Below are 115,343 nucleotides of genomic sequence, written 5' to 3'. Positions count from 1 at the left end.
TTAAAAAAGCGAATAAGGTTAATTTGGGCTGGATATTGCTTGTTTTTTCAACATACAAATTTTATTGATAAAAAAACCGTTGACTCATTTACTATCTAACCGTATTATCTGCGCCGCAATTGAGTAGCGCTTATTTAAACATAATCGTAACTTATTGATTTTGCATATTAATGCGGAGTGGTAGTTCAGTTGGTTAGAATACCGGCCTGTCACGCCGGGGGTCGCGGGTTCGAGTCCCGTCCACTCCGCCATTTATTATGCACTAAACCGTTAAAGCGGAGTGGTAGTTCAGTTGGTTAGAATACCGGCCTGTCACGCCGGGGGTCGCGGGTTCGAGTCCCGTCCACTCCGCCATTTAATACATAGGTGTTAAAGCGGTTAATCCAGTAAGTTTCATTGCATCATACCACTGCGGAGTGGTAGTTCAGTTGGTTAGAATACCGGCCTGTCACGCCGGGGGTCGCGGGTTCGAGTCCCGTCCACTCCGCCATTTCTACGTTAAAAGTCCAAAATATCTATTTCTTTCCTGCGTGTTGGATTGAATGCACGTGCAGTGTACACTTAGATAAAAATGCCTTTATTTATGACCTCAAACACTTTATTGCATGCTCAAAATATTTCTAAAACATTTAAAGACGGTGAGCACAGCCTATCTATTTTAAATGATGTTTCATTACACCTAGAAAAAGCAAGTACCTTGGCCATTGTAGGGGCCTCCGGTTCTGGCAAGAGCACACTTCTACATATACTCGGAACACTAGAGCATGCTGATTCGGGCACAGTTGAATGTGACGGCAAACTACTAAATACATTATCAAAATCAGAACAAGCTTCTTTTAGAAACAAGTCTCTTGGTTTTGTTTACCAATTCCATCATTTGTTACCAGAGTTTAGTGCCTTAGAAAATATAGCAATGCCACTTTTAATTGCGGGTGTAGCTAAAAGGGTAGCGCTAGAAAAATCCAGTAAACTTTTAATACGAGTTGGATTGCAAGCACGAGCAAACCATCGACCAAGTCAACTCTCGGGCGGAGAACGGCAACGTATTGCCATTGCTAGGGCGTTGGTCAATGATCCCAAATTAGTGTTGGCGGATGAGCCCACAGGCAACCTTGATGCCCAGACATCTCAAATGATTTATCAACTTATATCAGAAATAAACAAAGAGACACAAACCTCGTTTATCCTGGTTACTCATGACAACGAACTTGCTGCAAAAATGCATCACTCATACATTCTTAAAAATGGACAGTTGAGTAAACTGAATTTGGGTGAATAATGAACGTATCAAACTTGCTTTTTTCTTGGTCGGTCGCTAAACGTTTTCGAAAGGCTAAACGTTCAAATACTTTTGTTTCATTTGTATCTCATTCCTCAACGCTAGGGATAGGGCTTGGTTGTTTTGTTTTAATCTTGTTACTGTCAGTTATGAATGGATTTGAAGAGCAGTTACGCGTGTCTTTGTTAGCAAAAATACCTCACGCTGAATTGATCGATGCCCAGGGTTCGGGGATAAACGTTTCGAAACAGCAACTTGATGTATACCAAAGTGATTCGAGAGTGAAACACGTTTTTACACTGAACAAATCTTCTGGGCTGCTACAAAAATCCGGAAACATGAAGGCGATTGAGTTGTTAGGGATCGATGCTTCCTACCTAAAACATAAGTTGGTATTGGATACGCCCGATAATATCTTTAAACAGCAAGATAATGCTTTGGTGCTGTCATCAGGGATTGCAGAAAGTTTGTCATTAACAGTAGGTGATAAAGTTCAACTTCTATTGCCTAGCATCACACAGGATTTAAGCTTTAGCGCACCCAAAGTAGTCAACCTAAGTGTTGTTCAGGTTGTTTCTTTTGGTGGAGAACTTGATAACTTTTTGGGCTTAATGGACAAAAATGTGCTTGGTCAAATACTGTCATTTGATAATACATTTACAACGATTGAGTTCGTAATGCATGACCCTTTTACCGCTTACAATTTTATACGAGAAATTGGCTATGGTTTCCCTCAACCAGTGTTTATGTCAGATTGGACACGCACTCATGGGCACTTATACCAAGATATCCAACTTGTTCGAGTCGTTGTTTATATTGCTTTAGCACTTGTTATTTGTGTGGCGAGCTTCAATATTGTCTCTTCATTAGTGATGTTAGTAAAAGAAAAGCAAAGTGAAATTGCGATCTTAAAAACAATGGGCGCGAATGAAAGAACGTTGTCACTAATATTCATAATACAAGGCTTTTATAACGGAGTAGTTGGCGCAACATTAGGGTGTGGATTAGGTGTTATTTTAGCTATCTATTTATCGGACGTTATTATGGTTATTCAAGATAAAACGGGGCTGACGTTCCTTGAAGATGGTATTTATTTCGTTGATTTTCTGCCGTCAAAAATTATTTTAAGTGATGTTTTGTTCACTTTTTCCATTGCCACATCATTGAGTGTATTAGCGACGATTTATCCAGCGAGAAAGGCTGCAAATATTTCGCCTGCAAATGCACTTCACTAAAAGCGCATGTCTTAGTGAAGCGCAAATTCTTTATTAATGGCTTGTCGCCTAAGCTTTCTTATCTATATTCATATCATTGAAAACGTCTGTATCTAATTCCTTCTCGCTATTTGCAACAATACAAGCGACGGTGCAGTCGCCAGTTACATTGACAACCGTTCTGGTCATGTCTAACAGCCTATCTATCCCAATAATCAATGCTATTCCTTCAACAGGAAGGTTTACCTGTTGAAGCACCATTGCAAGCATAATTAACCCTACACCAGGCACACCTGCGGTGCCAATAGAGGCTAATGTTGCAGTTAAGACGACCATCAATAAATCAACAGTACTTAAGTCAACCATATAGACTTGAGCGATAAATACCGTCGCAATGCCCTGCATAATCGCAGTACCATCCATGTTAATTGTGGCACCTAAGGGAATTGTAAATGAAGAAACCGAACGATTCACACCTAGTTTGTTTCTTGCCGTAGACATCGTTATTGGCAATGTGGCGCTGCTGCTAGATGAGCTAAAAGCAAATATAGCGGTGTCTTTCATTTTTATTAAGAGTTTGATTGGATTTAGACCGGTAAAGACTTTTAGTAAAATAGGGTAGGTAATTAAAGCATGAGCAATTAAGACAAAAAATACTAAAAAGAAATATTTAGCAATTGCTCCGATATCCATTAAGTTGATAGTTGATGCAAGTTTTGCCATCAAGAAGTAAACACCGTATGGAGCCAGATTCATTATGATCAAAACGATTTTCATAATGACTTCATTTACATCATTAAAGAAGCTAGAGATACGTTTTCCATGTTCACCCGCCATTGAGATAGCGACACCAAATAAGACCGCAAAGACTATAATTTGGAGCATATTACCTTCGGCCATCGAGTTTATTGGGTTGGATGGGAACATATTAATAATTACTTGTGCTAGACCTGGTGACTCTTTGGCCACAAAGTCAGTTGTTGCTGGCTGAGTAAAGCCTGCCCCAGGTTGTACAATTAATGCGATGATCATGGCTGCTGAAACGGCAATGCACGTCGTTAGAACGTATAGGCCAACTGATTTTCCGCCAAGGCTACCTAACTTTGAAGGATCACTTAAACTGGAGGTGCCGCAAACTAATGAGACAAACACAAGCGGGACAACTAACATTTTTAAGCTGTTTATAAAAATTGTTCCGCCGACATTAAATATACCTTCTACAAAAATTCCATACGTAGAAACCTGCATTCCCAATAGGTTGAAAACACGATCTCCGCTATCATCAAAAATAGCTTGCAGCAATGCGCCGGTTACGATTCCGGCTAGCATGCCGATAAAGATTTTTAAAGTGAGACTGAGTTTGGTGGAATTTTGTGTCATGCGATGACCTTCTTGTTTTGTTATGTCGCTGGATACTTAAGATTAGCAAGTTAGTAGCAAAAGCTAAACAAATTATTCGATTCAATAAACAGGATGTTTATGATGCTCGATGACCGATGTTATGAGGTAAGTTATGAAAACATTTAGGCAGTTATTAATATTGATGTTCGTTAGTGTATTGCTCGCAGCTTGCGGAGGCGGTGGTTCGCTTGAACGAAACGAGACGACTACACCAACTAACCCTGACCCCGATCCAGCGCCTACCGTTTCATACACTATTTCGCTCCAAATATCTGACCAAGCTGGCAATAGCGATAACATTTTAGGTGAAACATCTCCACTTCTGGTCACGGCAACGGTTACCGATCAAGATGGCAATGCGGCTGCAGACCGATTAGTCACGTTTAGCTTTAGCGTAGCTGATTTAGCAAATTTTGATAATGACACAGGCACAGCGCTTACAAATGAACAAGGCGTGGCGTCAATTGGATTGGTGGTCGCAGAGCAATCGGGAGACGGGTTGGTAAATGCTGACGTTGAAAATGGTACACAAGCTCAAATTGGTTTCAGATCGCAAGGTATTCAACAACAGCTTAGTACACCTTCCTCTTTAAGGTTGTTTGCAAGCGCAACTCAAATTGCTTCTAGCGGCGCAGATGAAATTGAATTGATTGCAGAAGTAAAAAATGCGCAAAATATTTTATTAAGTGGTGTAGATGTTTCGTTTAGCGCAAACAGTAACGCATCACTAGAGATTATTGATGCTCAAACACGTGACGATGGCACGGCAAGAGCACTTTTAAAAACAACCAACAACCAAGAAAATAGACAAATTCTAGCCAGAGCTATCACAGAAACACTCGAGGACGAAGTTGAGGTTTCAGTTGTGGGTACTGAAGTAAACATTTCCGGTGCTTCATCAGTCATTATTTCCGATCAAGTTCCATATACGATTTTATTAGCAGACTCGAATGGTCAGGGCATATCAAATCAAGTCGTTGAGATTACATCCACTATTGGCGAGGTGGATAATGCGAGTCCTGTGACAGGCTCGACAGGGCAAGTGACCGTAAATTTTTCGTCTAGTATCTCAGGACAAGGGAGCATCACAGCAAATTCACTTAACGCAAGTGGCACGATTGAATTGGTCGTTCAAGAAGACGATTTTAGCTTTAGTCAACTGCCAACCGAGGCAATTCCTGTGGTTTCTCAATTGAGTGATGAAGGCAGTGCAATAGTCGGAGTGACCTGGTTTAAGGATGGAGACCCATTTGTAGGTGGGGCGGTAACAGTGACCAGTTCAAGAGGTGTCATTACCGTTCCAACAATGGTTACCGATGTGAACGGTAGCGCTAGCTTTGAGATTAAATCAACCACTGCGGGTCCAGCAACGCTTTCTGCGATAGGGATTGATGACAGTGGCAATGAGGTAACAAGTCGAGCCACTTTTGAATTTGTAGCGACAAGTGTTCAAGCTATTTTCATTGATGCGAGTCCCGATTTGATAGGACCTGAAGCTGAGCAGAGTAATATAAGTGCTATTGTAACAGACCCTAATGGCAATTTAGTTAAAGGCAAACTTGTAAACTTTTCTCTTGTTGATGCTTCAGGAGGCTCTATTGAACCAAATTCAGCAACAACCGACAGCAACGGTATTGCATCAGTTACGTATACTTCTAATGGAATCAGTGTTGAGGACGGGGTAATAATTAGTGCGGAATCTGATGGAGTAACCAATCAGACAGAATTAACTGTTGGCGCAAGAGCATTCGACATATCACTTGGAACAGGTAACTTGATTGAATCTCCAGATTCCAGTACTTATTTAAAAGAATTTGCAGTGTTTGTAAGTGACTCGGTTGGACGTCCAGTAGAGGACATTGAGTTAACAGCGTCGGTGACACCCATAAAATTTGCGGTAGGTGGCGTGTATCGAAAAGGAGATTGGAGTTTCAATCCCGTTACCGAAGATTGGTTTATCGACCTAGACCCTTTGGTCACAATAACATGTCCAAATGAAGACGTTAATGGCAATGGAAGTATAGATGTAGATCCCAATGACCCTTCCATTACAGAAGACACAAATGGAGATGGTGAACTAACACCGGGTATTATTGGCACTATAAATTTCAAAGACGGTATCGCTAGAACAGATGCTAATGGTCAAGCAACACTTCAGTATCGATTTCCGAGAGCTTATGGTGGTTGGTTGAACATGGAAATCGCAGTTTTTGGTCAATCTTCTGGCAGTGAGGCGCAAAGCAGCCAAGTATACAGATTAGAAGTTTCTGATGAAGATATAAGCGGCGATAACTCACCACCTGCAAGTCCTTTTGGTATTGATCCAGTTTGCCCTACAAGGTCTTAAATCTCAATTATTGAGAGATAGTTGAGCAGCTGAAGAGGGTAAAGCCTTTTACAGCTGCTCTGAGTCACACTGAGCTTGTGGTGCACTGAAACTTGCTAATGGTTTAGGCTTTCTGAAACGGATAAACAGAGCCAAGATTAAGAATTTTTGTGAGTTCGTCTAGTGCTGTCCTTGATTCGTTCAACATTTCTAACGTTGCTAGATCAGCTGCAGTTAACCTATCACGATAGTGTTTATTGACCCAATTGCAAAGCTCATCGTACTTCGATTGATTTATCAAACAAGCTTGATTTGTAGCAGCAAGCTCTTGTTCAGATAAGGCAACTCTTAATCTTAGACAAGCTGGGCCGCCTCCGTTTTGCATACTTTGCTTTACGTCAAAAAACTTAACATCAACAATAGGGTTGTCAGCTTCAATAACTGATTTCAGATAATGGTTTACACTTTCAATTTCTTGACACTCTTGAGGGGCTATGATTGTCATTTGTCCCTTGCTTAAACTGATCAATTGAGTATTAAACAAGTAACTTTTAACTGCGTCATTAACACTCACGCGGTCAGTAGGAACTTCGATAAAGTGAAACTTATCACCTTGATATTTAGCTAAAATATCCGACTTTACTTTGTTAGTGTCTAAAAACGCTTGCTGGTGATAAAACAGAACGTTTTGATTACCAACAGAGATAACGTCGTTGTGAAACACCCCTTGGTCAATTACACCTGGATTTTGTTGAGCGTATACCTGATTTTGTTGACCTAACTTGTGCAATCTCGCAACTGCTTGACTGGCCTCAAATGTATGCCTAGCTGGGAATTTTTTGGGTGCTGGTTTACTATCATTAAATGCATATTTTCCATATACAAAGAATTCGACACCAGATTCGCCATAATCATTACAAAAACGTGTGTGGTTAGCCGCACCTTCATCGCCAAAATGGTCGTTGTCAGGAAGATGGGGGTGGTGTTCAAAGTATTGCTCATCATTGAATACCGCTTTTAAAATTTTACCTGTTACTTCAGGCTCAAGTGAGCGATGGTACTTATTTGTAAGGTTGGCTGGTGTAAAGTGAACTTTATTATCTGCAGTATCTGCACTTGGTGATACTGTTGCAGCGTTTGCCGTCCACATACTTGAGGCACTGCATGCGGCTAAGTAGATATGTGGAACTTGGCTGTAAGCCGACTTCATCACTTGTTCGTCGCTGCCACTAAAGCCTAATTTGCGCATTGCCTCAACATCAGGGCGGGCTTGTGGGGCAAGTACGCCTTGTGTCATCCCCATATCTGCTAAGGCTTTCATTTTTGCTAAACCTTGTAACGCTGCTTGCTTGGGGTTACTGACAGCTTGCGCATTGTTTTTTGAGGCAACGTTTCCATAAGAAAGACCTGCATAATTATGAGTCGGCCCTACAAGGCCATCAAAATTCGCTTCTAAATATTTCATCGTTTGTTACCTCTAAGTGGAATTCGCGTCTACAGTATCTGTTGCCAAAACTTTCAATATATATAGTGCAAACATGTCGCAATTGCTCGTTTTGCGCAGTGATTATACTGACAAAAAAGTGCATGCCAATTATTAATTTAAAAACACTAATAAAAACAATGGCTTTTGCCGATATTGCATTAATAAGTATGTCGTTCAACTTGTTTTCTATTCACTTTGTCGATATATGTAAAAAAAGAAAACGCACCCGTGCTATCTTTAACTAAACGTTATGCATGGGGTAAGCAGTTGAAAATTATAAGGTTCCTTCCATAAATGGGTAAATCACTGGTCATAGTAGAGTCACCGGCGAAAGCGAAGACGATTAATAAATATTTAGGCAAAGACTTTGTTGTAAAATCAAGCGTCGGTCACGTTCGGGATCTGCCTACAAAGTCTCTAGGTCTAGTTGAGCCTAAACGACCTGCAAAAGAATTAAATAAATTATCTGACAAAGCAAAACAGGATTATCTACGTGATTTTGAATATCGCAAGTTAGTTGATCGCATGGGCGTCAACCCTAAACAGAATTGGCATGCTCATTATCAGATCTTGCAAGGAAAGGAAAAGGTCGTTTCGGAACTTAAAAAATTAGCAAAAGATGCCGACACTATCTATCTTGCGACCGATTTGGATAGAGAAGGAGAGGCAATCGCTTGGCATCTTCAGGAATTACTAGGCAGCAAAGGTAAAACATACCAGCGAGTAGTATTTAATGAAATCACAAAGACCGCTATTCAAGATGCATTTTCAGACCCTGGTGAAGTCAATATAAATCGTGTTAACGCCCAACAAGCAAGGCGTTTTCTAGATAGAGTCGTTGGTTTCATGCTTTCTCCCTTATTGTGGAAAAAAATCGCAAGAGGGTTATCTGCAGGAAGAGTTCAATCGGTTGCAGTGCGCCTTGTCGTAGAACGAGAGCGTGAAATTAAGGCCTTTGTGCCTGAAGAATTTTGGGATGTGCACGCTGATTTACTTGCGAGTAAAGAGCAAAAAATGCAGATGTTGGTGGCCAGATACAATGGGGAAGCTTTTAAACCAGTTAATAAAGATCAGGCTTATGCTGCGGTTGATACACTAAATAAGGCAGACTTTGTAGTAAAAAGTAGGGAATCAAAGCCTACTCAAAGTAAACCTTCGGCACCTTTTATCACATCGACTTTACAGCAAGCTGCTAGCACCCGTTTGGGCTTTGGTGTTAAAAAAACGATGACCATGGCGCAGCGATTATATGAAGCTGGTCACATCACTTACATGCGTACCGACAGCACAAATTTAAGTAAAGATGCGCTAGGCATGTGTAGAGATTACATTGCGGATAATTTTGGTAATAAGTATTTACCCAACTCACCTATCATGTATGGCAGTAAGGATGGCGCACAAGAGGCTCACGAAGCCATACGTCCATCCAATGTTGTGGTTAAAGCAGATAGCCTAAAAGACATGGAACGCGACGCACAAAGGCTGTATGAGCTTATTTGGCGTCAATTTGTTGCTTGCCAAATGACAAATGCTAAGTATGACGCGACTACGATACGCGTTGAGGCTGATAATTACGAGTTAACCGCAAAAGGGCGTGTACTCGTATTTGATGGCTGGACTAAGGTTCAACCGCAGATCAAACGTAAAGGCGATAACGATTTACTGTTGCCGGATGTGAAACAAGGGGACCAATTAAACCTCAAAGAATTACATCCAAAACAGCACTTTACCAAACCAATTGCCCGCTTTAATGAAGCGTCACTGGTAAAAGAACTTGAGAAGCGTGGTATTGGAAGACCTTCTACGTACGCTAGTATTATTTCTACTATTCAAGATCGTGGTTATGTTCGATTAGACAATAAACGGTTTTATGCAGAAAAAATGGGTGAGATCGTAAATGATCGCTTAGTGGAAAATTTTGAAGATTTAATTAGCTTTGATTTCACCGCTAAGATGGAACAACGACTCGATGACATTGCGCACGGTGAAAAGCAATGGAAATCTGTGCTCGACAATTTTTATGAAGAATTTCATCAGCAACTTGAAAAAGCGGATATGCCAATTGAAGAAGGCGGCATGTTACCCAATCAGGCAATTGAAATTGACATAGCCTGCAATAAGTGTGAACGACCGATGAATATTCGGACGGCGAGCACAGGGGTGTTTTTGGGTTGCTCTGGTTATAATCTGCCACCCAAAGAAAAATGCACGAATACCATGAACTTAACGCCTGGCGATGAAGTGGTTAAGGTTGATGATGAAGAAGAGTTAGAGACAGAAGCTCTGCGTGCCAAGAGGCGTTGTGAAAAGTGCGGCACAGCCATGGACAGCTACTTGGTAGATGAACAACGCAAATTGCACGTTTGTGGTAACAATCCAACTTGTGATGGTACTTTCATAGAGCAGGGTACTTTCAAGATAAAAGGCTACGACGGCCCGATCATTGAATGCGATAAATGCCAAAGCAATATGGAGCTCAAAAACGGACGTTTTGGTAAATACTTTGGTTGTACCAACGAAGCGTGCAAAAACACTCGCAAACTGCTTAGAAATGGTGAAGCAGCTCCTCCTAAAGAGGATCCTGTATTTTTACCGGAGTTAGAGTGTGAAAAATCTGACGCACATTTTGTGTTGCGAGATGGTGCTTCCGGTATCTTTTTAGCAGCTCATACCTTCCCTAAATCTCGTGAAACACGCGCGCCAAAAGTTGCGGAGTTAGCGCGTTTTAGAGACCGTATTTCTCCAAAGTTTTATTATCTAGCTGATGCCCCCGACAAAGATCCTGATGGCAACTTATCAGTCGTTAGATACAGTCGTAAGACTAAGCAACAGTACGTAATGTCAGAAGATGACAAAGCAAAAGCTACTGGTTGGTCTGCTTGGTATCAACAGGGCAAGTGGGTCATTGAAGATAAGCGTAAGAAACCTAAGAAGTAGCGAATAAAGGACGTAATAAAATGGCACTGTCGTTACAAGAGCAGCTATTAAAAACAGGCTTAGCAGATAAAGCAAAAGCGAAAAAAGCACGCCAAGAAAAACATAAAAAAGCTAAGGCTAATAAAGGTAAAAAGGCGCCTGTGTTAGACGAAGTTAAGCTAGCTGCGTTAGAAGCAGCTCAGACTAAAAAGCAAAAAGACTTAGCGCTTGCTGAAGCTCAAAAGCAACGCCGTTTAGAAAAGGAAATTAAGGCTCAGGCGATTGATTTGGTCAAAAGCAATATTCAGCCCAAAGGAAATGGCGACATTGTCCTTAACTTTACTGACAATAAAAAAGTTAAGAGAATGTACGTAAATACCGAAACACATAAGCAGGTCACTCAAGGTCGATTGGTTGTGGTATCTATTGCCGCAGACGAGTATGAATTAGTGCCTGCTCCCGTTGCTGAGAAAATTTCGCAACGACTTCCCGATATAATCATTTATCAGGCGACTGAAGATAAGCATGAGAAAGCTGCAAGCGAAGAAGATGATTGGTATGCTGATTATGAAATTCCAGATGATTTAGTCTGGTAATTTAACCTTTATATTAGGGGAATAGAAAAGCTCTGGTTGGTGTAACAAATACCCCTGGGCATAATCGATGCACAAGGCCTTAATCATTTCATATTCTTCTTTTGTTTCAACAAATTCTGCAACGGTAGACAAGTTTAAATCTTTAGATAATTGTACTATTGATTTCAAAATGGCTTGGTTATGTGCTGATTTGTCTATTTCTTTAATGAACGTTCCATCTATTTTGATAGTGTGTAGCTTCAAATCGGCTATGTAGGCGAAAGAGGACATTCCAGTTCCAAAGTCATCGAGAGATACCTTACAGCCTTTACCACGCAAATAATTCAAGTTTCTATTAGCAATATCAAAGTTTCGAATAAAATCACTCTCAGTTACTTCAAAGCCTAATCTAGTTAAATCAATACTCACTGATTTAAACAATGCTTCACAAAACGCAATAAAAGTAGAGTCGGAGAGTGTTTGTCCAGATAGATTTACAGAAAGCCGGATTTGATTATTTTGTGCTAAGAAATCAACGGTGTTTCTTAAAACATAGCGATCAATTTTGGTTATGAGATGAAAACGTTCAGCGGCTTGGAGAAATAGCCAGGGTGAAGAAATTGATCCATCAGTATTCTTAATTCTAATTAAGACTTCGTAATATTTAATTTTATTGTCTTGGATTGGATTAATCGCTTGTTTGTACAATAAGATTCTATCGTTTGCTAGTGCACTCTTTATTGCATTTACCGCTCGCATTTGTTCTTTTCTAGAAGATAGTGTTTCATCAGTGGGGCTGTACTTTAGAATTGAACTTCGTCCAGTTTCTTTGGCATGTTGCATGGTGACATGTAAAGAGTTTAGCAAGTCTTCTACTGCCTCAGTACTTGCATCGGTTATTGTATTATTTAACTCTATATAGCTAATGCAGCAACTCAATGAAGTGCTCAGCTCTTTAAAATTAAAAGGCATTTGAGCGACTTTCCTAGAGATGAGTGATAACTTATCTATATAGTCATTGGTAGAGTGTTGATTAATAATAAGGCCAAATTCATCGCCACTGAGCCTTGTAATGATGTCTGTTGGATGGCAGGTGTTTTTGAGTGATTTTGCAATTTGCGCGAGATATTCGTTTCCACCAAGGTTACCACACGTTTCATTAATTATCTTAAACTCATCGATATCTAAAACGGCTACTACACAAAGTTGGTTTTGTTTTAGGTTATCTTTAATACTATGAATAAAAACATCTCTATTCTCTAAGTGTGTGACTTTGTCCTTTAGAGTGCTGCGCAACAACTTTTGGGTTAGTCGAAGTGCAACAAAACAAAAAATCAATTGTAGAGCAACAAAACTAAAACCTAAAAATAGCTTGATATACTCCGTCTTGCTTTCAATATTTGCCCTTGCTGCATTCGTTTCATTTTTTATCGTTGCTGCGATTTTATCTAAAATTAAATCAGGCTCTCTATCGATGCCTCTAACGAGGTCATCAGCCAGTTGAGCATTAAAGTTACTTTCCTTGAATATAATTAACGAGATTTGATACTCTGCAAGCACAGCCTTGTGTTTAGCAATAAATTCGTTAATTAACGAATATGCGTAACTTTCCTCATCAATAAAACTTCTTAACTCATCTGATATAATTTGTGTTCTTTCGAAATGCTCAATGAACGAGGTGTGATACTTTTCATAGTCCTTGGCACTTTCTCCTCTCAATAGGATATTTTTCCACTCTTGAACTTGGCGTTTAAAAGAGTCCTGAGTTTGTAATGAATAATATTCAATTTTGTTTTGATGAAGCAATATATCGCTATACTGATTTATCGATTGATTATAAATGTACAAAAACAAGAGAGCAGAGCTAATGACTGTTGTTGAAAACAGTGATATTAGCCCGTAGTGCTTGAATTTTTTTGAGGTGACGTAACGCATGATTAGTTATCGGCAACTTGTATGAATTTAATATATCCGATGAATTAATTTAAAAAAAGCACGCATTAAGCGTGCTTTTTAACCTTGCTAGTTTGTTGTTTAATCCTTACTGGGATTGGTCATAGGTGCAGATGCTTTTGATTCAACGTTTGCCATAGACGTTGTTTTACCATCAAATTTATATTCAAGCCGATTTTCGTCAGACATTGCCGTTAACCTTATCTGTTGATTCGCAGATTCAACTTTTGCTGGCGTTGCCATTGGGCTACTGAAAGTTTCGAATTTGCGTGCGACAAATTTAGACTTAACGGAACTAGATTTAGCAATTATTGCATCATCTTGCGACGCTTTGAGCGATTCAGTTACTGGTGCCGCCTTTTCTTTCAATTCTTCCTCAGCTTTAGCTTTCTCAATAGGCTTGGAAGAGGGCTGTTCAGTAATTTCCAATTCACTCGGTTCTAATTCAATTTCTGCTTGTTGAGGAGCCTGTTCAGCAGTAGTTAAGTCAGCCGAACTTGTTGACGGTGACTGTTTCACTTCAACTGGTTCCAAAGGAAGCTCATCTTGATGCACTTCAACTTTAGGTTCACTTTCTTTCAAAGAAGGCTGATTTTCAACATCGTTGTTTTCAGTTTCTTCAGGTTTTTGGCGTTTGCGTTTCTGACCGGCAGCTCTCACATGGCGAGGAGAACGTCGACCACGTGTTCTTGTTGCGGTTTGTTCAGATTCATCATTCGAGTTGTTGTCAGTTTCTTCAGTGCCAATTTTTGCATCTTCAGGCTCTTGACTCTTTTGTTTGCTTTCCAAGGAATCTTCAGTTTTAGCCGAAGTTTCGACCGTAATTGAAGATGCTTCAGCTAAGGGTTTATTAAGCGTTTCAGCGTCTAAATTTTCCTCTACGGTCTTTTTGACCGTTTCCGCTTCTGCTAACGTTTCAAGTTTAGTTGCTTTAACTTGCTGTTCATCGCTGACTCTAACACTCGGTCTAGTGTCTCTGCGTTTACGTCTTTCAGCAGCTGGCTTACGGGTGCGCGTTTGCTTGCGAGGTTTTTCCTGCTTTGCAACTTCGGCGCTTTGCTCATTCGCTGCGACCTTTACCTTTTCTTGCTTATCGGAAGTCGTTTCTGCTTTCCTTGGTTTGCGGTTGGGTCGTTCGTTTCTTTCATTGCGCTCTGGGCGATCACTTCGCTCATTACGGTCTCTACCTTTACGACCATCAGCATTCCTATTACCACGACGCTTTTGATTGTTGTTTCTTTTGCGTTGCGGCTTAGCTGGTTTAACAGGCTCTGGTTCTTTTGATTCAAATAAACCGGTTAACCAAGTTGAAAGCTTACTCCACAGCGATGGCTCAGTCACTTTAGCTTCTTGCTCTACTTTTGGCGCCGCAGCTTTCGGGGCTGACATTCCTTGGAGAACGGGCTCTTCACGTTTCACAGGAGCCACACTCGTTAAATCAGCTTTTAACGTTGGCTTTTCAGCAAGTTTGACATTATAGCTGTTGTCATCAAATTTTTCGTCTGGGCGTCTGCGCAGTATTTCGTAAGTTGGTGTTTCGAAATTAGGGTTAGGTATAATGAGAATATCTACACCATGGCGTTTCTCGATGCCTTGTACGGACATTCTCTTCTCATTGAGGAGATACGTTGCAACATTAATAGGAAGTTGAGCCTCAATTTGGCCGGTATTATCTTTGATACTTTCTTCTTCAATAATACGCAACACACTTAATGCAAGCGACTCTGTTCCTCTCACAGTTCCGTGTCCATCACAACGAGGGCAAGTATGATACGCAGACTCTCCTAAAGAAGGTCTTAAACGTTGGCGCGACATTTCTAACAAACCAAAGCGCGAGATTCGCCCTAGTTGTATACGCGCTCTATCAGGCTTGACGGCATCTTTCATACGATTTTCGACTTCGCGTTGATGCTTGACTGGTGTCATATCAATAAAGTCAATAACAACTAAGCCACCTAAGTCGCGTAAACGAAGTTGGCGCGCAATTTCATCTGCTGCTTCTAGGTTGGTATTAAGTGCAGTCTCCTCGATATCACCGCCTTTTGTTGCTCTTGCAGAGTTAATATCAATTGAGGTAAGCGCTTCGGTTGGATCGATAACAATTGAGCCTCCCGATGGCAATCTGACTTCTCGTTGAAAGGCTGATTCAATTTGGCTTTCAATTTGATAATGACTAAATAATGGAACATCGCCGCGGTATAACTTTACGCGATTAACAAAGTCTGGGCGGACAAGTTCTATGTGTTTTAGCGCTTTGTCATATACTGATGTCTTATCAATGAGTATTTCGCCAATATCACGCCTTAGATAATCTCTAATCGCTCTAACGATAACATTACTTTCTTGGTGAATCAGGAAAGGGGCAGGGCGCGATTCTGCTGCATCACTGATCGCTTTCCAGTGAGTAACAAGCACACTTAAATCCCATTTTAATTCTTCGTAAGATTTTCCGACACCTGCGGTTCGCACAATGAGGCCCATACCATCAGGTAATTCTAATTTTGACAATGACTCTTTAAGGTCAGTCCTTTCGTCGCCTTCAATTCTTCTTGATATCCCACCCGCTCTTGGGTTGTTTGGCATCAGGACTAAATAACTACCTGCAAGTGAAATAAACGTAGTTAATGCAGCGCCTTTTTGTCCTCGTTCTTCTTTATCTACCTGGACGATTACCTCAGTGCCTTCCTTAATAACGTCTTTGATGCTTGGGCGGCCTTCAAAGCGGTAGCCACTTGGGAAATAGGTTTTTGCAATTTCTTTTAGAGGGAGGAAGCCATGTCTATCAGCACCATAGTCAACGAATGCTGCTTCCAAGCTTGGTTCAACTCTTGTAATGGTTCCTTTGTAGATGTTTGCTTTCTTTTGCTCATGGCCGGGGCTTTCTATATCTAGGTCATATAACTTCTGACCATCGACAAGTGCTACACGCAATTCTTCTTGCTGAGTAGCATTAATTAACATTCTTTTCATTTTTATAGACTCGTTATGAACATAACGATCGAATACAGGAACACAACAAAAGACCAAGTTTTGCAACTAGGTTTGTAGTCAAAAACATATTCCCTGTTAATGACTCGCAAAAACCTTATTAATTAGGCTCTTGCGTTCGTGAATGCTTTTGGTCCAAGACACTGACTATCAATGCATGTGTATAAAACAAATGTCTTGGTTGTTAAATTCTATTTATTCGATCTGTTACGATTCGTTTTTCAATTTCACTCTTTTTGTACTGGTTTTTCAGTACTGCTTTTACTTATTTCATTTTCAAAAGAGTGTTGTAGCTCATATGTGTTTGAGCGTGTTTGGTGACAATTTAAGTTCGCTGCCTGACAAGTAATCAATTATAAATACGAATTGAAAGTTTCACTCAGTGGTGTGATTATTTTTCACCACTTAAGTGCCTGTCAGTGCGGAATTTCACCAAGCTGAATAATGCCTGACTTGACGGTTAGTTACAATTTATATTTGAAATCACAGTGTAAAAAAAGCTATTAATCCTTAGTGTTAGTCATTTCACTACGCGTGTATACTACAATCATGAATGAAGAATTTAAAACTGTACAACTCATCGAGATTACCGATGACCATGCCCTTCAGCGCGTAGATAACTACCTAATCGCGCGACTTAAGGGTGTTCCTAAGAGCATGATTTACAGAGTTTTGCGCAAAGGTGAGGTAAGAGTAAACAAGAAAAGAGTTAAGCCAGAATACAAGCTAAGTATTGGCGACGTGCTTAGAATTCCGCCTGTCAGAGTTGCTGATAAACCTAACAATAACGTCAACTTAAATAAAGTAGCTTCTCTTGAAACTCATATTTTATATGAAGATGATCGCATTATTGTGTTTAACAAGCCATCAGGTATCGCTGTTCATGGTGGCAGTGGTGTGAATTTTGGCGTCATAGAAGGTTTAAGAGCGCTTAGACCTGATAGTCGGTTTTTAGAACTAGTGCACCGTATCGACCGAGATACCTCTGGCTGTTTGTTGATTGCGAAAAAACGCTCTGCTTTGAGGCATCTTCACGAACAATTGCGGCACAAGCAAGTCGATAAGCGTTATCATGCATTGGTTTGTGGTCAATGGCCCGAACACCGATTTAAAGTCGTAGCAGCGCTAGAAAAAAACACATTGAAAAGTGGCGAACGATTAGTATCCGTCTCGTTAAACGGTAAACCTTCTGAAACGAGATATCGAATTTTAGAGCAATTCTCAAAATCGACTCTAGTAGAGGCAAGTCCAATTACTGGGCGAACACATCAAATTCGGGTTCACTGTTTACACGCTGGGCATCCGATTGCGCAAGATTCAAAATACGGAGATTCAGTGTTTGACGCTCGACTTAAATCGATAGGTTTTAATCGTTTATTCTTGCACGCAAACAGTATTTCATTCATCCATCCATCTACCGAAAAGAAGATGAAGTTTACTGCGCCTTATGATGAGGCGCTGACTAAACTCTTAAGCGAACATGTACATGACATTTAAATATTTTATCTTCGACTGGGATGGCACAGTCATGGATTCGGCAGCAAAAATAGTAAATTGTATGCAAATTGCTGCAAAGCAATCCTCTTTGCCGGTTCCCACTGCTAAAGAAGTTGAACACATCATCGGTATCAGCCTTAAACCTGCAATTTTTAAATTGTTTGATATTGATGAACAAAAAGCTGAAGAAGTGGTTTCTCATTATAAAGAAGCGTTTTTGGCGAAAGATACTACACCTTGCCCTTTATTTGATGGCGCTTTTGAAACGTTATCGACACTTAAACAATCCGCATCATTAGCTGTCGCTACGGGTAAAGCTAGGCGTGGATTAGAGCGTGCGTGGAAGTTGACGGAGTCTAAGCACTTCTTTGACGTGTCTCGTTGCGCTGACGAAGCAGAATCTAAACCCTCATCTGATATGTTGTTACAAATACTAACACACTGGAACGTCAAAGCCGAAGAGGTCCTGATGATAGGTGACACTGTCTATGATATGCAAATGGCAGAAAACATAGATATGCCTAGAGTGGCTGTTTCATATGGCGTTCATGATAAAGAAGCCCTTGAAAAACATCGCCCAATAAAGGTGATTGATCATTTTTCAGAATTACTTTCGTTTATATAGCTAGCTGCATCGCCAGTTTATATATCTGTAACACCATATAGTCCCGTATAGAACCAAAACTATAGAAAACATTAACAATGTGTTTAATTATCATAGTTAAAAGGCAACCTCTAAATTTTAAGGCGCTAGGCCAAGGTATCAATTCCTAAGTTAAACAGAATTTGATTTAGCGTGATTAATGGTAAACCGACTAATGCATTTGGGTCCTTACCTGATAATTTAGAAAATAAAGAAATTCCCAAGGCTTCAACTTTAAAACTACCTGCACAATCTAAGGGCTTTTCTGTTTTTATATAGTGTTTGATTTGTTCATCGCTTAAGTGGCGAAATTGAACTTCGTTTACATCGCACTCTGTCATTTGTTCGCAACCGGGAGCAATGACTGATAGGCCAGTTAAAAAAAGAACTTGTTTACCGCTGCATTGTTTTAGTTGATTAAATGCGTTTATCTCGTCTAGTGGTTTGGTCAATATTGTTGAATATTGATTTTCAAGAAGTGCAACCTGATCTGAAGCGATGATGACATGATCAGGATAGTCTGATTTTAACGCTAGGGCTTTTGCTCGACTGAGCCGTATTACTAATTGTTCGGCTGACTCTCCATCTAAAGCTGATTCATCTATATCGGGTGAGGCTTGCTCAAATTGAGGTATAAGTTGTTGCAATAACTTGTATCGGTATGGCGAGGAGGATGCGAGTAAAAACTTTAAAGAGCGCGCAGGGTGCATAATGCGAGTGGGCATAAAACTATCAGCCTTAAAATACTTTGACTAAAAACAACATACACTATATCATGCGCGCGCTATGGCCAAAGTAAAACTGCCCCAATTAATAGATCCGACAAAAAGTGCAATGAAACGTTCGACTTACGTTGGCGTCTACGCATCTGATTTAATGGAACGATTAAATAGTGCAGTTGAAGCTTCTGGTGAATGGATTTCAGTGGATGTTAAGTTTGAAAAAGACGCGCAGAGTCTTACTTACTTTCACGGTAATGCAAACGCAGAAGTAGAACTACTTTGCCAAAGGTGTAACAAGGCTTATTCGGATTCGATTGCAGTCGAATTTACGTTCAGCCCCGTGCAGGGGGAAGATGAAGAAGCGGCGTTACCATCAGCTTACGAACCGGTAGAGGTCAATGACCACGGAGAAGTCGATTTGCTTCAACTAGTTGAAGATGAACTGATTTTATCACTTCCTATTGTTGCACTTCATGCAGAAGAAGATTGTAATGTGGGTCCAGATGATATGACGTTTGGCAAAATCGAACCGGAACAAGAGCGCAAAAACCCTTTTGAGGTTTTAAAAGAGCTTAAGCGAGATTAGGAGTAACCTATGGCTGTACAAAAAAGCAAAAAGGCTCGTGCAAAGCGCGGGACTCGTCGTTCACACGATGCATTGACTGGCCCAACTTTATCGGTTGACCAAACGTCTGGCGAAACTCATCGTCGTCACCATGTGACTGCTGATGGTTTCTACAAAGGCAATAAAGTCGTCGCTGATTAATTTGGCGATTGATTTTGTCTAGTGTAACGATTGCATTAGATATCATGGGGGGCGATCACGGCCCCCATGTTATTTTAGATGCTGTAAAACATTCTCTCGAAAATATACCCCACTTAACCATCATTGCATTCGGTGATAAATCCGTTTCTACTCAAAAACTAGCACTACTAACTGCCGAGTTTAAAACACGCTTTAGCTACCAACTATGCGAGCAAACTGTACAGATGTCTGACAAGCCTACCGATGCTTTGCGTAAAAAAAAGCTAAGTTCAATGCGCTTGGCATTAGAAGCAGTAGCGCGTCAAGAAGCGCAAGCCTGTGTAAGTTCAGGTAACACAGGTGCCTTAATGGCGACTGCATTCTATGTCTTGAAATGTCTCCCTGGTATTGCTCGCCCAGCATTAATCAGTGCACTTCCCACACAGAAAAAAAATAAAGTTCAGTTGCTTGACTTGGGTGCTTCGGTCAATTGTGATGCTGAAGCATTATTTCAATATGCAGTTATGGCTTCTGTGCTGGCCGAAAATTGCTATCAAATAAAACAACCTCGTATAGCCCTGCTCAACGTGGGAGAAGAAGACATAAAAGGTAGTAGCTTAGTAAAGCATGCAAACTTATTGTTGAGCAATTGCGAGGCGCTTAACTATATTGGCTACATAGAAGGTAATCGAATTTTCAGTGGTGATGCTGATGTTATTGTCACTGATGGCTTTACTGGTAACGTTACACTGAAAACAAGTGAAGGCATCGCGAAATTTGTCATTGATGAAGTTCGAAAGGCAATGTCAGAATCGTTTTATACTAAATTAGCCAGTAAATTAATCTTGCCTTACCTAAAAAAAGTCTATCGGCGCATGAACCCCGACCAGTATAACGGTGCCAGTCTGATAGGATTGCGCGGCATTGTCGTCAAGAGTCACGGTAATGCGTCTGTGGATGCATGCCATTATGCAATTTTGCAAGCAATCAACGAAGTTGAGCAGCAAGTCCCAGAAAAAATAAAAACAAAAATAGAAAACGTCTTACTGGAGCATTAAAACATGTTTTCACGAATCATAGGAACGGGAAGTTACTATCCTAGTGAAGTGCGCTCAAATGCAGATTTAGAAGTTATGGTCGACACTTCTGACGAGTGGATTACTGATCGAACGGGTATCAAAGAGAGAAGAATTATCGGTGAGCATGAAACTGCTGCAACGATGGGTGCCAGTGCAGCTGCAGAGGCACTTGATGCCGCAGGTTTAAAGGCCACTGATATTGATATGATTGTTTGTGCAACGACAAGTGGTCGTCACGCTTTGCCATCTACTGCGTGTGAAATTCAAAAAATCTTGGAAGTTGACAATATTCCAGCATTTGATGTGGCCGCCGCATGCGCAGGTTACTGTTATGCGTTAAGTGTAGCGGATCAATATATAAAATCTGGCATGGCAAAGCGTATTTTGGTTATTGGGTCTGATTGTTTAAGTCGATTAATCAACCCGGAAGATCGTAGTATGATTATTTTATTTGGTGATGCTGCGGGCGCAACAATCATAGAGGCAAGTGAAGAACCTGGTATTTTGTCAACTCATATTAATGCTGCCGGCTCCTATACTGATTTATTGAAGGTTGGAAATGTCAGGCATGGTGACGAAGTTTCTGTGCACGAAAATTGGGGCTCAATGAAAGGCAACGAAGTGTTCAAGGTGGCGGTTACCAAGCTCAGTGAAATAGTTGAAGAGACACTTGCAGCTAATAATATGAAAAAATCAGATCTAGATTGGTTAGTTCCTCACCAAGCTAACTTTAGAATCATTAAAGCGACGGCTAAAAAGCTCGATATGTCTCTGGATCAAGTCGTTATGACGCTTGAGCATTTCGGTAACACCTCTGCTGCTACTGTACCTACAGCGTTAGATACGGCAATCCGAGATGGAAGAATAAAGCGTGGTCAGAATTTATTACTAGAAGCGTTTGGTGGTGGCTTTGCATGGGCATCAGCATTAGTTAAGTACTAGTTTTAAATTTAAAAGTTAATTTTTAATATGAGTTAACGAGAAGTATGGGGTGTTGCGTTGGTGGCTTATATTAAAGTCGTCCGCAAAAAATAATCCTCAATAATAAGAAAAAAGGAAGCCTAAATGAGTGAATCGACAAATAAATCTGCTTTTGTATTTCCAGGTCAAGGGTCTCAATCTGTTGGTATGTTGAAGGACCTAGCACTTGAATATAGTAGTGTATCTCGGTGTTTTGAAAAGGCATCCGATGCTTTGGGGTACGATCTATGGAAATTGGTTCAAGAGGACGATGGTTCTAAACTCAATCAAACTCAAATTACTCAGCCCGCGTTGCTAACTGCTAGTGTTGCATGTTGGGAAGTACTACTCGAAAACGTAAAGCCGAGCGTAGACTTTTTAGCCGGTCACAGTTTAGGCGAATACTCTGCGCTGACTTGTGCAGGTGTGTTTGATTTAGCAGATGCAGTCAAACTAGTAGAAGCTCGTGGCGTTTTTATGCAAGAAGCCGTGCCAAATGGCACGGGCGCAATGTTCGCGATTATTGGTCTTGATGATGAACTTATTATTCAGTCATGTGAACAAGTCGCTAACCAAACCGGTGAAATTGTTTCAGCGGTTAATTTCAATTCGCCTGGCCAGGTGGTTATTGCCGGCAGTAAACATGCAACTGAGCTTGCCGCTAGTGCTTGCAAGGACGCGGGGGCAAAAAGAGCATTACCTTTAGCTGTTAGTGTTCCATCTCACTGCGCGTTAATGCAACCCGCTGCAGATCGTCTTTCGGCGTTGTTATCGAACACAGTGATGAATAAACCTCTTTATAATGTCGTGAACAACGTTGATGTGAGTATAGAAACAGATATAGAAAAGATTAAGGATGCTTTGCTAAGACAGCTATATATGCCAGTTAGATGGACGGAATCAGTTAGGTTATTAACTCAAAACGGCGTTTCGAGCATCATCGAAGTTGGTCCCGGAAAAGTACTTAGTGGATTAAATAAAAGAATTGATAAGACTTTGAACCTTAAAAGTGTCAGTTCGCCAAGTGACTTTAGTTAAGAACTATTCTTAGGAATGCAGTTAAAAAACAAAAGAATCAAAATAGTTTAAGGAAGCAGTATGTCAGATTTATCTGGAAAAGTAGCCCTAGTGACGGGTGCGAGTCGTGGAATCGGTAAAGCGATTGCAGAGAAATTAGCGAGCCATGGGGCGACCGTTATTGGCACTGCAACTTCAGAAAAGGGTGCGCTGGCGATTAGTGATTATCTGGGCGCTAACGGAAGCGGTATGGCTTTAAACGTAACCGAAGAGGACTCAATGAGTCACCTTTTGAATCAAATCAATGAAAAATACGGTACGATTGATATACTCATCAACAATGCAGGGATTACCCGAGATAATCTATTGATGCGGATGAAAGATGCCGAGTGGGATGACATTATTCAAACAAATTTAACCTCCGTGTTTAAATTGTCCAAAGCCGTATTGCGCGGAATGATGAAGAAAAAGCATGGCAGAATCGTTACTATTGGCTCAGTGGTTGGGTCTTCTGGAAATGCTGGGCAAGCAAATTATGCAGCTGCAAAAGCAGCAGTTATTGGTTTTAGCAAATCGATGGCGAGGGAAATAGCCTCAAGAGGCATTACGGTAAATGTGGTATCACCTGGATTTATCGATACAGATATGACAAAAAGTCTAACAGACGATCAAAAGGAAGCTATTTTTAAAGATATTCCTGCTAATCGCCTTGGAAATCCAAACGAAATTGCAGCAACTGTTGCATTTTTAGCCTCAAGTGACGCAGGATACATAACGGGCGAAACGATACATGTGAACGGTGGTATGTACATGTCTTAATGGTATCTGAAATTAATCTTTTTAATTTCAGATATTTAACAAAATAATGTTTTAATCAAGCAAGTGTTTTTTATTTGTACTGTGGACAGACCACGAGTATACTTTATGGATTAGCTTGCAAGCTGTTGAGTAGACAAATAAACTACTCACATAATTTTAAAAAAGGTACGTAAAGGAAGCCTGATATTATGAGTAACATCGAAGAACGCGTAAGAAAAATCATTGTTGAGCAACTTGGAGTTAAAGAAGAAGAAGTTAAATCTGAAGCTTCTTTCGTTGATGATTTGGGCGCAGACTCACTAGATACAGTTGAGTTGGTAATGGCTTTGGAAGAAGAATTTGATACTGAAATTCCTGACGAAGAAGCTGAAAAAATCACAACAGTTCAATCTGCTATCGACTATATTAACGCTAATAAAGACGCGTAATCGAATCTTGATGAAAAACGGCTCTTTTGAGCCGTTTTTTTGTTTGTAGGCATTTATTTGTACGGAGGCTATTGTGGCAAAACGTCGCGTAGTGGTTACAGGTATGGGTATGCTTTCCCCCCTTGGCAATACTTTCGAAGACACTTGGAAAGGTATTTTAGCTGGAAAAAGCGGCATTTCTGAAATAACTCGTTTCGATACCGACGGGTTTAACACGCGTTTTGCAGGCGAGGTAAAAGACTTCGAACCTGAACAATATATTCAGAAGAAAGAACTCAAAAAGATGGATCGCTTCATTCAGTTTGGTATTGTCGCTGGCATGCAAGCGCTCAGAGATTCAAACTATAAAATCGATGAAACAAATGCTCATCGTATTGGCGTGTCGGTTGGTTCAGGCATTGGTGGATTGGAACTGATTGAAGAGAACCATACTAAATTAACAAAAAGTGGCCCTAAGCGAGTTTCACCTTTTTTTGTTCCCTCTACGATTACTAATATGATCTCTGGCTTTCTTTCTATTATGGAAGGAATAAAAGGACCTAATCTAAATGTAGTCACGGCATGTACTACTGGTGTGCATAACATCGGAATTGCGGCGAGAACTATTGCTTATAACGATGCTGACGCAATGCTTGCGGGTGGCGCTGAATCTACAATTACACCACTTGCAATTGCGGGTTTTGGTGCCGCTAGAGCGCTTTCGACCAATAACGATAACCCACAAGGAGCAAGCCGACCTTGGGACAAAGATCGTGATGGATTTGTAATGGGAGAGGGTGCTGGTGTAGTCATGCTTGAAGAGTATGAGTCTGCAAAAGCACGGGGTGCAAAAATTTACGCTGAAGTCGTCGGTTTTGGTATGAGCGGTGATGCTTATCATATGACCTCACCACCCGCTGACGGCTCTGGGGCGGCCGCTGCAATGCAAAACGCTATCAATGATGCGGGTATATCAACCAATCAAATTGGATATATCAATGCTCATGGCACATCTACCCCAGCTGGTGATGTTGCTGAAGTTAGCGCAGTAAAAAGTGTGTTCAAAGAGCATGCTAATTCGGTAAAGGTTAGCTCTACTAAGTCGATGACTGGGCACCTTTTAGGTGCAGCTGGTTCGGTTGAAGCTATCTTTACAATATTAGCCTTAAGAGACGCTATTGCGCCGCCAACGATCAATATTGATGAACTGGGAGAAGGGTGTGATTTAGATTTTGTTGCTAACAAAGCAAGTGAATTTAATCATAGCTATGCGCTTTGCAATTCATTTGGTTTTGGTGGAACAAATGGCTCATTGCTGTTTAAGAAACCAGAATAGATAGCCAAAATTTATTGTGAGTTTTTGCAAAGGGAAGTAGTCATTATATATGCAACCATCTAAACGAGTTTTTGATCACACCCAAGTGGCGAGCTCAGACCGGTCGTTTAATTACGGCGATGGTTGCTTTACTACTATGCGCGCGAGTGCAGGAAAAATCCAATTGTTGAACACACACATTCAGCGTCTTCAAAGTGATGCAGATGTGCTCGGGATTGATTTTTCATTTAAAGATGAATTGCTCGATTATTTGACTGGTGAATCATTTACTCAGGCTTTACAACTAAAGAATGAAAGCGTTGTAAAAGTCTTAGTTTCTCGAGGTACAGGTGGTCGAGGATATATGCCCCCAACTGGTGACAAGCAAAACAGTCAGTGTTTTGTATCTGTGCACCCATTTAAATCTCAAGAGAATGCAGCCTTAAGCTTGATGTTAAGCCCCGTTTTGCTGGCTAAGCAACCTTATTTGGCTGGTGTTAAACACTGTAATAGACTCGAGCAAGTATTAGCAAAACGATCCTTATGGCAATACAATGCTGAAATTGAATCGAAATTTGATGATGTGTTAATGCTTGATAATGAACAACATGTGATTGAAAGCAGTTCCGCCAATTTTTTCGCGTTTGATGGAAAGCATTGGTTGACACCAAAACTTGATTTGTGTGGCGTAACAGGCGTCATGCGTCAATTCATAATTGACAATTCAGAAGCACTTAGTATGCAAGTGCATGAGTGTGTTATGAGCGTTGAACAACTGAGCCAGTTAAAGAGTGCTTTTGTTTGCAATGCGGTACACGGGGTTACCCCAGTTAAATCAATCTTTAATGGTGCTCAAAGCTTTTCATTTGATACCAACGTTGTCCTCGATATTGATAAAACGTTAACTTCTTTGCTGTTATCAGGTAATTAAAAAGTGAACATCCTCAAAAAATTAATGATTGGGATGCTTATTGTGTCCATCATGCTGATTGTTTCTCTGATGGTCGTTTATCAACAAGTCGTTAGCACTGATTTTAAAGTAGTTAATCATCAAGACTTTGTGATAGAAAAAGGTCAAACCTCATTCGGGTTGTTATCGGACATCCCATTTTTTGATTCGCAAAAAAATCGTTACATCGCTAGGCTTTGGTTAAAGTTAAATGAAGAAAAAACAAAGATAAAAGTTGGCCACTTTGAATTGGCTGAAAGAGAAACCTTATCTACATTTTTTAAGAAGTTAGTAAGCGGACAACAAAAACAATTTTCGGTCAGTTTGATTGAAGGACAATCGTTTGACCAGTGGTTGAAATTACTCATCAATTCAAAACATCTAATAATTGATATTACTGACGAAACAATTCTGTATGAGAAATTTGTCAGTACAAATGATTTTTGTCGAAATGATTATCAGAAATTGGAAGGATGTCTGTTGGCTGATACTTATTTGTACACGTCACAAGACACCCTTTCTAGTACTTTAAAGCGCACATACACTCAAATGAGTAATGCCCTTAATCGCTTATGGGGCGCGCGCTACCAAGATATTGCTATCAGGTCTCCATATGATGCACTGATTTTGGCATCGATTATTGAAAAAGAAACGGCAGTCGCTACAGAAAGAGGGCTTATTTCTGGTGTGTTCAATAACAGGCTCCATAAAAATATGCGCTTACAAACAGATCCAACGGTTATCTATGGCGTTAGAGATGAATATGAGGGCGATATTACTCGCAAACACCTACGTACGCCAACGCCCTACAATACTTATGTGATAAAAGGTCTACCAATAACGCCCATTGCTATGGTGGGCTTGGCTTCGCTGGAAGCGGCAACTAAGCCTGAATTAACCGATTACTTGTATTTTGTTGCTAAAGGCAATGGTACTCATCACTTTTCAGAAACACTGGCAGAACACAATAAGGCCGTAGGCTTGTATCAGCTAAACAAAGGGAAATAGACGTAATATGAAGCCTCGTTTTATCGTTTTAGAAGGCCTTGAAGGCGCTGGCAAAACATCAGTAATTCAAGTCATTGAGTCTTTTTTAAAAGAACGCGATTTATTGGTAATCAATACGAGAGAACCCGGTGGCACGCCGATGTCAGAAGCAATAAGAGGATGCGTTAAACAAAACTGGGATGAGCATGTTACACAAGAAACTGAATTGTTGTTAATGTATGCGGCAAGAAGTCAGTTAGTAAATAATGTCATTAAACCAGCTTTGCAAACAAACAGGTGGGTAATTGGAGATAGGCACAATTGGTCGTCAATCGCCTATCAAGGCGGCGGACGAGAAATCGATTTGCAAAGCTTAGAACAATTAAAGCAACTGACTTTAGGCAATTTTGAACCTGATTTTACTATTTATTTGGATGTGACTCCCGAGATTGGATTGGCGCGTGCCCGAGGGCGGGGCGAGTTAGATAGAATTGAGCAAGCTGGTATGGACTTTTTCGTAAGAGCTAGAAAAATGTTTCATTCACTTGTTGAGCAAAGCAGTAAAGCATGTTTAATCGATGCAAATCAGGATATGAATCAAGTTCATCATGATGTGTTAGAGCAACTTAGTAATTGGTTCGCAACTATTCAGGTTGGAGAATGAGCGTGCTTCCTTGGTTTAAAGAGCTTAACCAACAACTTGCTTCGCGTATTAATAACAATATTTTACATCACGCAATATTAATTAGCGGAACCATAGGTCTTGGTAAAGAGCAATATGCCTCGCATTTATCAAAGAAAATATTATGTGAAGATAAAGTCAGTATGTTGGCGTGCGGCATCTGCAAATCTTGCCAATTAATCGATGCGGGTAGTCATCCTGACAATCATGTCGTGGTTAGCGATAAAACTCAAATCGGTATAGACTTAATACGAAAAGAAATTGAAACTTTAAGTAAAACAGCCCAGTTGTCTGGAAATAAAGTGTTGACCATTGCGAATGCAGATTTAATGACTGAATCTGCAACCAATTCACTGTTAAAAACACTAGAAGAACCTACTAATAATACTTATATTATTCTCACAAGTAGTCAGTCTCAGCGCCTATTACCAACCATATTGAGTCGTTGCGAAAAACTAAATGTTAACCCCCCTGATTTTGAAAGTGCAAGGGAATGGTTGTCACAAGAATCGATAAGCCCTTTGCCGAGTAAGGATGCTTTAAGGGCTTTTAAAGGTTCACCACTAGCATATAAAAATAGCGTTGAGCAAGCATCTGGTCTTCTGTACACCGACTTTGAATTTACTATTCAAGAATTAATAGAAAGAACAACGGGTGTAAATAAAGCTTCAATACAATGGCAAAAAGACGCTGATAAGTTAGTGGTTTGGTTAGGGCAATATTTTTTAAATAGATATAAAGACTCGAATAAAGAAAGTGATTTTATTGCCTATCAAAAAACGGTTGATGCAAATAAAAAGTTAAACCATGCTGGTCTTAATAAGGTACTCATTTTACAAAGTCTTTTTTCACACGTTTAAATACGCTTAAAGACTCCATATTTTTAAGTTTTAAATAAAGAGTAATATTCTGTGTTCGTAGATTCACATTGTCATTTAGATAAATTAAAGGATGTCCCTAACGGTATCCAATCAGTTGTTAAATCAGCACAAGAGCAAAAAGTAGAGCATATGCTTTGTGTCGCAACATCTGTTAGAGAATACGAAGATATGTATGACAAGGTTAAAGGCTTTGATAATGTGTCCGTTTCTTGCGGTGTTCATCCACTTCATCAAGACGATGCTTGTGACTATGAGACGTTACTAGCCTGTGTTAGTAGACCAGAAGTGGTCGCAGTAGGAGAAACAGGCCTAGACTATCACTACAGTGCAGACACCAAGGAAGTACAAAAAGTCTCTTTTGTAGACCATATAAAGGCAGCAAATGCGCTAGATAAACCTTTAATTATTCACACTCGCAATGCACAGCAAGATACCTTAAATGCTTTAAAACAGCATAAGGCCGAATCAACCAAAGGTGTTTTACACTGTTTTACAGAGTCTCTTGAGATGGCAAACGAAGCGATGGAACTCGGTATGTATATTTCTATTTCTGGTATTGTGAGTTTTAAAAGTGCGAAGGAATTACAAGACACTGTCAAACAAATTCCTTTGGAAAAGCTACTTATTGAAACTGATTCTCCATGGTTAGCACCTGTTCCACACAGAGGAAAAGAAAATAAGCCAGAGTATGTGAGAGATGTTGCGCACTTTATTGCCGAATTAAAAAATATTTCGGTTCAAGAGCTTGCAAAAGTTACCACTGATAATTTTTATGAATTATTTTCTTTGATCAAGCGTGACAAAAACGTTTGATTCCATGCTTTTAGGAAATAGACTTTGATGCCTCAATGGAAACAAAATATACAACGTTCTCTACACCTAGGTAGAAGTAAACATGAAACTAAATACTTTCAAGTCGCCAGTATTGATGCTAACGACTTACCTGCTGTAAGAACAATGGTATTTAGAGGCTTCGATGATCAACATAATATTTATGCGGTTACTGACATTAGAAGTACAAAAATAACTGAGTTTAAAAATCGGCATGAAGCTCAAATTTGTTGGTACTTCGCAAAGACACGTGAACAATATCGCATCTCTTGCAAGGTAGAGATCTTAACCGAGGGCATACTATACAGAAGTTTTTGGGATTGCTTATCTGATACAGCTAAACTTAGTTTTGATTCACCTAAACCAAAATCGCCAATTGATTCAGATGGTCAGATTCAAACAGATTCTGCAATATCTAAGATTAGCAAAAATTACGCACTAATTCAGTTTCGCCCAAACGAATGTGACTACTTGAATCTGAAATGTAAACCACAACACAGAGAGCTTGAAGTGATGAACCCAGATTCATTTAAATGGGAGACACATCAAGTCAACGCTTAATAAACGCTAGTGGGCTGCTTTTCTTTCTGTACAGTGACGATTGTGCTGTTCATCTTTTATAAACGCTAATTTTGTTCCACTGAAACGTGCTAGATCCTTTAATTCCTTTGTTTGCAGTACATCAAATTGTTTATCAAACAAAATAGTGTGGCATGTCTTCGCGATCAATAAAGAGCGAATCACGTCGAAGTCATCTTTATTTGCAGTTGGTTTTACATTAATAGCATGAACTTTAGCTTGCTTTAATGTCTTACTGCGCGAAACATTAGCCAACCATCTTTTACGCTCTTTATATGTTTGAGCAAATAATGTGTATTGTACAAAGGACGGATTTTCAACATCATCAGTATATGGGCGATGATGTGTAAACATCTGCGTAGTGGAGCGCTTAAAACCATCATCGTGATTTGTTGAAATTTTATTTATAAAACGCAAGCTAGTTGAATGCATAACTGTCTACCTATCCAGTGTGTATGGATGTACAGTAATACTGTATAAAAAAACATGCAACTACTTTTTGAACAAATTGGTAATTTTTTTCCTTCTAGCAAATAACAACAGTGCAAAAATAAAAGCGTAAATTACAGGCTGGGGCCCAATTGTCTTAACTGCCCATAAATAATGTAAAACTCCAAGACAAACGCTTATATACACATAGTTGTGTAGCTTTTGCCAACGAGATTTTAGCCAATTTTTTGATATCCTATTTGACGTTATTAATAGCGTCGTCAACAAAAATAGAGCAATAAAACCCACGGTGATATAAGGTCGCTCGATGATTTCTGAAACTATTATTAGCCATTCAAACTGTAATTCAAAGGCTACAAATGCGTAGAAATGTGCGATTGCGTATATCGCAGAATAGATGCCAAGTGTTCGCCTAAGGGGCATCAATTGAGCAAACTTCAATTTTGAAGCGATAGGAGAAATAACAAGACTAAGTGCTAAAAGGTTCAAAGCACCAATACCGGTAAAATCTAATAAATACTGAACAGGATCACCTAACACGAGCCCAAGTAATGCTTGATAATATGCAAAACCCAAAAGCAAATTAGAAAAGCCGTGTATTGAAAGTCTTAGTGTCTGTATTTTCCAGGGTTTAATTCGAATGGGTTTCATTTATTGATACAAACTTTTCCTGAGTTGACAGTGGGTTAGTAATAGCGGGCTAAATCCATACCAGTGTACAACGACGTCACTTCTTCATAGCCGTTAAACATTTTAGTATCAATGCGTTTTTGATCTAACACGCTGGCTCCAACAATACGGCGTTCTCTTGCTTGGCTCCACCTAGGGTGAGCGACCTTTGGATTTACATTTGCGTAAAAACCATATTCGCTAGGAATCAAAATATTCCAGCTGGTAGGAGGCATCTTGTCTACTAGTTTAATTTTTACTAACGACTTTATACTTTTGAAACCATATTTCCACGGCACGGTGAGTCTTACCGGTGCACCGTTCTGAGGAGGAAGGGTTTTACCGTACATACCAACTGTCATAAGTGCAAGAGGGTGCATCGCCTCGTCCAGTCGCAATCCTTCAATGTATGGATAATCAACACCACCGCCCAAGAATCGACTTCGTTGTCCACGCATTTGTTTGGGGTCATAGACTGTTTCAAAGGCAACATATTTTGCACTGCTTAAGGGTTTAGCTTGTTTCAATAAGCGTGATAGCGAAAAGCCAATCCAGGGGATAACCATAGACCACGCCTCAACACAACGAAGTCTATATATACGTTCTTCCAGAGGAAATTTAGTTAATAAATCATCGTAGTCGAGTGTCAATGGATTTTCCACTAACCCTTCAACCTCTAGTTTCCAAGGATTTACCTTAAAGCTTTGAGCATGTTTTGCTGGATCTGATTTTGAGGTGCCAAACTCATAAAAGTTATTGTAGTTAATGGCTTGAGATTCAGGTGTTAAAGTTTGTTTAGTACTCGTATCAACATTAAAGCTAAGCTCTGATTGAACAAATTTAGGGGGGCGTTCATCTTTAAACCAATCCAATGGGTTTGCAAGCGCGCTGCCACCTAACAAAGACCCCGCGCCTAAAAAACCAAGCTTTTTAAGTACATCTCTGCGTGAATTAAATACTGTTTCATCAGTTACTTGATTTTCTGATTCATCACTACGTTTGGTTGACTTGATTAGCACCGGTGAACCCCTTTACGATGATTTGTTAATAATTAGACCGCTCAAAGGGAAAAGGATTTCGTTAACTTGGATTTTTTATTGCTAACTAGACTTATGCTAGGCTACTGAGTGATAACCCATTGTATGGCAAAAACAACTGACCATAAATTCGAGATGCGTATTCGTCTGTCATCCCAGAAATGTAATCCGCGATTATCCTTTGCCCTAGCTGAAGTTCTTCTGCTTTTTCCCACCTGTTTACAGTGTTTACGGGTAGTAGCCTCATTGGTTCAGTGCTAAAGGCTTCAAATAGCGCCATAATCATTTGTTGCCCTTTATAGCGCTGAAGTTGTAATTCAGGTTTTTTTATTACATGTTTAAAGACAAACTGTTTGAAAATAGTTAAGGCTTTAGCAAAATCAAAAGGGAATTTGGCTTGATAGTCCAATAAATCCGATTCAAATACATCTTGTTTATCAATGAAGATACAAGTAATGAAGTAATTGACTAGAGCACCAACGGCGCTTTTACGCAAAAAGCTGTCACCACTAAACAATTGGGTATTAATGGTTTGTATTTGCGTAGATAAACCTTCCAGTTGCATGCTTTCGATAGGCTTTACTACCTCATCAATAAAGTAAGACTGTGAGACCATAGATGTAGCTACTGCATCTTCTAAGTCATGGATACCATATGCAATATCATCTGCAAGCTCCATGATTGAACAATCTAAAGACTTATAATGAGTGTTATGGTGCTTTTGTTTCTTGAGTTGTACCGACATAAACTCATCTTTGTCTTTGTTAGGTATAGGTGAAAGTAACCAATCAAAGCTATCCTCGTCACATTGATAAAGACCTTTAGGAGGGTGCCACTGGTATGCTTTTACAAGCTTAGAGTTGATAGGTTTATCAACTTTCAATGAGGGATTGAGTAAATTGTCGATGTAGTTTGGGTATTTTATCAATCCTAACGCGGTTCTGCGCGCTAAGTTCATTCCATGTTTTTTGGAATAGGGCTCTAGCTTGCTTATTATTCTAAAAGTTTGTGCATTTCCTTCAAAGCCACCATGGTCTGACATCATATAATGCATTGCCACTTCACCGCCGTGCCCAAAAGGGGGATGGCCGATATCATGCGCTAAGCACAAAGACTCAATAAGATGCTCATTGAGTTGCAACTTTGCTGCTAAGTCAGGTTGTTGCTTGCATAGATGATTGACAATGCCTGTACCAATTTGCGCTGCTTCTAAAGAATGCGTTAGTCGAGTCCTGTAAAAGTCATTAATACCTATGCCCACAACTTGTGTTTTGGCTTGTAAGCGGCGAAAAGAAGCAGAGTGCATAACGCGTGCTTTGTCTCGCTGAAAAGCGTCTCTCAAGTCGCCATCGCCTTTATCGGGACGCTGATGCCTTCGTTCTGTCCAGATGCTACTGTTTGCGTGCATAATTAGTCTTGTTGACGCATGGAAATCACCACACCTTGATTGTCTTTTCCGATTGTGTAAGGGTTTACTGAAAGCTCTATTTTCTTATCGTCTAACTCAATCATTTGGTAAAACGATTTGCCCTGAGTATTCGCCAACTTAACAATCTCGTGCATATTTTCCATTTTAAACTTCAAGGATAAATCTTCAAAAGGTCGATTTAAATCAAAATCCATAATGTTGATAAAGTTGCGAATTGGACGAGTATACCTTCTGATATTTAAATCGGGATCTAGGAATAGAACCGCTAAGTCTGTTGAATTTAAAATGTTTTCTAAATCGTTATTAGTGTCAGTCAATTCTAAGATTTTTTGTTGATACTCACTGTTAACGGTATACAACTCTTCATTAACTGACTGTAATTCTTCGTTAGTGGATTGTAATTCTTTATTCGCAGCCATTAACTCTTCGTGACTCGATTTTAACTCTTCGCTGGTTGCATCTAAATCTTCAAGCGCCTCGCGGTACATGCGTTGGCATTCGACATATGCAGTCTCTAGTTCAATTATACGTTGTTGTGTTTGCTCATCAGGTGTATAAACGGAAACATTTTCATTTTTGGTTTCTGGTATTCCTTGCACGAAACTCACGGCGATTAACCTATCTGGTTCATCGTCTTCTCTGAAGGTGTAACAGTTTAGCCCCCAGAACTCCTTAGTTTTTTCGTCTACGTATACACGTTCTAAAAACACGTTTTTTTCTTCGCGAACACATTCATGTGTGCCTGATAGGACGCTACTGGAAAGTTCTTTGTTTACGATATCTGCAATATCATTGGTCACCTCACCTGGACGCAGTTTTTCGGTGAAGGGACTGGTATCACCATATGTGTAAACAACTTGAAGCTTGGTATTGAGTATAAAGGTGGGGGGTAGAAACCTTTCTTGAAGTGACATCAAACCAGGTGATTTTGACTTTGGTTTTGCCATTTTTTTGTTTATACGTTCTACAAACTGAGGAATGGATTTTAGTTCATATCCGCTTCGTCTTAATCCATGACTAGAGATTGAAGAAATAGGTATCTTTATATCTTGTACTTTTTGATAGATGCGTTTGGAAGAGTCAACGGCTGGGAAATAACTTGCGAATTTTCCTGGTGATTCAGAACTACCTAACAACATGAAGCCATTTTTTTTCAATGAAAAATGGAAAAAAGCCATTGCTTTTTGTTGTGCTGGTTGCTGAAGGTAAATTAGGCAATTGCGGCAGCTTACCATGTCCATATTTGAAAACGGTGGATCTTGAATCACATTATGAGTTGCAAACACTACAGTACTTCGTAAATCCTTCGATACTTGATACTCACCATCACTCAATTGAGTGAAATATGTACTGAGTAATTCTGATGAAACTTCGTCAGATATACTACTTGGATAAATCCCATTGCCGGCATAAGTCACTGATGTTTGGTCTATATCACTTGCAAACACTTTAACTTTTCGCGCAAGCCCTAACTCCTTTATTGTTGAATCAAATAACATTGCAATTGTGTATGCTTCTTCACCCGTCGAACAACCTGCACACCATACTCTGATTGTATCGTTAGCATCTCGGTTAGTAATCATCGGAATGACAACTTCATCTTTTAACTTATCCCAAGTTTCTCTGTCTCTGAAAAAGCGTGTAACACCAATTAATAAGTCTTGTTTAACGAGTTCAATTTCGCTCTCGTTGTTTTGCAAGTATTCCCAATATTCATTCAGTGAAACTTTGTTATTAATACTCATTCGATGCTTGATGCGACGAGATACGGTTGATTCTTTGTAGGCTTTAAAATCCAGGCCCGTTTGATCTTGTATCAGTATGAGAATTTTTCGAAGTACATCTGTGTTTTGAGATAGATGGTATTTGAATGTTTCAGATTCTGCCTTAGCTAATGGGTGAGAAACAAAGTTTTTAATATACTCTGACATATCGGCAGTCTTGAGTACAAAGTCTACTGCGCCGGTGTTGATTGCGTTTTGTGGCATACCATTAAACTGTGCTTCGGTTGGATCTTGTGCAATCACCATTGCACCGTACTCTTTGAGTGCAACGATACCGCGACATCCATCGGAGCCTGTTCCTGATAGTATTATCCCTATAACTGCGTATTCAGCGTCCTGAGCTAATTTTGAGAAGATTGCATTGATTGGAAGATTGATGCGATTTTCTTTTGGCAAATCGCTAAGAACGAGTTTTGTGTTGTTGATTCTCAATAGTTTTCCCGCAGGCACTAGATAGACCGTATTTGCTTTGATGCTCTCACCATCTTCTGCTAGAAGAACTTGCATAGAAGTATACTTTCGAAGCAATTGGTCCATCATGCTTTTAAAGTCTGAAGATAAATGCTGAGTAACCACATAGCTGCAACCTAGGTTATCATCAAGTGCATAAAAAAAATTTTCGAGAGCCTCTAGTCCTCCAGCAGACACGCCTATCGCAACAATATGGGTTGGAGCATCGTCACGATTATCGACATCAGTCGTGATGGTTTCTATTTCCATTCTATTCTTTGATCCTAGACTTTGTTTAGTGCTTCGTAGAATTTGTCAAATTTGATGGGCTTTTCGATCACTTGACTATAGCCCATATTAAAGTATTTCTTTTGATCTTCAATCATTACGTTTGCAGTTAGCGCAATGATCGGAATATTTTTATTTTCAGCCCTTATGCGTTCACAAACCTCAACTCCATTCATAATTGGCATTTGAATATCCAATATAACGATGCTTACACTAGGGGTCTTTCTATATAGTTCAATTGCACTTCTTCCGTTAATAGCAGTTAAGAGCTTTGCATTTGTTGGCCTAATTAACTGTTTGACAATATTAATGCTTGCATCATTGTCCTCGGCGTACAAAATACAGTGTTCTTTTAGATTGGGGACACTGTTTGAAAGTGACTTATTTGATGTTGAAGAAATAAACTGAGATGTCGCTGGGAGCGGGGCAGTAAACTTAAAATGGGAACCTTGATTTACTATACTATTTACTGTCAATTTCCCCCCCATAAGTTGTGTCAGCTTTTTACTGATTGCCAACCCTAATCCAGTGCCTCCAAAATTTCGAGTAGTGGTATCATCTGCTTGTTTAAAAGGTTCAAAAATCAACTCTAACTTATCGTTATCAATGCCAATACCAGTATCGATCACTTCAACACAAATTTCTTTGTCATCTCCATACAACTTGAGCGTGATTGATCCAGACGAAGTGAACTTGATTGCGTTTGATAATAAATTATTTAGCACTTGATTAAACCTGAGCGGGTCACCCAATCTGTCCATGAGTAGATTAGGGGCAATGTCACTTGTTAACGTCACTCCTTCTTGAAGCAAGTGGCTGAACTTCATCACAGCATTTTCTATTAGCTTCTCTACATCAATATCAATAGACTCTATTTCCATCTCTTGGGCATCAATTTTAGACAAATCTAATACGTCATTAATGACATTCAACAAATCATTAGAAGATTCGGTTGCCATACTGATTAATTCTTTCAATTCGTCATTAAAGTCATATGAATCCAAAATTTGCAACGTTCCCAGAATTGAGTTCATAGGCGTGCGAATTTCATGGCTTACATTTGCGATGAATCTGGCTCTTGCTTCATTTGCATCTTGTGCAATTAAGGCGTTTTTTTGCGCTATTGTTGCCTGTTCTAGTATCTTGTTGGTAGCGATTTCTTGCTCCGTAACATCAATACACGTTCCTACTACTCTAACGGTTTTATCAAAAATATCAGAATAGAATCTAGCACTTATCTTTATATATTTAAGACTGCCTAAAGGCGTCAGGATTTTTACAACAAAACTTAGGAGGTGGTCAGGAGCTTCAACTTTTAATGCTTTGTTAAATTCATCAATAAACGTTTCTTTTGAATCAGGGTGAACATGGTTTATCCATTCAGAAAACTTTAGTGCTCGATTGGGTCGATGAATCTCAAATAAGGAAAACATGGATTCATCCCAAAATAATTCATTTGAAACTACTTGATAATCCCATGTGCCAGCTTTTGTTGATGTCAACGCTAATTCAACACGTTCTTTGTAGAAATTGTTATGCTCCGAAGAGTCTATGGATAAGGTTATGTCTCGGAACACTGAAACGCGCTCGATTAACTGTTGGTCTTGTACGATAAATTCGCAACAAAACTTGACCCACTTGTCGGCACCACTTTCTGAAATGTACGGCAACTTGATTTCAAAGCTTTTGAACTCAGCTTCGCTTTTTTCTATTTTAGTTTTAATTAATCTGCGGGTATGCTCAGAAAAGATTGGAATATCCCATTCAGCACCTTCTCCAAGTGCGTTTGGTGTTAAGTTGAAAACTTGATACAGATTCTTGGTCCATATAAATTTATCTTTTGCATAACGATACCGACAGGAACCTGTATTAGTAATCTTTTCGATTAATTCGCTATGCTCTGTCTGAATGTTTAATTCTTGCATGGTCGCATTTATTATTTATCTTAGACGATTACTATATAGCAATTGAATTTGCCTTGATACCTTATTCAATTTGTTGATAATGCTCAAAAAAGTCTTTCATTTGCATTAATGCTGGTTTTAATTGTTCTTGATGAGGTAAAAACACAACTCTAAAGTAACATCCCGTGTGTAAGTTAAAAGCTGAACCATGAACAAGCAGTATTTTTTCTTCACTCAGTAAGTCGAGTACCATTTTAACATCACTTTTAATGTTAAACTTTTTAGCATCGACTTTTGCAAAGCAATACATTGCCCCCATTGGTTTTACACAGCTGATTCCATCAATCTTATTCAGTGCTTCATGCGTAATATTGCGCTGTACTAATAATCTACCATCGTGATTAATTAATTCATTTATACTTTGATAACCGCCAAGAGCCGTTTGAATAGCATGTTGACTGGGCACGTTTGAACACATGCGCATAGATGACAAAATGGTAAGGCCTTCAATGTAACCTTTTGCTCTTTTTTATTCCCGCTAACTAGCATCCAACCTGCTCTGAACCCAGCAACTCGGTAGTTTTTCGAAAGGCCACTAAACGTAACACAGAACAAATCCGGAGCAAGTGATGCAATGCAGGTATGTTTAGCCTCGTCGTATAAAATTTTGTCATAGATTTCATCACTGAAGATAATAAGATTATGCTTTCTAGCTAAATCAACTATTTGCCTGAGTATCTCTTCACTGTAGACTGCGCCCGTTGGATTATTTGGATTTATAATAACGATGGCTTTGGTTTTTGTTGTGATTTTTGATTCAATATCAATAATATCGGGAAACCACAAATTGTCTTCATCACATTTGTAATGTACGGCAGTGCCCGATGACAAGTTAACCGCTGCCGTCCATAAAGGATAATCGGGTGAAGGTAGCAGGACTTCATCCGACGTGTTTAGCAAAGCTTGCATAGCAAGCATGATCAATTCACTGACACCATTTCCGATATAGATATCTTTTACTTTGATATCTTCTATCCCTTTTTGCTGATAATACTGCATGACCGCAACTCGAGCGCTATAAATACCTTGCGCGTCAGAATAGCCTTGAGCGGTGGGTAACTGATGAATTACATCTTTTAAAATGTCATCAGGCGCTTCAAATCCAAATGGGGCAGGGTTGCCAATATTTAGCTTTAATATTCTCTCACCGGCTTCTTCCATTTGATTTGCTTTTTCTAAAATGGGGCCTCGAATATCATAGTAGACATTCGCGAGTTTATTTGAACGATTAATGCTAGACATGGTCTTTTTGTTACTTACTTTATTATTTGGTATTTCATCATAATACACGGACCAACTAGTGTTAAGTCCGTTTGAAAGATTTTGTGACATATTAAACATGCCAATTTGATACTAGTTAGATTAATCTTTTCAGATATTTAGCTTAGGAGGCTCACAATATGCCTGCACCATTATTATGGCTTGGCGCTGCAGTGGCAGGATTATACGCGACTAATAAAGCAAATGAAGGGTACTTAAAGTCGAAAAGTGTAGTGGGTTGTTTTCCTGGTGAATCAAACTTTAAAGTCACACCAATTGATGGCGCGATAGTCTGTTGTGGCATTTTTGGTGTCCTAGATCATACGGGCATTTGGGTAGATGGCAAAATAATTGAACTCAATGGAAATGGCTTGGTTCGCGCCATTTCCTCAGAGCGCTTCTTGGAAAATAGAAGTGGTGAGGAAATCTATATTGCTTGTGACGATGCGTTTAATGTGATGGCTTCTAAAAGCACCGTTGAAAGATGTATCGCCAATTTATACTCTTACAAAGAGTATGATGTCATTTCAAATAATTGCCACCGTTTCGTTGCCGAATCTGTCACGGGGAATGCGTGTGATATTACGAGTTTTAGTGACTTAAATAGATACTTATCTTTGTTTTTTAATGCCGCTATACATTGGAATAAGTTAAAAACTTTATAAAATAAGGTTAAAAATTGACCTTTTTGTTTGATTCTATGGTATGAATTGTGTACAAGTGTGAAATGCTTGTTCCATTCACCAGAGACAAGAAGGAAGATCAAATATGTCCCAGCATTTTGAAGAAACCCCTGAAACTGCTATTGGCAACAGCGGAATAGCACGTGTCATTCCTTGCAAAAAATTAGATTTTTTAGACTGTTTTAAATGGTTGCGACTTGGTATCAATGATTTTAAAAAAGCGCCTATCATAAGCCTTGGATATGGTTTAATTTTTACTGCACTACCACTTTTTATATTTTATTTGGTCCAATCTACAGGGTGGTATTTAGTCATATTTCCTGCCATGGTGTGCTTTATGCTTTTAGGGCCTTATCTCGCCGCAGGTCTATATGATGTTTCTTGGCAGTTCGAGAAAAACCATAAACCCTCTTTTCGTCACTCTCTAAAAGCGATGTCTAGAAACGCAGTGAATGAGTGGGGGTTTGCGCTAATGCTGATGGTATTAATGATTTTTTGGTTACGCGTAGCTTCTATTATTCACGCATTGTATCCCAGTTACCTAGAACCCAACTTCTTTAACTTATGGCCTTTTCTTGCACTGGGTACAGCTGTCGGTGCTGGTTTTACAGTACTTGTATTTTTCTTAAGTGCGTTTACGCAACCGATTTTACTCGAACGTCGCGTTGACCTAGCAACGGCAGTATTAACGAGTATGAATGCCGTTTGGTTGAACAAACGCGCTATGTTTTTATGGGCTTCAATTATTTTATTCACTGTGTTTCTTGGCTTCATCACTTTTTTTGCAGCCTTTATCGTGCTAATGCCCATCATTGGGTATGCGACTTGGCATGGTTATATCGATACAATAGAAACTAAAATTGAGCGAAAATACGAGTAATAGGTTCTTTGACATATATCACTACCTTGCAAATATTCATGTTTGCTTGTCATAGTGTGAAGGTTGATGAAGAATAAGAACGAACAAGAAAAAGCACATGTGCTTAAATTAACACATGTGCTTTTTTGTTTTATCTATTGCTTAACCATATTGTTTGATATGGACGAAGCGTAATCACTTCTCCAATCTCCTTATCGTTTGAGTCACTTAATAAGTCTCTCCATTCTTCTGTGCCAATCAAATTTAAATCTGATAGCACTAATTTTTTAGACTTATTAGTGATGTTTGAAACACAGAATATACTTTGTTTTCGATCTGCACTTTGACGCCAAAAGCCGAACAGTCGTTTGCCCAATTGAAGCGTAAATTGTGTCGCATTGGGGTGGAATGCTGGTTGTTGTTTTCTAATTTGAATCAAGCGATTCATCGCGGTGAGTACATTCCTATGCAAGCTTTGAGACTGCAGATTTTGCGTAAGTTCGTTAAACTCCCATCGGTGGCGATTGATTGAACGATTGTGGCCTGTATTTTCAACGCGTTCATAATCATTCGGTGTACCAAGCATAGAGTGAATATATATTCCAGGAATACCCTCTAGCCCTAGCATTATCGCGTGCGCACAAATAAAGCGTTGTAATTGAAATTTGTCTGGGCCAGAAATCGTACCCTGTAATGCGTCAATTAAACTAATATTTAACTCGTAAGGTTTTTTCTGACCATTTCCTGCCTCTCTCCATGAAACTTTGCCGCCAAAATTTTGCATACAAGAGACCAGGTTTCCTAATTCATCATCGTTCAGTAAACCTTCAGCCGGACGCAGACCTATGCCATCATGAGAAGCGATGAAATTAAAGTAGGTGGTACCGTTTTGAGCAGGTGGCATAGACATCATCCAGCCTTTTAAATGGGTACAGTCTCCGGTAACTAATGTATTCAATAGCAAAGGGGGCAGGGAAAAGTTATAAATGGCATGTGCTTCATTAGCATTCCCGAAGTAAGTTAGGTTTTCTTTGTTCGGTATATTTGTTTCAGTAATGATTATAGTGTTAGGTGCAGCATGCTCTATAAGTGTTCTGAATAACCTTACTGCCTCATGTGTTTCGTCAAGATTGATACTAGGACTGCCAACGATTTTCCATAAAAATGCAATTGCATCTAGTCTGAACATCGTTGCACCCTTATCCAGATAAAGACGAATAATTTCGCAGAAGGCTATTAGTACTTCAGGGTTTCGGAAGTCAAAATCAACTTGATCATGACTAAATGTACACCATACATACTCTTTACCATTGGTCGTTTCTACTTCTCTAAGAAGTGGGGATGTTCTTGGTCTAACAACCATTGACAAATCATCATCTGGATTAGCAGTAAAAAAGAAATCAGCCCCTTTTCCTTGTTTACTAATAAAGTTTTCAAACCAAGCGCTTCTGGCCGAACAATGGTTGATGACGATATCAAACATCAAACCAAAGTCCTTCGAGAGTGCTTCAATATCATCCCAATTACCAAGACCTTGATTTACCGTTGAGTAATCAATAACAGAAAAACCATCATCAGAGCTATAGGGAAAAAAAGGTAATATGTGGACTTTATTGATACTAGAAGAAGCATAAGTATCTAAAAATTTGTGTAGGGTTTTTAGTGGTGATTCTTCTGAGTGTTGACTGTCAAAAATGGAATCACCATAGGTAATCAAAACGATATCTTCATGAGTCCACAGGTTTTTGTGTGGTTCAGGTACAAATGCTTGTTCAGATGAACTTAATTTAAAGCTTTCTATTAACCTTTCAGGAAGTGTTGCTATGGTATCTTCATCTAGGACATCTTCATAAATAGCCGTTAGATGGTGATGTAATTTTTCGCGCAGGCTTATTGACATAGTTAGTCCTCCATGAATTCTTTATGATCAAGTTCAACAGCCTCAAGTAGTCTTTCTAAGACATTTGGTTTTGCACTGACCACTCTATTCCAAGTCGGAATAAAAGGGGTTTCCATTGGGTTTTCTAGAAAGCTTTGGCCCGCTTTCATGATGTTTAATGCAAACATTTCAACAGCCTTTTCTTCGCTATGAACATCTAGTTTCAGACCATTCATAATTGCATCGTTATTGTAGGTCTCTACAAAGTCCAACGCGATTCTAAAATAGGTCGCTTTTATTGTTCTGAAAGTTTCGGTGTTAAAAGTGGTTCCTTGAGTGGCCAGTTTCCTAAATAATGCCTTAGTAATGTCAATTGACATTTTAGACAAGCCACCTTGGTCATTATTAAGCGACAAATCTTGATGTTTGTGATCGTAAGTTTTGGCGATATCAGCTTGGCATAACCGGTTATGTGCATAATTACGGTGCATTTCAGAAAGCACACCTATTTCTAAACCCCAATCGCTGGGAATTCTGATGTCGTTAAGAACATCCCGTCTAAATGAGAATTCACCGGCAAGTGGGTATCTAAAGCTATCCATAAACTCCAAATATTCGTTAACGCCGAGCGTGGTTTTTAAAGCACGTAGTAAAGGCGTAACAAGCAATCGAGAGACTCTTCCATTGATTTTTCCATCTGCGACGCGTGCGTAAAAACCTTTGCAAAACTCATAATTAAATTGAGGATTGGCAACTGGATAGATTAACCTTGCGAGTAATGAGCGATCATAAGTTAAGATATCACAATCATGTAGCGCAACACTTTCGACCTTGTTTGAAGCTAATATATACCCCATACAGTACCAGACATTTCGCCCCTTACCCATTTCCTTAGGTGCAAGCCCAAGTGCTTGTAATTCTTCATCTAATGCCTTTAATCTAGGACCATCATTCCATAAAACTCTGTGGTGCTGAGGTAAACTTGAAAAGAATTTTAGTGCGTATTTGTATTGCGCTTCATCAGCTCGATCAAGTCCAATTACGATTTCTGACAAGTAGGGCACTTGTTTGATGTGTTCAATTGTATCGGGCAGTGCTTTTCCTTCAAGTTCGGAAAACAATGAAGGAAGAATTAACCCTAATGGTCTTTTATTGGAGAAATTGACTAACTCACTTTCTAGCTCTTCAATGGATCTATCTTCTAAATTATGAAGAGTTGTAATGATCCCATTTTGATAAAAATCTGCCATTTTAGTTTAGTCCTGTTGAATTAAATATTAATGCTTGAATACTTTGGGCCCAGCCTTCAGGGCCTTCTAAATTGGTATAAAACACATTTGATGATTTACTTATAGAAAGTTTCGGATTAACCGGCGACTTTATGCATATGCTGATATCAGCTTTTTCAAGCATACTCAAATCGTTGTTCCCATCACCCAAAGCAACACTTACTATGTTTTTATTGCTTTCGGCTTGAAGTATTTCTTTGAAATATTGCATGGCGATGGCTTTGTCTGTTTTATCTGCAAAATGAATGAATCGGCCTCCCTCTACAACATGCCCGCCCAAGTCTCTTAAAGCTTTAATAAAAGCTTGTTTTTGTTCAAGATTGTTTCCCAACCATTTAATTGGTTCGCCATATAGCCTATCTTGTGCTTTTTGTGCGGCATGCAAAGGAAGATCGGTATAAGCTGCGATCTCTTGTAATGTCATCTGGTGAAAAGCTTTAAACAATCCTGAAAATTCATTTGGAAGTTTGTTTAACAACTCAATAAAAATTTGGCGTGGACGAGCAAATGATTTGACATAAAATCCATCTTTCAAGGTGAAATGACTTTTATCCCGCAGCATGAAGGATGCGGGTACATAAATCGCAGCACCGTTTTCGACGATAAAAGGACCATTTAGTCCAATATTTTCACGTAGTTCAATAAGTTCTGAATAAGTCTTACTGGTGTTCGGAATGATACAGGCGTCTTTGTTTTTTAGTGCCTCTATTGTTGTCTTAGCAGCTTCAAAGCTATAACTGTGGTGGTCTAATAAAGTGCCATCCATATCAGTGAATATCAGTACTCTTTCAAGGTTTAAGGCAGGATTAAGCGCATACATTATTGATAGATCGCCTGTTTAATTTCTCTATTTTCATCTAGTTCAAAAACCAAATCACATTTTTCCGGAAGAAACTGTAAACAGCGTTCAGTAAGTCTTTGATAATGCTGTATGAAAGAAAAGATTTTTTCATCATTCATAAGCCCCGGGGCGTCTGGAGTCTTAATTCTTAATTTAGCCTCTTGTTCACATCGCCACTTGTAAACACAATCAAAACTAGGTGCTTTAAGCATTATCCAATAGTCAAACATAGCATAGAGGGGTTCATATTCACTCGCCAACACTTTATTGGAGTATTGTCGCCATAGCAAAAATGCATCTTGCTCTTCCTCCATTTTGTTAACCGGAGCAATAAGTGAATCTTCAGGTGCAGAAGTAACACCCCAACACCAGCCTTCAAAGAAAACGAAATCAACACCACTGTGAAGCTCCAACCATTGATTCGATGGGACTGGGTTATCAGTTGATTTATCAAATTTTGGTAAACGGCAAGACTTTCCTTTTTTTAACGCTTCTAATACTTCCCGCATTAATTGAGTATCGTGCGTTCCCGGTACTCCGCGTGTAGCAAATAACTGATGTTTTTGTTCTGCTAATTTATGCCTTGCTTCTTTGTCTAAATAAAAATCATCAAGTGACAAGGTGAGGGCTTTATATTCTGTCATTCTATTTATCAATTCGGTCAAAAGTTGACTTAATGTTGATTTACCAGAACCTTGACTCCCGTTTACGCCGATAAAAACAGGATGATTTGCATTTTTTTGGTGCAATTTGTTGTTGTTGATAATTGGAGTGAACCACTTTAGTGCGTGGAGCTTGAAGGATAGAGGTAGTTTTTCTCTATCTATAAATGCATCTAGGCATTCATCTAAATTAGCATCAATCACATTTTTCCCTATATGTAGCAAGTAAACAGCGCTTTTGCTAAATAAAGTACTAAACACCGACTACTTCAATTCGCAATACTGGGCTATGGCGTTTTGCACTTTATTCTACGTTGCATAAAACATTACTACATCAAGCTTTATGCCAACTAATTGTGCAAACCCAAGGTAACAAGTTGTGTACTTATTTATTTGCAACAAGTGTCGCGCGGAGGGGAGCTGGGTAGCCCTCAATAGTCTTAGTAGTGTCATTACTATCAAGGAAATCAGCAAGTGAATGATTCTCCATCCATAGTGTAGAACGTTGCTCACTAGTTGTTGTGTAATTAAGATCAACAAGCTTTACATTCTTAAAACCGACTCGATTCATCCATAGTGTTAAAGCTTCAACGCTTGGTAAGTACCAAACGTTTCTCATTTGAGCATAACGATCTCTCGGCATCAACACAGTATTTTCGTCTCCTTCAATGACTAATGTTTCTAAGACTAATTCACCACCTTTAGTCAACTGTGATTTTAGCTCCTGCAAAAACTTGATGGGATCTCGCCGGTGATATAAAACGCCCATTGAAAAAACGGTATCAAAACAATTTAACTCGGGTAAGTCCTCTATACCAATGGGAACAAAATGAATGTTATGCTCGGGAATGTATTGTTTAAAAACATGAAATTGATAAAAGAAAAGAGTGGTTGGGTCGATTCCTATGACTTGCTTGGCGCCTTCACCATGCATTCTAAATAAATGATAGCCACTGCCACAGCCAACATCTAAGACGCGCCTCTCCTTGAGATTGCTAATGTGTGGAAGGACTCTTTCCCATTTCCAATCTGAGCGCCACTCTGTGTCTAAATGTATATTGAAAAAGTCATAGGGTCCTTTACGCCATGGCATAAATTGACGTAAGACTTGTTTTGTAAAATCACGCTGTTTTTCAGTTATTTCTTCATCGCTTATAAAGCTGACTGAGTCTTTAAAGTTGACAAGCACCTTATCAAATTTGGGAAGGCGCTTGATTTGCTGTTTCCACTTTTCGGTATTCGAATGGACGTTCTCTAATTCCCAATCTTTAAGTTGTTTTTGTAAAGGGCCTATCCATGTTTCAAGTGGCGTTCCAATTAGCGATGCGTAAAGTGAAGATTTCCAGTTAATCATTAGTCTTTTATAGCCATAAATGAAGCAAAATTTAGTTGTTGAAACCATAAGCTTGACGAACTAAAGCCTGCTCGATGAAAACGCTGATGATGCATTTGTTGTGTATCTAGGAGCATCACCTTTTCCAACGAAGTGCGTTTTTGTGCAATTTCGAGGTCACTGTAACCATTTTTACGTTTGAAATTATGATGCATTTTAATGATGGCGTCGTTTACCCTGTCATCTTCGTGTTTAAGCTTTTCTGACACGATTAACACACCGCCCGGCACAAGTTCTTGATAAAGGCGATTAATGAGTGATTGACGCTTTTCAGGTTCAATAAATTGTAGTGTGAAATTGAGCACAATTAATGAGGCGTTTTTGCATTCAAAATGGTTAATATCACCTTCAACAATCTCCACATTTCTTGCGTAAGAATAAGCTGAGACCTTATCCCTACAACGTTTTACCATCGCATTTGAATTATCAACGCCTATGATATTGATTGGTGTCTCACTTGCTCCTTTTGCAATTGCTAAGGTCACCGCACCCAAAGAGCAGCCCAAGTCATAAACGTTGGTATCAGATTTTGCAAACATCGATGATAGTTCGGCAATACCATTTATAATTTCGTTATATCCTGGCACTGACCGCGTGATCATATCAGGAAAAACATCAACAACTCGTTGATTAAATGAGAATGACTCCACTTTATCTAGTTGATTTGCATATATATTATCAGTTTTAGTTTTGTCTTTTTCTGACATCTTTCTCTAAGTAACTTTTGATGTGGCGATTGATAGGGTATAGTTTACATGGTTGTAAGTTAATAATGCTATAACCCAATAAAAAATTAGGGAATTTTAGAAATGTTGAAGTTTTTAATAGCGGATGATCATCCGTTGTTCAGAGACGCACTAAAAGGTGCACTTCAAAGTGCGTTTAACAGCGTGAGTTTCATTGAGTCTGATTCGCTAGAAACAACAATTTCGGCTTTGCGTGACAATAGAAAGGTTTCTGTTGTGATTCTCGATTTGACCATGCCTGGCTGTGATAACTTTTACGGCCTTCTTCGTGTGCGTGAAAGCTTTCCAAATGTTCCTGTGTTGGTGCTTTCTGCAAGCGATTCTCCAGAGACAGTTTCTCAGGTGATTGCTTTTGGGGCGTCTGGTTTTGTTTCGAAGGCTTCTCCGGTCAGCGAAGTTAAGACTGCGATTGAAATTTGTCTTGGCGGTGGTGAATATATTCCCGAGGAGCTAAAAGACAAAGTATCGAATGTCGACATTGAAGCAAAAGATATCGCTAGCAAGCTAAAAGAGCTTACACCAAAGCAATTTCAAGTACTTCGCCATGTTAAAAATGGCATGATGAACAAACAAATCGCGGACACACTCAATGTGACTGAAGCAACGGTAAAAGCCCATATTGGTGTTATTTTTAAAAAGCTGAATGTTAAGACACGCACCCAAATTGTATTAGCAGTAGAGAAGCTACAATTCGATTAATAATGGTTAATGAATTACCTCATAAAGTAGGTAGTGGGCATAAAAGAAACGTCGCGATGAAGACTTGTAACAGGCGCGATTTTATTGAGTTGAGGTTTTATGTTGTTATCTAATGGTCCGTCAAATCAAATTAAAACTTCGCAAAAATTACCGTTAGTCGACCTCCATCGGCATTTAGATGGGAACATTAATGTTGCCACGATTTGCGCATTAGCAAAGCAGTTTAATGTTTCGCTGCCATCATATAATACAAATGAACTTGCAAAATACTGTCAAATTAACGATCGAACCTCTGACTTATTATCGTTTTTGGCAAAGCTTGACTATGGTGTTTCAGTTCTTGGAGATTACCATGCTTGTGAACGAATCGCGTATGAAAATGTATGTGATGCAGCAGAACAGGGTCTAGACTACGTTGAATTGAGGTTTTCTCCAAACTACATGGCGAAAGCGTTTTCTTTAGATTTGGACAAGGTTGTGGAAGCTGTTATTTTGGGTGTTAAGCGCGGCGTTAGTGAATTAAAGATTGAGGTAAATTTAATCGGGATACTGTCTCGTTCTTATGGCGTTAAAGAGTGCGAAGACGAACTAAATGCAATTTTGAGTTTTCATAAAGATATTGTTGCACTTGATCTTGCCGGTGATGAGCTTAATTATCCTGCGTCATTATTCAAACAACATTTTCAAACAGCGCGTGATAAAGGCCTATTGATAACAGTTCATGCTGGTGAAGCAGATGGCCCCAAAAGTATTTGGCAGGCAATTGACTTACTTGGCGCGCAACGAATCGGTCATGGTGTAGCTGCTGTTCAAGATAAAGCATTAATGGATTATTTAAAGGGAAATAATATTGGGGTTGAGGCCTGCCTTACTTCAAATTATCAAACGGGTACTTATATAGATACTAAGTCGCATCCAATCAACAAATTTATTGAACATGGCATTAGTGTTAGTTTAAATACTGATGATCCTGGGGTTTCAAATATTACGATAAACGATGAATATGCCCTAGCAAAATCAGTAGTAGGTTTGGATGAAACACAAATTTTATATTTAAAAAGATGTGGTTTTGAACAGGCTTTTATGAATGATGAGCAGCGATTAAAGGTATTGAGTGCGATATCTTAATTGAGCTAATTAAACTAAAAAGGGCCACTAATATTAAGTGGCCCTTTTACATTTAATTATCACGCTGCTTTAGGCGCTTTAGCCTTAGTCTTGCTTTTTGACTTTGCTTTAGCGCTAGTTGCCATCACTAACTCTTGCGGATCAAAATCATCAACGTTGATTGTACGAAGACGACCAGCCTCGGCTTCTTTCATCAAGTTGGCTTCTTTTTCAGTAATCACTTCATCAGCTAAGGCTTTTACTGCAAGTGTATCTAAGCCTGTCATAGGAAGTTTTTGCTTATAGAAACGACATATGCGTTCAAAAATTGGCTCCACTGCAATCATATTATCAAGCGTCTGCTCCAAATCCCCCATTAAACTTCCGTCGATGCGGGCCAAGTACTGTCCATCACCAAGTCTCGAACGGGTCGCACCAGGCGTTTGTAGAATGTGCGCTATTTGATGTTCTAATTCATCTGACGGTTTATTAAAACGTTTACCGAAAGGCATAACAATAGCGCGAAGCCCAAAGCCCACTGGCTTGGATGGAAAGTTAGCTAAGAAATCATCTAATGCAATTTCAAGCTTGCTCAAACAGTCTTGCATAGCCCAATGTACGAAAGGCAAGTCATCATGATTTCGGCCTTGTTCATCAAATCGCTTCAATACTGCTGAACCAAGGTACAAGTAACTCAATATATCGCCCAATCGCGCCGATAGGCGTTCGCGACGTTTTAAAGAGCCACCAAGCACCCCCATCGAAATATCGGTTAATACGGCTAGGTTAGCGCTATAACCCTGCATTGCTCGATAATATTTCGCGGTTTGATCTTTAAATGGCGCCGCGCTTAAACGGCCACCAGATAAGCTGAACCACACACTCCTAAAAGTGTTACTGAGCGCAAAACCAATATGACCAAACACAGCGTCATCAAATTTTTCAAGCTGCTCTTGTCTATCATTGATTTGCGCAGCATATATTTCTTTAAGTACAAACGGGTGGCAACGCATAGCGCCTTGACCAAAAATCATCATATTACGAGTCAGTATATTTGCACCTTCTACTGTAATTGAGATAGGCACTCCCTGGTAACCTCTACCTAAATAGTTGTTTGGTCCCAAACAAATACCTTTACCACCATGAACATCCATTGAGTCGTTGACAACGCTGCGCATTTTTTCAGTTAAATGGTACTTACAAATCGCTGAAATAACAGATGGCTTCTCCCCAAGATCGACACCTGCGGTAGAAAAACTAGTAACAGCATCCATTAGGTAAGCGTTTCCGCCTATACGGCCAAGCATTTCTTCGACGCCTTCCATCTGACCAATAGGCAGTCTAAATTGGCGACGAATACGAGAATACGCACCAGTGGCTAGTGCAATTGATTTTGCTCCTCCAGCAGCCGATGAGGGAAGGGTGATAACGCGGCCAACAGATAAGCACTCCATCAGCATGCGCCAGCCTTTTCCTGCCATTTTATCACCACCAATGATATAACTTAATGGCACAAAAATGTCTTGCCCTCTTACGGGACCATTATGGAAAGGTACGTTCAAAGGGAAATGGCGTCGTCCGACATCTAAACCTTCGGTGTCTCTTGGAATTAAAGCACAGGTGATACCTAAATCTTCTGTGTCACCTAATAGGCCATCTGGGTCATATAACTTGAATGCCAACCCAATAACAGTTGCAACAGGTGCGAGTGTTATATATCGTTTGTTGAAGGTGAGGCGCATACCCAATACCTCTTCACCTTTAAACAAACCTTTAGATACAATGCCTTGGTCAGGAATCGACCCAGCGTCTGAGCCTGCCTCAGGGCTTGTCAATGCAAAGCATGGAATTTCATCACCCACTGCTAAGCGTGGTAAATAATAATCCTGTTGTTCTTTTGTGCCGTAATGCTGAAGAAGTTCGCCTGGGCCCAAAGAGTTTGGAACCCCTACCGTGCTCGATAATACAGCACTAACACCGGCAAGTTTTTGCAATACACGAGATTGAGCATATGCTGAAAACTCAAGCCCACCAAAGCGTTTTTCAATGATCATTGCAAAAAACTTATTGTCTTTCAGGTATTGCCAAATCTCATCTGACAAGTCTGCATCAACGTGATTTATTTGCCATTCGTCTACCATTGCGCAAACTTCTTCGCAGGGGCCTTCTAAAAACGCCTTTTCTTCAGGGCTCAGTCTTGGTTGGGCAATTGCATGTAATTTGTTCCAATCTGGTTTCCCACTGAAGATATCACCATCCCACCAAACAGTACCAGCGTCGATGGCCTCTTGCTCGGTTGTTGACATTTCGGGTGAAACTTTCTTATAGAAAGCGAGTAACTTAGAAGATAAAAAATCTTTTCTAAAGGGAACGTACGTAAACGCGAATGCCAGCGCGGCAAAGGCAAGCCATCCTAGGATGCCTATTGAGCCGACAATTGAACCTATTAGCATTACCGTCGCAATCACAACTACACTCGTTTGTGCGCTCAATTGCTTGTAGCTTGTGTATCCGAAAGCGGTTAGTACAATTAAAAACCACATCAAATCTGCCATGATGACTCCTTAAGGTCTGACCAGTGTGTGTAAGGTATAGATACAAATCATAAAAATCAAGCAAGGTAAAAAAAAGAGTATATTTATCCCAATTGATTTATTTACGCAAAAGAAGTGTTTTAGTTTGAAAGTGTAAACGACGCCAATTGAATGTCGCCTTGTTCTTTATTTTCTTTAAATTGCTGCAGTCTGACAAGTGAATAATTTAACGTAGGAGCAAACCAGGCATAGGTCACGCGTTTGTTAGATTCCCTTGCAACTTTGACTTTAATAGCATTAACTGTGCCGAAGGGGAGGCTTAATTGTTCTGTCATCTGCGCGAGAATTTTGTAAGAACGCATTTCACCTCTGTAATTGATGAAGTCATAAGAAAACTCAGTATGACCTTCGGCCAATTGACGAGAAATATCTATTCTAAAAAGCTGATTATCAACATGCTCGACTATATTAACTTTTTTGTTATCACCGATTGTTGCTTTTTTGTTCAAACGATCAAATTCGATGGTTAATTCTTTGTTCGGTCCAGTGCCGGTTCGCTTGTATTCATAGGTTACTGGCGTCAAATTATTTGAATCTGTTAATTGATAAATCGTTTTTTCGTTTCGGTTGTCCGAAAAGAAAAAACGAGAAACTTCTGACTTATATTCTAACTGATAGCTTTTTTGGGGGCCTGCTGTTAACGAAAGGCTTGCAACACCAATATCACTGCCGTGTCTAAACGCGGTATATTTAGAAACAAAAGGTTTAAGCTCGAAGGAAGAGTTTTGCAGTTCTTCTGCTGAAGCTAAAAAGTGAAGAAAGAAGCAAATGACACTTAATAGCTTTAATCCTTTATGCTTTGTCCTTTTAGTCACTTGCGTATCCTTTTTCTTCTAGTCTTTTGTTGTCTAGCATTGCGAACCCGTCTTTCATTTTTAGTCTGCCAGAGCAAAACCATCCGACAACAAGTGGATATATCATGTGTTCTTGGACGACAACTCTCGCTGCAAGTTCAACTGCGTTATCATTATTAAATATCGGCACTTGTGCTCTCAGGATAATTGGACCGCCATCTAACACCGGACTAACAAAATGAACTGACGCTCCGTGCACGTCATCCCCAGCGTCAATCGCACGTTGATGTGTATTTAATCCAGGGTACTTTGGCAACAACGAAGGGTGAATATTAAGCATTTTACCTAAGTACTTATTAACAAAGTCATCGGTTAAAATACGCATAAATCCTGCGAGTACTATTAGTTCAGGAGCAGCCTCATCAATCTTTTTTGATAAGCTTGCTTCAAATTCTTCCCTGGTTTCAAAGGCTTTGTGATCGATACAAATAGCATTTATCCCTGCTTTTTCGGCCCTTTCAAGCGCTAACACATTTGGACGGTTAGAAATTACCATCGAAATTTCAGCGTTGATTTTCCCTGTAGCACAAGCATCTATTAGACTTTGAAGGTTACTGCCACCGCCAGAAACAAGCACAACTACTTTTGTTTTTTGATTCATCTACAAGCAATCCTAGACGATGGTAACGCTATCGCTTTCAGGATTAGCCTTTTCAATAACGCTCCCTAGTTCCCAAGCATGCTCACCCAGGGCATTAAAAGCGTTTACCACATCGCTTGCAATTTCGTTATCGACTGCCAACACTAGGCCAACACCGCAATTGAAGGTGCGATACATTTCATATGTCTCAACGTTACCAGTCGTTTGCAGAAAATCAAAAATCTCAGGCCAATCCCAACTATTCTTATCTATTTTTGCCGACAAGTGTTCGGGTAAAACTCTTGGAATATTTTCCCAAAAACCACCACCAGTAATGTGAGAAATTGCATTAATTTTGTACGACTCAAGTACTTTCAATACCGATTTAACATAAATTCGTGTTGGCTCTAAGAGGTGTTCAGAAATTGTCTTACCAGATAGCGGTTGATTGACATCAACATTACCAACTTCAATAATTTTTCTGATGAGTGAGAAACCATTTGAATGCGGACCAGACGAAGCCAGACCAATTAATTTATCACCTGCTTTAACGTTTGAACCGTCAATAACATCTTCAGCTTCGACTACACCTACACAAAACCCAGCGACATCATAGTCTTCACCTTCGTACATTCCCGGCATTTCGGCTGTTTCGCCGCCGATAAGTGCACAACCAGACATCTCACACCCTTTACCGATACTGCTTACGACTTCAGCGGCAACGTCAATATTTAACTTGCCCGTAGCGTAGTAATCTAAAAAGAATAATGGCTCAGCGCCTTGTACAATAAGATCATTGACACACATGGCGACCAAGTCGATACCAATTCCACTGTGTTGATTACAATCCATCGCTAATCTTAGTTTTGTTCCAACTCCGTCGGTACCTGAAACTAACAAGGGTTGATTGTATTTACTTGGTATCGAACATAACGCACCGAAACCACCTAAATTCCCTTTGACTTCTGGGCGGTGAGTTCTTTTCGTGACCGATTTAATTCGTTCTACTAATTCATTGCCAGCGTCTATATCAACGCCTGCATCTTTGTAACTCAATGAAGTTTTATTATCGGACACTCTTTTTCCTTAGAAATTAAACTGCGCGGATTTTATCAGTTCAAAGAGAAAAATGGGAATCCAATTTAAATAAATTTTAAGAATAAAATTATAAGTGCAATCACACGTGTTTTATTTAACAATATGCGTGTCTTCATTTGTCTATGGAAATTGTTTGATTTTGAGTTTTTTAAAGCACGTTTGTTTTACTTTATATGTTGTGTCAATCGTAACGGCTTCACCTATTTCAGTAGCAAACGAAATACCTCATCTCAACGTTGGGCGAGTACCGATAGACAATCAAAGTACACGCTCGCAATCCATAGCGGGTAAAACTGCATTTGAACAAGTGCTCGTAAAATTAAGCGGCAATAAAAGTATATTAGATAATGACTTAATATCTCGCTCCGCAAGAAACTACCAGCAGTATTTAGTGTCGAGTAGTTTTATTAGTCTCAACGGTAAGCTTGTGTACCAAGCGAGTTTTGCACAAGATAGAATGTTAGAGCTTTTGCAATTTGCAAATGTGCCGGTTTGGGGGAATTTGAGACCCAAAACTACGGTTTGGATCGCACAACAAAGCGAAGCAAATCAGCAAATAAATATCGTTACTCAACTCTCTGAACATCCCTTTGTAGAAAAGGTAAATGACATTGCTTTTTCTAGAGGAATTGATTTATTAATCCCGGTTGGCGATTTAGAAGATAGTGTTAACGTTAGTAAATATGATATTTGGGGATCTTTTGCTGTCAGTATCGCTAATTATTCTGCTAAGTTTGGTAATGAATACACCCTTATAGCGAGAATTTCACTTGGCTTTGATGAGATAAGCTCTGCTGAAGCCTATATTGCTGAATGGACCGTAGTAGGTGATAAGCATATTTATTCTAGTAAAAGCGCAGGTGCAACCGAAGATTTGGCGCTAGACGCGTTACTATCAGATTACACAGACCATCTAGCTTCTCGCCATGCGATTAGTTCAGAACTACTTGCAAACACCCAGCAAATACGAATTGAAGTTATTGGAATTGATACGTTGAGCAAGTATGCACAAGCCATTTCTGCGCTTGAAGGCATTGCAGTGGTTTCAAAAGTGAGTGTAAAAAAACAAACCAAAGAAAGCATGGTTTTTGAATTATCTGTCAATGCTGATACTCAAACACTGGCTTCTGTTTTAAAATTAGATGACCGATTTAGAGAATTTCAAGCTGATGATTTAAGTGTTAGTGATTCAACACGTTATGAATGGGTAGGGCGTTAAATTGCAGTTAGCTTTACCCGTTTGGTTTTCTGAAGACCAAAGTTTTGATTCATTTATCGCAGATGATAACTCGTTAGTCGTTGAATTTTTAACGAGCTTTATCAATGGAGATCAAGAAGGCCTTTCAACAAATAGTATTCCATTTTGTCTCTTACATAGCTTGCAAAGTGCTGGTAAATCACATTTGCTATACGCAAGTTGCCAATATGCGAGTGAAAACAATTCATCCCATGCATATTTTGACCTAAAAATGCTTCATCAATTTCCAGCCAGTGTCATTCTCGAAGCCCAGCAAAAAGACCTCATTTGTATTGATAACATACACGTTGTCAAAGATGATTTGACTTGGCAAATAGCTATCTTCGATTTATTAAATAAAGTAATTGAAAAGAATCAATCTATCGCCAATCCTGAGCATTATTGTAAAGTAATTATTAGTGCAACTCATTCGCCAGCATCAATTGGTTTGAGTTTGCCAGATTTGGTTTCGCGATTATCATGGGGAACAGTTTTTAAATTAGCGCCGCTCAATGATGATAAAAATAAGTTGTTTATGAGACAAAAGCTCGCGGGAAAGGGGCTGGAAGCAAGCGATGAAGTCGTCAACTTCTTAGTAACTAGGCTTAGTCGCAACATGGCAAAGCAAATTGAAATCATTAACCTACTTGACCGTAAGTCACTAGAAAGCAAAAGGAAGCTTACGGTTCCCTTTGTAAAACAGGTACTAAATATATAGCACCTGCATGGAATGAAGTGAATTATGTGTATTATGTGTATCTAATTATTGGCTTGGTAACTTGAACTCGTCTTGATGTAGACCTTGAAGCTCTTGTTCTCTAAACTCTCTAATTTGATCGCTGACTTCGATATTGTTTTGGGTACTACTTGATAAGGCAGACACTGAATTACTGTTTGATTGGCCTAGTACTAAGTTATCAAACCAAGAGAGTGAGGAATTCATTAAAACAGGCGCCGGAAGGCTAGCTTGTATTGCTTCTACATCGCCTACTTCAGGAAGCACATTTTCAACTGCAAATCTTACTCTCGCTTGGATGTCCGCATGATTAAAACGGTCTCGTTGTCCCCAAGAAACGATAAAATTTGGATTGTCTTCTCGCGTAATTAGAGCAACGTCTGCACTTGCATCCAGTCGATACTTCATCATAAAGCGTTCAAAAAGGGTTGCGAAATCTTCTCTCTCATTCAGATAAGAATAAAATGCAGGTGAGATATCTGGTTCAAAAAATGGAATCAAATCATCACCGTTATATGTTTTCTGTACATCATTGGCGTCAACACCAGCAAATCGCACGTCTGCTAACGCATGCATTTCATCAGAGCGCAAAGGAAAAGAACGATCCAAAATGTCTGAGTTTGTCCCGTTCTGCCTAAATTCTGTTAGCGGATCTGAAGACTGCGAGAAGGTATTCCACGTGTTTGGTGGGAAAAAGTCATTTGCGTGGCCCAATTCGTGATACATCAACCACGATATATCAGCCTCTAAGTCTTCAAACGTTCTCATTCCTCTCTGTTCACTTGGGTAAATACCTGCTGGATAATATTCATTGTTTTTAACGTAACGCCAAGGAATGATAAAATTCAAATCATTACCAAAATTCGCTCTAAAGTCGGGCGCTTCGTTTAGCGTATCTCGCTCATTCGGTGTCACCCAAAAGTTATCCGCGTCAAGGTAAATAGCACCAGTTGCAACCCAATAAAACGAGGGGCGCACATCATATGAAATTACAACTGCAGTTACACCTCTAAGCAAATTAAGCATGTCAGGGCCAGCTGCAGAGCTTTCAAGATATTGCTTGAACCGTTCGCCCATCCACTCATGAGACACTAAGGTTCGATCTAAGATATCTTCAATCGTAGGTGTACTGGTAGTCTGGCCTATTAATGGAAGGGTTTCAAATGTACATGTTCGATCCAAAACATTATTGTAAACACAGTCTTCTACCGCGTTTTTAAAAGGAGAATCATCATTAAAAACAAACATGTCAGTGCTAACGACCTGTTGATTATCAGGGAAATAGCCGTTTTCATTTATCACAGTATTATCAATCGTAATGAAGGAGTCATCAGATTGAACCTGTCCACTTGGTGATGTAACCGTTACTCTTATTTGGACGACTCGGTCTCGATCAACCTCAGGCACGTCAAAAAATAAATCATCTTCTTGAGGCGTAAAATCTAAAACTTCAGGGCCAGCAATTTGCTCCCAACTTATAGTGCTTTGTTCTAAATCTAGTGACGAATTAACGCGCAAAGATACGCTTCCTCGTTCCACCACTGAATGATCTAGCCTCACGTTTGCGTTCGCTTGTACAGACTCCGCTGCAGTAAACGAGTGCTCCATTGTGATAGGAGCATTTGCCCCTTCAAGCGTTACTGACGCTCGCAACATATAGTCACCAGCTTGTGGTACATCAAACCCAATTGTTTGTGAGCGATTGGATAGAATTTGTAATGACGGTCCGGAAACTTGAGTCCAGCTAATTGATGCTATTTCTGCATTATCAGCTGTAATCGCAAAGCCAACAGAATCAAAACTCGTTATCGAGCTATCACCATATAAAGATAAGCCTGATTGGCTTGTAAGGGCCTCTAATTCGGCAACATCTGGCGTGGTAACAGGCGGAGGAAGGGGATCTCTTCCTGTATTCTCGGATGAACCAGAACCGCCACATGCAGTTAAAACCATTGTGACAGGTAGTAAAAAAAAGTATTTCATAGCTTCATCCTTCAAATCGTTTTTTCTCTTCGGCCATCACCACGCTAAGTTTTTTTAGACCTATACCAAGCTCCTGCCCACGTAAACGAGCATAAACTGAACAGCCTGTAAATAGCGAAACCGCTAAAGCCAATTCAATAGAGGCGTATAGAATCTGCGATGGTTCTGCATATATGACCGTGATAGCGTGCAAAAAGTACAACAAAACAATAAAACTTGTCCATGCATGGGTGTAAGGTTTTCCTTGCACTATGCCTTTTAATGGAAAGAGAAGTGGCAATATATAAACCAAAAAAATAAAGGTCGTTGAATAATCGCGTATGTTTGACAGACCAAAATACCAAACAGCCATCCAAACGATAAGCGCAACGTGGCTAATCAATGCAAGCCAACGCATTTTTTTCACAAAAGGGCTCATGTTTTGTTTTGCACTCATATCTCAATCTCTTTGTTTGTTACTATAAAGGTTAAGCTGTCTTTTTATGATAATCATGAAGAAAAGAAAGCTGTTAATTTTTCTGGCGGTCTTGCGATTACAGCAGAGTCACCATAAACCACCAGTGGCCTCTCTAATAATTTAGGATATTCAACCAGCGCATCAAAAATTTCATCATTTGTTGATGATTTGCTCAAGCCTGCAAGTTTAAATTCGGTCTCTTTGGGACGAATCATTTCATGGGCTGAAGGAATATTCAAAAGCTCAAAAAGCTGCTTAACTGTCTCTTTGGATAAGCCTAACTTAAGGTATTCTACGACTTGAAAATTTCCTTTACTTTCTAACAAGGCTAATGCTTGTCGACTTTTGCTACATCTTGGATTGTGATAAATCTTAATTTCCGACATTATACTGTTATATCCCGTTAAACTTATTATGAGGTTGTTTCTTGAAAAAATACTTATTAATCACGTTATTGAGTATTGCTGCTATTACTGCTGGCATTTTCCTACGCCAACTTAATGCATACGATTTTACAACTCTGGATGGTTCAAAGCTACAACTCGCCGATCATAAAGGCGAATGGGTAGTCGTAAACTACTTTGCAGAATGGTGTGCACCTTGCCTTCGTGAAATTCCTGAATTAAACAAATTTCAACAACTCACTAAAAATGAATCTATAAGTTTATACGGTATTAGTTTTGATAAGTTGCAAACTCACGAGCTTTCTTTGCTAAAAGACAAATATGACATCAGATACTCACTCATAGATGAAGTCAAATCACCGTTACCTTTTGAGGCCCCACAATATTTGCCAGCCACGTTTTTGTTGCGCCCTGATGGGAGCATTGCCGGGCAGTTATTGGGTGAACAAAAAGCTGAATCACTATTGGAAGCCATTAAAAAGGAGCAATCTAAATTCACTAATTCCTAGTCAAGTTTGCCTGAGCCACTCTAAACTGTTCGATTCTGGCTTTGATTCTTTGTTTTTCCAAGTAATCCCCTTCGACTTGGTTGTAAGCAAACTGCAGTTCATTGATGGCAAGGGGGTACGCTAATATGAGCGCAAAACGTTCGGCACTTGCTTGATGCATTTCCTTTTTTTGTTGAGTCTGAGCGTAGGCATCAATCAACAACGAATAAGATAAGAAATGCTCGTTATCAACTAGTAATAAATCTCTTAAAATTGAAATAGCTTTTTCTTGTTGTTGATTATAAATCAATGCATTTGCCAAATTTAATGCCAGCACCTTGTTTTGTGGCTTTAAAGTCCAAAGAGGCGTAAGAAGCTCAACTGCTCTTCCAGGTTTATTTTGTTTAATGTAGATATCAGTCATGACGTCTAGATAAAATAAATTATCCCTATCGGCACTAAGCAAAGGGCGCAGGGCTTCCTCTGCTTGTCCATATTCTTCTAACTCAAAATAACTAATGGCAATACCATACAAAGCCGCTTGTTTAATTACTTCATTAGTACTTTTATATTGCTGATTGAAATACGCAAGGTTGTTCTCTGGGTTAGACTCGTATCTCGCTTTAATGCGTGCTTTCGCTAGTTGAAAAGGGAGGCTGGTTGGCAGGTAAACATCACGATAAGTAGCCGCTCTGGCTCTTGTTTCTGAGATTCTTGATTCTGGCAAGGGGTGAGTGCGTAAAAATGATGTTTCATTAGCTAATTGGCTCCTAGACTGAGACGCTAGCTTTCCGAAAAAAGCTGGCGCTCCTTTTGGATCAAACCCAGCTCGAGCGAGTATATTGATACCAATATTGTCAGCCTCTTGCTCCATACTTCTCGTGTAGTTGATGCTTGACTGTGCGGAGCTTGCTTGGCCTAAACTTACTGCGGCCATGCCAGCATTAGGGTCTACCATAGCCAATAAAATGCCGCCTATGAGAGAAGCGATCTGCAACGGGGCACTCCTCTGTTGAGCTTGAGCGGCTCTTGCTAAGTGACGTTGGGTAACGTGAGCGACTTCGTGCCCTAGCACAGACGCCAACTCACTTTCTGTGTCTGCCGTTGTTACTAATCCCGAATGAATACCAATATGACCACCATAAAATGCAAATGCATTAATAACTGGGTTATTGATCATAAAAAACTTAAATGGAAACTTTGCATTATCTGCTTGAGAGACAAGGCGGTTACCCAAGTCTTGGATGTACTCCTCCAATACAGGATCGTGAATAATAGGAGCTTGCCCTCGGAGCTGTTTCATCACAATTTTACCAATCTGTACTTCTCTATCTATAGTCAGTACATCTGATGCCACCACGCCTATTTCAGGTAATTGATTTCGATTGTCACTAACACTTTGACTGGTAGCTAATAAGGGGATTGTGGCGCAAATAACTACTATGGCCCACTTAGATAAATTTATTTTAAGCATGTGTTGAGAATATCACCCTAAATTGCCGATAAAACTTGTATACTGCTAATAGACAGGCAGTTTACTGCTTAGTTTCTATTATTTCTTAATATTTATAACATTTTATGTTTAATAACGCATACGAATCATTAAAAGTTTAAAAGGAGTGATGCGCAATATGTTTGGAGTTTTCGACAAGTGGTATAAACGCAAGTTTTCTGATCCTAATGCCATGATGTTGTTGCTTTTAATTCTGTTTTCATCGCTTATTTTATTGGTATGGGGGGGCATCTTAATGCCCGTCATTGTGGCCGCTGTGATTGCCTATTTGCTAGATTGGCCAGTGAGTCGTCTAGCTGCACGAGGTTTGAATAGAAGCTTGGCAACAATAATCACACTTGGTTTGTTTGTGTGCTTTTCAATTTTAACTCTAATTGGCATCGTACCCATTGTATCAAAGCAAAGTGTTAATCTTGTTCAGGAGTTACCCTTGATCTGGGATTCAGCACAAGACTGGATCGCAAGCCTTCCAACTAGATACCCTGATGTCATTGAGGTTAGTTATATTCAGAATATGATGTCAGGCGTCAATGAGCGTATCGTTGAGATTGGAGAACAACTCATCAGCGTTTCTTTTCACTCTTTGGGTACTTTAGGCGCATTGCTTATTTACAGCGTGCTAGTCCCATTAATGGTCTTTTTTATGTTGAAAGACAAAGAAATATTTTTAAAAAGTATTTCCTCAATTTTGCCCAAGGAACGCCGACTTATCACACAAGTAGGTGAAGAAATGAATTTGCAAATAGCGAACTATATTCGGGGCAAAGCAATCGAAATTTTGATTATTGGAAGCGTAACATCGCTTTCTTTCACACTAATGGATTTAAGATACTCGCTCTTGTTAGGGGTTTTAGTTGGGTTGTCAGTATTGATTCCGTATATCGGTGCAGCAGTGGTTACCATTCCGGTTGCTGTTGTCGCATTATTTCAATTTGGAGTCAGCTCTGAATTTTGGTATGTAATGCTCGTTTACGGTGTTATTCAAGCGCTCGATGGAAACTTGCTAGTGCCAATTTTGTTTTCAGAAGCAGTCAGCTTGCATCCATTATACATTATTATCGCTGTTTTATTATTTGGTGGTATGTTTGGATTTTGGGGAGTATTCTTTGCTATACCACTGGCTACTTTAGTAAAAGCAGTTATCACGGCTTGGTCTCCACCCGAAGTACCAAGCCAGTAATGTTGATAATCTAGTTTAGGAACTTAGTGCTTCTAACACAACGTTGTGGTGTTCTTTCGTTTTAAATTTATTAAGCACCTTAACTATTTTTCCATCTTCATCAATAATAAAAGTGATGCGGTGTATACCGTCATATTCCTTACCCATAAATTTCTTTAATCCCCATACGCCAAAGGCCTCCGCGACACTGTGGTCTTCATCCGATAATAGTGTGAAATTTAATGACTCTTTTTCAATAAATTTGGGTAGTCTTTTTACCGCATCGGGGCTAATACCCAAAACAACGGCATTACTTTCGTCTAATTCACTTTTGCTGTCGCGCAGACCTTGAGCCTGAATGGTACAGCCTGGTGTCATCGCTTTAGGATAAAAATATACGATTACCTTTTTGCCTTTAAAATTCGACAATTTAACGATTTCATTATCTTGATTAAGTAACTCAAAATTAGGAGCTGTATCACCAACTTTCAATGTGTTCATTTTCTTCCTTTAAATCATGATGGGTTATCTTGCCAGTTAAACATAAGGAACCCAGAAGTTCTTTTACAGCCTCATCAAATTGATTGAGATCCAAGTCTTTTGGTGCACTCAACACCATTTTACACTTTAAGTTTTCGATTCGGTCCAATTTATTTACGTATGTTTTTTGACGTAACGCGCTAACACTAACGCCTTGAGCACTTAAAAATGTAGTGACTTTTCTTAGAATTCCTGAAGCATCAACGCCCGTAAATTCGAAATGAATTAACCGGTCAAGATTTTGTTTATGATGGTCGCTTGTACGTTTCATCATAGATAGGAGATCATGTTGCATACACAGTGTGGACAAATGCATTTCAAGTTTAGAAATTGCACTTTGGGTGCCTTCTACTATCATTGACAGTGAAAAATCAGTGCCATAAATAGCGTGTCGGCTATCAAGTATGTTGCAGCAAATATCATTCACGCACGCACTAATCTCACTGAGTATTCCAAGTTTATCTGTACCTAATATATTTACGATAAGTTGTTGCTTCATCTCAACCTAAAAGCCATTCGTTTTTCAGCATATTAACATAGCTAAATAGTAGTGGGCATCTCGATATAAGTGAAATTCAATTATTATAAATAAAATTATTAGTTTCGTGATGTTTGAGGTTGTTTTTAATCGTTCTGATCACTAACATGAGACCCCTTATTTTGAGGGGGAAAAATGTTCAAAGGAAGTTATGTTGCATTGGTTACACCAATGTTTGAAGACGGTTCGATAGATTTTGAATCATTAAGAAGTCTTGTCGAGTTCCATATTAGTAGTGGTACTCATGGGATTGTATCGGTAGGTACCACAGGAGAATCGGCGACACTACCCTTTGAAGAACATATTCTCGTTATCAAAAAAACTATCGAATATGCGGCTGGCAGAATCAAAATTATTGCTGGCAGCGGTGCCAACTCAACCTCTGAAGCCATTGAGTTAAGCCAAGAAATAGCGAAGTCAAAGATAGATGGTTTTTTAAGTGTTGTTCCTTATTATAATAAACCCCAACAACGCGGCATGATCGCGCACTTTGAAGCTATCGCTGATTCAACGCCTTTGCCTGTTCTATTGTATAACGTTCCAGGCAGAACAGTGGCTGATATGCAATCTAGTACTGTCGCCGAACTGGCTAAACATGATAGAATCGTCGGCATAAAAGATGCGACGGGCGATTTACGCCGTTTTACAGAAACTAAATCGCTAGTACCTGACGACTTCGTCATATTGAGCGGTGATGATGTAACAGGTTGCGAATTTTTGTGCTTAGGTGGTGATGGGGTTATATCTGTGACTGCTAATGTGGTACCTAAACAAATGGCTAAAATGACCGAGGCTGCTGCTAAAGGTGACTTGGCGTTAGCTCGCGAAATAGATAAGGAAATAAGTGCATTGCATGATTTACTATTTATTGAGCCTAACCCAGTCATGCCAAAATGGGCGCTTTATAAAATGAAAATGATGAAAAATGCATTTTTACGTTTACCAATGGTGCAGGCTGAACTAAATAATAAAAATGCAATCGAACAAGCTTTACAGGCATTAAAAATAATAAGTTAGAGAGTTTATGAAGAATAAAGTAGTTGCCTTGAGTGTTACGTGTATTGCGCTTGCGGGTTGTGCTTCAAAGGAAGAGCGTGAGTTAGCTTCAGGCAGTTTTCAATACTTAGAAGCCTCACAATATAACGTGATCGAAATACCAGAAGACTTGGAAAACCCCAACTTTTCAAATAGGTACGCGTTACCTTCGCTGAATACTGAGTCAGAAAATACGCTTTATGGCCAAAAATTAAAGGTGACATCTCCTCGGCTTGTTTTACCTCTTGTAAGCGGTTCACATGTTGAAGAAGGCTCAGAGGATGCAAAGGTATTATTTGATCAAGTGAATGATGACGAACCTTTGCAGCAAACCATTTGGAATACTGTACTAGCTTTTCTAGAGAAGCAAAACATAGGCGTTGATAACTTCGATAAAGAAAATAATATTTTGGTAACTGATTGGGTTATTAGTACTGAAGAAGTTGATGGCGGTTGGTTAGACTTTTCGAGTGTTGAACAAAAAGATGTGCGTAAATATCAGTTTAATTTAAATGTCGCTCCTCATGGTCGTTCAGCTGCACTTTCAACACAACTCGTCGAGCTGTTGGATAACAATGGCAACAGTGTGTTAGCTAACGCTGATGAGTTGAGTTTGCGCAATGATTCAACAAGCTTTTTAAACCAAGTTATTGCTGAATATGATTTCGGTATTCGTTTAGAGCAGTCAAAACGAATCGCGAAAATTAGACGTGGCTTTAATACAAACTTAGGGTTTGATAGTGATGGGGAACCAGCATTAGTGGTTGAGGCTATTTATGCAAACACTTGGCCTCGATTGTTGTTAGTACTTAAGAAGATGGGCTTTGACGTTAAAGACTTAGATCAATCAAGTGGTTTGTTGTTTGTTCAATTCAACGGAACAGATGACTCTTGGTTTGATTCTATTTTCAATTCAACGCAAGACTTAGGCCTCGACAAAGATGAATATCGCCTAAAGGTTGAATCACTTGGTGCGCAAACAGCTGTTACTTTCCTCGATAATGAAAGCAATGCCTTAAGCGTTGACACAGTTACACAAATTTATAGTCTATTTTCAGAGTATATGGCAACAGAAGATCTCGACATTTAAAAGCTAGGATAAATGCATGCAAAAGCAACAAGAGCTTTACCGCGGTAAAGCTAAAACCGTCTTTCATACTGACGATGAAAACAAATTAATTCTTCATTTTCGAAATGATACATCAGCTTTTGATGGCGAAAAAATTGAACAGCTAGATCGAAAAGGTGAGGTGAACAACAAGTTCAACCACTTTATCATGTCAAAGCTGGAAGAGGCAGGTATTAAAACGCAAGTAGAAAGCTTGATCAGTGATACCGAGTCATTGGTTAAAAAACTAGACATGATTCCTGTTGAATGTGTTGTGCGTAACTTTGCTGCTGGCTCTATGTGCCGTAGGCTAGGAGTAGAGGAGGGCATTGAATTATCCCCACCTACTTTTGAATTCTTTTTAAAGAATGATGCCTTACACGATCCGATGGTAAACGAATACCACATCGAATCATTTGGTTGGGCCGATCAGGCACAAATCGCCGAAATGAAACGCCTGACTTTTTCAGTTAATAAAGTATTGTCTGAGTTGTTTGATAAAGGCGGTATGTTACTGGTCGATTTTAAATTGGAGTTTGGCGTCGATGTAAACGGTGATATTGTGTTAGGCGATGAATTTACGCCAGACGGTTGTCGCTTATGGGATAAAGAAACGCGTAAAAAGCTAGACAAAGACCGCTTTAGACAGGGTTTAGGTTCGGTAGTTGAGTCTTATATCGAGGTTGCCAGTAGAATCGGATTAACGCTTTAAGTTAAATCATTCAAAGTGAATCAAACTAAAACGAAAAGGCCAACATTAATATGTTGGCCTTTTTTGTTAGGTCATGTTGGTCTTTACAGCCAAGGTCATACAGTAAATATCAATCCTGACTAATATAATTCTATTTCAATATTCCCTGTTGGTATACAACAACAAGGCAGTATTTCATCATCATCAATAAAAGCGAGTGGGTCGGTGGTGTACTCAACTGAACCGCTTTTTAATTTTGTACGACAAGCGCCGCAATATCCTTCGCGGCAATGATAATGCACTTCAATATTTTGCTTTTCTAGCGCAATCAATAGAGTATCTTCTTCATTAAAATAAAAAGAGGTGCCAGTATTAACTGCCACCTCTATATTTTTTGAGTCTTTTGTAGTCACTGTACTATTCGAAAATCGAGAGCGCCGCTCTACAACTCAAATTCCTCAAATTCATCTGAACCAACTTCACTATCAATTTGGCCGACTAAGTATGAAGATATCTCTGTCTCTTGAGGCGCGACTTGCACGTTGTCTGAGTTAAGATAGTTATTCATCCATGGAAGTGGATTACTTTTCACATCAAAAGGTTGTCCCATGCCAATTGCAGCCATACGATGATTAGCAATGTATTCAACGTATTGAGACAAGATTTGTTCGTTTAAACCTAACATCGAGCCGTTTTTGAACAGGTAATGCGCCCATTCTTTTTCTTGTTCAACGGCTTTCAAGAAAATTTGTTTGGCTTCTTCATGACATTCTTCTGCTATCTCGGCCATTTCTGGGTCGTCTTTGCCTTTCGCCCACAAGTTTAGAATGTGTTGGGTTGAGGTTAAATGGATATTTTCGTCTCTAGAGATTAAACGAATAATTTTAGAGTTTCCTTCCATTAGTTCTCTTTCAGCAAATGCGAATGTACATGCAAACGAAACATAGAAACGAATGGCCTCTAGTGCGTTTACCGAATTCATGCAAAGGTAGAGCTTTTTCTTAAGCTCGCGCATGGTAATCACATGCGTTTCACCGTTTACAGTATGCTCACCTTCACCAAGGGTTTGCCAAAGTTGAGTAGCAAAAATCAGGTCATCATAGTAAGACGATATATCACTTGCACGTTTTTGAATTTCGGCATTAACCACTATGTCATCAAAGACTTCTGAAGGGTCTGAAAATAAGTTTCTTAAAATGTGCGTGTAAGAACGAGAGTGAATCGTTTCAAAAAACGACCAAGTTTCTACCCATGTCTCTAATTCCGGCAATGAAATAATCGGAAGAAACGCAATATTTGGGCTTCTACCTTGAACTGAATCTAGCAGGGTTTGATATTTCAAATTAGAAGTGAAGATATGCTTTTCAGCCGCACTTAACTTTTGAAAATCAAGCCTGTCTTTACTGACATCAACTTCTTCTGGACGCCAAAAAAACGATATTTGTTTTTCGATTAACTTTTCAAATATTGGGTGTTTCTGTTGATCATAGCGCGCCACGTTTACCGGGTTCCCGAAAAACATGGGTTCTTTCATTGTATCGTTTGGTTCTTGATTGAACGTTGTATACTTCATAAATCTTCGCTTTTATATCTACTGGTTAATCGTGGTGACTAGATTTTACAAGCGCCGCCTGCACAATCGTCATCTTCTTCTATTACTACTTCTTGCGCGCGCGATGGTTGTTTTTCACTCTGTTTTGCTTCTTGTGCCGCAGCAGCGTCAGAAGCACCATCACGTGTATTGTGGTAATAAAGTGTTTTTATGCCCAATTTATAAGTCGTTAGTAAATCTTTTAATAACAACTTCATTGGCACTTTGTTACCTTCATACTTGCTAGGATCGTAGCTAGTGTTAGCAGATATTGTTTGGTCAATAAATTTTTGCATGATAGCCACTAGTTGTAAGTAACCATCGTTAGCATCTATATCCCACAATAATTCATACTGTTCCTTTAAATTTTTATAATCTGGAACAACTTGTTTTAGCACACCATCCTTACTTGCCTTGATACTAATATGTCCACGTGGTGGTTCAATACCATTTGTAGCATTTGATATCTGAGATGATGTTTCTGACGGCATAAGTGCCGATAGGGTGCTGTTTCGTAAACCATGCTCTACGATTTCTTTACGTAAATTATCCCAATCGTAATGCAAAGGCTCTGCGCATATCTTATCGACGTCTTTTTTATAGCTATCGACAGGCATGATTCCTTGAGCATATGTGGTTTCATTAAACTTAGGGCAAGCGCCTTTTTCTTTAGCCAAGTTGTTTGAAGCTTTTAATAGATAGTATTGCATTGCTTCAAAGGTCTTGTGCACAAGTGCATTAGCTGAATGATCTGAGTATTTCACACCATTTTTGGCAAGGTAATAAGCAAAGTTAATAACGCCGACACCAAGTGTTCTGCGCCCCATAGTCGCGTTGTACGCAGCTGGAACAGGGTAGTCTTGATAATCTAAAAGGCTATCTAATGAACGCACTGATAATTCAGCAAGCTCTTCAAATTCGTCCAAGCTTTTAATTTCACCAAGGTTAAACGCCGACAGTGTGCAAAGTGCAATTTCCCCTTCTTCATCATTGACGTGGCTCAATGGCTTAGTTGGTAGTGCAATTTCTAAACACAAGTTGCTTTGGCGAACCGGCGCATATTTAGGGTTAAATGGACTATGAGTATTGCAGTGGTCGACATTCTGCAAATAAATACGGCCTGTATTAGCACGCTCTTGCATAAATGCACTGAAAAGCTCTATCGCTTTAACGCGCTTTTTACGAATGCTTTCATCGTTTTCGTATTGAACATATAGACGCTCAAATTCATCTTGATCTGCAAAGAACGCATCGTATAGTCCTGGTACGTCTGATGGACTGAACAAAGAAATGTAATCGTCTTTGATCATACGCGTGTACATAAGTTTGTTGAACTGTACACCGTAATCTAAATGTCTCACGCGGTTTTCTTCGACGCCACGGTTATTTTTCAAAACTAAAAGAGATTCAACCTCTAAGTGCCACAAAGGATAAAACAATGTCGCCGCACCGCCGCGAACACCACCTTGCGAGCAGCTTTTAACAGCAGTCTGAAAGTACTTATAAAAAGGTATACAACCTGTGTGAAATGCTTCGCCGCCTCTAATTGGACTGCCTAAGGCACGAATTCTACCGGCATTTACGCCTATACCAGCTCTTTGGCTGACATACTTCACTATTGCACTAGCTGTTGCATTAATTGAGTCTAGGCTGTCGCCTGTTTCAATTAGTACACAAGAACTAAATTGACGAGTAGGGGTTCTGACACCGGCCATAATTGGGGTAGGCAACGAAAGCTTAAACGTTGATGCTGCGTCATAAAAACGCTTGATGTAATCTAATCGCGTGTCTTTTGGATATTTTGCAAATAAGCAAGCAGCAACTAACACATATAAAAACTGAGCACTTTCGTAAATCTCACCCGTGACTCTGTTTTGAACCAAGTATTTTCCTTCGAGCTGCTTAACTGCTGCGTAACTGAAGTTCATATCACGCCAGTGGTCGATAAATTCGTCCATTTGGGCAAATTCTTCTTCGCTATAATCTGCTAATAAATGTTCGTCATACTTTCCAGCAGCAACCAACTTTTTAACGTGGTCGATTAGTGCAGGTGGCTCAAATTGACCGTATGCTTTTTTGCGCAAATGGAAAATCGCAAGGCGAGCAGCTAAGTATTGATAATCGGGAGCTTCAGTTGAGATTAAATCAGCGGCAGATTTGATCAATGTTTCGTGAATTTCTTCTGTTTTGATACCGTTGTAAAACTGTATCTGAGCATTGATTTCGACTTGTGACACTGAAACGTCATCTAAGTCTTTGGCTGCCCATGTAACTACTTGGTGAATTTTATCTAGTTCTAGTGGCTCTTGAACGCCGTTGCGTTTGCTAACTAAAAGAGTGCTATTCATTTTTATATTGTCGCTCTTTATCAACGCCCATTGTTTACACGGGCTTTGTTATAATTGTGATTTGACTTCCCCTAAACTCACTAAGCATTTACCGGTAGTTTAAAGCGCGATTTGATTTGGCTGAACTAAGCATGACTGCATGCCTTGATGAGTAAATACAAGATAAAGGGGTTTTGGCTAACATGCAACCCAACATGTAGTGGTTGGGTCGCTTGCTTTGCACAATCATGGAACAAAACTTAAACAGTGTTAGTAAAGACTATCGCCAACAATCTCTTAAATAGTTAGCTTGAATAACAATTGAACAGATCGCTTTTTGCGCAAATTAGGGCAAAAAAAATATAAACTAATTAGGACTAAAAAAGCTGTACTAATTACAAAACGATTTAAGAAAATAAGCGATATCTTATTGAAATTATTTTAGGTACAACAACAAACGTCTACAGAAGATATTTGCTTTGTTTTTATGCAGAAACAAATTTAATCAAAAATATCGCTGTTATATCTTATCTTTTATGCCTTGCAATAAACGAAGTAATTTACGTCTACATTTTTATTAGATAAATAGTAGTTCTGCTTTAGCGGGTTTAAGTGTAGTCCGATTATATCTTTTGCAATTAAGCTTGTTGATTCTATAGCGTTTAATAGCTCAGAAGGCTTAATAAACTTATCGTGCTGATGTGTTCCTTTAGGCACAAGATTCAGAATGTATTCGGCAGCAAGAATAGCCATTAACCAAGACTTCGGGTTGCGATTAAGCGTTGAAAAAATCACATGGCCTCCCGGTTTAACTAACTTCGCACACGCTTCAACAATAGATGCAGGATCAGGAACGTGTTCCAGCATTTCCATGCATGTGACAATATCAAAACTAGCTGGATGCTGTTGCGCAAATTCTTCAGTTGTAGAGAGCACATAGTCTACTTTGATGCCAGATTCGAGCCCATGCAATTTTGCAACCTCTAAAGAATCAAACGCCATATCTAAACCGGTTACTGTTGCGCCTTTCGCCGCCAGCGCTTCTGCCAATATGCCACCACCACAACCAACATCTAAAATCCGTTTTCCAAAAACACCATCGACCTTTTCTTCAATGTAACCAACGCGTAGGGGGTTAATTTGATGAAGCGGTTTAAATTCGCCTTCTAAGTCCCACCATTTTGAAGCAAGAGAGGAAAACTTTTCGATTTCTTGGCTATCAACATTATTCAAGAGCTAACACCTTCTTTTTATTAAAACTGATGCTTTTATAAGCAGTTGTATTTTTACATAAATATTATGACATACAACTACATATTCGACAGTCATAATGCTAATATCTATTCGCCAACTTTAGGCTCACAATAACAAGTGGATGGTGGATAGCAGATTAAGCTTCATTACTCGAATGAATAAAATCAGCAACACACACTCCTAAAAGAAATAAAGGACAGTGCAGTTTATGACTGATAACGCTAAAGAAATCCTGCCGATTAACATCGAAGACGAACTAAAAAACTCCTACTTAGACTACGCTATGAGCGTCATTGTAGGACGTGCGCTTCCCGATGTTAGAGACGGTTTAAAACCAGTACATCGACGCGTTTTGTTCGCAATGAACGAACTTAAAAACGACTTTAATAAACCTTATAAAAAATCGGCACGCGTTGTCGGTGATGTGATTGGTAAATATCACCCACATGGTGATTCAGCTGTTTACGACACGATTGTTAGAATGGCACAGCCATTTTCTTTGCGTTACATGCTGGTTGATGGTCAAGGTAACTTTGGTTCTGTTGATGGTGATTCAGCAGCCGCGATGCGTTATACCGAAGTGCGTATGGCAAAAATTGCACACGAACTACTCGCTGATCTAGATAAAGAAACGGTTGATTTTGTTCCTAACTACGACGGTACAGAACACATTCCTGAAGTCTTACCCACTAAAGTGCCTAATTTACTTGTTAATGGTTCGTCTGGTATTGCGGTTGGTATGGCAACGAACATTCCACCTCATAATTTAACCGAGGTGATCAATGGTTGTATCGAGGTCATTAAAAATCCAGATATCACTATAGAAGAGCTTTTAGAATTCATACCTGGCCCAGACTTCCCAACTGCGGCATTAATCAGCGGTAGAAAAGGCATTATTGATGCTTATAAAACAGGCCGTGGAAAGATTTACTTGCGCGCCCGCGCCGAAATAGAAGTCGAAGACAATGGTAAAGAAACCATTATTGTCCACGAGATTCCGTACCAAGTTAACAAAGCAAGACTCATAGAAAAGATTGCTGAGCTAGTCAAAGAGAAGCGTATTGAAGGTATATCAGCGCTTCGTGACGAATCTGATAAAGACGGTATGCGTATCGTTATTGAAGTCAAACGCAATGAATCAGCAGAAGTGCTTCTCAATCATTTATACGCAAATACGCAACTACAAACAGTATTTGGTATTAATATGGTTGCGCTTGACAATACGCAACCTCGCTTATTCAACCTCAAAGAAATTTTAGAAAAGTTCATTCTACATAGACGCGAAGTGGTTACACGACGCACAGTGTTTGAATTGAAAAAAGCGCGCGACAGAGCACATATATTAGAAGGTCTCGCAATTGCGCTAGCTAACATCGACCCAATCATTGAACTAATTAAAAACTCAAAGAGTCCGTCTGATGCCAAACAATCACTAATCGCCAAAGGTTGGGCGCTAGGTGATGTGGCCGAAATGCTTGAACGAGCAGGTAATGATGCAGCGCGACCTGATTGGTTAGCACCAGAATATGGCATTCGCGATGGCGAATACTTCTTAACTGAAGAACAAGCACAAGCCATATTGGATTTAAGACTAAACAAATTAACGGGTCTTGAACACGATAAAATTATCGATGAATATCGTGCATTGATTGATTTGATCGCTGAGTTGCTTTACATATTGAGTAGCTCTGAGAGACTAATGGAATTAATCACCGAAGAGCTTGAAAAAGTGCGTGAGGAATTTGGTGACGAAAGACGCACAGAAATCACGGCAGCGTCGCATGATATTGATATTGAAGACCTGATCGAAAGAGAAGAAGTCGTGGTGACTTTATCTCGCGAAGGTTATGTAAAGTATCAAAAACTCTCAGATTACGAGGCGCAACGTCGAGGCGGTAAAGGTAAATCAGCAACCAAGATGAAAAACGAAGATTTCATCGAAAAATTACTTGTTGCCAATACGCATGACCACATACTTTGTTTCTCGACGAGAGGGCGTTTGTACTGGTTAAAAGTATACCAATTGCCACTTGCGAGCCGAAATGCAAGAGGTCGTCCAATCGTTAATATACTTCCATTAGAAGAAGATGAACGTATCACTGCGATATTGCCTATTCAAGAGTTCGAAGCAGGTAAATATGTGTTTATGGCAACCACAAACGGTACTGTTAAAAAGACTGAGTTGACCCAGTATTCAAGACCGAGAGCTAACGGTATCATCGCTGTTAACCTCAATGATGGCAATGAACTTATTGGTGTTGACTTAACCGACGGTGAAAGTGAAATAATGCTATTTTCTGACGCGGGTAAAGTCGTTCGCTTTAGTGAAGACCAAGTTAGACCAATGGGACGCACGGCAACAGGCGTTCGTGGTATACGCCTAATGGAAAATGAAAAAGTTGTATCTCTTATCGTACCTAAAGACGAAGGTGATGTACTTACAGCAACTGAAAATGGTTATGGTAAACGTACTCCAATCGGTGAATACCCAGCTAAATCGCGTGCAACTAAAGGTGTTGTTTCAATCAAAGTATCGGAACGCAACGGTTTAGTTGTTGGCGCAATACAAGTGGATGAAAGTAAAGAAATTATGCTCATAAGCGACCAAGGAACACTTGTTCGCACAAGAGCATCAGAAGTATCGACAGTAGGTCGTAACACCCAAGGTGTGAGACTGATCAGAACGGTCGAAGGCGAACACGTCGTCGGCCTGCAGCGAATTGATGAAATCGAAGAAGAGGAACTTGCCGAAGAAGCGGGTGAAAATTCGGAAGCAATCAATGAGCAATCGCCGGTAGCTGATGCAGCTACTGATGTAAAGCCTGAAGAAGATGATAACAACGACGAATAAATCGTTGTTATAGAGCACTTATTATTTAAATAAGCGCTTAAAATCATTTCTTTAACAAGCGGCTTTTGCCGCTTGTTTTATTTAGAGAGAAACAATGCAACAAGTGTTTAATTTTAGTGCTGGCCCTGCAATGTTGCCACACGAGGTGCTTGAACAAGCACAAAAAGAATTGCTTAACTGGAATGGACTCGGCACTTCGGTGATGGAAATTAGCCACCGAGGTAAGCCTTTTATAGAAGTTGCGGAACAAGCTGAGCAAGATTTAAGAGATCTACTGGGTGTACCTGCCAACTATAGCGTTTTATTTATGCATGGTGGCGGTAGAGGACAATTTTCAACTGTACCGTTAAATATCTCGAAAGCGGGTGATCTCAGTGAACATTTAGTGACTGGTCAATGGTCAATATCTGCTGAAAAAGAAGCGCAAAAGTTTACAAAAACCAACATCGTTGCGTCCACTGAGACAGACGAAAATGGCTTGGTTTATGTGCCTGAACAAAAGGATTGGGAGATCAATCCAAATGCTGCTTACTTTCAATATTGTCCAAATGAGACAGTTGAAGGAATTGAGATCGACTGGGTTCCTCAAACAGGTGGAGTGCCACTAGTTGCGGATATGTCATCAAATATTTTATCTAAACAAATCAACGTTGAAGATTACGGTATTTTATATGCTGGCGCGCAGAAAAACATTGGCCCCTCTGGCTTAACCTTGGTCATCATTAATAATGACCTACTGGGTAAAGCCCGACCAGATGCTCCTTCTATTTTTAATTACGAGCTGCAAGCAAATGCAGACTCTATGGTGAATACCCCGCCAACATTCTCTTGGTATCTTGCTGGTCTAGTTTTCAAATGGCTCAAAGGTAAAGGTGGAATAGCGGCAATAGAAGCGCAAAACAAACAAAAAGCTGATTTGTTATACAACTTTATCGATCAATCTGATTTCTATGCAAATAAAGTAGCCGTGCCTAATCGTTCAAAAATGAATGTTACTTTCTCACTAGCACATGCCAAGGTACTTGACCCGATCTTCTTGCAAGAATCTAATTCAGCCGGGTTGGCAGCACTTAAAGGTCATCGTGCAGTAGGTGGAATGAGAGCAAGTATTTATAACGCCATGCCTATCGAAGGTGTAAAAGCGTTAATTGAGTTTATGAAAGAGTTTGAAAGGACAAAAGGCTAAGCATGGAATCTTTATTTTTAAGTCATAAGACGCTCGCTGACGGCGAGATTAATGTCCCCGGATCAAAGAGCCTTTCCAATCGTGCGCTTTTATTAGCGGCCCTAGCACAAGGCACGACCACATTAACAAATTTACTCGATAGCGAAGATATTCAGCATATGCTGACCGCACTTAAACAGCTTGGTGTTGACTATGAACTTAATACAGCTGCAAAGACGTGTAAGGTTGTTGGCTTAGGCGGGAAATTTTCAAGCGATAAAAAGCCCACATTATTTTTAGGTAATGCCGGCACAGCGATGCGTCCATTATGCGCGGCGCTCGCGTTTTCAGATGTCGATGTTGAATTAACCGGCGAGCCAAGAATGGAAGAACGACCCATTGGTGATCTTGCTGATGAGCTAATCAATAATGGTGCAGATATTCAATATTTAAAAAATAGTGGCTTTCCACCATTGGCGATCAAAGGGGCGCAGCTTGCAACCAATACTTTTAATATCGACGGAAGTGTATCAAGCCAATTTTTGACGGCTATCTTGATGGCCGCTCCCTTGCTCGAGCACGAAGTAACCATAAATATTGTGGGTGAATTGGTATCTAAGCCATACATCGATATCACCTTAAAAACGATGGCTAGTTTTGGCGTTGATGTGACAAACAATGAATACCAATCGTTTGTAATACCAGCCAACCAAGTCTATAAATCTCCCGGTAACTTCTTAGTGGAAGGCGATGCTTCATCAGCGTCTTACTTTTTGGCCGCAGGCGCAATTGCGGGTGGCACTGTCAAGGTCACAGGGGTAGGTAAAAAATCAATCCAAGGTGACACTGCTTTTGCTAATGTGCTTGAAGCGATGGGTGCAAAAGTAGAGTGGGGAGATGATTTCATTCAAGTGTCGAGTGCGCCCTTAAAAGGCGTAGATATGGACATGAATCATATTCCTGACGCGGCCATGACAATAGCAACCACTGCCTTGTTCGCTCAGGGCAAGACGCGTATATCAAACGTCTACAATTGGCGAGTCAAAGAAACTGACCGTTTGCATGCAATGGCAACAGAGCTCAAAAAAGTGGGTGCCGAAGTAGAGGAAGGGCACGACTATATCGAAGTAACACCGCCTTCCGAAGTTAAACACGCAGCGATTGATACCTACAACGATCACCGAATGGCCATGTGTTTCGCACTGCTCAGTTTTAAACCATGCGGTGTAACAATAAACGACCCGAAATGCACAGCCAAAACATTCCCAACGTTTTTTGAAGCGTTTGAAGTAGTCACTCGCTAATGTCGAATAATCAATTCATTTAAAATCAAATATTAAGTCTTAATCATTGTGTGTTATTTGATTGAGACTTAACACTTCTTACCACTCTTTTTTAAATACTTGTTTACGTTTAACACTCTATTAACGCTTGTCATTGAATAGTCAAATGAAGTACGTATAATTGCGGCGTTTTTACTAGCCCAAATTTATGGAGTAAATATGACTAACGCGTTTGTGGTCACTGTCGACGGGCCAAGTGGTGCAGGGAAAGGTACGCTTAGCGCTAAGTTAGCCGATGACTTAAATTGGCATTTTCTGGACAGTGGTGCAATTTATCGCGTTTTAGCGGTGGCCTCTGTACACCATGGAATTGATGCCAATGACGAGTTAGGCTTAGTGCCGCTTGCAACAGGCTTGGACGTTTCCTTTGAAGGGAGCAACGGCGATATTCGTGTAATTCTTGAAGGCGAGGATGTAAGCGATGATATCCGTACTGAAGAAGTGGGTGCTATTGCTTCTCAAGTCGCGGCGATCCCAGCAGTGAGAGAAGCATTACTGCGCAGGCAACGAGCATTTGCTGATGCACCCGGCTTAGTGGCGGATGGTCGAGATATGGGGACGGTAGTCTTCCCAAATGCCGATGCCAAGATATTCTTAACGGCAAGCGCAGAAGCTCGCGCGCAACGTCGCTTCGATCAGTTGAAAGCTAAGGGGCATGATGTTAAAGTATCGCGCCTTTTATCAGACATAGAGGCTAGAGATGAGCGAGATGCTAACCGAAGCGTTGCTCCTTTAGTCGCTGCTGGTGACGCCTTAACAATAGATTCAACAAACCTTTCTATTGAGCAAGTCGTTGAAAAGGCAAAAGATTTTATAGACTCAAAGGTCTTTCCTTAAGCCGTGAAATCTAAACCATAACAGCCTTCAGGATGAAAGCTGCTTTACTAACAACCCCGTGATCTAATGGATGTAATTACGGATTAAATTAAGATAATTTCTAATATGACTGAAAATTTTGCACAGCTTTTTGAAGAAAGCTTAACACAGCTTGAAACTCGTCCAGGCGCAATCGTTAAAGGTACAGTAGTATCAATCGACAAAGACATCGTACTTGTTGATGCCGGACTTAAATCAGAAAGCGCAATTCCTGTTGACCAATTCCGCGCATTAGACGGCTCACTTGAAATCGAAGTAGGTGATTCTGTTGATGTAGCACTAGATGCAGTAGAAGATGGATTTGGTGAAACAATCCTTTCTCGCGAAAAAGCTAAGCGTCATGAAGCTTGGGTTGAGCTTGAAAAAGCATACGAAGAGAAAGAAACCATCAAAGGTGTTATTAACGGTAAAGTTAAAGGCGGTTTCACTGTTGAAGTAAATACAGTTCGCGCTTTCTTACCTGGTTCACTTGTTGATGTACGTCCTGTTCGCGAAACAGTACACCTTGAAGGTAAAGAATTAGAATTTAAAGTTATTAAGCTTGATGCTAAGCGTAATAACGTCGTTGTTTCTCGCCGTGCAGTTATCGAAGCGGAAAGCAGTGCAGAACGTGACCAGTTACTTTCTAACCTTGAAGAAGGTGATGAAGTTAAAGGTATCGTTAAAAACCTTACAGACTACGGTGCATTCGTAGACTTAGGTGGTGTTGACGGTCTACTACACATTACAGATATGGCTTGGAAACGCGTTAAGCACCCAAGTGAAATCGTAAATGTTGGTGACGAAATCAATGTTAAAGTATTGAAGTTCGACAAAGAGAAGTCTCGTGTTTCTCTTGGTATGAAGCAAATGGGCAACGATCCATGGCAAGAAATTGCTAACCGTTACCCAGAAGGCGCTCGCCTAAGCGGTGCAGTGACTAACCTTACTGACTACGGTTGCTTCGTAGAGATCGAAGACGGTGTTGAAGGTCTTGTTCACGTTTCAGAAATGGATTGGACAAACAAAAACATCCACCCATCTAAAGTGGTTAACTTAGGTGATGTTGTTGAAGTAATGGTGCTTGAAATTGACGAAGAACGTCGTCGTATTTCTCTAGGCCTTAAACAGTGCATCGATAACCCTTGGGAAACATTCGCTAAGTCGCACGAAAAAGGCGACAAAGTATCTGGTAAGATCAAGTCAATCACAGACTTCGGTATCTTTATCGGTCTTGACGGTGGTATTGACGGTCTTGTTCACTTGTCTGATATCTCATGGCAGAAGACTGGCGAAGAAGCTGTTCGCGACTATAAGAAGGGCGACGAAATCTCTGCAGTTGTTCTACAAGTCGACCCAGAGCGTGAAAGAATCTCTCTTGGTGTTAAGCAAATCGAAGAAGACCCATTCAATAAGTATCTGACAGATAACAAAAAAGGTGCTATTGTTAATGGAACAGTAATCGAGGCCGATGCTAAAGGTGTATCTGTACAACTTGGTGAAGAAGTTGTTGGTTATATCCGTATTGGTGATTTAGCACGTGACCGCGTGGAAGATGCAAATGAAGTAGTAACAGTTGGTGAAACAATTGATGCTAAATTCATGGGCGTTGACCGTAAGAACCGCGTAGTAAACTTGTCTGTTAAGGCTAAAGATCAAGCTGACGAAAAAGAAGCGATCGATAAAGTTAACAATCAAGGCGAAGAAGCAGGTTTCTCTAACGCGTTCGCAGAAGCTTTCAAAGCTGCTAAAGGCGAATAAAACCTTTCGGAGCGACGAATTTTCGTCGCTCCTATATTCTCCACCAGGTTACTTGTTATCATTCTTTTTATAGGGGATTATTGTGACCAAATCTGAATTAATCGAACGCTTAGGCGAAAAAGCTCAACACCTTCAAGGTAAAGAACTAGAATTAGCCATTAAAGAGTTACTAGAGCAAATGGCTCAGACACTTCAAAAAGGCGACAGAATCGAAATACGTGGTTTTGGTAGTTTTTCGTTGCACTATAGAGCGCCAAGAGTAGGCAGAAATCCTAAAACGGGTGACAAAGTCGAACTAACAGGCAAACACGTTCCGCATTTTAAAGCAGGTAAAGAACTCAGAGACAGAGTTGACCTGTAACCAATATTCCACTTAGTAGTTATTGAGGCCCAAGGATGAAAGGAATAATCCTTTTTATTGCAGTATTGTTAGTATTATTTATCGCGATTGTCATTGGGTCACAAAACTCTCAACTTATCACCGTCAATTACCTTATCGCAAAAGCCGAAATTAGACTTTCAACGTTTATGGTAATTAACTTAGCGATAGGTTTATTGCTGGGCCTTCTTATTATGTCGTTCAAGTTTTTATCTGCTCGTATGTATAATAAAATTCTTATGCATCGCATCAAAAAGCTCTCGAAAGAATCTTAAGCCTATGCTTGAATGGTTATTCTTGTCTCTTCCAGTTGCCGTAGCCTATGGGTGGGTGATGGGGCGCAACAGTCTTCGCAAAGCACAGCGTAAACAGTCGTCTATTCTTTCTAAGCACTATTACAAAGGCTTAAATTTTCTCTTATCTGATGAACCTGATAAGGCAGTCGATACGCTTATTAAGATGATAAGTGTGAACAACGACACCGTCGAGACTCATATTGCGATGGGTAATTTCTTCAGGCACCGTGGCGAATTAGACCGCGCAATTCGTGTCCATCAAAACCTCATTAGCCGTGATGAAATCAACAGTCGGCAAGAAGCCTTGGCGCTGGTCGAACTGGGCACTGATTATTTATTAGCGGGATTTTTGGAACGCGCCGAAGGTGTTTTTATCCAATTACTCGAAAATGAAACTCATTTTGAATTGGCACAAAAGAAACTATTTAATATTTATCAAGTGACTAAAGAATGGAACAAAGCAATAGAGCTTGCTAGTAGAAGCATTCAAGTCACACCCAAAGAACAACACTTATACTTATTACTCTCTCATTTTTATTGTGAACAAGCTAAGCTTCATCTAGAAGACAAAGAGTATGATAAAGCCAATACACTGCTTCAAAAAGCGGTCGTGATAGATGGCACTCAAGTAAGAGGCTGGTTAGAACTGGGTAAGTTATCCATCGAAAAAGAAGAATATGCAAAAGCAGTTGAATATTTTTCAGAAGTCCCAAAACGTGACTTAGATTGGTTAAGCGAAGCGATTCCGCATTTGGAACAATGTGCATCAAAAGTTGATGGTTGGGTTCAACTAGAAGAGTTTCTCGAACCCTATTGGCAAAAATGCGCATCTTCCTATATCGCAAAAGTTGGATTAATCGCTAGAAAAGGCGAAACAAAAGAAGCGATAGATATTTTGGTTGCTCAGTTACAAAAACATCCTACTATGCGTGGTTTTAAACGCTTGTTAGCTTTATACGAAAGTAATTATGACGGGCAAGCTGCTCAAAAAAGCCTTGAGCACTTGCAAGGTTTACTAGATAAACAAATTTCGCAAAGACCAAAATATCGTTGCCATAGCTGCGGATTCTCAGGTAGACAGTTACATTGGCTTTGTCCATCTTGTAAAAAATGGTCTGTCATTAAACCGATTAAAGGGCTAGACGGCGAGTAGAAGAGAATCTAGACCATCAACTCAATACCAATTTAAATGCTAGCAAATTAGAATCAAAACTATGAATAAACACACCGATCCCATCGTCATTGTTGCCTTAGACTTTGACAATAAGTCAGATGCTTTTTCTTTGGTCAATCAACTTGACCCGAAAAAATGTAAGTTAAAAATTGGCAAAGAAATGTTTACCTATCTTGGCCCTGATTTTGTGAAAGAAGTCGTTGCATTAGGCTTTGATGTGTTTTTAGATCTTAAATTCCACGATATCCCAAATACTGTCGCCAAAGCATGCGTAGCTGCAGCAAAATTGGGTGTATGGATGGTGAATGTACACGCAAGTGGCGGCGATATGATGATGAAAGCTGCAATGACCGCTTTAAATGAATTTGGCGATAAGCGTCCACTATTAACTGCAGTCACGGTGCTTACCAGTATGGATCAACAGCAGTTAGATAAGGTTATCGGTGATACAGCGATTATTGAGCAAGTACAGAAGCTTGCTTTGCTAACACAAGATGCAGGTTTGGATGGCATAGTCTGTTCAGCACAAGAAGCAAAAGTGCTTAGAGGTCTACTTGACCCTGACTTTAAATTAGTCACACCTGGGATAAGACCTGAAGGTGCTGATAAACAAGACCAAAAACGAGTGTTAACACCAAAAGAAGCAGTTAACGCTGGCGTAGACTATTTGGTGATCGGTCGTCCAATTACCTTAGCTGAACAACCTCAAAACGTTCTTGAACAAATAAATAATTCGATAGCCTAAATAAAAAAGCGCCAACAACAAAAGTCATTGGCGCTTAATCAAACAATCTTTAATCCTTTCTTACTTTTCTATTGCCTGTCTCGCTGGCATGTAAGTAAGATTAAGTTCGTCACCCAAAGCATCGACAACGGCCTTGTAAGTTACCAAGCCTTTATGCACGTTCAATCCGTTTAACAAGTGTTCATCATCAAGCATGGCTTGTTTAGGTCCTTTGTTAGCTAAAGCTAAGCCAAAAGGAAGCGTTGCATTGTTTAATGCCATTGTTGAAGTTCTGGCTACACCGCCTGGCATATTAGCCACGCAATAGTGCACAACATCATCAATAATATAAACAGGATCTTGATGCGTGGTTGCTTGTGAAGTCTCAAAACATCCACCTTGATCAATTGCTACATCAACTAAGACAGAACCGGGTTTCATATTTTTAATATGTTCACGCGTGAGTAGTTTTGGTGCTGCTGCGCCTGGGATCAATACTGCTCCAACGACCAAATCAGCTCTTGATGAGTAATAATCAATCGCTTCAGAGGTAGAAAATACAGTCGCAAGTCGCCCTTCAAATATATCATCTAGTTCACGCAAACGATTTAACGAGCGATCCAGTATGGTCACATCGGCGCCAAGTCCCATTGCCATCTTCGCTGCGTTAACACCCACGACACCGCCACCAATAATCAGTACCTTACCCGGTGCTACACCTGGCACTCCACCTAATAATGTGCCGCTGCCGCCATTTGCTTTTTCTAGGTAATGCGCACCTGCTTGAATTGACATACGACCTGCAACTTCGCTCATTGGGGCCAACAGTGGAAGGGTGCCTCTATTATCGGTCACGGTTTCATAAGCAATACACGTCGCGCCAGACTCAACTAAGAGTTTAGTTTGCTGCGGATCAGGTGCAAGGTGTAAATAAGTATATAAAGTCTGACCTTCGCGCAACATTCTACATTCATTAGCTTGAGGCTCTTTTACTTTCACAATCATCTCGGCTTGAGCAAATACTTCTTCTGCTGAACTAGCAATGCTAGCACCAGCATTAATGTATAACTCGTCGGTAAAGCCAATAGACGTGCCTGCATTAGTTTCAACCACAACGCTATGACCGTGATTAACAAACTCTTGAACTGCGGCAGGGGTTAAGCCAACTCTGTATTCGTGATTTTTTATTTCTTTTGGTACACCAATAAGCATAATTATTTTCCGTCGTTATTTTATGCGCAAAGTTTAATCTAATTTTAACAAACAAAAATACTGAAGATTTCTTTGAAACGAATTAATATATTGCTTAATACGTATTTTGAAGAATTTAATATGCTTGTAAAAACCCCGAAACACATCGATCGATTAGATAGAAAAATACTGATTGCGCTTCAAAGAAATGGAAAGATATCAAATGTTGAATTGTCACAACAAGTTGGACTAAGCCCTAGCCCCTGCCTTGAAAGAGTAAAGAGGTTAGAGCAGCAGGGTTATATCAAAGGTTATGTCGCACTACTTAACCCTGAAATGCTAGGTGCAGCTATGCTAGTGTTTGTAGAAATTACCTTGAGTAAAACCTCTGTTGATATCTTTGCAGAATTTTCTGCGGCAGTGCAAGACCAAGATGATATTCAAGAGTGTCACTTAGTTTCTGGTAATTTTGATTTTTTATTAAAAGCACGTGTTGCTGATATGTCTAGTTATCGAAAACTATTAGGCGATACACTACTAAGGTTGCCTGGAGTAAGTGAATCAAGAACCTATGTCGTAATGGAAGAAGTCAAACACAGCAACGCTATAAAAATTAGCGAAAAGTAACGAATCGGTTTTTGATTCAATGTTGATTTTATTCAGTTTAGTGCAGTTTAATTCTAGGGCACGACAGCAATAGCGACTATGTTCCTTTACGTCGATTGTGTTATTGTATAGTGATACAGAGGCTTAAACGCTAGATAGCACAACTAATAAGCAAACAACTTGTAGACCCAAATAAATAACAATATAAATAACAATAAAAACAAGCCTAAAAATATAATAATAGTTCGGCTTAATAATTCTTAAAGAGAAAATGTAGGGGATATGGCGCGATTATCCGGTACACAGCGAATAATGGAAGTGGGGATCATGCTGTCATGCACCTGCGCTTTCTTTTTGCTCATAGCATTGGCTACTTTCCATCCAAGTGATCCGGGCTGGAGCCAAGCAGGCTTAAATAATGAAGTTAGCAATTTAATGGGCCCAATTGGCGCATGGGTTGCTGATATATTTTTGTTTACCTTCGGTATAACGGCATACACAGTGCCGTTCGTACTAGCTTTTTGTGGTTGGTATATTTTCTTACATATCAGAAACCCGAAGCAATTAGATTTTCTCACGATCTCACTTCGCATCATTGGCGCTTTGCTATTAGTCTTTGGGTTTACCGGTTTGGCGAGTATGAACTTTGATGATTTCTACTCAGTATCGGCTGGCGGTGCAATGGGTGATATTATAGGCGCTGCACTTGTTCCTCATTTTAGCTTCGTAGGGACCGTTCTCTTATTACTTTGCTTCTTTTGCACTGGATTTACGCTATCTACAGGCATTTCTTGGATTTCAATTATTGATAACCTAGGCGCTTTTACAATTACTCAAGCTAAAGCCGTCGCTAAATTACCCATTAAAGTTCAGCAACTTTCACTTCCTGATTTCTCAAGTAACAAATTAGAAGATCAATCCAATACGGAAACAGAGCAAGCTAGCAAACAAAAAGTCAATATTACGAGCCTTCGCGCAGAGCCACCAAAATCTACTTCATCTTCGAGTTTAAAAGAAACTCAAGCTTTTACGATTCCTGATACCGTGTTTGAAGTAGATGAAAGCCTAAACGCCAGTCCCGTCGAAAAGCCAACGATTGAAGTTAATCAACAACGTGCAAATACTGAATCGTCAAAAGCTTCAAAAGTACCGGATAAGATCCATGACTTAAAAGATGTAGAGCAAGCGGTCAGAGCCACTCAAGTTGATAAACCAGAAGTCATTGGTGAGATGCCTAGTTTTGACTTATTACAACGGGCTGACAAAGTTAAAAACCCCATTTCGCCAGACGAATTAGAGCAAGTTTCTCGCTTGCTAGAAGAGAAGTTACGAGATTTCAACGTCGAAGCGCAAGTAACAGATGTATTGCCTGGCCCTGTGATTACACGTTTTGAACTCGAGTTAGCGCCAGGTGTGAAAGTCAGTAAAATCACGTCTCTTTCAGTTGATTTAGCCCGAGCAATGTTAGCGACTCGGGTGCGTGTTGTTGAAGTCATCCCCGGCAAATCTGTCATTGGCTTAGAACTACCTAATAAGCATCGTGAAATGGTGCGACTGTCTGAAGTAATCAGTACCAACGAATTCCAAGATTCCAAATCTCCACTAACAATGGTATTGGGGGCTGATATATCAGGTAATCCTGTCGTGGTTGATTTAGGCAAAATGCCACATCTATTAGTGGCAGGTACGACAGGTTCTGGTAAATCTGTCGGCGTAAACGTCATGATTTTAAGTCTGTTATACAAGAGCACTCCCGAAGATGTGCGCTTAATCATGATTGACCCCAAAATGCTTGAGCTTTCTGTCTATGAAGGCATTCCACACCTACTTGCGGAAGTCGTTACGGATATGAAAGAAGCTTCTAATGCTTTACGCTGGTGTGTGGGCGAAATGGAAAGGCGTTATCGATTAATGTCTGCCTTAGGCGTTCGTAATTTAGCGGGCTACAACAAGAAAATTGCAGAAGCAAAAGCGAGTGGCGAACCCATTTTGGACCCACTTTGGAAGTCTGAAGAAAGCATGGAAGACAGTGCACCTGAATTGGATAAATTGCCTTCGATTGTTGTCGTAGTCGATGAATTTGCTGACATGATGATGATTGTTGGCAAAAAGGTAGAAGAGTTAATTGCACGAATTGCGCAAAAGGCTAGGGCTGCAGGCATACACCTTATTCTTGCAACCCAGCGTCCATCTGTAGATGTGATTACAGGGCTTATTAAAGCAAATATTCCAACTCGAATTGCATTTCAAGTATCGAGTAAAATAGACTCTCGTACCATTCTTGACCAACAAGGCGCAGAGTCATTACTTGGTATGGGGGACATGCTTTATAACCCGCCGGGCACAAGCATCACGACGCGAGTTCACGGGGCATTTGTTGATGATCACGAGGTTCATGCTGTTGTCGCAGATTGGAAAGCTAGGGGCGAACCTCAATATATTGACGAAATTTTAAATGGCGAATCAACGGGTGAGATTCTATTACCCGGTGAACAAGCTGAAAATGAAGACCAAGAATTTGATGCATTTTACGATGAAGCCGTTGCTTTTGTGACCCAAACGCGCAAGGCATCGGTGTCTAGTGTACAGCGTAAATTCAGAATTGGTTACAATAGAGCAGCTCGCTTAGTCGAACAAATGGAACAAAGTGGTGTCGTAAGTTCACCAGGGCATAACGGAAATCGAGAAGTGTTGGCCCAAGCACCGCCCAAGGATTAGAAATGAAATTACAAAACTGTTCAGCTTATGTCTTAACTACTTGTTTTGGTTTGTTTACTATTTTCAATGTGAACGTAGCACATGCATTGACCCAGCTTGAAGCCAGTGCAGTGGTCACAAACACTGCTTCAGTGAAACAAAAGCTACAAAATATCCTTGCAAAAACAAGCAATTATTCAGCTGAGTTTAAGCAAGAAATCATTGATAACGAAGGCAATCTATTACAGTCTGCAAGTGGACTTATTTCGTTGGCAAAACCAAATCAAATGAGATGGGAAACACAATTTCCAGATGAAACCGTATTGGTAGCGGACGGTAAAAGTGTATTTAACCTTGATTCAGCCGTAGAGCAGTTAACTATTTTCGAACAGCAAGATATTGGTCAAAATAATCCATTAATGTTACTGGTCAGTGATGACGAAGAGCAATGGAAACAAGTGACTGTCAGTCAAACGAGTACTCAAAATCAATATGCGATAGTAAGTGTTGATCCTACAAGTAATATTCGCTCTGTTTTATTGACGTTTAGCCAAGACACGCTGGTTTCTTTGGAGTCTGTCGATATCCAAGGGCAAGTTAACAAATTGGCTTTTGACAGTGTAAAAGTAAATCAAGCTATGAATCCAAATACCTTTAAAGTTGACGTGCCTGATTATTTCGTCATAGATGATCAACGCAGCCCTAGTTAAATGTCTTCTACCGCATTTGAGCCCCTAGCGAGTATTCTGCGCCCTCGCAGTTTTAAAGACTATGTTGGGCAGACACACCTAGTGGGTGATCAAGCGCCTATTCGAAAAATGGTTGAGCAAGGGCAATGCTACTCAATGTTACTTTGGGGACCGCCTGGTATCGGCAAAACATCACTTGTAGAAGTGCTAAAGCACGAGCTAGACGCGCAATTGATTTATTTATCCGCAATTAATTCCGGCGTTAAAGATATCAGAGCGGCAGTTGATGCCCCTGATGATTTGCTGAGCCAACGAAAAATTGTATTTGTTGATGAAATACACCGCTTTAATAAAGCCCAGCAAGACGCGTTTTTGCCATTTGTCGAAAGTGGAAAAATCATATTAATCGGTGCAACGACTGAGAATCCTAGCTTTTCAATTAATCGCGCACTCCTGTCACGAATGCGAGTGTTTATTTTAAACGCGCTAAGCGATCAAGAATTGGGCGATTTATTAGAAAAAGCAACCCAGCACCTTGAGCAACAAAAATCTGTTCAAATTAGCTTCGAAGAAGGCGTTAAAGCGTCTTTTATCTCTCACTCTGAGGGGGATGCACGTAGGTTGCTTTTGAGTCTAGAAATTGCGAGTGATTCGGCAAGCGATAATGTGATTACCCGAAAAATTGCCGCAATGTCGATGGGTGTCAAAACATTGAATTATGATAAAAATGGCGATGCGCACTATGATTTACTGTCAGCATTTCATAAATCAGTCCGCGGCTCTAGCCCTGACGGTGCCCTTTATTGGTTTGTTCGTCTTCTTGAAAGTGGGGGCGATATTCAAGCAATATCCAGACGTTTACTGGCAATTGCTTCTGAAGATATAGGCAATGCAGATCCCAAAGCATTACAAGTATGCTTAAACGCTTGGGACATCTATAACAGAGTCGGTGCAGCTGAAGGCGAGCGAGCCATTGCTCAAGCTGTTATATATTGTGCACTCGCACCAAAATCAAATGCGGTTTATAACGCTTTTAAGGCGGCAAAAAGGGATGTGGAGAATAACGCTGCCTTTGCCGTACCTAATCATCTAAGAAATGCACCAACAGCGCTAGCCAAAGAAATGAATCATGGTAAAAATTATCGCTATGCGCACAACGAAACACACGCATACGCAGCAGGCGAGCAATATTTACCTGAAGAATTGTCACAAACCAAGTACTATCAGCCCAGTGAGCGCGGTTTTGAAAAGACACTCAGTCAAAAAATGGCGTTTTTACGACAACTAGACGAACAACACCAACAAAAGTAAGGATACATGCGTGACTCCTTTTCAAACTTATTTAGCCATTTGCATTGGCGGTGCAATTGGAGCACCTCTTCGGTGGTATTTAGTGCAAATCACGACAAATTGGTTGGGAAAAGGCTTTCCCTTTGGTACTCTTGCCGTTAACGTGCTTGGCTCATTTGCGCTGGGTGTTTTGTACTCATTTATACATTACTCAGACTCCAATTCATGGTTAAAAGCGATGGTTGGAATTGGACTTTTAGGTGCGTTAACAACCTTTTCTACCTTTTCATTCGATACATATTTATTGATACAACAAGGTCAGTTAGGTAAAGCGATACTCAATATATTAATTAACGTTAGCCTTTGTGTATTTGCACTTTGGTTAGCACTACAACTATTTAAAGGATAAATTTTCCCATGTTAGATCCTCGCTTACTCAGAAGTGATATCGACGAAACCGCTGCAAAACTAGCACGCCGTGGCTTTTCGCTTGATGTTACTGCATACAATGAGTTAGAAGAAAAACGCAAAGCACTACAAATGGCCACTCAAGACTTACAAAACGAGCGTAACACACGTTCCAAAGCCATTGGTAAAGCAAAAGCGTCCGGTGAGGATATACAACCTTTATTAGATGAAGTCAGCGATTTAGGTGAACAGCTTACTCAAGCAAAAGAATCACTAGAGCATGTAATGAACGCTTTAAATATCTTTTATCAAGAAACGCCAAACATTCCAGCAGACGAAGTGCCTGAAGGCAAAGACGAAAACGATAACAAAGAAATATTGCTATGGGGCACACCACCAAGCTTTGATTTTGAAGTTAAAGATCATGCTGATCTAGGCGAAGCTTTGAAAAAAGGTCTAGATTTTAAGACGGCTGTTAAATTATCAGGTTCGCGCTTTGTCGTAATGCGTGGTGCGATTGCGAAAATGCACAGAGCACTTGCACAGTTTATGTTGGATTTGCACACTCAAGAGCATGGATACGAAGAAACCTACGTACCGTACCTAGTTAACTCTGATAGTTTGTATGGAACAGGGCAGTTACCTAAATTTGGAGAAGATCTATTCCATACTAAGCCAGCCACTGAGGAAGGCCAAGGAATGTCCTTGATTCCGACTGCTGAAGTGCCGTTAGCGAACATCGTTCGAGACGAAATCATCAATGATCAGGATCTTCCAATTAAACTAACGGCTCATACCCCTTGCTTTAGAAGTGAAGCAGGGTCTTATGGCCGTGATACTAAGGGCTTGATTAGACAGCATCAGTTTGAAAAAGTTGAAATGGTGCAAATTGTACATCCAGAGCACTCTATGCAAGCACTTGAAGAAATCACTCAGCATGCAGAAACAGTGCTTCAAAAGCTAAATTTGGCTTATCGTAAAGTGCTATTGTGTACGGGTGACATGGGCTTTGGGTCATGCAAGACTTACGACTTAGAAGTTTGGCTACCTGCACAAGATACTTATAGAGAAATATCTTCATGTTCAAACATGTGGGATTTTCAAGCGCGCAGAATGCAAGCTAGATATAAGACGAAAGACATGAAAAAGCCAGAACTGGTACATACTTTAAACGGCTCTGGACTTGCAGTTGGTAGAACACTAGTGGCGGTGCTAGAAAACTATCAGCAGGCAGACGGAAGTATAAAGGTACCAGATGCATTAGTACCTTATATGGGCGGTCAAACGCTTATCTCTGCGCAAGACTAAACTGATTAAAGGCATTTAGCAGGTTTTGGTAAACCTGCGATTAAAGTAGCCTGTTTAGCGGGTCCTTTTGGAAATAGTCGATACAAATATCGGCTATTTCCTCTTTCAGGCCCATATTTGTTTGACATCGCTTTTACCAATGCTCTAATTGCAGGGCTGGTGTCGTATTCGATATAAAATTCGCGCACAAAGTTAACGACTTCCCAACGCTCATCCGTCAATTCGATCTCATTTTTAGCTGCGATAAGCTCAGCCAACTCTGGTGACCAGTCGTCACTATTTAACAGGTAGCCCGCTTTATCTACGTTTATTTGCTTACCATTAAATTCCAAAACGTTACTCACGCTGATACCCCTCAATTAATAGTTAAACAAGGTTGCTGTTCAAAGAGCAGTTCTACAAGTTCAGCTCGATTGATTATCGCTAAGCCTTTGTCTAGCATTTGCGTATAGCACCCCAATCGAAGTGCGTCATCAGCGAGTATCAAGGTGTTTTCTTCCAAAGCGCATGAAAGGGCCATCAATACTGCTTCATTGCATAATACCAGTGTTGAATTTTGCTTTCGTGAATAAGACGTAAAGTGCTCAATATCGATTTTATTAAATAAAACTATCATGACTAAAACCGCAATACGTGTTGATGAGCATCTATTAAACGCTCTATGTCTGTTTGGTTTACCAAGGGCTTTGCAATTGTGCTAAGCGCACTTTCTTCAGGTAAAAGTTGATCAGCGCTTTGTTTGCAGTAATAAATATCTTCTATATCGAACATAGGTAAAGCCTTAATTCGCTTTTCGGTAAGCTGATTAACGGTTGCGTCTGTTTGTTGACCGAGCAGAAGCTGAAAGACACCGTGGCTCTCAAATAAAACGCTTACGCGTAACCCGACATTACTTGCCGCAAGCGCAGCATCTAAAGCATCATCTGCCTGTAAACCAGAGTAAGGTGTATGACTTGATACGATTAATATTTCGCTCATTAAAACTGTACCGAAATGGTGTCTGGTTCATCTTTTAAAACTGCGAAATAATCAGCCATACCGACTTGTTCAAAAGGAGTGGATAGATTACTCACTTGATCAGCATACTCAGCCTCATGACTGCCAAGCACACCTCGCTTTAAAGAAGCTGTTACGCACACTTTCAGGATTAATGCTTGCTCTTCAGCAAATTCTTTCCACTCTTTGTGAAGATTAAAAGTCGAGTTGTTCGCTTGATGTTGCGTCATTGCAATTGTCACAGCTTCAGAATAAAAAAACACTTGCCGTAATTGATGACCAGATTGAATAACTTGTTTGGCAAATAAAAGGGCATCCGCACATTGATGTGAGAGTGTGGGGGGTGAACTAACAAAAAGAGAAAATGATTTCATATAAACAAAAACACCCCTTAACGGGGTGTTTTTAAACTTAACCGTTGTTTTTGGTTTTAGTCATCGCCAGCAAGATTTAAAAGTGCAAGCAAAGACGTAAACAAATTGTATATGTTTAAGTATAGCGAAACTGTCGCAAGAATATAGTTTGTCTCACCGCCGTTCACAATGCGACTTGTGTCATACAAGATAAAACCAGACATCAAGAAGACGATAACCGCATTGATTGCAAGGTAACCAGCCATGCTAGGAACAAATAACATGATAAGGCTTGCTACAATCGCAAACACCAAACCAATCATCAAGAATCCGCCTAAGAAGCTAAAATCTTTCTTCGTCACTAATACATAAGCACTCAGAGTAAAGAAAATCAAAGCTGTCATACCTAGCGCTTGGAATATTAAACCACCCGCACCGGCAGCGACGTACATTGATAATGTTGGGCCTAAAGAAGCCCCCAATAAACCAGTGAATAAAAATACTAAACCAATGCCTGCAGAGCTGTTTGCTTTTTTATGCAAAATGAACAGTGTACCGAAAGCAGCAAGCATCATAATCAACGCTGTGCCGCGCCCAATCACCTCTGGTCCAAGCGCAAAAGAAACAAACGCAGTCACTGCACTAAAAGCAAGGGTCATAGCTAACAACATGTAAGTGTTGCGTAAAACTTTAGGGATTTCGATAGCAGAACTCTGACTAGCAGAATACACCGAACGATTTTCCATGATTAAAACTCCAGTATAAAAAAATAATTGAGTAAAACACTAGGGTATTACTTAGTGTAGTTTTATGGTGTTTAGTTCCATTTTTCAAGTACTATCGACTAAAAATAATCCATCCAATTGTAAAGTGCCGAAAAAATGGGCGTTCAGTTCAATTTAAGCAATTTTTTCGCATTAAGGGGTTTACAAGCATGCTCGGTATCATTAATATGCGCCCCACTTAAGGAGAGTTGGCAGAGTCCGGTTGAATGCACCTGACTTGAAATCAGACGAAGGGTCACACCTTCCGGGGGTTCGAATCCCTCACTCTCCGCCACATTACTAAAGCCCGATTAGCAATTGCTAACCGGGCTTTTTTCTTACGTTCAATTCAGCCATTTCGTAATAGAATCGCCTTATACCTCTTATAATTTGCTTGGCATTTAAGGCAAAGTTCAGTATCGTTCAAATCGATAAAGTAACAAAGCGCATCTTTCGATGCCGAATGTTATCCGTGGCTAAGATCGGAAATCCCGATGGAATGTCGTTTTAGTTTGTACACTCCATGTGCAACAAGTAGTTAGATTTATTGAGGCACCTACGTGATCAAGATTTTATTGGTTGATGACCATGAACTCGTAAGGACAGGGATCAGTCGAATTTTAAAGGATGTTAGAGATTTTGAAGTAATAGCATCTGTGGGCAGTGGTGAAGATGCGGTTGACTTCTGTCGCAAGAACCAACCCGACGTTGTAATGATGGACGTTAGCATGCCTGGCATCGGTGGTTTAGAGGCAACCAGAAAAATCATGCGTTATTGTTACAGCACAAAAGTACTGTGTTTATCAATGCACAAAGAAAACCCTATTCCGACTAAAATAATGCAAGCGGGAGCATATGGTTTCCTAACAAAAGATGCTGAACCTGAAGAAATGGTGAATGCTATTTATAAGGTACACTCTGGTCAAAAGTATGTTGCGCCTGATATCGCTCAAATGATAGCGTTAGGTCAACTGGATATGAATTCTGAAAATCCATTTGAATCACTGTCAGATAGAGAACTAGAAATAACTCTTATGCTGACACGAGGCGTTAGAGTGCCTGATATTGCGGAAAATCTAAACATTAGCCCCAAAACTGTTAATACCTATAGATATCGAATGTTTGAAAAACTTGGCATACAAAGTGATGTTGAACTAACGCATTTAGCATTAAGACATAAGCTTATTCAATCAAGCGCTTAATGGACAAAAATGAAAACGAAGTGTTCGATTCTGATCACTTCCTTAAGAACCTCAGTACCTCTCCCGGCGTTTATCGGATGTATAATGATAAACGAGAAGTAATTTACGTCGGCAAAGCTAAAAATTTAAAAAAACGCGTTAGCAGTTATTTTAGAAAAAACTTAGACAACACTAAAACACAGACCTTAGTTAACAACATCGCGCATATCGATGTAACCTTAGTTACAAGTGAAACTGAAGCGTTTTTATTAGAAAACAATTTTATAAAAAAGTATCGTCCTCGTTATAACGTAGTACTTCGGGATGATAAGTCTTACCCATTTATTTTGATAACTGACCATCAACATCCTAGACTTTCATTTCATAGGGGTAGCAAAAAATTAAAGGGGCAATACTTTGGCCCTTATCCAAGTGCATGGTCAGTTCGTGAGAGCCTCCGAACCATGCAAAAGATTTTTCCAATCAGGCAGTGTGAAGACAGTTATTATAGAGCGCGCTCCAGGCCATGTCTGCAGTATCAAATGCAAAGGTGTGCCGCACCTTGCGTAAAAGGGCATGTTTCAGATGAGGAATACTCAGAACAAGTAAAATTAGCCTCTTTATTTTTGAAGGGTAAAAATACCGAAGTGATTAACAAACTAATTGTCCGAATGGAGCAGGCTAGCGAATCACTTAATTTTGAAGCTGCAGCAAGATATCGTGACCAAATAAGTGCGCTAAAGAAAATACAAGAGCAACAGTTTGTTTCAGATACCCAAGAAGAATTAGACGTGTTTGGTTATGCGTTTAGAAATGGTATCGCCAGTATTCAAGGGTTGTTTATACGTGACAATCAACTACTTGGGAGTAAGTCTTTCTTTCCTAAAGTGCCTAAAGGATTTGAGCCCAATGAAGTGTTTCAATCATTTATTCTTCAATTTTATTTGGCGGGAAACAAGTCGATTCCTAAGCAAATTGTTTTACCTCTAAAGCTTGCTGAACAACCTGATATAGAAGCGCTTTTGAGTAAAGAAGCTGGATATAAAGTGAATTTTTATGAAGGCGTCAGAGATGAGAAAAGGCGTTATTTGCAACTTGCAAATAATAATGCGGACAATGCCCTTGAAACTCAACAAAACCAGCAAAAATCTATGTTTGCTCGTTATTTAGCACTAGAAGCCATCCTTGAACGAGACGAGCCAATTAAACGGATGGAGTGTTTCGATATAAGTCATACCTCTGGACAACAAACTGTCGCTTCTTGCGTTGTATTTAATAGAGATGGGCCGCTAAAATCTGATTATCGACTATATAACATAGAAGGTATTACTCCAGGTGATGATTACGCTGCAATGGGGCAAGCGCTTGCAAGGCGTTATAAATCATGGAGTGATGACGCCAAAATCCCAAGTATTTTGTTTATCGATGGTGGGAAAGGGCAGTTATCTCAAGCAGAAAAACACTTTGAATCATGGCCGGTAGAGCGAAAACCAATGCTTGTGGGTGTAGCGAAAGGTACAAGCCGAAAGCCTGGGTTAGAAACGCTTATTCTGTCAGGTTCGTATGAAACAGTTCCGGTAGAAAGCGATTCACCCGGTTTACACTTGGTTCAACACATTAGAGACGAATCACACCGATTTGCTATTGGCGGGCATCGAAATAGAAGACAAAAAGTAAAAACAACATCAACACTTGAGGGCATTCCCGGCATCGGACCTAAAAGGCGTCAAACTCTGTTAAAACATACTGGTGGTCTTCATGGTTTAAAAAAGGCGAGCAAAGAGGAAATATCAAAAGTGCCAGGAATAAGTATTGAGTTAGCAGATACGATTTATGATTATTTGCATTCGTAAGTTGATTATTTCTGTTACTATACCACCGTTTTCAAACCTATAAGTTGTAGTAATACCAAGCCATGTGGACTATTCCTAATCTAATTACAATATTTCGAGTTTTACTCATTCCTGTGTTTGTCATCGTTTATTTTCTTGATTGGCGATGGGCAAATGAGTTGGGTGCTTTTATTTTTTGGTTTGCTGCAATCACTGACTGGTTTGACGGTTATCTTGCGAGAAAGTTAAAACAGTCTAGTGAATTTGGTGCGTTTTTGGATCCCGTAGCAGATAAACTTATTGTAGCAGCAGCGCTATTGATGATTACACACCGTTATGCTGATGTTTGGATTACCATTCCAGCGATACTTTTATTAATGCGGGAAATTTATGTATCGGCGCTTCGAGAATGGATGAGCCAAAAAGGACTTAGTAGCAGTGTGAAGGTATCTTTCTTAGGAAAGGCAAAAACGATGACTCAGATGCTAGCACTAATTGGGCTGTTATCTGGTTTAGAAACATTTATGGGCGTCACAATTTATTGGGTAACGCTTGGATACATACTTTTGTATATAGCTGCGGTTCTATCAGCATGGTCAATGCTAGAATATACTCGCTCTGCATGGGCAGCATTAAGAACTAACACGCTTAAAAATTAGCTAAACTGTTGAAAAAACGCGTGATGTGTTCAAATTTTGACTAAACGGTTAAATTGACCTATTTTTGATGTTGACACCTTTAGTTTTGCATGTAGAATGCACGTCACTTTCAGAGCGGGAATAGCTCAGCTGGTAGAGCACGACCTTGCCAAGGTCGGGGTCGCGAGTTCGAATCTCGTTTCCCGCTCCAATCTTTCTTCACCAGAAAGATGACTGAAAGCTTAAGCTAATTGCGGCGGAATGGCAGAATGGCTATGCAGCGGATTGCAAATCCGTGGATCTCGGTTCGACTCCGGGTTCCGCCTCCATAAAGCTTGCAAACATGTGCCCGGGTGGTGAAATTGGTAGACACAAGGGATTTAAAATCCCTCGTCAGTAATGACGTGCCGGTTCAAGTCCGGCCCCGGGCACCATTTTTTATTTTTATAAATCAATAACTTGCAACGATTTTGATTTGTAGTAAAAAATGGTTTCTTCATCTTTCCTAACATTTCCTAACGCTTTTCCTAACACCAAGAGTCTCAACACGCTTGATTTTGCGATCATATGTAGCAACTTGACGCTCGGTCTTATGACCTGAAAAGTTTTGTTTGTCTTTTGTAGAGCCTTCATAATCTGATATCGATTTGGCTTTGATATCATGGAATGTAAACGCTAATTCCATACCCGTTTCTTTACGAGCATCAAGGATCGCTTTTCTCCATCCAGCATTAAAACCATTGTCTGTGTAATTTTTGCCGTTTGTTTGGCAAATCACCCACCGACTAATAATATTGCTGTCGCGTAATTCTTTTGCCATTGCTATGGCTTTACGAAGCCGAGGAGTCCAAAGCTTTATTTGTTTAACATTGGTTTTGCCTTGCTTGATGTAAATACCTTCATCTCCAATCTGGCCCCAATCCATAGCAAGCACATCACCTTTACGAGCTGCGCATAAATAGCTAATTTCCATAGCGACTCTTATATGTTTGGCTGCGCACTTGTAAACAGCTTCGTACTCCCAATCCTCTATATATTTATCGCGTCCGACCTCTTTGAACTGCTTTACACCCTGGCAAGGATTTGATGTCACAATGCCGCGTTCGTATGCCCATCTATAAACACGTGATAAGAAGGTTTTCTCTCTGTTTGCTTGTACCTTCGATTTGACACCGCGCTTATCCATGTATTTACGTATGTGAGGCGGTTTTAATTGGCTAGGGTTGGCTTTGCCAAATACAGCGATAATTTTACGACTGTATTTTTGGTAATCACTTTGGGTTGTTTTGGCTAAATCTGCAAAGTCAGCAGATTCAAAAAATTCATTTATAAGCGCTGCCAATGAATTCTTGCTATCGAGCTTATTCAATTGATCTTCATGTGCCTTTAGTACTTCCCATTTAGCCGCATTTAAACTGCAAAGACGAATGGCCCCGCCGTTTTTTGGATGAAATTCATAAGCAGATTTGCCACGGTAAACTCTTGCTGGCATCCAAGCATCTTCTTTGTTACGTCTCATTATGCTGCATCCCAATCAATATCAAGCTCATCAGTTTTATTTACATTTGGATGATGAACGTGGTGCCAGCACACGCGAACGGAACCATCCAAACGAACAATATGATTTATTTTATTTTTACGAAGTACTTCAATTTGCTTAGACGGGCTTTTTGCACCAGTCAGTTCTTGAATTTCTACAATCGTTAAAAGGTCATTTTTTACCATAGTCATGATAGAGCTACCTCAATAGCTAAAAATATAATAAAAATTGTGATAGCAGAGCAGCTTAAGACAGCTCTGGTTAAGTTCCTTTTCATTAGTTTTGATCCCTTGTAAAAACATGGCATACAAATGCATCATCGCTAGTCATGCATGTTTTAAAATATTTAAGATTGTCAGCGTAAAAACTAGAACCTGTTGTATAGGCTACTAGCGACAATGTTTTTTAGTTTGATAGTTATCAGGCTGTAAAACCCATGCTTGAAGCTCGTCATGCTGAAAATTTACATCTAATAGCTTAGAGCCTTCAGGTATTCTTAAAACTGATAATACACTTACATTTAACGTGTATTTTAAAATTATACTCATTCGCTTTGCTCCTTAAATTGACTCAGGGTTATGAATTAACAAATCGTCTAACTCAATCAATTTTAAAGCGTTTTTCAAACCTCTAGTAACACCTTCTTGATAACGAAGACTCGCCATGTTTCCCTGTTTAAGCTCTAATTTTTCGATTTCGCGAGAAATATGGATAAAGCTCTTCACTCTTTCTATTAGCTTTTTTTTGTCTATGTAACTCATATCATTCGCCTTTAAATTAATGATTCCTGAATGCTTTCTAAAGCATCTTTTCGATTAACAACCACATGCACTTTCATTGTCTTGTCGCAAAACTGATGTGAACTACATACCTGAGTACCAAATACTTGGCAGTTATGTTTGCTGCAGTTTCCATACTGAGTTCTATTTTTGCTCCTACTTGAATAGTTTTCTTTGTAAGGGCTTTGTTCGTCAGCTCGCCAACCAATATGGTTATAATGATCACAACTAATGCAAGCCAAAGGCATTGATATTAAGCTCATGCTGCACGACTCCTTGAAACTTGAATGTTATGCAAAGCTAATTCTGGTAAATTCGCCTCCACTAGCACTTTTGCAAACATTGGCGGTACCGAGTTACCGCAGCGCGCTACTTGTTTAGCTTTACTGATAGGTTTTCCTTGCTTGTCTTTGTCAATTACATAGGAGTCTGGAAAGCCTTGTGCTTTGAACAGTTCTTTAGGTTGAAGCATGCGCATGCCAATGTCTGCTATTTGATAGGGCTCACCTTTCACCATAACTAGACCTAATCGATCTTTTGTTGTTATGGTTGGCATTGGAGAAGTGATTGAACATCCGTCTTTTTCATTGCCGTAGTACTTCAATAAAAACGCGTTAACAATGCCGTGGTGGTTACCGCCGGCTGTGATTGTATGAAGAGGCTCATTAAGACTTGTACCGATTTCGCCATTTCTTAGCTTAATTAGGTGACTAGCAACCAGCGCGTTATGATCTATCGCCGTTACTGTTGGTAAAGGGTTTTCTAGAGAATCACCAACAACACCGGTGTAATACTTACTTAAAAATGCCAAGACTAATCCGTATCGATTACTGGTCGTTAAGGTGTGCAATGGTTGCTCAACACCGTGACCTCTAAATTCGTGTTCATTCTTTGCACCGTAATATTTAGTTAGTACAGGTGATACCAATGCAAAACTTCCCCCTTTAGGCGTTGATGTTATCGTCCTTAAAGGTTCATTTATTGGCATGTTTCGCTGATTAGAACTATTAGCATGCTCTGTAATAAAAGGCGCACAGTTTTCGACGACAAAAGGCTCTGGATTGTTAATCACATAACGAAAAACGCCTTTTGCGATTCGACTCATTGTGTTTTCAACGAGCGCTTTTTTTCTATTAAAAATTGATGTAACTGGTATCGACCAATCAATACATTCAGCCGCAGTTCTGTTTGGCTTTAAGCGCTTAGCTGCAAAGCCTTTAGATTTTGGATCGCCATGGGTAGCTTTGGGCCAAACAATTTTTTTACCATCACGCCTAGCAATCATGAAAAAACGCTTTCTTTTAGTTGGTACTCCATAGTCAGACGAGACCAACTCTTTAAACTCTACTTCATAGCCTTGCTTTTTGAGTTGCTTGATAAATGACGCGAAAGTTTTACCTTTACCTTTTGGGCAAGGATACCCATTCTCTAATACTGGCCCCCAAGTCTTAAACTCTTCTACATTTTCAAGCATGATAACTCTTGGTTTAACAACGGCAGCCCAACGAAGGGCAATCCATGCTAATCCTCTTATGGATTTATTAACCGGCTTACTGCCCTTAGCCTTTGAAAAATGTTTGCAATCAGGAGAAAACCAAGCAATAGACACCGGTTGTCCATTAACAATCTCTTTGGGGTTGACGTCCCATACTGATTCGCAAAAATGTTTTGTACCTGGGTGATTTATTTCGTGCATATCAATGGCATCTTGATCATGATTGATAGCAATATCAACATGCATACCTGTCGCTTCGTAAATCCCTTGGCTTGCACCGCCGCCGCCAGCAAAGTTGTCAACGATAAGCTCTCTGAACAAACCATTCTGTAATCGATTCATGTTATGCAGCCACCTTAGTTTTGCACAAACAAGCTTTAAATAATTCAGCTCTATTGCGAACAGATAGCTTTTTGTAAATATTCCGGATATGAAATTTTACAGTGGGTCCTGATATAAATAACTTGTTAGCTATTTCAAGCTTTGTTTCACCCAAAAACAAAAAGGTACAAACTTCGGCTTCTCGCTCACTCAACAAGTTAAATGGAACAGATACATTACCAAGATAATGCTTAGCTAGAATTTGAGCTCTATTTGATGTCTTTGTATTCTTGTAGATATTCGAAATATGAAACTTAACCGTTCGTTCTGTTATGCCCAGTGCGCTAGCTATCTCTGAAATTCTACGAGAATCAATCAGCATGCCATACACCTGATTCTCTCTATTGGTCATGCGATACACTGTTGCTGATTGAATATTATTCATGACTAAATACCACTCAACAAATCAACTGCATTAATAGCAATTGAATGTTCTTCTTGCAGAAAATCAGCCATACCTTTTCTTTCACAAATCTTTAATGCTTTCCTTCGCGCACTGCGTTCGATATTAGTGAGTAGGGCAGTATTACAACCACAAACTTCAGCTATTTCTCTGATTGAAAGTGTTTGACCTGGTCTCGCATGCTTAACTAATGCAGCTAATGCAATATCTACATCTGGTTTTTTAACAGCCATCTTGATCACCATGTTTAGGTTAAGGTTAATGCTCATAATTCAGTACAGGTTTTACCTGCACTGTGTTATCAACACTAAAAACGAAAGGTGCCAACATAAATTGAAACTGGCAGCGCTTTAACTTGCTCTTCTAAAAGGCTTTTAAATTCATCAGTGATTTCTTCTTTAACAACATCTATTCCGACGATACGAACACTAAACCGAGGCTCTACACCGCCAGTGTTAATTGACACTTTCATGATAAATTCACGCTCTTTAAGTCCATTGTATGGGATGCATTTAAAAGCAATGAATGCCGGCAAACGGTCGCTATTTTTTGCTGACGAGCGTTCCATGACAGATGCGCTATTGTCAAAATCACCAATCTCAGAAGATATTTCACGGGCTTTTTCTAAAGTGATACTTCGTGCTGCTGCGACAGCATTAGCAATAGATAAGTGCTCACCGGCAGAATTGGTTGTGGTTATATAGTCTTGCCAGTCTTCAAGGAAGTCAGAGAACGCTGTTTGGTCGTGTCTATTTCCGCCAAAATGTAATAAATTTGAGTAGGCGCCAGTTCTCTGCAATGCAAGTGTTGCTAAATGATTGCAATGACCAGGCATATCACCCACATATAAATCAAAGATTGCTTGAGCTGACATTTTGTCAGGGTTAATGCATATCTGATTAGCGTCATCCATATAATCATTAACACCCGCATTGTCTTTACAATATTGGACAAAAGAAGTTAATGAATTAGTGTTTAATTCACCTCTAAATTGTGCACGATAATGGCTTAAACTCTCTAAACTTTTGATATTAAAATTATCAGGTACAGCAACCACTTGGTGAGCTAAGTGCATAGCCTTTTGTTTAAGCTCATCATTCAAAATATCTGTTGTCTGTTGAGCTGCAATGAACTCAAGTGCATCTTTTTGCATGTCTATTCCTTAATTGATGTGATTTTTGAGTTGGTAAACAAGTCATCTTGAGCCTTTGCAAGCGCGGTCATCGTCAAGTCTTTGTTTATCCACATTTGAGTAACAGTTGTGCCTTCTTCACTCGCTTTACCAATGGCTGTTGGCTTAACGAACTGCAGCTTGCTCTCAATATCGACTTTGGTACCACAACCGTGCTGACTGGTTTTGTTGTTAGGCTTAATTTTAAGCTTTACTGTTATTTCACCAGGCTTATCTGTTTTGTGAATACCAGAAGCTACTTCGCGTATAACTGCAGTAAAGCGACTTAAAAAAGCACCACCGTCTAGTTCTTCGAGTGTCTGCAATGCTGCAGTTGTATTAGGTTGATTACTCATGAGTTTCCTTGTTTAGTAATAAGTTGTTTTTCGCTAGCCAATGAAGCAAAGCGCATGTGTTGATAAACATCAGATACATAAAGAGCTTGATGACGAGCATCATCAAGTGCGTTGTGAGCATTACCCTCTGCTTTAATTGTTTTTTTAGGGTCGATACCGAAACAACGGCGCCCTAAATCCACGATTGTGCGGACATCACGCACGTTAAAAAACTTCCAAGGACAGGTGATCTTTGTTTGCTTGAAGGCATTCTCTAAGATAATAGGATCAAATGTGGCGCCATTGCCCCATATCAAACGAGTACGATAATCACTGTATAAAGCAAGAAAGTCTTGCAAGTTCACCAAAGCATCTTTTAGTGGAATTGCTTTTTTATTATTGAGCTCTGCACGAGCTTCATTAGACTGCTTTAACCACCACTGAACGGTACCAGCATCAATTGTTCCATACTGTTGAGCATCAACAGGGTCAATTGCATTATAGAAGTTAGCTGACAGTTCACTTGTGTTGGGGTTAAACACGACAGCTGCTATAGATACAATACACGCATCATTGCCGCTTCCGAGTGTTTCAATGTCGATCATGACGTCGGTCATTCGTTTTTCCTTTTAAAGTTGGTTTTTATTACTGGTATTTAAGCGGCTTGCTTTTCTAAAGCAGGCGCATAAGAGTTTTCTATGAAGCTAAGCCATGCTTTGGTTAAGCAGCGGTCTCGTTTTGCATTAAGATTGACGCCTAATATGCTAATCACTTCAAAGTCAGCTTTTTTCACAAAATAAAGCACACACCATTGCGTTCCAGACTCCCAAACTTGTAATTCTTCACTTGCTAGCTTTCTATTTAACAGTGAGCAACGTAGTTTTAGAGTCGATAAATCCATTTGAATGTCATTACCCATGATTCAATCCTTAAGCAGCTGTTGGTGGAAAATCAGGCGGAAAGAAAGTTACATTTTTATTCGATTTAACAAGAACTAAATGGCTATGTTTTGATGCCTGTCTAATCTTTTCTGAGATTTGAATATTTGCTTTCTTATTTAATGCTGGATGTAAAAATACTTTTGTCATTTCAGTTACCTTTAATCTATCAAAAGATTCAGTATGAAATAATAATAACCAATAAATGAACAAATGCAACACGTAATGAAATAAAAAATAAGTAATTGAAATAATTTACTTCAATATGTATAGTTTATATGCACTTAATATGACTAAGGTAAATCAATGAAAAAAGCGTTTAGAACTAAAAAAAGTTTATTGGCAATATCAATCTCTTTAGCGTTGTCTACTCAAGCATTTTCAAATGAAAACACGGAGCTTGATAACAACGAGCTGATAGATAAGTGGTGTGCTGCCTTTCCAAAAATATGTTCTTTTGGAGGAGTGGAAGAAAAAGGACCAATAACAACAAATGGAAATGGCGGTGGAACTGAACCACCTGATCCAAAAAAAACAAACTAAGGGCAACTTATGAATCTCTATGAAATATTATATTTTATTCAGGGAAACAGTCTTATAGCGCTTTTAATGGCGCTGTCTTTATCATTGTATTTTCAGAATAGGTCTTCATTTATTATTGGGGTTACAGTTGTTGCTTGCTGTAACTTCTTGCATATAGTTTTTAACTTACTAATGCTGAAGCTATTTGAGTCACCATATTATGAAGGAGTAATTGGAGAAGTAGCTGTTAGGGGTTGGTATGTCTTTTACGCTGTTACTGACTTATTCGCTGTCTTTATGATCTATTTTCTTAATATGAAAGTTAAATTAAAACCGACCATGCATTGTCACATTGTAGCGTTAATTCTAGTGGCCTTGGCGTTGTTTCAAGTAGTTCAATATATAGGCCGGTTCATATTGGAATCTAATGTATTTGGTAATATTTACTCAATTTCTATTCCTTTCCTTAATAGTTTTATGTTAATTTTCATCATATCAGGATTGTTCTTGGAGACTAAAAACGCCATACGCAAAAGGGAGTTGTAATTATGGATATATTGCTTGCGTGTTTGTTGGGAAGTTTAGTGATAATGGGTTTTGCTTTTGTGAAGCTTGGTATTTTTAGGACCGTTTATACGAGTAGCATAAACGAACAGATGAGTACTAAGCTTTTAGAAGAGTATATGAAACTTTATAAGTCGAGTGACCCAATGGATATAAAGCTAAAAAGACAAAAGGAGCTTCACAAGAAAATTGTTGAACACCTGGATTCACTGGAGTACGTTACTGAGTTGCCGACTGAATTGCCTGATAACGTGACGGTTTTAAGGAAAAAGAAGTTTAAAGACGCTTGTTAAAATTGAAAACAAAGCCAGTTTAAGCAATTGCATCAATTGCTTTTTCTGGCTTTTTTGTTGTCTCTTCGTTCTCCCGAATAACCGTGCTTCTAAATGAATTAACCAAATCTGAAATTGAACTATTACATTCGATTGAGCCAACAAATTGAGCGCTCATTAACCATTTCTCAAAAATACTAAACAAATCTTTCTTTTTAATAATGTCACTTGTGCTCGGTCTTGAATGTTTAAATGTTTCCAAATCTTGGCCAGTCATTAAAAATATTAAGCTATCACCGACGGTTTCTTTGCAGGCATCATTGACTGCAACCAAATCGTCTAGTGTGGGCGTTCTTTTGGAGCGTTCCCAGTTGCCAACTGTAGACTGAGCGACGCCAATTTTATCTGCAAGTTTCCCCTGCGTCATGTCTGCTAATTTTCTTATTCTTTTGATGCGATCGCCGAATGAATTCATATATCACCGTTTGTTTTTGCTAGGTTAAAACCAATAGCAAATAGACGTTAGTAAAAATGTTTCTATACGTAAAGTATATAGTATTTACATTAAAATACACAAATTGAAATTTAATAAACCAAATATTAATAGATAAATATGCATCTTTTTGTTGAGGAACCCGCTTTCATAAATATTTGTCATTAAAAAGGAACTAGATTTGTTGATAAATTATTTCATACTGCTATTATTTAAATATGTCAAAATGAAATTAAATAATATGAATAACATTAAAGAGTTTAGAAAAAAGACTGGTTTAAAACAAATAGAGTTCGCTAAAAAGCTTAACTTTCTGCAAGCAACATACAGTAATTATGAAAATAATGCTCGCCAACCTAATGTGAATGATGCGATTAAAATATATGAATTGATCAAAGAGTTAGGTGTTGATTGTCAGATAGATGATGTCTTTCCACCCTCAGCAAAAGCAGCCTAATTTCTTATATACAAAAAGGAAGTAAACATGTCTCGCGATTATGATCCTCCGTCTATTGAAAGCGTTGAAGAGGCCTTATCATTTATCTCTGCTGATTTAGCCCGAGAAGAATGGGTTAGGGTGTTAATGGGCGTTAAAAGTGAATTTGGTGACGGTGCTTTTTCTGTTTGCGAAGATTGGAGTAAAAAAGGAAGCACTTTTAACAAAAGTAATTTTAAAGCGACTTGGGATAACATTGACGCTGCTGGAAGTACAACCATTAAAACAGTATTTAAACTAGCAATAGATAACGGTTACGAAGGTAAAAAACTTTCAGATGAAGAACGAAAATCACTAGCGCTGGAAAGTCAAAAGCGAGCGAAGCAACGAGAAAAAGAACAAGCAACTGCTTTGGCTAAAAAACGCAAATGGCATAAGGTCATATCAAAGCTAGCAACAACACTTTGGAATGATTACACGATTGACATCAAATCAAATCAATATCTCACGCAAAAGAAAGTCTCTAGTCATGGATTGAAAGCCTTTAGAACAAGCATTGTTGCTGTTATGCATGACAATATGACAACTGAGATAATCGAGCAACCCGAAAAAATTAAAGCTTTTTTTAATAATTTACCAACAGTTAAAGAGGAACGGGCATTTTCATTTTTACACATTAAGCGCTCAGAGCTTGCTATTCCTTTGTACGACATCAACAAAAAGCTTTGGCAATTGCAGATCATCAATAAAACGGGTACCAAGTTGTTTTTAAAACATGGTCGAAAATCTGGATGCTTCTTTTTTATTGGTAAAGTATCTGACTCTGATGTGATCGCAACAGGCGAAGGTTATGCAACTTGTGCAAGTGTGTATGCTGCTATGAAATGGTTTTGTGTGATTGGTTTTGATGCAGGAAACCTAAATAAAGTGGCTCAATTATTTAAAGAAAAATACCCCGATAAAAAACACATCATCATTAATGACAATGACTGTCACGAAAATCAGTCACCTGAAAACCCAAAAGACAATCCTGGTGTTTTTTATGGCAATCAAGCAGCGAACAGTGTCGGTGGGATAGCAGTTACTCCTCAATTTGAACAAATGGCGGATGTTGCATAATGGCTAGTAAAGGATTGTCAGATTTTAATGATTTACATGTCACGTATGGAATTAAAGAAGTTAGGCGGCAATTAAAAGCAGCCTATGATAATTATCCAGCTGCTAATGATTGCGATAGCAACAATCAATCAGAAACTGGCACCGCGCGACAGCGTGAAATGGGGGCAAGCAAACAGTGGACGTCATTATTCCAAACGGCAGGCAATGGCAATATATTAGCCAATATCAGTAACGTTAAGTTAGTGCTTGATAATGCGCCTGAGTTCAGTGGTGTACTGCAATATTGTGACTTTAGCTATCGGATAATCAAACGCAAATTACCGCCTTTTAAGTGCGCGAAGATAGGTGAGTGGACTGATTCTGACAATGAACGAATGCGGATTTACTTGGCTGAAACTTACGGTTTTACACCTAAAGTCAATGATGTAATGGGCGCAGTGTTAGTACATGCAGAAGAAAACGCATTTCACCCGGTAAAGGAATATCTGCATTCTTTAGAATGGGATAAAACGCCCAGAATAAGAGATTGGCTAACAACTTATTTGGGTGTTGAGTCATCCGATTATACAAAGCTAGTGGGAGGTTTGTTTTTGATCTCTGCTATTGCAAGGATAATGCAGCCACCTGTAAAGGTGGATTCAGTGCTTATTCTTGAGGGCCTTCAAGGCTTAGGTAAATCTACAATGCTGCAAGTGTTGTTTGATAAGTTTTTTACCGACACACCTATGGCTTTGGGTGATAAAGATTCATTTCAACAAATGCAAGGCATGTGGTGTATTGAGCTTGCCGAGTTGGATTCATTCAATAAAGCAGAAAATACACGGGCCAAACAGTTCTTCGGCTCACGAACTGACAGGTACCGACCTTCGTATGGTCGACTGGTGCAAGAGTTCCCCAGGCAATGTGTGTTTGTCGGTACCACCAACCAAAATCAGTACCTCAAAGATTCAACAGGCAACCGGCGCTATTGGCCTGTTACCTGTACAAAAATAGACTTGCAAGCGCTTAAGGATGATAAAGACCAGATATGGGCGGAGGCCTTGGATTGGTATAAACAAGGTATGCAATGGTGGCCAAATGCTGAACATGAGCATTTGTTCAATTCCCAGCAAGAAGAACGCTTTGATTCTGACGTGTGGGAAGGTGTTATTTATGACTGGTTAAAACGGCACAAGGCTAACGAGTACTCTATGGCTGAAATAATGAGAGATGCTCTAGAAATGGATACTCATTCAATGCGACCGCCCGAGCAAAAAAGAGTGGGTTTAATCATGACGCGCTTTGGATTTACAAAGAAAAAAAACGAATACAAGGAAAAAGACCATCTTTTTATTACCCGCCTGAAGGCTTTTTTGACCCTGATTAAGCATTTCAGTGTGACCATGACCACTCAGTGTGACCGCTACAGGTCACGTATTTTCTAGGGTGGTCACGGTGGTCACGGTGGTCACGGTGGTTTCGCGTACATACGCGCGCGTAAATTTACTATTTCCTATTCGCGCATAATTACAAATGAAAAATAACAAGTCATTACTGTGTGTGTATAAAACTACTATGACCACCATGACCAGTATGACCAGAGTATATAGAACAAGGGCTGTAGCGGTCACACTGAATGGTCATACTACTTTTGTAGTATGACCACAAACCAAAACCACGAAAATAGGTGAGTAAATGAGCTATCCAGAAGAACTTAAAACACTTGCATACTTAAAAGACGAGCAAGCCAAATTGAAAGAGAGAAGCCAACTAAAAGGCGTGTCCTTGCATGATAGGGTAGATGCTAATTTTTATTTCATACAGTGGGGTATCTGGTACCGCTCGCTTAATGGGACGAATACGGGTTGCAAGTTAAGTGCGATATACCAAACCAACAAACCGATTGAGTTATTAGCTATCACTGGTGAAGAGGCAGAGGCGATAGAACGATACATTGCACAACGAGAGCTCAACGTTAAACGTATTATTCATCTCTACTACGCTGTTAATCTGAGCATGAAAGCAATTTCAGATAAAACCAAAACCGATCGCCGAAAAGTAACATTGATAATTGAAAGTGAAGTGGCAAGATTTTCAGGTTATCTTGATGGTTTGTTACATGCTGCTTAATTGTTCAAAAAATAGTTTGACAGCTGTCCACAGCTAACTGTATATTCTCAGATACGCTCACGAAGCTACACACTAAAACCCGAGATTCAATATCTCGGGTTTTTTTATGCTCGTGAATCAATGAGTTCCTAGACCTTTACCCTAGAAACTATCTAGGGTCTTTTTCTGGTCTGTTGTTCAGTACAACAAAAACTAAAAATAATTATTATAACCAAGTCGATTGGTGTTGGTCGGCATTTCCTTTTGGCCCCGTCTTTGGATGGGGCTTTTTATTGGGCGCACACTATGAATTACGAAAACTTAATTGAACAAGTAAAGCTTCATGAAGGTCTGCGCCTGAAACCCTACAAATGCACAGCTAATCGATTAACGATTGGCTATGGCCGCAATCTAGATGACAAAGGCATATCGGTTCAAGAAGCAGAAGAAATGCTATTGGCTGACCTAGCCGAAGTCGAACAGTCTTTGATTAAACATAATTTCTTTAATCGATTGGATGAGGTTAGACAAGCTGTATTGATTAACATGGCATTTAATCTTGGTGTAATTGGTTTACTCAGATTTAAAAACATGATCACTGCACTAATCACCAGAGACTATGAGACAGCAGCTAATGAGATGCTTGATAGCAAATGGGCTAAACAGGTCAATATGCGTGCAATCATGCTAGCAGAACAAATGCGAACGGGTGAATGGCAATGAAAGTACTAGATTTTTTAAAAACAATCGGCACTACAGCGTTATCAGTACATCCAGCCGGAGCTGCGGCACTAACATTGGTTAATCAATTCTTACCTGATGAAAAAAAGCTAAGTGTTGCTTCATCTGGAGATGATGCGATTAAAGCGGTTGAGCAACTAAGTAGTGCAGACCAGGCAAAAATCAAACTGGCAGAGGTTAACTTAGAAAAGGTTGAATTACTTACTGATGCTGAAAAGTATCAAGCAATGTGTAAAGCAGACGGACAAACAACGCGCGCTAAGATTGTTGATAAAGCAATGAACTGCCTAATAATTGTCTCGCTTATATTTATTGCATCTGTTGCATATGTGTATTCGACGAAGGGCGCTGGTATCGCATTTAGTTACGAAATGATGGCAGTTTACTTGGCTGTCAGTGGCACGTTCGCTTATGTTGTGCGTGCATACTTTGGTGATTTAAGAAGTGAGACTGAATCAAGACACTTATCGATTAACAACCGTTCGCCAAATATGAAAGGGATAGCAGGCATTATTGGCAGCCTTACTAATAAGAAATAGTATCATGCCCTCAACAGACCAAGACAACGCGCTACTTATGAAATACATGGATGATAAGTTCGATAGCCTTGTTGCCCTTCATACAGATTTAAAGGGCACAATCAAAGAACAGGCGAATGAATCTAAGCGTCAGATGGAACACCTAAGAAACACTAACCACGAAACAAACGAAACTCTGCATGGACTGTTGGGAAACGTTGAGTCACTTAAAAAAGATATAACAAACATCAGTGGTGATGTGGTCGATATCAAGCGCAAACAAATCATGGACAACGAACGAGCTCATGCTCGAGTCGACAAGATTGAAGAAAAAAACGAATTAAGATTTAAAAACATTGAGCGTGATATCAGCGATATTATGCCAGCGGCCAATGTGATTAAGAGCATTGGTGCGGCTATCGTTAAGTGGTTAGTGCCTTTGTTGTTGGGTGGTTCTCTTATCTCTGCAGTGTTGTATATGATTAAGGTAAACCCAACCTAAATGATTTTTTGCGGGTCCTTTGGCAGAACTCCAGTATACGAATAAAAAATCGCAATATTTTAACAGCTAAAAGTTTTTATAAGGGGGGTTGTATTTATGGACCTCAATGAACAAGCTAAACAAATTGAATTTGCAGATTTGGTCGGAGCGTCCCAACAGTCTATTTCAAAATATGTAAGAGCAGGAATTTTAAACAAGGGCGAAACTTATCGTACTTGGTTTGCAAAGTACTGCGAGAAATTACGCACTGAAGCTGCGGGGCGTGAAATAAGCGCTTCGCGTCAAACTTTAGAACAAGCAAAAACGCGCGAAGCAATCGCTAACGCGCAACTAAAAGAACTTGATCTGTATCGAGAGCACAAACTTGTACTAGATGCTCAACAGGTCAGAGAGGCAATGGAGCAATGGGTTACTGTTGCAAAGTCAGAATATGAAAACTCAATTGAAAAAATCATTGCATTAATAGAAGACAAGTATGGAGTATCAATCGACCGTGAATCAATTAACGGAACCATTGAATCTACCTGTCGAACTATTGGAGATTTTAGAGTTAAATCTTGATGAGTTAATCAGTGATGTTTCATCTGGTTGGATACCTGTCGAACAGTTACCTACTAAAGAGTGGTTAGAAAAATACTTTAGGCTTCCAGCTGAGGACTCTGATTTTAGCGGTTTATATAACGCTGATTTTGTTCCTTACTTTTGGGGCGTTATGCATGCTCTTGATAGTGAAGTTGTAGAATTTCTAGGTTTACAAAAGGCCGCGCAAATAGGCTGGACTATGTTGCTTTGCGGATGGGTAGCTAAAAAGATTTGCGTTGAGCCCAGTCGAATACTTGGATTGTTTCCCAAAGACGCAAAAGCAACAGACTTTATTGAAGAAAAGTTTACGCCCTGTGTTGAAGCAACTCCTGAACTTGCAAAGCGAGTAGATGTATCAAGTAGCCGCAAACAAGGTAATCGCAACAATAAGAAAAACTTTCCTGGTGGGTCTTTAAAGGTCTTTGGTTCTAACTCAGTATCAAACGTAAAGTCGACACCCGCGCCACTGGTTATTGTTGAAGAACCAGATGATACGAACGATAGCGTAGGCGACCAAGGTGATTCAATTCGCTTGGCACGTGAACGTGTTAAACGCTTTAGAAAAAGAAAGTTTGTATTAGGTGGTACGCCGTCGGTTGATGGTTTATCAAAAGTACAGCACTACATTAGTTTAGGCTCGCAACGAGTATTGCCAATTACTTGCCATGATTGTGGAGATGATCATGTTTTAGATTGGAAAAACGTTACTTGGATAGAAAAACAAGACGGGCCAGTTCATCCTGTATTTGGTCGAAACATACCTGAGTCAGCCATTTATGCTTGCCCACATTGCGGGTCAGCGTGGTCTGATTGGCAACGTCAACAGAACATTTACAACACATGCAAAACTGCAATGGACAATGGCGACCCGTTTTGTGGTTGGGTAGCAACGGTTGAAAATGATGGCATCATCGAAACCTTTAAAGATCTATCTGAATTATATGTTTGTATACCAGGCTCTTCGATATCAAGCATGGTGCAAGACTACCTTGAAGCTGAACATGATGCGCTACGAGGTGATGAGAACGGACGTATAGTTTTTGAAAATTCAAAGTTAGGTAAGGCATACGAGTACAAAAACAAGGACTCTTTGGATTGTGAAGCCCTGCAAGAAAGCGCTGAAGATTATCAGGAATTGGTTTGTCCTCGTGGTGGTTTACTGGTTACTGCTGGTATTGACGTTCAACATGACAGGCTTGCAATTATCATTCGAGCGTTTGGCAGGAACGAAGAAAGCTGGTTGCTTTTATGGCGCGAAATTTCAGGTGATACAGCAGATAAAAATGACCCTGTTTGGAAAGAGCTAGACGACATATTGTTTGGTGCATTTAAGCATGAAGTATTAGACGGATTGTTTTTAAGCGCTGTCACCATTGATTCATCTGACGGTTCGACAAACCACGCGGTCTATAACTGGGTAAGAACACGTTCTAAAAAACATCGTCGTGTTCTGATAATGGCGGGTAAGGGTGACAGTCATGACAATGGCAAGCGTGAAATTTTCACCTTGCCTAGAAAACTTGACCACAACAACGCTAAAAAACCAAGTAAAGCCGACAAACATGGCGTAAAAGTTTATATGGTTGGCACACACAAAGCCAAAGATATGATCGTTAAACGCTTAAGTGGCACAAGCGCTTACATGCATTCTTACAGTACAGCTCGAATTGACTACTGGGAACAAGTGACATCAGAAGTCAAAGCACCTTCTCGCAACTTGCGTGGTGCAAGAATTTGGCAACTTAAATCAGGTCGACGAAACGAAGCCTTTGATTGTGAAGTGTATGCTTTGCATGCAGCCATGGCGAGAAAGGTTCACACGATTAAACCCAAAGACTGGGATTCAATAGAACAGCGTTTATCTCAAGCTGATTTATTCTCCGACAAATTAGAAGTGGCAGCTGAGCAAACAGCGCCTAAATCCAAAAAATCAAAGAAAACTAATAGCCGCCGAAGTCGAGGTAGCGGTTTTGTTTCAGGTGCTTAACAAATGAATACTTTTAAAATTAACGCAGGCACCACTTTTACGAGAGTGGTTGATCATACTGGAAGTGTCGAAGCGTCTTATAAGTATGTTTTTGTATCTGATTCAGCTCGCTTTGAATGGTCAGGTTCTTACGCTAACAATCAAATAAGCGTAACTGCATTGACCTCTGTTACTTCAAAACTATTGGCTGGGGTTTACATCTGGTCATTGGTAGAGGTCATTAACGGTGAGACAACGCTAATAGACCAAGGGCGAGCAACGGTTACAAGTGATTTACTTAATGCTAGTACAGCACAAGTTTTAACGCACAACGAAAAAATGCTAACGAGTATTCGCAAGCGTTTAGAGGGGCGGGTATTAAGTGATCATGAAAACTACAGCATAGAAGGTCGTAGCTTATCCAGAATACCTATGGATACGCTTAAAACCTTGGAAAACAAATATGCTTGGCGTGTCTATCGTGAACAAACGAATCGCGGCGAACGTCCAAAACATAAATCAATTAGGTTTCGGTAGGACTATATGAGCATTTTTTCAAGGCTATTTTCTGCAAAAGATAGCGAGCAAGTAAGAACTAGTGATACCCAACCTAACTTGCATGCAAATGATGATGAGAAAAAAACCAACAAAAAGCTAAGGTCCAAACAAAATCAAGCGCACAAACGATATGCAGCGGCAAAATCTGATCGTTTATTTAAGACTCCCATGGGCTTTGGTTTAAGCGTTGACGAAACTTTAAGACGAGATGTTGAAAAACTGCGTGCAGCCAGCCGTTCAGCTGGTGAAGATATTGGTTACATCAAAAAGTATTTTGGCATGGTGCAAACCCACATTGTAGGTGATAAAGGCTTTAAGCTTCAATCTCAAATCAGAGACTCACTTGGCCGCCTAGATAAAGATGTAAATAAAGCGACAGAGGAAGCATGGAAACGCTTTTGTAAAAAAGGTATCTGCGAAATATCTGGTCGTATGAATATGGTAGAAGCTGATCAGCTTATTGCTAAAACAGTCAGCCAAGACGGTGACATGCTTATCAGACATATCGATAACGCTGATAACGCGCACGGCTATGCGTTTCAATTGATTGAAGCTGATTTGCTTGATGTCAATTTGTATAAAGCTTTACCAAATGGTAATCAGATTAAAATGGGCGTCGAGCTAGATGGCTATGGACGCCATATCGCTTATCACGTTTTAACATCTCATCCTGGTGATTATTCTCATACTCAAAATGGTAGACGATACAATCGTATTCCTGCCAATGAGATTATTCTTCCATTTCCGTCATGGCGCCCAGGTCAAACACGGGGTATACCGTGGGCGCATGCTGCGTTATTGGATATGCATGATTTAAGAGGTTTTAGAGAAGCAACGTTAGTTAGTGCCAGAATAGGTGCTAGCAACATGATGATTTATGAGCGTGACCCTGATCAAGAACCGCCTGAAAATGATGATGACTGGGAAGACGGCGAATTTGTTCACGAGCTTGAACCGGGTAAAAGTAATATTGTGCCTGAAGGCTACAAGGCTAGAGAAAGCAATTTCAACATGCCAGATGACTCGATGGCAGATTATCAAAAGGCTGTATTAAGAGGCGCTCATAGTGCATTGGACACAAACTATAATGTAGGTGCCAATGATTATGAAGGTGTAAGTTGGTCGACTCTACGTCAAGCTGTTATCGAAGACCGTGAGCAGTGGAAGCGCATGCAAGGCTGGTATATCAGCCAAATAAAAAATGAAATCTATGAACGCTGGTTAAAGAATGCGCTTCCTCGCAATCAGATAAAAGGGTTAAAAGCCTATGATTTAGAACGTGCGTTAAGCTTCCAGTTTTCTGGACGTCGCTGGCAGTGGGTCGATCCTCTTAAAGATGAACAAGCAATATCTGAGTCATACAAAAACTTCACGGCAAACCCTATCGAGGTCCTTAAAGATAAGGGTATAGACCCGCACGAACTTGCTGAAGGATGGACTGAGTTTTTAGATCTGATGCAAGAGAATATTCAAAAAGCACAAGCCATTGGCATGGTCAAAGGCGAAGCAATC

Annotated in this window: 114 protein-coding genes, 7 tRNA genes and 1 pseudogene (2 of these 122 only partly in view); 71 read left to right on the top strand and 51 right to left on the bottom strand. The window is 39.8% G+C overall.

Features of this window, described 5'->3' with window-relative positions; translation table 11 throughout:
* From KUL10_RS01660 to KUL10_RS01635, 6 genes are all read left to right on the top strand, one after another.
* Window positions 1–4, top strand: the 3' portion of a protein-coding gene (locus KUL10_RS01660) for a TIGR03503 family protein (protein ID WP_233499666.1). 1,517 nt of this gene lie to the left of the window's left edge; the window shows 4 of its 1,521 coding nt (coding positions 1,518–1,521); the start codon falls outside the window, past its left edge; it ends in the stop codon at window positions 2–4.
* A 170-nt stretch (window positions 5–174) separates the two neighbouring features.
* A tRNA-Asp gene (locus KUL10_RS01655) sits at window positions 175–251 on the top strand.
* 26 nt (window positions 252–277) lie between these two features.
* Window positions 278–354 (top strand) — tRNA-Asp (locus KUL10_RS01650).
* Between the two features lie 59 nt (window positions 355–413).
* Window positions 414–490, top strand: a tRNA-Asp gene (locus KUL10_RS01645).
* Between the two features lie 93 nt (window positions 491–583).
* Window positions 584–1,279, top strand: coding sequence for a lipoprotein-releasing ABC transporter ATP-binding protein LolD (gene lolD, locus KUL10_RS01640; protein ID WP_110427580.1), 696 nt, complete (start codon window positions 584–586; stop codon window positions 1,277–1,279).
* Window positions 1,279–2,514 carry an FtsX-like permease family protein gene (locus KUL10_RS01635; RefSeq protein WP_110427163.1) on the top strand — a complete coding sequence of 412 codons (1,236 nt, stop codon included), beginning with the start codon at window positions 1,279–1,281 and terminating at the stop codon, window positions 2,512–2,514. The genes lolD and KUL10_RS01635 overlap by 1 nt, the downstream gene beginning before the upstream one ends.
* A gap of 48 nt (window positions 2,515–2,562) precedes the next feature.
* Here KUL10_RS01635 and KUL10_RS01630 read toward each other — a convergent pair whose 3' ends face one another.
* Window positions 2,563–3,873: a dicarboxylate/amino acid:cation symporter gene (locus KUL10_RS01630; RefSeq protein ID WP_110427162.1), complete on the bottom strand. Its 1,311-nt coding sequence runs from the start codon at window positions 3,871–3,873 to the stop codon at window positions 2,563–2,565.
* A gap of 133 nt (window positions 3,874–4,006) precedes the next feature.
* Here KUL10_RS01630 and KUL10_RS01625 point away from each other — a divergent pair, with 133 nt between their 5' ends.
* Window positions 4,007–6,241 (top strand): Ig-like domain-containing protein, encoded by a 2,235-nt coding sequence (locus tag KUL10_RS01625; RefSeq protein WP_110427161.1) that lies wholly within the window; start codon window positions 4,007–4,009, stop codon window positions 6,239–6,241.
* A gap of 103 nt (window positions 6,242–6,344) precedes the next feature.
* Here the strand turns inward: KUL10_RS01625 and astB are convergent, their stop codons facing one another.
* Entirely contained in the window at window positions 6,345–7,685 is a 1,341-nt protein-coding gene (gene astB, locus KUL10_RS01620; RefSeq protein WP_110427160.1) for an N-succinylarginine dihydrolase, read from the bottom strand.
* A gap of 315 nt (window positions 7,686–8,000) precedes the next feature.
* On the opposite strand from astB, the gene topA reads away from it, so the two are divergent.
* The gene (topA, locus tag KUL10_RS01610) at window positions 8,001–10,643 is read left to right on the top strand and encodes a type I DNA topoisomerase (RefSeq protein WP_110427158.1); all 2,643 of its coding nucleotides are present in this window, start codon (window positions 8,001–8,003) and stop codon (window positions 10,641–10,643) included.
* Between the two features lie 20 nt (window positions 10,644–10,663).
* Window positions 10,664–11,218, top strand: coding sequence for a DUF2058 domain-containing protein (locus KUL10_RS01605; protein WP_110427157.1), 555 nt, complete (start codon window positions 10,664–10,666; stop codon window positions 11,216–11,218).
* On the opposite strand, the gene KUL10_RS01600 is transcribed toward KUL10_RS01605, so the two are convergent.
* A complete protein-coding gene (locus KUL10_RS01600; protein ID WP_233499665.1) occupies window positions 11,207–13,003 on the bottom strand; it encodes a bifunctional diguanylate cyclase/phosphodiesterase in 1,797 nt (598 codons plus the stop codon). The two genes, KUL10_RS01605 and KUL10_RS01600, sit on opposite strands and share 12 nt — an antisense overlap.
* 228 nt (window positions 13,004–13,231) lie before the next feature.
* Window positions 13,232–16,120, bottom strand: a complete 2,889-nt coding sequence (rne, locus tag KUL10_RS01595; protein WP_199509170.1) for a ribonuclease E — start codon at window positions 16,118–16,120, stop codon at window positions 13,232–13,234.
* Between the two features lie 567 nt (window positions 16,121–16,687).
* Between rne and rluC the strand changes: the two genes are divergently transcribed.
* Together rluC and KUL10_RS01585 are read left to right on the top strand one after the other, a co-directional pair.
* Window positions 16,688–17,635 carry a 23S rRNA pseudouridine(955/2504/2580) synthase RluC gene (gene rluC / locus KUL10_RS01590; RefSeq protein ID WP_110427155.1) on the top strand — a complete coding sequence of 316 codons (948 nt, stop codon included), beginning with the start codon at window positions 16,688–16,690 and terminating at the stop codon, window positions 17,633–17,635.
* Window positions 17,625–18,260, top strand: coding sequence for an HAD family hydrolase (locus KUL10_RS01585; RefSeq protein ID WP_110427154.1), 636 nt, complete (start codon window positions 17,625–17,627; stop codon window positions 18,258–18,260). The genes rluC and KUL10_RS01585 overlap by 11 nt, the downstream gene beginning before the upstream one ends.
* Window positions 18,261–18,385: 125 nt before the next feature.
* Here the strand turns inward: KUL10_RS01585 and KUL10_RS01580 are convergent, their stop codons facing one another.
* Window positions 18,386–19,003: a nucleoside triphosphate pyrophosphatase gene (locus tag KUL10_RS01580; protein WP_233499664.1), complete on the bottom strand. Its 618-nt coding sequence runs from the start codon at window positions 19,001–19,003 to the stop codon at window positions 18,386–18,388.
* Window positions 19,004–19,064: 61 nt separating this feature from the next.
* Between KUL10_RS01580 and yceD the strand changes: the two genes are divergently transcribed.
* From yceD to KUL10_RS01510, 14 genes are all read left to right on the top strand, one after another.
* Window positions 19,065–19,586 carry a 23S rRNA accumulation protein YceD gene (yceD, locus tag KUL10_RS01575; RefSeq protein ID WP_110427153.1) on the top strand — a complete coding sequence of 174 codons (522 nt, stop codon included), beginning with the start codon at window positions 19,065–19,067 and terminating at the stop codon, window positions 19,584–19,586.
* Window positions 19,587–19,595: 9 nt separating this feature from the next.
* Window positions 19,596–19,766, top strand: a complete 171-nt coding sequence (gene rpmF, locus KUL10_RS01570; protein WP_110427152.1) for a 50S ribosomal protein L32 — start codon at window positions 19,596–19,598, stop codon at window positions 19,764–19,766.
* A 14-nt stretch (window positions 19,767–19,780) separates the two neighbouring features.
* On the top strand, window positions 19,781–20,803 hold the full coding sequence (gene plsX, locus KUL10_RS01565) for a phosphate acyltransferase PlsX (RefSeq protein ID WP_110427577.1): 1,023 nt from the start codon (window positions 19,781–19,783) through the stop codon (window positions 20,801–20,803).
* Between the two features lie 3 nt (window positions 20,804–20,806).
* Window positions 20,807–21,766: a beta-ketoacyl-ACP synthase III gene (locus KUL10_RS01560; RefSeq protein ID WP_110427151.1), complete on the top strand. Its 960-nt coding sequence runs from the start codon at window positions 20,807–20,809 to the stop codon at window positions 21,764–21,766.
* Window positions 21,767–21,889: 123 nt separating this feature from the next.
* Complete coding sequence (gene fabD / locus KUL10_RS01555) at window positions 21,890–22,822, top strand: ACP S-malonyltransferase (protein WP_110427150.1); 933 nt, start codon at window positions 21,890–21,892, stop codon at window positions 22,820–22,822.
* Window positions 22,823–22,882: 60 nt separating this feature from the next.
* Window positions 22,883–23,620, top strand: coding sequence for a 3-oxoacyl-ACP reductase FabG (gene fabG, locus KUL10_RS01550; protein WP_110427149.1), 738 nt, complete (start codon window positions 22,883–22,885; stop codon window positions 23,618–23,620).
* Window positions 23,621–23,808: 188 nt separating this feature from the next.
* Window positions 23,809–24,048, top strand: coding sequence for an acyl carrier protein (gene acpP, locus KUL10_RS01545; protein WP_110427148.1), 240 nt, complete (start codon window positions 23,809–23,811; stop codon window positions 24,046–24,048).
* A 73-nt stretch (window positions 24,049–24,121) separates the two neighbouring features.
* Window positions 24,122–25,363, top strand: coding sequence for a beta-ketoacyl-ACP synthase II (fabF, locus tag KUL10_RS01540; RefSeq protein WP_110427147.1), 1,242 nt, complete (start codon window positions 24,122–24,124; stop codon window positions 25,361–25,363).
* A 49-nt stretch (window positions 25,364–25,412) separates the two neighbouring features.
* A complete protein-coding gene (gene pabC, locus KUL10_RS01535) occupies window positions 25,413–26,273 on the top strand; it encodes an aminodeoxychorismate lyase (protein WP_110427146.1) in 861 nt (286 codons plus the stop codon).
* Between the two features lie 3 nt (window positions 26,274–26,276).
* Window positions 26,277–27,299, top strand: a complete 1,023-nt coding sequence (mltG, locus tag KUL10_RS01530) for an endolytic transglycosylase MltG (RefSeq protein ID WP_233499663.1) — start codon at window positions 26,277–26,279, stop codon at window positions 27,297–27,299.
* A gap of 7 nt (window positions 27,300–27,306) precedes the next feature.
* On the top strand, window positions 27,307–27,942 hold the full coding sequence (gene tmk, locus KUL10_RS01525) for a dTMP kinase (RefSeq protein ID WP_110427145.1): 636 nt from the start codon (window positions 27,307–27,309) through the stop codon (window positions 27,940–27,942).
* Window positions 27,939–28,820, top strand: coding sequence for a DNA polymerase III subunit delta' (gene holB / locus KUL10_RS01520; protein ID WP_110427144.1), 882 nt, complete (start codon window positions 27,939–27,941; stop codon window positions 28,818–28,820). The genes tmk and holB overlap by 4 nt, the downstream gene beginning before the upstream one ends.
* Before the next feature lie 51 nt (window positions 28,821–28,871).
* On the top strand, window positions 28,872–29,654 hold the full coding sequence (locus tag KUL10_RS01515; RefSeq protein ID WP_110427143.1) for a TatD family hydrolase: 783 nt from the start codon (window positions 28,872–28,874) through the stop codon (window positions 29,652–29,654).
* Window positions 29,655–29,681: 27 nt separating this feature from the next.
* Window positions 29,682–30,233, top strand: a complete 552-nt coding sequence (locus KUL10_RS01510; RefSeq protein WP_110427142.1) for a pyridoxamine 5'-phosphate oxidase family protein — start codon at window positions 29,682–29,684, stop codon at window positions 30,231–30,233.
* A 6-nt stretch (window positions 30,234–30,239) separates the two neighbouring features.
* On the opposite strand, the gene KUL10_RS01505 is transcribed toward KUL10_RS01510, so the two are convergent.
* The 7 genes and pseudogenes from KUL10_RS01505 to KUL10_RS01475 form a co-directional block, all read right to left on the bottom strand.
* The gene (locus tag KUL10_RS01505) at window positions 30,240–30,683 is read right to left on the bottom strand and encodes a hypothetical protein (protein ID WP_110427141.1); all 444 of its coding nucleotides are present in this window, start codon (window positions 30,681–30,683) and stop codon (window positions 30,240–30,242) included.
* A gap of 60 nt (window positions 30,684–30,743) precedes the next feature.
* Entirely contained in the window at window positions 30,744–31,352 is a 609-nt protein-coding gene (gene msrQ, locus KUL10_RS01500) for a protein-methionine-sulfoxide reductase heme-binding subunit MsrQ (RefSeq protein WP_110427140.1), read from the bottom strand.
* Between the two features lie 35 nt (window positions 31,353–31,387).
* The gene (msrP, locus tag KUL10_RS01495; protein WP_110427139.1) at window positions 31,388–32,389 is read right to left on the bottom strand and encodes a protein-methionine-sulfoxide reductase catalytic subunit MsrP; all 1,002 of its coding nucleotides are present in this window, start codon (window positions 32,387–32,389) and stop codon (window positions 31,388–31,390) included.
* A gap of 91 nt (window positions 32,390–32,480) precedes the next feature.
* Entirely contained in the window at window positions 32,481–33,815 is a 1,335-nt protein-coding gene (locus KUL10_RS01490; protein WP_110427138.1) for an anti-phage deoxyguanosine triphosphatase, read from the bottom strand.
* Between the two features lie 2 nt (window positions 33,816–33,817).
* On the bottom strand, window positions 33,818–36,340 hold the full coding sequence (locus KUL10_RS01485; protein ID WP_110427137.1) for a CheR family methyltransferase: 2,523 nt from the start codon (window positions 36,338–36,340) through the stop codon (window positions 33,818–33,820).
* Between the two features lie 14 nt (window positions 36,341–36,354).
* Window positions 36,355–38,283: an ATP-binding protein gene (locus tag KUL10_RS01480; protein ID WP_110427136.1), complete on the bottom strand. Its 1,929-nt coding sequence runs from the start codon at window positions 38,281–38,283 to the stop codon at window positions 36,355–36,357.
* Window positions 38,284–38,344: 61 nt separating this feature from the next.
* Window positions 38,345–39,564: pseudogene (locus KUL10_RS01475) on the bottom strand (pyridoxal phosphate-dependent aminotransferase).
* Between the two features lie 158 nt (window positions 39,565–39,722).
* Between KUL10_RS01475 and KUL10_RS01470 the strand changes: the two are divergent.
* Window positions 39,723–40,247, top strand: a complete 525-nt coding sequence (locus KUL10_RS01470; protein WP_110427135.1) for a hypothetical protein — start codon at window positions 39,723–39,725, stop codon at window positions 40,245–40,247.
* A 103-nt stretch (window positions 40,248–40,350) separates the two neighbouring features.
* Window positions 40,351–41,145: a DUF2189 domain-containing protein gene (locus KUL10_RS01465; RefSeq protein WP_110427134.1), complete on the top strand. Its 795-nt coding sequence runs from the start codon at window positions 40,351–40,353 to the stop codon at window positions 41,143–41,145.
* A gap of 130 nt (window positions 41,146–41,275) precedes the next feature.
* On the opposite strand, the gene KUL10_RS01460 is transcribed toward KUL10_RS01465, so the two are convergent.
* The 6 genes from KUL10_RS01460 to cmoA all read right to left on the bottom strand — a co-directional run bounded on the left by KUL10_RS01460 (window position 41,276) and on the right by cmoA (window position 47,895).
* Window positions 41,276–43,024, bottom strand: coding sequence for a sugar phosphorylase (locus KUL10_RS01460; RefSeq protein ID WP_110427133.1), 1,749 nt, complete (start codon window positions 43,022–43,024; stop codon window positions 41,276–41,278).
* A 2-nt stretch (window positions 43,025–43,026) separates the two neighbouring features.
* Window positions 43,027–44,253, bottom strand: a complete 1,227-nt coding sequence (locus KUL10_RS01455; RefSeq protein ID WP_110427132.1) for a glycosyl transferase — start codon at window positions 44,251–44,253, stop codon at window positions 43,027–43,029.
* A 1-nt stretch (window position 44,254) separates the two neighbouring features.
* Window positions 44,255–45,112, bottom strand: coding sequence for a mannosyl-3-phosphoglycerate phosphatase (locus tag KUL10_RS01450; protein ID WP_110427131.1), 858 nt, complete (start codon window positions 45,110–45,112; stop codon window positions 44,255–44,257).
* The gene (locus KUL10_RS01445) at window positions 45,112–45,999 is read right to left on the bottom strand and encodes a kinase (RefSeq protein ID WP_233499662.1); all 888 of its coding nucleotides are present in this window, start codon (window positions 45,997–45,999) and stop codon (window positions 45,112–45,114) included. The genes KUL10_RS01450 and KUL10_RS01445 overlap by 1 nt, the downstream gene beginning before the upstream one ends.
* A 181-nt stretch (window positions 46,000–46,180) precedes the next feature.
* Window positions 46,181–47,149: a tRNA 5-methoxyuridine(34)/uridine 5-oxyacetic acid(34) synthase CmoB gene (gene cmoB / locus KUL10_RS01440; protein ID WP_110427130.1), complete on the bottom strand. Its 969-nt coding sequence runs from the start codon at window positions 47,147–47,149 to the stop codon at window positions 46,181–46,183.
* Window positions 47,149–47,895 carry a carboxy-S-adenosyl-L-methionine synthase CmoA gene (cmoA, locus tag KUL10_RS01435; RefSeq protein WP_110427129.1) on the bottom strand — a complete coding sequence of 249 codons (747 nt, stop codon included), beginning with the start codon at window positions 47,893–47,895 and terminating at the stop codon, window positions 47,149–47,151. Before cmoA ends, cmoB begins: the two co-directional genes overlap by 1 nt.
* A gap of 102 nt (window positions 47,896–47,997) precedes the next feature.
* On the opposite strand from cmoA, the gene KUL10_RS01430 reads away from it, so the two are divergent.
* Together KUL10_RS01430 and add are read left to right on the top strand one after the other, a co-directional pair.
* A complete protein-coding gene (locus KUL10_RS01430; RefSeq protein ID WP_110427128.1) occupies window positions 47,998–48,633 on the top strand; it encodes a response regulator transcription factor in 636 nt (211 codons plus the stop codon).
* Between the two features lie 99 nt (window positions 48,634–48,732).
* A complete protein-coding gene (add, locus tag KUL10_RS01425) occupies window positions 48,733–49,761 on the top strand; it encodes an adenosine deaminase (protein ID WP_110427127.1) in 1,029 nt (342 codons plus the stop codon).
* Between the two features lie 59 nt (window positions 49,762–49,820).
* Here add and fadE read toward each other — a convergent pair whose 3' ends face one another.
* The 4 genes from fadE to purM form a co-directional block, all read right to left on the bottom strand.
* Complete coding sequence (fadE, locus tag KUL10_RS01420) at window positions 49,821–52,295, bottom strand: acyl-CoA dehydrogenase FadE (RefSeq protein ID WP_110427126.1); 2,475 nt, start codon at window positions 52,293–52,295, stop codon at window positions 49,821–49,823.
* A gap of 119 nt (window positions 52,296–52,414) precedes the next feature.
* Window positions 52,415–53,149, bottom strand: coding sequence for a DUF3108 domain-containing protein (locus tag KUL10_RS01415; protein ID WP_110427125.1), 735 nt, complete (start codon window positions 53,147–53,149; stop codon window positions 52,415–52,417).
* Window positions 53,142–53,789 (bottom strand): phosphoribosylglycinamide formyltransferase, encoded by a 648-nt coding sequence (gene purN, locus KUL10_RS01410; RefSeq protein WP_110427124.1) that lies wholly within the window; start codon window positions 53,787–53,789, stop codon window positions 53,142–53,144. The genes KUL10_RS01415 and purN overlap by 8 nt, the downstream gene beginning before the upstream one ends.
* Window positions 53,790–53,801: 12 nt before the next feature.
* The gene (purM, locus tag KUL10_RS01405; protein WP_110427123.1) at window positions 53,802–54,845 is read right to left on the bottom strand and encodes a phosphoribosylformylglycinamidine cyclo-ligase; all 1,044 of its coding nucleotides are present in this window, start codon (window positions 54,843–54,845) and stop codon (window positions 53,802–53,804) included.
* 160 nt (window positions 54,846–55,005) lie between these two features.
* Here purM and KUL10_RS01400 point away from each other — a divergent pair, with 160 nt between their 5' ends.
* Both KUL10_RS01400 and hda read left to right on the top strand, forming a co-directional pair.
* Window positions 55,006–56,085, top strand: a complete 1,080-nt coding sequence (locus KUL10_RS01400; RefSeq protein ID WP_158525294.1) for a DUF2066 domain-containing protein — start codon at window positions 55,006–55,008, stop codon at window positions 56,083–56,085.
* Between the two features lies 1 nt (window position 56,086).
* On the top strand, window positions 56,087–56,821 hold the full coding sequence (gene hda, locus KUL10_RS01395; RefSeq protein ID WP_110427121.1) for a DnaA regulatory inactivator Hda: 735 nt from the start codon (window positions 56,087–56,089) through the stop codon (window positions 56,819–56,821).
* Between the two features lie 45 nt (window positions 56,822–56,866).
* Here the strand turns inward: hda and KUL10_RS01390 are convergent, their stop codons facing one another.
* Genes KUL10_RS01390 through arsC form a run of 3 tightly spaced genes read right to left on the bottom strand, consistent with a single transcriptional unit; the run spans window position 56,867 to window position 59,665 of the window.
* Window positions 56,867–58,822 carry a hypothetical protein gene (locus tag KUL10_RS01390; protein ID WP_110427120.1) on the bottom strand — a complete coding sequence of 652 codons (1,956 nt, stop codon included), beginning with the start codon at window positions 58,820–58,822 and terminating at the stop codon, window positions 56,867–56,869.
* Between the two features lie 4 nt (window positions 58,823–58,826).
* Window positions 58,827–59,258 carry a DUF2069 domain-containing protein gene (locus KUL10_RS01385; protein WP_233499661.1) on the bottom strand — a complete coding sequence of 144 codons (432 nt, stop codon included), beginning with the start codon at window positions 59,256–59,258 and terminating at the stop codon, window positions 58,827–58,829.
* A gap of 53 nt (window positions 59,259–59,311) precedes the next feature.
* Window positions 59,312–59,665, bottom strand: a complete 354-nt coding sequence (gene arsC / locus KUL10_RS01380) for an arsenate reductase (glutaredoxin) (RefSeq protein ID WP_110427119.1) — start codon at window positions 59,663–59,665, stop codon at window positions 59,312–59,314.
* A 41-nt stretch (window positions 59,666–59,706) separates the two neighbouring features.
* On the opposite strand from arsC, the gene KUL10_RS01375 reads away from it, so the two are divergent.
* On the top strand, window positions 59,707–60,192 hold the full coding sequence (locus KUL10_RS01375) for a TlpA disulfide reductase family protein (RefSeq protein WP_110427118.1): 486 nt from the start codon (window positions 59,707–59,709) through the stop codon (window positions 60,190–60,192).
* Here KUL10_RS01375 and KUL10_RS01370 read toward each other — a convergent pair.
* Entirely contained in the window at window positions 60,182–61,645 is a 1,464-nt protein-coding gene (locus KUL10_RS01370) for a M48 family metalloprotease (RefSeq protein WP_110427117.1), read from the bottom strand. The two genes, KUL10_RS01375 and KUL10_RS01370, sit on opposite strands and share 11 nt — an antisense overlap.
* Before the next feature lie 157 nt (window positions 61,646–61,802).
* Here KUL10_RS01370 and KUL10_RS01365 point away from each other — a divergent pair, with 157 nt between their 5' ends.
* Window positions 61,803–62,864 carry an AI-2E family transporter gene (locus KUL10_RS01365; RefSeq protein ID WP_110427573.1) on the top strand — a complete coding sequence of 354 codons (1,062 nt, stop codon included), beginning with the start codon at window positions 61,803–61,805 and terminating at the stop codon, window positions 62,862–62,864.
* 15 nt (window positions 62,865–62,879) lie between these two features.
* Here KUL10_RS01365 and bcp read toward each other — a convergent pair whose 3' ends face one another.
* Both bcp and KUL10_RS01355 read right to left on the bottom strand, forming a co-directional pair.
* Window positions 62,880–63,344 carry a thioredoxin-dependent thiol peroxidase gene (bcp, locus tag KUL10_RS01360; RefSeq protein ID WP_110427116.1) on the bottom strand — a complete coding sequence of 155 codons (465 nt, stop codon included), beginning with the start codon at window positions 63,342–63,344 and terminating at the stop codon, window positions 62,880–62,882.
* On the bottom strand, window positions 63,322–63,882 hold the full coding sequence (locus tag KUL10_RS01355) for a glycine cleavage system protein R (RefSeq protein ID WP_110427115.1): 561 nt from the start codon (window positions 63,880–63,882) through the stop codon (window positions 63,322–63,324). Before KUL10_RS01355 ends, bcp begins: the two co-directional genes overlap by 23 nt.
* A gap of 174 nt (window positions 63,883–64,056) precedes the next feature.
* On the opposite strand from KUL10_RS01355, the gene dapA reads away from it, so the two are divergent.
* From dapA to purC, 3 genes are read left to right on the top strand one after another with little or no spacing between them, the layout of a single operon-like run.
* Entirely contained in the window at window positions 64,057–64,938 is an 882-nt protein-coding gene (gene dapA, locus KUL10_RS01350) for a 4-hydroxy-tetrahydrodipicolinate synthase (protein WP_110427114.1), read from the top strand.
* 7 nt (window positions 64,939–64,945) lie between these two features.
* A complete protein-coding gene (bamC, locus tag KUL10_RS01345; RefSeq protein WP_110427113.1) occupies window positions 64,946–66,046 on the top strand; it encodes an outer membrane protein assembly factor BamC in 1,101 nt (366 codons plus the stop codon).
* A 16-nt stretch (window positions 66,047–66,062) separates the two neighbouring features.
* The gene (purC, locus tag KUL10_RS01340; protein ID WP_110427112.1) at window positions 66,063–66,776 is read left to right on the top strand and encodes a phosphoribosylaminoimidazolesuccinocarboxamide synthase; all 714 of its coding nucleotides are present in this window, start codon (window positions 66,063–66,065) and stop codon (window positions 66,774–66,776) included.
* A 119-nt stretch (window positions 66,777–66,895) separates the two neighbouring features.
* Here the strand turns inward: purC and yfaE are convergent, their stop codons facing one another.
* The 4 genes from yfaE to ubiG form a co-directional block, all read right to left on the bottom strand.
* Window positions 66,896–67,144, bottom strand: coding sequence for a class I ribonucleotide reductase maintenance protein YfaE (gene yfaE / locus KUL10_RS01335; protein WP_110427572.1), 249 nt, complete (start codon window positions 67,142–67,144; stop codon window positions 66,896–66,898).
* Window positions 67,145–67,197: 53 nt separating this feature from the next.
* Window positions 67,198–68,328, bottom strand: a complete 1,131-nt coding sequence (nrdB, locus tag KUL10_RS01330; RefSeq protein ID WP_110427111.1) for a class Ia ribonucleoside-diphosphate reductase subunit beta — start codon at window positions 68,326–68,328, stop codon at window positions 67,198–67,200.
* Between the two features lie 38 nt (window positions 68,329–68,366).
* Window positions 68,367–70,694: a class 1a ribonucleoside-diphosphate reductase subunit alpha gene (gene nrdA / locus KUL10_RS01325; RefSeq protein ID WP_110427110.1), complete on the bottom strand. Its 2,328-nt coding sequence runs from the start codon at window positions 70,692–70,694 to the stop codon at window positions 68,367–68,369.
* Between the two features lie 513 nt (window positions 70,695–71,207).
* The gene (gene ubiG, locus KUL10_RS01320; RefSeq protein WP_110427109.1) at window positions 71,208–71,906 is read right to left on the bottom strand and encodes a bifunctional 2-polyprenyl-6-hydroxyphenol methylase/3-demethylubiquinol 3-O-methyltransferase UbiG; all 699 of its coding nucleotides are present in this window, start codon (window positions 71,904–71,906) and stop codon (window positions 71,208–71,210) included.
* Between the two features lie 229 nt (window positions 71,907–72,135).
* Here ubiG and gyrA point away from each other — a divergent pair, with 229 nt between their 5' ends.
* The 9 genes from gyrA (at window position 72,136) to pyrF (ending at window position 82,496) form a co-directional block, all read left to right on the top strand.
* Window positions 72,136–74,778, top strand: a complete 2,643-nt coding sequence (gyrA, locus tag KUL10_RS01315; protein ID WP_110427108.1) for a DNA topoisomerase (ATP-hydrolyzing) subunit A — start codon at window positions 72,136–72,138, stop codon at window positions 74,776–74,778.
* 94 nt (window positions 74,779–74,872) lie between these two features.
* Complete coding sequence (gene serC / locus KUL10_RS01310) at window positions 74,873–75,964, top strand: 3-phosphoserine/phosphohydroxythreonine transaminase (RefSeq protein WP_110427107.1); 1,092 nt, start codon at window positions 74,873–74,875, stop codon at window positions 75,962–75,964.
* Between the two features lie 2 nt (window positions 75,965–75,966).
* A complete protein-coding gene (gene aroA / locus KUL10_RS01305) occupies window positions 75,967–77,247 on the top strand; it encodes a 3-phosphoshikimate 1-carboxyvinyltransferase (RefSeq protein WP_110427106.1) in 1,281 nt (426 codons plus the stop codon).
* Between the two features lie 198 nt (window positions 77,248–77,445).
* Window positions 77,446–78,123 carry a (d)CMP kinase gene (cmk, locus tag KUL10_RS01300; RefSeq protein ID WP_110427105.1) on the top strand — a complete coding sequence of 226 codons (678 nt, stop codon included), beginning with the start codon at window positions 77,446–77,448 and terminating at the stop codon, window positions 78,121–78,123.
* A gap of 105 nt (window positions 78,124–78,228) precedes the next feature.
* The gene (rpsA, locus tag KUL10_RS01295) at window positions 78,229–79,902 is read left to right on the top strand and encodes a 30S ribosomal protein S1 (RefSeq protein WP_110427104.1); all 1,674 of its coding nucleotides are present in this window, start codon (window positions 78,229–78,231) and stop codon (window positions 79,900–79,902) included.
* An 82-nt stretch (window positions 79,903–79,984) separates the two neighbouring features.
* The gene (gene ihfB / locus KUL10_RS01290; protein WP_110427103.1) at window positions 79,985–80,263 is read left to right on the top strand and encodes an integration host factor subunit beta; all 279 of its coding nucleotides are present in this window, start codon (window positions 79,985–79,987) and stop codon (window positions 80,261–80,263) included.
* Between the two features lie 35 nt (window positions 80,264–80,298).
* Window positions 80,299–80,556 (top strand): lipopolysaccharide assembly protein LapA domain-containing protein, encoded by a 258-nt coding sequence (locus tag KUL10_RS01285; protein WP_110427102.1) that lies wholly within the window; start codon window positions 80,299–80,301, stop codon window positions 80,554–80,556.
* A 4-nt stretch (window positions 80,557–80,560) separates the two neighbouring features.
* Window positions 80,561–81,730, top strand: a complete 1,170-nt coding sequence (gene lapB, locus KUL10_RS01280) for a lipopolysaccharide assembly protein LapB (protein ID WP_110427101.1) — start codon at window positions 80,561–80,563, stop codon at window positions 81,728–81,730.
* Between the two features lie 61 nt (window positions 81,731–81,791).
* Window positions 81,792–82,496: an orotidine-5'-phosphate decarboxylase gene (gene pyrF / locus KUL10_RS01275; RefSeq protein WP_110427100.1), complete on the top strand. Its 705-nt coding sequence runs from the start codon at window positions 81,792–81,794 to the stop codon at window positions 82,494–82,496.
* A 60-nt stretch (window positions 82,497–82,556) separates the two neighbouring features.
* Here pyrF and ald read toward each other — a convergent pair whose 3' ends face one another.
* Complete coding sequence (gene ald / locus KUL10_RS01270) at window positions 82,557–83,687, bottom strand: alanine dehydrogenase (RefSeq protein WP_110427099.1); 1,131 nt, start codon at window positions 83,685–83,687, stop codon at window positions 82,557–82,559.
* Window positions 83,688–83,807: 120 nt separating this feature from the next.
* Here ald and lrp point away from each other — a divergent pair, with 120 nt between their 5' ends.
* From lrp to serS, 6 genes are all read left to right on the top strand, one after another.
* The gene (gene lrp, locus KUL10_RS01265) at window positions 83,808–84,293 is read left to right on the top strand and encodes a leucine-responsive transcriptional regulator Lrp (protein WP_110427571.1); all 486 of its coding nucleotides are present in this window, start codon (window positions 83,808–83,810) and stop codon (window positions 84,291–84,293) included.
* A 261-nt stretch (window positions 84,294–84,554) separates the two neighbouring features.
* Entirely contained in the window at window positions 84,555–86,990 is a 2,436-nt protein-coding gene (locus KUL10_RS18980; protein ID WP_110427098.1) for a DNA translocase FtsK, read from the top strand.
* Window positions 86,991–86,992: 2 nt separating this feature from the next.
* Window positions 86,993–87,679, top strand: a complete 687-nt coding sequence (gene lolA, locus KUL10_RS01255) for an outer membrane lipoprotein chaperone LolA (protein ID WP_110427097.1) — start codon at window positions 86,993–86,995, stop codon at window positions 87,677–87,679.
* Window positions 87,680–88,969 (top strand): replication-associated recombination protein A, encoded by a 1,290-nt coding sequence (locus tag KUL10_RS01250; RefSeq protein ID WP_110427096.1) that lies wholly within the window; start codon window positions 87,680–87,682, stop codon window positions 88,967–88,969.
* Window positions 88,970–88,979: 10 nt separating this feature from the next.
* Entirely contained in the window at window positions 88,980–89,357 is a 378-nt protein-coding gene (gene crcB / locus KUL10_RS01245) for a fluoride efflux transporter CrcB (RefSeq protein WP_110427095.1), read from the top strand.
* Between the two features lie 8 nt (window positions 89,358–89,365).
* Window positions 89,366–90,664, top strand: a complete 1,299-nt coding sequence (serS, locus tag KUL10_RS01240) for a serine--tRNA ligase (RefSeq protein WP_110427094.1) — start codon at window positions 89,366–89,368, stop codon at window positions 90,662–90,664.
* 5 nt (window positions 90,665–90,669) lie between these two features.
* Here the strand turns inward: serS and KUL10_RS01235 are convergent, their stop codons facing one another.
* Genes KUL10_RS01235 through KUL10_RS01215 form a run of 5 tightly spaced genes read right to left on the bottom strand, consistent with a single transcriptional unit; the run spans window position 90,670 to window position 92,759 of the window.
* A complete protein-coding gene (locus tag KUL10_RS01235; protein WP_110427093.1) occupies window positions 90,670–91,008 on the bottom strand; it encodes a TusE/DsrC/DsvC family sulfur relay protein in 339 nt (112 codons plus the stop codon).
* An 11-nt stretch (window positions 91,009–91,019) separates the two neighbouring features.
* The gene (locus tag KUL10_RS01230) at window positions 91,020–91,280 is read right to left on the bottom strand and encodes a hypothetical protein (protein ID WP_110427092.1); all 261 of its coding nucleotides are present in this window, start codon (window positions 91,278–91,280) and stop codon (window positions 91,020–91,022) included.
* Between the two features lie 2 nt (window positions 91,281–91,282).
* The gene (gene tusC / locus KUL10_RS01225; RefSeq protein ID WP_110427091.1) at window positions 91,283–91,642 is read right to left on the bottom strand and encodes a sulfurtransferase complex subunit TusC; all 360 of its coding nucleotides are present in this window, start codon (window positions 91,640–91,642) and stop codon (window positions 91,283–91,285) included.
* Window positions 91,642–92,034 (bottom strand): sulfurtransferase complex subunit TusD, encoded by a 393-nt coding sequence (tusD, locus tag KUL10_RS01220; protein WP_110427090.1) that lies wholly within the window; start codon window positions 92,032–92,034, stop codon window positions 91,642–91,644. Before tusD ends, tusC begins: the two co-directional genes overlap by 1 nt.
* Before the next feature lie 56 nt (window positions 92,035–92,090).
* Window positions 92,091–92,759: a Bax inhibitor-1/YccA family protein gene (locus tag KUL10_RS01215; protein ID WP_110427089.1), complete on the bottom strand. Its 669-nt coding sequence runs from the start codon at window positions 92,757–92,759 to the stop codon at window positions 92,091–92,093.
* Window positions 92,760–92,980: 221 nt separating this feature from the next.
* Between KUL10_RS01215 and KUL10_RS01210 the strand changes: the two genes are divergently transcribed.
* From KUL10_RS01210 to KUL10_RS01180, 7 genes are all read left to right on the top strand, one after another.
* Window positions 92,981–93,072: transfer RNA gene (locus KUL10_RS01210), tRNA-Ser, on the top strand.
* 265 nt (window positions 93,073–93,337) lie between these two features.
* The gene (gene uvrY, locus KUL10_RS01205; protein ID WP_110427088.1) at window positions 93,338–93,979 is read left to right on the top strand and encodes a UvrY/SirA/GacA family response regulator transcription factor; all 642 of its coding nucleotides are present in this window, start codon (window positions 93,338–93,340) and stop codon (window positions 93,977–93,979) included.
* Window positions 93,979–95,811: an excinuclease ABC subunit UvrC gene (uvrC, locus tag KUL10_RS01200; RefSeq protein WP_110427087.1), complete on the top strand. Its 1,833-nt coding sequence runs from the start codon at window positions 93,979–93,981 to the stop codon at window positions 95,809–95,811. The genes uvrY and uvrC overlap by 1 nt, the downstream gene beginning before the upstream one ends.
* Before the next feature lie 62 nt (window positions 95,812–95,873).
* Entirely contained in the window at window positions 95,874–96,449 is a 576-nt protein-coding gene (gene pgsA, locus KUL10_RS01195; protein ID WP_110427086.1) for a CDP-diacylglycerol--glycerol-3-phosphate 3-phosphatidyltransferase, read from the top strand.
* Window positions 96,450–96,563: 114 nt separating this feature from the next.
* Window positions 96,564–96,639: transfer RNA gene (locus KUL10_RS01190), tRNA-Gly, on the top strand.
* A 44-nt stretch (window positions 96,640–96,683) separates the two neighbouring features.
* Window positions 96,684–96,757 (top strand) — tRNA-Cys (locus KUL10_RS01185).
* An 18-nt stretch (window positions 96,758–96,775) separates the two neighbouring features.
* Window positions 96,776–96,862: transfer RNA gene (locus KUL10_RS01180), tRNA-Leu, on the top strand.
* A 71-nt stretch (window positions 96,863–96,933) separates the two neighbouring features.
* Here the strand turns inward: KUL10_RS01180 and KUL10_RS01175 are convergent.
* The 12 genes from KUL10_RS01175 to KUL10_RS18580 form a co-directional block, all read right to left on the bottom strand.
* Entirely contained in the window at window positions 96,934–97,947 is a 1,014-nt protein-coding gene (locus KUL10_RS01175) for a tyrosine-type recombinase/integrase (RefSeq protein ID WP_199509169.1), read from the bottom strand.
* On the bottom strand, window positions 97,947–98,159 hold the full coding sequence (locus KUL10_RS01170; RefSeq protein ID WP_110427085.1) for a DUF4224 domain-containing protein: 213 nt from the start codon (window positions 98,157–98,159) through the stop codon (window positions 97,947–97,949). Before KUL10_RS01170 ends, KUL10_RS01175 begins: the two co-directional genes overlap by 1 nt.
* A 369-nt stretch (window positions 98,160–98,528) precedes the next feature.
* Window positions 98,529–98,729: a hypothetical protein gene (locus tag KUL10_RS01165; protein WP_110427084.1), complete on the bottom strand. Its 201-nt coding sequence runs from the start codon at window positions 98,727–98,729 to the stop codon at window positions 98,529–98,531.
* Window positions 98,730–98,740: 11 nt separating this feature from the next.
* Complete coding sequence (locus KUL10_RS01160; RefSeq protein ID WP_110427083.1) at window positions 98,741–99,010, bottom strand: hypothetical protein; 270 nt, start codon at window positions 99,008–99,010, stop codon at window positions 98,741–98,743.
* Window positions 99,007–100,584: a DNA cytosine methyltransferase gene (locus tag KUL10_RS01155; protein WP_110427082.1), complete on the bottom strand. Its 1,578-nt coding sequence runs from the start codon at window positions 100,582–100,584 to the stop codon at window positions 99,007–99,009. Before KUL10_RS01155 ends, KUL10_RS01160 begins: the two co-directional genes overlap by 4 nt.
* Before the next feature lies 1 nt (window position 100,585).
* Window positions 100,586–101,008 carry a helix-turn-helix transcriptional regulator gene (locus KUL10_RS01150; RefSeq protein WP_110427081.1) on the bottom strand — a complete coding sequence of 141 codons (423 nt, stop codon included), beginning with the start codon at window positions 101,006–101,008 and terminating at the stop codon, window positions 100,586–100,588.
* Between the two features lie 2 nt (window positions 101,009–101,010).
* Window positions 101,011–101,259: a hypothetical protein gene (locus KUL10_RS01145; RefSeq protein ID WP_110427080.1), complete on the bottom strand. Its 249-nt coding sequence runs from the start codon at window positions 101,257–101,259 to the stop codon at window positions 101,011–101,013.
* A gap of 74 nt (window positions 101,260–101,333) precedes the next feature.
* Complete coding sequence (locus KUL10_RS01140) at window positions 101,334–102,179, bottom strand: DUF2303 family protein (protein ID WP_110427079.1); 846 nt, start codon at window positions 102,177–102,179, stop codon at window positions 101,334–101,336.
* A 2-nt stretch (window positions 102,180–102,181) separates the two neighbouring features.
* Entirely contained in the window at window positions 102,182–102,553 is a 372-nt protein-coding gene (locus tag KUL10_RS01135; protein WP_110427078.1) for a hypothetical protein, read from the bottom strand.
* Entirely contained in the window at window positions 102,550–103,149 is a 600-nt protein-coding gene (locus KUL10_RS01130; protein WP_110427077.1) for a 3'-5' exonuclease, read from the bottom strand. The genes KUL10_RS01135 and KUL10_RS01130 overlap by 4 nt, the downstream gene beginning before the upstream one ends.
* A gap of 38 nt (window positions 103,150–103,187) precedes the next feature.
* Window positions 103,188–103,451 carry a hypothetical protein gene (locus KUL10_RS01125; RefSeq protein ID WP_110427076.1) on the bottom strand — a complete coding sequence of 88 codons (264 nt, stop codon included), beginning with the start codon at window positions 103,449–103,451 and terminating at the stop codon, window positions 103,188–103,190.
* Window positions 103,452–103,461: 10 nt separating this feature from the next.
* Entirely contained in the window at window positions 103,462–103,620 is a 159-nt protein-coding gene (locus KUL10_RS18580) for a hypothetical protein (protein WP_158525293.1), read from the bottom strand.
* Between the two features lie 156 nt (window positions 103,621–103,776).
* Here KUL10_RS18580 and KUL10_RS01120 point away from each other — a divergent pair, with 156 nt between their 5' ends.
* Window positions 103,777–104,013, top strand: a complete 237-nt coding sequence (locus tag KUL10_RS01120) for a hypothetical protein (protein ID WP_110427075.1) — start codon at window positions 103,777–103,779, stop codon at window positions 104,011–104,013.
* 527 nt (window positions 104,014–104,540) lie between these two features.
* Window positions 104,541–104,849 carry a hypothetical protein gene (locus KUL10_RS01110; RefSeq protein ID WP_110427073.1) on the top strand — a complete coding sequence of 103 codons (309 nt, stop codon included), beginning with the start codon at window positions 104,541–104,543 and terminating at the stop codon, window positions 104,847–104,849.
* A 19-nt stretch (window positions 104,850–104,868) separates the two neighbouring features.
* On the opposite strand, the gene KUL10_RS01105 is transcribed toward KUL10_RS01110, so the two are convergent.
* On the bottom strand, window positions 104,869–105,303 hold the full coding sequence (locus KUL10_RS01105) for a helix-turn-helix domain-containing protein (RefSeq protein WP_110427072.1): 435 nt from the start codon (window positions 105,301–105,303) through the stop codon (window positions 104,869–104,871).
* 259 nt (window positions 105,304–105,562) lie between these two features.
* Between KUL10_RS01105 and KUL10_RS01100 the strand changes: the two genes are divergently transcribed.
* From KUL10_RS01100 to KUL10_RS01050, 11 genes are all read left to right on the top strand, one after another.
* Window positions 105,563–105,778: a helix-turn-helix transcriptional regulator gene (locus KUL10_RS01100; protein ID WP_158525292.1), complete on the top strand. Its 216-nt coding sequence runs from the start codon at window positions 105,563–105,565 to the stop codon at window positions 105,776–105,778.
* A 27-nt stretch (window positions 105,779–105,805) separates the two neighbouring features.
* Window positions 105,806–106,876 carry a PriCT-2 domain-containing protein gene (locus KUL10_RS01095; RefSeq protein ID WP_110427070.1) on the top strand — a complete coding sequence of 357 codons (1,071 nt, stop codon included), beginning with the start codon at window positions 105,806–105,808 and terminating at the stop codon, window positions 106,874–106,876.
* Window positions 106,876–108,300 carry a virulence-associated E family protein gene (locus tag KUL10_RS01090; protein WP_110427069.1) on the top strand — a complete coding sequence of 475 codons (1,425 nt, stop codon included), beginning with the start codon at window positions 106,876–106,878 and terminating at the stop codon, window positions 108,298–108,300. Before KUL10_RS01095 ends, KUL10_RS01090 begins: the two co-directional genes overlap by 1 nt.
* A gap of 250 nt (window positions 108,301–108,550) precedes the next feature.
* The gene (locus tag KUL10_RS01085) at window positions 108,551–108,985 is read left to right on the top strand and encodes a hypothetical protein (protein ID WP_110427068.1); all 435 of its coding nucleotides are present in this window, start codon (window positions 108,551–108,553) and stop codon (window positions 108,983–108,985) included.
* Between the two features lie 285 nt (window positions 108,986–109,270).
* Complete coding sequence (locus tag KUL10_RS01080; RefSeq protein WP_110427067.1) at window positions 109,271–109,687, top strand: glycoside hydrolase family protein; 417 nt, start codon at window positions 109,271–109,273, stop codon at window positions 109,685–109,687.
* Window positions 109,684–110,244 (top strand): hypothetical protein, encoded by a 561-nt coding sequence (locus KUL10_RS01075; RefSeq protein WP_110427066.1) that lies wholly within the window; start codon window positions 109,684–109,686, stop codon window positions 110,242–110,244. Before KUL10_RS01080 ends, KUL10_RS01075 begins: the two co-directional genes overlap by 4 nt.
* A 4-nt stretch (window positions 110,245–110,248) precedes the next feature.
* On the top strand, window positions 110,249–110,725 hold the full coding sequence (locus KUL10_RS01070; RefSeq protein WP_110427065.1) for a hypothetical protein: 477 nt from the start codon (window positions 110,249–110,251) through the stop codon (window positions 110,723–110,725).
* A gap of 96 nt (window positions 110,726–110,821) precedes the next feature.
* Window positions 110,822–111,286: a hypothetical protein gene (locus KUL10_RS01065; RefSeq protein ID WP_110427064.1), complete on the top strand. Its 465-nt coding sequence runs from the start codon at window positions 110,822–110,824 to the stop codon at window positions 111,284–111,286.
* Window positions 111,219–113,294, top strand: a complete 2,076-nt coding sequence (locus KUL10_RS01060; RefSeq protein ID WP_158525291.1) for a terminase gpA endonuclease subunit — start codon at window positions 111,219–111,221, stop codon at window positions 113,292–113,294. The genes KUL10_RS01065 and KUL10_RS01060 overlap by 68 nt, the downstream gene beginning before the upstream one ends.
* A gap of 3 nt (window positions 113,295–113,297) precedes the next feature.
* A complete protein-coding gene (locus KUL10_RS01055) occupies window positions 113,298–113,810 on the top strand; it encodes a hypothetical protein (protein ID WP_110427062.1) in 513 nt (170 codons plus the stop codon).
* A gap of 6 nt (window positions 113,811–113,816) precedes the next feature.
* Window positions 113,817–115,343: the 5' portion of a phage portal protein gene (locus KUL10_RS01050; RefSeq protein WP_110427061.1), read on the top strand. Its footprint extends 45 nt past the window's final position; only the first 1,527 of its 1,572 coding nucleotides appear in the window; it begins with the start codon at window positions 113,817–113,819; its stop codon lies off the right edge, out of view.

This window comes from Glaciecola sp. KUL10, from assembly GCF_003203515.1.
Taxonomy (GTDB): domain Bacteria; phylum Pseudomonadota; class Gammaproteobacteria; order Enterobacterales; family Alteromonadaceae; genus Glaciecola.
Note: the sequence above shows the minus strand (reverse complement) of the source record. Positions and strands in the feature narration are given on the sequence as shown.

Coding starts and splice junctions, on each gene's coding strand:
- KUL10_RS01130 (WP_110427077.1), bottom strand. CDS start 103,149: ATGACCGACGTCATGATCGACATTGAAACACTCGGAAGCGGCAATGAT.
- KUL10_RS01390 (WP_110427120.1), bottom strand. CDS start 58,822: ATGAAATACTTTTTTTTACTACCTGTCACAATGGTTTTAACTGCATGT.
- KUL10_RS01485 (WP_110427137.1), bottom strand. CDS start 36,340: ATGGAAATAGAAACCATCACGACTGATGTCGATAATCGTGACGATGCT.
- KUL10_RS18580 (WP_158525293.1), bottom strand. CDS start 103,620: ATGACAAAAGTATTTTTACATCCAGCATTAAATAAGAAAGCAAATATT.
- tusD (WP_110427090.1), bottom strand. CDS start 92,034: ATGAAATCATTTTCTCTTTTTGTTAGTTCACCCCCCACACTCTCACAT.
- KUL10_RS01460 (WP_110427133.1), bottom strand. CDS start 43,024: ATGTCAATAAGCCTGCGCGAAAAATTACATCACCATCTAACGGCTATT.
- lolD (WP_110427580.1), top strand. CDS start 584: ATGACCTCAAACACTTTATTGCATGCTCAAAATATTTCTAAAACATTT.
- KUL10_RS01070 (WP_110427065.1), top strand. CDS start 110,249: ATGCCCTCAACAGACCAAGACAACGCGCTACTTATGAAATACATGGAT.
- topA (WP_110427158.1), top strand. CDS start 8,001: ATGGGTAAATCACTGGTCATAGTAGAGTCACCGGCGAAAGCGAAGACG.
- KUL10_RS01170 (WP_110427085.1), bottom strand. CDS start 98,159: ATGACTATGGTAAAAAATGACCTTTTAACGATTGTAGAAATTCAAGAA.
- purC (WP_110427112.1), top strand. CDS start 66,063: ATGCAAAAGCAACAAGAGCTTTACCGCGGTAAAGCTAAAACCGTCTTT.
- serS (WP_110427094.1), top strand. CDS start 89,366: ATGTTAGATCCTCGCTTACTCAGAAGTGATATCGACGAAACCGCTGCA.
- KUL10_RS01110 (WP_110427073.1), top strand. CDS start 104,541: ATGGATATATTGCTTGCGTGTTTGTTGGGAAGTTTAGTGATAATGGGT.
- astB (WP_110427160.1), bottom strand. CDS start 7,685: ATGAAATATTTAGAAGCGAATTTTGATGGCCTTGTAGGGCCGACTCAT.
- KUL10_RS01080 (WP_110427067.1), top strand. CDS start 109,271: ATGAATTACGAAAACTTAATTGAACAAGTAAAGCTTCATGAAGGTCTG.
- KUL10_RS01465 (WP_110427134.1), top strand. CDS start 40,351: ATGTCCCAGCATTTTGAAGAAACCCCTGAAACTGCTATTGGCAACAGC.
- KUL10_RS01215 (WP_110427089.1), bottom strand. CDS start 92,759: ATGGAAAATCGTTCGGTGTATTCTGCTAGTCAGAGTTCTGCTATCGAA.
- KUL10_RS01105 (WP_110427072.1), bottom strand. CDS start 105,303: ATGAATTCATTCGGCGATCGCATCAAAAGAATAAGAAAATTAGCAGAC.
- KUL10_RS01095 (WP_110427070.1), top strand. CDS start 105,806: ATGTCTCGCGATTATGATCCTCCGTCTATTGAAAGCGTTGAAGAGGCC.
- cmoA (WP_110427129.1), bottom strand. CDS start 47,895: ATGTCAGAAAAAGACAAAACTAAAACTGATAATATATATGCAAATCAA.
- pabC (WP_110427146.1), top strand. CDS start 25,413: ATGCAACCATCTAAACGAGTTTTTGATCACACCCAAGTGGCGAGCTCA.
- lrp (WP_110427571.1), top strand. CDS start 83,808: ATGCTTGTAAAAACCCCGAAACACATCGATCGATTAGATAGAAAAATA.
- fabD (WP_110427150.1), top strand. CDS start 21,890: ATGAGTGAATCGACAAATAAATCTGCTTTTGTATTTCCAGGTCAAGGG.
- tmk (WP_110427145.1), top strand. CDS start 27,307: ATGAAGCCTCGTTTTATCGTTTTAGAAGGCCTTGAAGGCGCTGGCAAA.
- KUL10_RS18980 (WP_110427098.1), top strand. CDS start 84,555: ATGGCGCGATTATCCGGTACACAGCGAATAATGGAAGTGGGGATCATG.
- KUL10_RS01365 (WP_110427573.1), top strand. CDS start 61,803: ATGTTTGGAGTTTTCGACAAGTGGTATAAACGCAAGTTTTCTGATCCT.
- KUL10_RS01580 (WP_233499664.1), bottom strand. CDS start 19,003: ATGCCCACTCGCATTATGCACCCTGCGCGCTCTTTAAAGTTTTTACTC.
- KUL10_RS01230 (WP_110427092.1), bottom strand. CDS start 91,280: ATGATAGTTTTATTTAATAAAATCGATATTGAGCACTTTACGTCTTAT.
- rpmF (WP_110427152.1), top strand. CDS start 19,596: ATGGCTGTACAAAAAAGCAAAAAGGCTCGTGCAAAGCGCGGGACTCGT.
- KUL10_RS01140 (WP_110427079.1), bottom strand. CDS start 102,179: ATGCAAAAAGATGCACTTGAGTTCATTGCAGCTCAACAGACAACAGAT.
- gyrA (WP_110427108.1), top strand. CDS start 72,136: ATGACTGATAACGCTAAAGAAATCCTGCCGATTAACATCGAAGACGAA.
- KUL10_RS01560 (WP_110427151.1), top strand. CDS start 20,807: ATGTTTTCACGAATCATAGGAACGGGAAGTTACTATCCTAGTGAAGTG.
- rluC (WP_110427155.1), top strand. CDS start 16,688: ATGAATGAAGAATTTAAAACTGTACAACTCATCGAGATTACCGATGAC.
- KUL10_RS01175 (WP_199509169.1), bottom strand. CDS start 97,947: ATGAGACGTAACAAAGAAGATGCTTGGATGCCAGCAAGAGTTTACCGT.
- KUL10_RS01480 (WP_110427136.1), bottom strand. CDS start 38,283: ATGCAAGAATTAAACATTCAGACAGAGCATAGCGAATTAATCGAAAAG.
- uvrC (WP_110427087.1), top strand. CDS start 93,979: ATGGACAAAAATGAAAACGAAGTGTTCGATTCTGATCACTTCCTTAAG.
- add (WP_110427127.1), top strand. CDS start 48,733: ATGTTGTTATCTAATGGTCCGTCAAATCAAATTAAAACTTCGCAAAAA.
- KUL10_RS01625 (WP_110427161.1), top strand. CDS start 4,007: ATGAAAACATTTAGGCAGTTATTAATATTGATGTTCGTTAGTGTATTG.
- KUL10_RS01125 (WP_110427076.1), bottom strand. CDS start 103,451: ATGGGTAATGACATTCAAATGGATTTATCGACTCTAAAACTACGTTGC.
- bamC (WP_110427113.1), top strand. CDS start 64,946: ATGAAGAATAAAGTAGTTGCCTTGAGTGTTACGTGTATTGCGCTTGCG.
- lapB (WP_110427101.1), top strand. CDS start 80,561: ATGCTTGAATGGTTATTCTTGTCTCTTCCAGTTGCCGTAGCCTATGGG.
- tusC (WP_110427091.1), bottom strand. CDS start 91,642: ATGAGCGAAATATTAATCGTATCAAGTCATACACCTTACTCTGGTTTA.
- KUL10_RS01150 (WP_110427081.1), bottom strand. CDS start 101,008: ATGAATAATATTCAATCAGCAACAGTGTATCGCATGACCAATAGAGAG.
- fadE (WP_110427126.1), bottom strand. CDS start 52,295: ATGGCAGATTTGATGTGGTTTTTAATTGTACTAACCGCTTTCGGATAC.
- KUL10_RS01585 (WP_110427154.1), top strand. CDS start 17,625: ATGACATTTAAATATTTTATCTTCGACTGGGATGGCACAGTCATGGAT.
- KUL10_RS01100 (WP_158525292.1), top strand. CDS start 105,563: ATGAATAACATTAAAGAGTTTAGAAAAAAGACTGGTTTAAAACAAATA.
- KUL10_RS01430 (WP_110427128.1), top strand. CDS start 47,998: ATGTTGAAGTTTTTAATAGCGGATGATCATCCGTTGTTCAGAGACGCA.
- KUL10_RS01075 (WP_110427066.1), top strand. CDS start 109,684: ATGAAAGTACTAGATTTTTTAAAAACAATCGGCACTACAGCGTTATCA.
- bcp (WP_110427116.1), bottom strand. CDS start 63,344: ATGAACACATTGAAAGTTGGTGATACAGCTCCTAATTTTGAGTTACTT.
- msrQ (WP_110427140.1), bottom strand. CDS start 31,352: ATGAAACCCATTCGAATTAAACCCTGGAAAATACAGACACTAAGACTT.
- KUL10_RS01065 (WP_110427064.1), top strand. CDS start 110,822: ATGGACCTCAATGAACAAGCTAAACAAATTGAATTTGCAGATTTGGTC.
- KUL10_RS01635 (WP_110427163.1), top strand. CDS start 1,279: ATGAACGTATCAAACTTGCTTTTTTCTTGGTCGGTCGCTAAACGTTTT.
- KUL10_RS01510 (WP_110427142.1), top strand. CDS start 29,682: ATGCCTCAATGGAAACAAAATATACAACGTTCTCTACACCTAGGTAGA.
- purN (WP_110427124.1), bottom strand. CDS start 53,789: ATGAATCAAAAAACAAAAGTAGTTGTGCTTGTTTCTGGCGGTGGCAGT.
- KUL10_RS01135 (WP_110427078.1), bottom strand. CDS start 102,553: ATGAGTAATCAACCTAATACAACTGCAGCATTGCAGACACTCGAAGAA.
- KUL10_RS01120 (WP_110427075.1), top strand. CDS start 103,777: ATGAAAAAAGCGTTTAGAACTAAAAAAAGTTTATTGGCAATATCAATC.
- KUL10_RS01285 (WP_110427102.1), top strand. CDS start 80,299: ATGAAAGGAATAATCCTTTTTATTGCAGTATTGTTAGTATTATTTATC.
- rpsA (WP_110427104.1), top strand. CDS start 78,229: ATGACTGAAAATTTTGCACAGCTTTTTGAAGAAAGCTTAACACAGCTT.
- KUL10_RS01385 (WP_233499661.1), bottom strand. CDS start 59,258: ATGAGTGCAAAACAAAACATGAGCCCTTTTGTGAAAAAAATGCGTTGG.
- KUL10_RS01470 (WP_110427135.1), top strand. CDS start 39,723: ATGCCTGCACCATTATTATGGCTTGGCGCTGCAGTGGCAGGATTATAC.
- pgsA (WP_110427086.1), top strand. CDS start 95,874: ATGTGGACTATTCCTAATCTAATTACAATATTTCGAGTTTTACTCATT.
- dapA (WP_110427114.1), top strand. CDS start 64,057: ATGTTCAAAGGAAGTTATGTTGCATTGGTTACACCAATGTTTGAAGAC.
- ald (WP_110427099.1), bottom strand. CDS start 83,687: ATGCTTATTGGTGTACCAAAAGAAATAAAAAATCACGAATACAGAGTT.
- serC (WP_110427107.1), top strand. CDS start 74,873: ATGCAACAAGTGTTTAATTTTAGTGCTGGCCCTGCAATGTTGCCACAC.
- KUL10_RS01355 (WP_110427115.1), bottom strand. CDS start 63,882: ATGAAGCAACAACTTATCGTAAATATATTAGGTACAGATAAACTTGGA.
- KUL10_RS01605 (WP_110427157.1), top strand. CDS start 10,664: ATGGCACTGTCGTTACAAGAGCAGCTATTAAAAACAGGCTTAGCAGAT.
- KUL10_RS01085 (WP_110427068.1), top strand. CDS start 108,551: ATGAGCTATCCAGAAGAACTTAAAACACTTGCATACTTAAAAGACGAG.
- KUL10_RS01145 (WP_110427080.1), bottom strand. CDS start 101,259: ATGGCTGTTAAAAAACCAGATGTAGATATTGCATTAGCTGCATTAGTT.
- KUL10_RS01155 (WP_110427082.1), bottom strand. CDS start 100,584: ATGAATCGATTACAGAATGGTTTGTTCAGAGAGCTTATCGTTGACAAC.
- pyrF (WP_110427100.1), top strand. CDS start 81,792: ATGAATAAACACACCGATCCCATCGTCATTGTTGCCTTAGACTTTGAC.
- nrdA (WP_110427110.1), bottom strand. CDS start 70,694: ATGAATAGCACTCTTTTAGTTAGCAAACGCAACGGCGTTCAAGAGCCA.
- fabG (WP_110427149.1), top strand. CDS start 22,883: ATGTCAGATTTATCTGGAAAAGTAGCCCTAGTGACGGGTGCGAGTCGT.
- cmoB (WP_110427130.1), bottom strand. CDS start 47,149: ATGATTAACTGGAAATCTTCACTTTACGCATCGCTAATTGGAACGCCA.
- lolA (WP_110427097.1), top strand. CDS start 86,993: ATGAAATTACAAAACTGTTCAGCTTATGTCTTAACTACTTGTTTTGGT.
- KUL10_RS01370 (WP_110427117.1), bottom strand. CDS start 61,645: ATGCTTAAAATAAATTTATCTAAGTGGGCCATAGTAGTTATTTGCGCC.
- KUL10_RS01090 (WP_110427069.1), top strand. CDS start 106,876: ATGGCTAGTAAAGGATTGTCAGATTTTAATGATTTACATGTCACGTAT.
- nrdB (WP_110427111.1), bottom strand. CDS start 68,328: ATGAAGTATACAACGTTCAATCAAGAACCAAACGATACAATGAAAGAA.
- KUL10_RS01490 (WP_110427138.1), bottom strand. CDS start 33,815: ATGCACGCAAACAGTAGCATCTGGACAGAACGAAGGCATCAGCGTCCC.
- acpP (WP_110427148.1), top strand. CDS start 23,809: ATGAGTAACATCGAAGAACGCGTAAGAAAAATCATTGTTGAGCAACTT.
- KUL10_RS01450 (WP_110427131.1), bottom strand. CDS start 45,112: ATGTATGCGCTTAATCCTGCCTTAAACCTTGAAAGAGTACTGATATTC.
- KUL10_RS01505 (WP_110427141.1), bottom strand. CDS start 30,683: ATGCATTCAACTAGCTTGCGTTTTATAAATAAAATTTCAACAAATCAC.
- KUL10_RS01055 (WP_110427062.1), top strand. CDS start 113,298: ATGAATACTTTTAAAATTAACGCAGGCACCACTTTTACGAGAGTGGTT.
- holB (WP_110427144.1), top strand. CDS start 27,939: ATGAGCGTGCTTCCTTGGTTTAAAGAGCTTAACCAACAACTTGCTTCG.
- KUL10_RS01160 (WP_110427083.1), bottom strand. CDS start 99,010: ATGAGCTTAATATCAATGCCTTTGGCTTGCATTAGTTGTGATCATTAT.
- aroA (WP_110427106.1), top strand. CDS start 75,967: ATGGAATCTTTATTTTTAAGTCATAAGACGCTCGCTGACGGCGAGATT.
- yceD (WP_110427153.1), top strand. CDS start 19,065: ATGGCCAAAGTAAAACTGCCCCAATTAATAGATCCGACAAAAAGTGCA.
- KUL10_RS01630 (WP_110427162.1), bottom strand. CDS start 3,873: ATGACACAAAATTCCACCAAACTCAGTCTCACTTTAAAAATCTTTATC.
- rne (WP_199509170.1), bottom strand. CDS start 16,120: ATGAAAAGAATGTTAATTAATGCTACTCAGCAAGAAGAATTGCGTGTA.
- KUL10_RS01455 (WP_110427132.1), bottom strand. CDS start 44,253: ATGGCAGATTTTTATCAAAATGGGATCATTACAACTCTTCATAATTTA.
- KUL10_RS01250 (WP_110427096.1), top strand. CDS start 87,680: ATGTCTTCTACCGCATTTGAGCCCCTAGCGAGTATTCTGCGCCCTCGC.
- KUL10_RS01165 (WP_110427084.1), bottom strand. CDS start 98,729: ATGAGTTACATAGACAAAAAAAAGCTAATAGAAAGAGTGAAGAGCTTT.
- cmk (WP_110427105.1), top strand. CDS start 77,446: ATGACTAACGCGTTTGTGGTCACTGTCGACGGGCCAAGTGGTGCAGGG.
- arsC (WP_110427119.1), bottom strand. CDS start 59,665: ATGTCGGAAATTAAGATTTATCACAATCCAAGATGTAGCAAAAGTCGA.